General features: G+C 64.6%; 60 protein-coding genes. 26 read left to right on the top strand and 34 right to left on the bottom strand.

Going from position 1 to position 84838, the window contains the following annotated elements; genetic code table 11:
* Nucleotides 1-638: 638 nt before the first annotated feature.
* The 10 genes from VGN72_12255 to VGN72_12210 form a co-directional block, all read right to left on the bottom strand.
* Complete coding sequence (locus tag VGN72_12255; GenBank protein HEV7300132.1) at nucleotides 639-1175, bottom strand: hypothetical protein; 537 nt, start codon at nucleotides 1173-1175, stop codon at nucleotides 639-641.
* 208 nt (nucleotides 1176-1383) lie between these two features.
* On the bottom strand, nucleotides 1384-3027 hold the full coding sequence (locus VGN72_12250) for a GNAT family N-acetyltransferase (GenBank protein HEV7300131.1): 1644 nt from the start codon (nucleotides 3025-3027) through the stop codon (nucleotides 1384-1386).
* Nucleotides 3028-3113: 86 nt separating this feature from the next.
* Nucleotides 3114-3695, bottom strand: a complete 582-nt coding sequence (locus VGN72_12245) for a Uma2 family endonuclease (protein HEV7300130.1) — start codon at nucleotides 3693-3695, stop codon at nucleotides 3114-3116.
* A 50-nt stretch (nucleotides 3696-3745) separates the two neighbouring features.
* A complete protein-coding gene (locus tag VGN72_12240; protein HEV7300129.1) occupies nucleotides 3746-4543 on the bottom strand; it encodes an ABC transporter ATP-binding protein in 798 nt (265 codons plus the stop codon).
* 111 nt (nucleotides 4544-4654) lie between these two features.
* Nucleotides 4655-5671, bottom strand: a complete 1017-nt coding sequence (locus VGN72_12235; protein ID HEV7300128.1) for an FtsX-like permease family protein — start codon at nucleotides 5669-5671, stop codon at nucleotides 4655-4657.
* 69 nt (nucleotides 5672-5740) lie between these two features.
* Nucleotides 5741-6121, bottom strand: a complete 381-nt coding sequence (locus VGN72_12230) for a PqqD family protein (protein ID HEV7300127.1) — start codon at nucleotides 6119-6121, stop codon at nucleotides 5741-5743.
* Complete coding sequence (locus VGN72_12225; protein ID HEV7300126.1) at nucleotides 6118-7047, bottom strand: hypothetical protein; 930 nt, start codon at nucleotides 7045-7047, stop codon at nucleotides 6118-6120. Before VGN72_12225 ends, VGN72_12230 begins: the two co-directional genes overlap by 4 nt.
* A 66-nt stretch (nucleotides 7048-7113) precedes the next feature.
* A complete protein-coding gene (locus tag VGN72_12220; GenBank protein HEV7300125.1) occupies nucleotides 7114-9201 on the bottom strand; it encodes a DUF6785 family protein in 2088 nt (695 codons plus the stop codon).
* A 106-nt stretch (nucleotides 9202-9307) separates the two neighbouring features.
* Nucleotides 9308-11314: a hypothetical protein gene (locus VGN72_12215; GenBank protein HEV7300124.1), complete on the bottom strand. Its 2007-nt coding sequence runs from the start codon at nucleotides 11312-11314 to the stop codon at nucleotides 9308-9310.
* 122 nt (nucleotides 11315-11436) lie between these two features.
* Nucleotides 11437-16479, bottom strand: a complete 5043-nt coding sequence (locus VGN72_12210; protein ID HEV7300123.1) for an FtsX-like permease family protein — start codon at nucleotides 16477-16479, stop codon at nucleotides 11437-11439.
* A 572-nt stretch (nucleotides 16480-17051) separates the two neighbouring features.
* Here VGN72_12210 and VGN72_12205 point away from each other — a divergent pair.
* The 4 genes from VGN72_12205 (at nucleotide 17052) to lpxA (ending at nucleotide 20441) form a co-directional block, all read left to right on the top strand.
* Complete coding sequence (locus tag VGN72_12205) at nucleotides 17052-17378, top strand: PilZ domain-containing protein (GenBank protein ID HEV7300122.1); 327 nt, start codon at nucleotides 17052-17054, stop codon at nucleotides 17376-17378.
* 365 nt (nucleotides 17379-17743) lie between these two features.
* On the top strand, nucleotides 17744-18010 hold the full coding sequence (locus VGN72_12200) for a hypothetical protein (GenBank protein ID HEV7300121.1): 267 nt from the start codon (nucleotides 17744-17746) through the stop codon (nucleotides 18008-18010).
* A gap of 213 nt (nucleotides 18011-18223) precedes the next feature.
* A complete protein-coding gene (gene fabZ / locus VGN72_12195) occupies nucleotides 18224-19540 on the top strand; it encodes a 3-hydroxyacyl-ACP dehydratase FabZ (GenBank protein HEV7300120.1) in 1317 nt (438 codons plus the stop codon).
* A 97-nt stretch (nucleotides 19541-19637) separates the two neighbouring features.
* On the top strand, nucleotides 19638-20441 hold the full coding sequence (gene lpxA / locus VGN72_12190; GenBank protein HEV7300119.1) for an acyl-ACP--UDP-N-acetylglucosamine O-acyltransferase: 804 nt from the start codon (nucleotides 19638-19640) through the stop codon (nucleotides 20439-20441).
* A 69-nt stretch (nucleotides 20442-20510) separates the two neighbouring features.
* Here lpxA and VGN72_12185 read toward each other — a convergent pair whose 3' ends face one another.
* The 3 genes from VGN72_12185 to VGN72_12175 all read right to left on the bottom strand — a co-directional run bounded on the left by VGN72_12185 (nucleotide 20511) and on the right by VGN72_12175 (nucleotide 23537).
* Nucleotides 20511-20876, bottom strand: a complete 366-nt coding sequence (locus tag VGN72_12185; GenBank protein HEV7300118.1) for a glyoxalase superfamily protein — start codon at nucleotides 20874-20876, stop codon at nucleotides 20511-20513.
* A 202-nt stretch (nucleotides 20877-21078) separates the two neighbouring features.
* On the bottom strand, nucleotides 21079-22581 hold the full coding sequence (locus VGN72_12180) for a DEAD/DEAH box helicase (protein HEV7300117.1): 1503 nt from the start codon (nucleotides 22579-22581) through the stop codon (nucleotides 21079-21081).
* Between the two features lie 260 nt (nucleotides 22582-22841).
* A complete protein-coding gene (locus tag VGN72_12175; GenBank protein ID HEV7300116.1) occupies nucleotides 22842-23537 on the bottom strand; it encodes a hypothetical protein in 696 nt (231 codons plus the stop codon).
* Between the two features lie 603 nt (nucleotides 23538-24140).
* Here VGN72_12175 and VGN72_12170 point away from each other — a divergent pair.
* Nucleotides 24141-24734 carry a polysaccharide biosynthesis/export family protein gene (locus tag VGN72_12170; protein ID HEV7300115.1) on the top strand — a complete coding sequence of 198 codons (594 nt, stop codon included), beginning with the start codon at nucleotides 24141-24143 and terminating at the stop codon, nucleotides 24732-24734.
* A gap of 252 nt (nucleotides 24735-24986) precedes the next feature.
* Here VGN72_12170 and VGN72_12165 read toward each other — a convergent pair whose 3' ends face one another.
* From VGN72_12165 to VGN72_12145, 5 genes are all read right to left on the bottom strand, one after another.
* A complete protein-coding gene (locus VGN72_12165; GenBank protein HEV7300114.1) occupies nucleotides 24987-25508 on the bottom strand; it encodes a hypothetical protein in 522 nt (173 codons plus the stop codon).
* 177 nt (nucleotides 25509-25685) lie between these two features.
* Nucleotides 25686-26009 (bottom strand): hypothetical protein, encoded by a 324-nt coding sequence (locus VGN72_12160; GenBank protein HEV7300113.1) that lies wholly within the window; start codon nucleotides 26007-26009, stop codon nucleotides 25686-25688.
* Nucleotides 26010-26340: 331 nt separating this feature from the next.
* A complete protein-coding gene (locus tag VGN72_12155) occupies nucleotides 26341-29001 on the bottom strand; it encodes a pre-peptidase C-terminal domain-containing protein (protein ID HEV7300112.1) in 2661 nt (886 codons plus the stop codon).
* A gap of 215 nt (nucleotides 29002-29216) precedes the next feature.
* Complete coding sequence (locus VGN72_12150; protein HEV7300111.1) at nucleotides 29217-31868, bottom strand: pre-peptidase C-terminal domain-containing protein; 2652 nt, start codon at nucleotides 31866-31868, stop codon at nucleotides 29217-29219.
* 137 nt (nucleotides 31869-32005) lie between these two features.
* Nucleotides 32006-35368 (bottom strand): DVUA0089 family protein, encoded by a 3363-nt coding sequence (locus VGN72_12145; protein ID HEV7300110.1) that lies wholly within the window; start codon nucleotides 35366-35368, stop codon nucleotides 32006-32008.
* A gap of 396 nt (nucleotides 35369-35764) precedes the next feature.
* Here VGN72_12145 and VGN72_12140 point away from each other — a divergent pair, with 396 nt between their 5' ends.
* On the top strand, nucleotides 35765-36169 hold the full coding sequence (locus tag VGN72_12140; protein HEV7300109.1) for a hypothetical protein: 405 nt from the start codon (nucleotides 35765-35767) through the stop codon (nucleotides 36167-36169).
* 124 nt (nucleotides 36170-36293) lie between these two features.
* Here the strand turns inward: VGN72_12140 and VGN72_12135 are convergent, their stop codons facing one another.
* Nucleotides 36294-38351 carry an ABC transporter transmembrane domain-containing protein gene (locus tag VGN72_12135; protein HEV7300108.1) on the bottom strand — a complete coding sequence of 686 codons (2058 nt, stop codon included), beginning with the start codon at nucleotides 38349-38351 and terminating at the stop codon, nucleotides 36294-36296.
* A 397-nt stretch (nucleotides 38352-38748) separates the two neighbouring features.
* Between VGN72_12135 and VGN72_12130 the strand changes: the two genes are divergently transcribed.
* The 3 genes from VGN72_12130 (at nucleotide 38749) to VGN72_12120 (ending at nucleotide 40511) form a co-directional block, all read left to right on the top strand.
* Complete coding sequence (locus VGN72_12130; GenBank protein HEV7300107.1) at nucleotides 38749-39897, top strand: DegT/DnrJ/EryC1/StrS family aminotransferase; 1149 nt, start codon at nucleotides 38749-38751, stop codon at nucleotides 39895-39897.
* Nucleotides 39898-39922: 25 nt separating this feature from the next.
* Nucleotides 39923-40276 (top strand): DUF705 domain-containing protein, encoded by a 354-nt coding sequence (locus VGN72_12125; protein ID HEV7300106.1) that lies wholly within the window; start codon nucleotides 39923-39925, stop codon nucleotides 40274-40276.
* A gap of 64 nt (nucleotides 40277-40340) precedes the next feature.
* The gene (locus tag VGN72_12120; GenBank protein HEV7300105.1) at nucleotides 40341-40511 is read left to right on the top strand and encodes a type II toxin-antitoxin system HicB family antitoxin; all 171 of its coding nucleotides are present in this window, start codon (nucleotides 40341-40343) and stop codon (nucleotides 40509-40511) included.
* A 176-nt stretch (nucleotides 40512-40687) separates the two neighbouring features.
* Here the strand turns inward: VGN72_12120 and VGN72_12115 are convergent, their stop codons facing one another.
* Complete coding sequence (locus tag VGN72_12115) at nucleotides 40688-42103, bottom strand: MFS transporter (protein ID HEV7300104.1); 1416 nt, start codon at nucleotides 42101-42103, stop codon at nucleotides 40688-40690.
* A 410-nt stretch (nucleotides 42104-42513) separates the two neighbouring features.
* On the opposite strand from VGN72_12115, the gene VGN72_12110 reads away from it, so the two are divergent.
* The 3 genes from VGN72_12110 (at nucleotide 42514) to VGN72_12100 (ending at nucleotide 46726) form a co-directional block, all read left to right on the top strand.
* Entirely contained in the window at nucleotides 42514-43698 is a 1185-nt protein-coding gene (locus VGN72_12110) for a hypothetical protein (GenBank protein ID HEV7300103.1), read from the top strand.
* Between the two features lie 85 nt (nucleotides 43699-43783).
* Nucleotides 43784-44857 carry a hypothetical protein gene (locus VGN72_12105; GenBank protein ID HEV7300102.1) on the top strand — a complete coding sequence of 358 codons (1074 nt, stop codon included), beginning with the start codon at nucleotides 43784-43786 and terminating at the stop codon, nucleotides 44855-44857.
* 366 nt (nucleotides 44858-45223) lie between these two features.
* On the top strand, nucleotides 45224-46726 hold the full coding sequence (locus VGN72_12100) for an alpha-L-arabinofuranosidase C-terminal domain-containing protein (protein HEV7300101.1): 1503 nt from the start codon (nucleotides 45224-45226) through the stop codon (nucleotides 46724-46726).
* Nucleotides 46727-47083: 357 nt separating this feature from the next.
* Here the strand turns inward: VGN72_12100 and VGN72_12095 are convergent, their stop codons facing one another.
* The gene (locus VGN72_12095; GenBank protein ID HEV7300100.1) at nucleotides 47084-50740 is read right to left on the bottom strand and encodes a PAS domain S-box protein; all 3657 of its coding nucleotides are present in this window, start codon (nucleotides 50738-50740) and stop codon (nucleotides 47084-47086) included.
* Nucleotides 50741-50845: 105 nt separating this feature from the next.
* Nucleotides 50846-52414 carry a glycosyltransferase family 39 protein gene (locus VGN72_12090; GenBank protein HEV7300099.1) on the bottom strand — a complete coding sequence of 523 codons (1569 nt, stop codon included), beginning with the start codon at nucleotides 52412-52414 and terminating at the stop codon, nucleotides 50846-50848.
* A 139-nt stretch (nucleotides 52415-52553) separates the two neighbouring features.
* Between VGN72_12090 and hemB the strand changes: the two genes are divergently transcribed.
* From hemB to VGN72_12050, 8 genes are all read left to right on the top strand, one after another.
* Entirely contained in the window at nucleotides 52554-53579 is a 1026-nt protein-coding gene (gene hemB / locus VGN72_12085; protein HEV7300098.1) for a porphobilinogen synthase, read from the top strand.
* Nucleotides 53580-53713: 134 nt separating this feature from the next.
* The gene (locus VGN72_12080) at nucleotides 53714-54589 is read left to right on the top strand and encodes an STAS domain-containing protein (protein ID HEV7300097.1); all 876 of its coding nucleotides are present in this window, start codon (nucleotides 53714-53716) and stop codon (nucleotides 54587-54589) included.
* A gap of 18 nt (nucleotides 54590-54607) precedes the next feature.
* Entirely contained in the window at nucleotides 54608-55042 is a 435-nt protein-coding gene (locus VGN72_12075) for an STAS domain-containing protein (GenBank protein HEV7300096.1), read from the top strand.
* The gene (locus VGN72_12070) at nucleotides 55023-55427 is read left to right on the top strand and encodes an anti-sigma regulatory factor (protein HEV7300095.1); all 405 of its coding nucleotides are present in this window, start codon (nucleotides 55023-55025) and stop codon (nucleotides 55425-55427) included. The genes VGN72_12075 and VGN72_12070 overlap by 20 nt, the downstream gene beginning before the upstream one ends.
* Nucleotides 55428-55429: 2 nt before the next feature.
* Complete coding sequence (locus VGN72_12065; GenBank protein HEV7300094.1) at nucleotides 55430-56461, top strand: SpoIIE family protein phosphatase; 1032 nt, start codon at nucleotides 55430-55432, stop codon at nucleotides 56459-56461.
* Nucleotides 56458-57867: an ATP-binding protein gene (locus VGN72_12060; protein HEV7300093.1), complete on the top strand. Its 1410-nt coding sequence runs from the start codon at nucleotides 56458-56460 to the stop codon at nucleotides 57865-57867. Before VGN72_12065 ends, VGN72_12060 begins: the two co-directional genes overlap by 4 nt.
* The gene (locus VGN72_12055; protein HEV7300092.1) at nucleotides 57860-60742 is read left to right on the top strand and encodes a PAS domain S-box protein; all 2883 of its coding nucleotides are present in this window, start codon (nucleotides 57860-57862) and stop codon (nucleotides 60740-60742) included. Before VGN72_12060 ends, VGN72_12055 begins: the two co-directional genes overlap by 8 nt.
* Before the next feature lie 21 nt (nucleotides 60743-60763).
* Nucleotides 60764-61669 (top strand): nucleoside hydrolase, encoded by a 906-nt coding sequence (locus VGN72_12050; protein HEV7300091.1) that lies wholly within the window; start codon nucleotides 60764-60766, stop codon nucleotides 61667-61669.
* A 46-nt stretch (nucleotides 61670-61715) separates the two neighbouring features.
* Here the strand turns inward: VGN72_12050 and VGN72_12045 are convergent, their stop codons facing one another.
* The 8 genes from VGN72_12045 to VGN72_12010 form a co-directional block, all read right to left on the bottom strand.
* Nucleotides 61716-62471: a hypothetical protein gene (locus VGN72_12045; GenBank protein ID HEV7300090.1), complete on the bottom strand. Its 756-nt coding sequence runs from the start codon at nucleotides 62469-62471 to the stop codon at nucleotides 61716-61718.
* Between the two features lie 132 nt (nucleotides 62472-62603).
* Nucleotides 62604-63686, bottom strand: a complete 1083-nt coding sequence (locus VGN72_12040) for a phosphotransferase (protein HEV7300089.1) — start codon at nucleotides 63684-63686, stop codon at nucleotides 62604-62606.
* A gap of 300 nt (nucleotides 63687-63986) precedes the next feature.
* Nucleotides 63987-65882, bottom strand: a complete 1896-nt coding sequence (locus VGN72_12035) for a S8 family serine peptidase (protein ID HEV7300088.1) — start codon at nucleotides 65880-65882, stop codon at nucleotides 63987-63989.
* A 191-nt stretch (nucleotides 65883-66073) separates the two neighbouring features.
* Entirely contained in the window at nucleotides 66074-66586 is a 513-nt protein-coding gene (locus VGN72_12030) for a hypothetical protein (protein ID HEV7300087.1), read from the bottom strand.
* A gap of 198 nt (nucleotides 66587-66784) precedes the next feature.
* On the bottom strand, nucleotides 66785-67684 hold the full coding sequence (locus VGN72_12025; GenBank protein HEV7300086.1) for a type II secretion system protein: 900 nt from the start codon (nucleotides 67682-67684) through the stop codon (nucleotides 66785-66787).
* Between the two features lie 415 nt (nucleotides 67685-68099).
* A complete protein-coding gene (locus tag VGN72_12020) occupies nucleotides 68100-68567 on the bottom strand; it encodes a hypothetical protein (GenBank protein ID HEV7300085.1) in 468 nt (155 codons plus the stop codon).
* Nucleotides 68568-68796: 229 nt separating this feature from the next.
* Nucleotides 68797-71052, bottom strand: a complete 2256-nt coding sequence (gene katG, locus VGN72_12015) for a catalase/peroxidase HPI (protein HEV7300084.1) — start codon at nucleotides 71050-71052, stop codon at nucleotides 68797-68799.
* A 449-nt stretch (nucleotides 71053-71501) separates the two neighbouring features.
* Nucleotides 71502-72185, bottom strand: coding sequence for a hypothetical protein (locus VGN72_12010; protein HEV7300083.1), 684 nt, complete (start codon nucleotides 72183-72185; stop codon nucleotides 71502-71504).
* Nucleotides 72186-72846: 661 nt separating this feature from the next.
* On the opposite strand from VGN72_12010, the gene VGN72_12005 reads away from it, so the two are divergent.
* From VGN72_12005 to VGN72_11995, 3 genes are all read left to right on the top strand, one after another.
* On the top strand, nucleotides 72847-73239 hold the full coding sequence (locus tag VGN72_12005) for a hypothetical protein (GenBank protein HEV7300082.1): 393 nt from the start codon (nucleotides 72847-72849) through the stop codon (nucleotides 73237-73239).
* A 407-nt stretch (nucleotides 73240-73646) separates the two neighbouring features.
* The gene (locus VGN72_12000) at nucleotides 73647-73970 is read left to right on the top strand and encodes a hypothetical protein (GenBank protein ID HEV7300081.1); all 324 of its coding nucleotides are present in this window, start codon (nucleotides 73647-73649) and stop codon (nucleotides 73968-73970) included.
* 331 nt (nucleotides 73971-74301) lie between these two features.
* A complete protein-coding gene (locus VGN72_11995; GenBank protein ID HEV7300080.1) occupies nucleotides 74302-74628 on the top strand; it encodes a thioredoxin family protein in 327 nt (108 codons plus the stop codon).
* A 10-nt stretch (nucleotides 74629-74638) separates the two neighbouring features.
* Here VGN72_11995 and VGN72_11990 read toward each other — a convergent pair whose 3' ends face one another.
* From VGN72_11990 to VGN72_11980, 3 genes are all read right to left on the bottom strand, one after another.
* A complete protein-coding gene (locus VGN72_11990; protein HEV7300079.1) occupies nucleotides 74639-77719 on the bottom strand; it encodes a glycoside hydrolase family 2 TIM barrel-domain containing protein in 3081 nt (1026 codons plus the stop codon).
* Between the two features lie 241 nt (nucleotides 77720-77960).
* Nucleotides 77961-78611, bottom strand: coding sequence for a dienelactone hydrolase family protein (locus VGN72_11985; protein ID HEV7300078.1), 651 nt, complete (start codon nucleotides 78609-78611; stop codon nucleotides 77961-77963).
* Between the two features lie 106 nt (nucleotides 78612-78717).
* Nucleotides 78718-79677: a ring-cleaving dioxygenase gene (locus VGN72_11980; protein HEV7300077.1), complete on the bottom strand. Its 960-nt coding sequence runs from the start codon at nucleotides 79675-79677 to the stop codon at nucleotides 78718-78720.
* A 457-nt stretch (nucleotides 79678-80134) separates the two neighbouring features.
* On the opposite strand from VGN72_11980, the gene VGN72_11975 reads away from it, so the two are divergent.
* The 3 genes from VGN72_11975 (at nucleotide 80135) to VGN72_11965 (ending at nucleotide 83348) form a co-directional block, all read left to right on the top strand.
* Nucleotides 80135-81286: a PQQ-dependent sugar dehydrogenase gene (locus VGN72_11975; GenBank protein ID HEV7300076.1), complete on the top strand. Its 1152-nt coding sequence runs from the start codon at nucleotides 80135-80137 to the stop codon at nucleotides 81284-81286.
* 311 nt (nucleotides 81287-81597) lie between these two features.
* The gene (locus tag VGN72_11970; GenBank protein HEV7300075.1) at nucleotides 81598-81825 is read left to right on the top strand and encodes a hypothetical protein; all 228 of its coding nucleotides are present in this window, start codon (nucleotides 81598-81600) and stop codon (nucleotides 81823-81825) included.
* Between the two features lie 863 nt (nucleotides 81826-82688).
* Nucleotides 82689-83348 (top strand): hypothetical protein, encoded by a 660-nt coding sequence (locus VGN72_11965; protein HEV7300074.1) that lies wholly within the window; start codon nucleotides 82689-82691, stop codon nucleotides 83346-83348.
* Nucleotides 83349-83903: 555 nt separating this feature from the next.
* Here VGN72_11965 and VGN72_11960 read toward each other — a convergent pair.
* The gene (locus tag VGN72_11960; GenBank protein HEV7300073.1) at nucleotides 83904-84422 is read right to left on the bottom strand and encodes a transposase; all 519 of its coding nucleotides are present in this window, start codon (nucleotides 84420-84422) and stop codon (nucleotides 83904-83906) included.
* Nucleotides 84423-84838: the final 416 nt, after the last annotated feature.

The raw sequence follows: 84838 nt of genomic DNA, 5'->3' as shown, positions 1-84838 counted from the left end.
GCCGCCCGCACGATAGCATCCCGCCCACCGCAGCCCGCCACCGCCCGTAACCCCCCGCTTGACCACCAGTTGCCGCCTGCGCCTAATAGGCGACTGCCGCACGATGATCGGCGCGCGCCGGTCAGGTCAATCACTAGTTATATGCCTCGGCCCATGCCCACCGAACCAGTCTCGGCCATCCTATTTCTCGATGAGAACCTTCACTGCGTTCTCGCTGGCGGTGGTCACGCCTCGTACCAGCACATCTACCGAGAAGCGAGGTCCGTATACTGGGATCCCGCTAAGTCAAGCTTCACCTGCTCTCGATCGAGCACCGGGTTGTCGTTCTTGGAGTTGTTCCGCAACATCGTCCGTACTGCAAAGGAGTGCGGCATCACCTTGTCGTTCCCTTCGCCCCCCGCGTTCGATGGCTTGCCCGACGAAGCCGTTCAGCCGATACGTGCGGAGATCGGCATATAACCCGCCACTATGAAGGCCTCCTCGTCAAGCGGTGAATCCGGTCGCGGCGTCTCGTTCGCGGGCGGGTGAGGGTCAGACCACTATTCGGGCCGGATAAAGGGGTCGGGCCGGATAAAGGGGTCGGGAGTCTTAGATTCAGATAAACAATGACTCCCGACCCCTTATTTCCGCCCGACCCCTTATTTCCGCCGTTCGTCAAGCCGCCACACGTTAGTAGTATCGCAGAATCCTGGGCTGAACACGGACGGGTCGTCCGCCGCCAATGCGTCGATTGCAGTGGTCAACATCTCCCAGCGACTCGAATCAGCGCGAGTTTGATTCAATCGCTTCTGAAGTTCAGGGATTAGGTCGCGGCGGCGCATGAAGACGATGCCGAATAGCCCGTTGCTAAATACCCCATCGTTCCGATCGTCGAGAACGTGTACGTACGCGTCAATGGCCCCCGGTGCGGAGAGACCCATACTGGTTAGTATATTCGTGACTCGTACGCGCCCGAGTACAGTGAGAACCTTATCATTGATCAAGCGTCGAACTAGCAGTTCTGCCTCGTCGCGTGACGCCAATATATCTGCCGCGGTATCTCCAACGAGCTTCGATTTGCAATCTAGTACATCGGCAAGATCGCCTGAAGAGAGTTTGCTAAGATCCTCGAGGATCGCATCGCCATTCCAGTGGCCCAATCGTTTCACAAGCCCATCAATCTCATCCCTATCCATGTCCACTCCTTTACTCGCGCACGGCATTCCGAATGGGTCGAGCGTACTTCACTTCGCCTGCTTGTGAACCCAGTGCCTTTTCCATGGCGGTGACCTTTTTTCTCAGGCGGGGATAAAGGGGTCGGGGGATAAAGGGGGCGGGAGTCTTTGAAGTCCCGTAGTCCACTGGGGTCCGCTGGTAACTTCTGCGGACCGGTTCACTGGGCGATCATCGCCGTAACGCCGTGCGGACCGCGTCCCACCGAATGGGCATGGCGTTGTTGTGCAGCAGCGGTTCGAAGCCGAGGCGCAGGTAGATGGCGATGGCGGGCAGGCGGAAGTCGTCGGTGAGGAGGAAGAGGCGGCGGTAGCCGCGCGTGCGGAGCAGCGCGACGACGGCGGCGCAGGCGGCGCGGCCGAGGCCGCGGCCGGCGTGGGCGGGGTCGGCGGCGACCCAGCCTAGTTCGCCGCCGTTGGGGTGCAGGGCTGATGGGGAGTGGTTGGCTAAGGCGGTGGCGACCAGGGCGCGCGTCTCGAGGTGTTCGATGACCAGGTGGCCGCTGTCGAGCGCGTTGCGCGAGGTGGACAGCACGCGGTCGGGCGGCCAGTCGCCGAAGCCGGCCTTGTTCATGAGCGCGGCGTAGGCGGGCACGTCGCGGGCGGCGTCGAACGGGCGCAGCGCGTAGCCGGGCGGCACGTCGGCCGGGGGCGTGGCGGCGCGGTCGGGGAAGATCATGTTGAGCTGGCCGTCGCGGTGCACATAGTCGGCCGTCCACTGGCGCGAATCGGGCACGTCGACCCAGGCGCCGCCCTGCGCGGCCGACTGCTGCGAGGCGAGGCCGGGGAGGGTCATGTCCATGGCGGCGTCGATGCCGATGGGCGCGGGGCGCGTGCCACGGCAGGCGGCGAGGAAGTCCATCACCTCGAAGTAATCGCCGCCCCCGTGGCCCGCGGCCTTCGCCTGCTCGCTGGCGTGCTTCCAGTAGTCGGGCAGGAACTCGTCGGCCAGGTCGGCCAGCGGCGTCCACGCGTTGGCATCGGTCGATCGGGCGCGCAGCCAGACGCGGTCGGGCTCGCCGGGGGCGCGGGCGGACTCGTAGCAGCCGTCGGCGCCCTGAAGCTGGTAGTTCGTCATCGCGTGCGGGCGATCGGAGAGCAAATCGAGGCGCAGCTTGATCAGGCCGCCCTTGTCGGTGCGGCAGAGCGTGAGGTTGTTGGTTCCCTCGAACGGCTTGCCGGTCGAATCAATGTGCCGCTGGCCCGAGCCAGCGCAGGCGACCTGCGTCACGCGGTGGCCGGGCATCCACTGCAACACGGGCCCGAGCGAGTGCGTGCAGTAGGTGTTGCCCGGCAGGCCCAGCTGCCAGTGGCGGCGCCAAGGAGTAAAGGTCTCGTACTTACGGATCTCGTGGACGTACTCGGCCTCGGCGAAGTAGGTGTCGCCGAAGAGGCCGCGGGCGACCATCTCGCGCACGATGGCGTTGGTGCGAATGTACGTGTAGTTCTCGGCCATCATGTACGCGGCGCGACTGCGCCGGGCGGCGACCGTGAGGGCGCGGCATTCGTCGATGCTGACGCCGGCGGGCACCTCCGACAGCACGTGCAAACCGGCCGACAGCGCGCGGATCGACTGCGGCACGTGCAGCGGCATCGGCGTGGCGATGACGACGGCGTGCAAATCGGCGCGGTCGATCATCTCGTCGAAATCGACGTACGCCTCGCGGGCCCCAAGCGTCGCCTGCGCTTTGGGCAGCGCATCGGCCCGTGCGTCGCACACCGCATGCAGCACGGCCTCGCCCGACGCGTCCAACGCGGCCTTGAACGATGCGCCCCGCCCCGCTGCCCCGACGATGCCAATGCGCAGCTGTTCCATATCGTCATCCAGTAAAGCGAGCAGCGGCCGCGACCGGGCGCTGCCTAATGCGCGTCCGCGCCGCCGGCGCCTCGGTCAACAGTGATTTAGTCGAACGTGACGCGGTCATAGACGTCGGCAAGCTTGATCGACACGTCCGGCCCGGGAATGACGATTGATGCGTCCAGTCCCGTGGCGACGGTCGGCGTCCAGGCGTCGCCGTCGCGGGCGAAGACCTCGATCTTCGCTTCCGTCTGCCAGACGATCACGTGGGCCGTCAGCGAGTCGATCTGGCGATACTGTTCGGCCTTAAGGCCACGGTCGTATCGCTCGGTGGAGGGCGAGAGTACCTCGAAGACGACGGTCGGATTAACCGCCGTGGTCTGTCCGGTGTCTTCGGGGTCGAAGTCCAGCGGCTGGCAGTAGATGCTGACGTCAGGATAGGTGCGCAAGCCGGTCTTGAGGATCGCGACGCGCAGGTTGGATTCGTAGGCTTCGCACGTCTTGCCACGCAGCTGCATGCCCACTGCAACGCTCAGGTTGAAGGTGATCTTGCTGTGCCGGGCCGTGCCCCCGGACATGTCGAAGATCTCCCCGTCATAGAAGTCGCTCTTGTACGCGGCGTCGCGCTCGAGCTTGTAATACTCTTCTGGCGTGAAGCGGCGTTGTTTGAGCTGGGGTAGCGCCATGACCGTTCAACTTAGTCCCACAGAGCGGGCAGAGCAACAGAATCCTACCGCTAATGCGCGTCCTCGCCGCCGGCACCTTCGATGGTGCCAACCTCGATCTTCAGGTCTTCGCGGTTCTGGATCTTGTCGACGCGGCCGTCGCGGATCCAGATGATGCGGTCGGAGACGGCCAGCATCTTGTGGTCGTGCGTGGCACTGATGATCGTGACGCCCTTTTCCTTATTCAGGTCGCGCAGCAGCTTAATGATGAGCGTGCCGGTGTTCAAATCGAGGTTACCGGTCGGTTCGTCGGCGAGGATGATCGCGGGGTCGTTGGCGAACGCGCGGGCGATGGCGACGCGCTGCTGCTGGCCGCCGGACATCTCGCCGGGCTTGTTGAACAAACGGTGGCCCAGTTCGACGCGCTTGAGGATCTCCGCGGCGCGGTCCTGCGCTTCAGAGGTGTTCATGCCTGCGAAGACCATGGGCAGCATGACGTTCTCCAGCGCGGTCTGCACGGTCAGCAGGTTGAAGGTCTGGAAGATGTAGCCGATCTTGTGGCAGCGCATCCAGGCGAGCTCGTAGCTGTCGAGCTGCGCGATGTCGACCTCGTCGATGTAGACCTTGCCGCTGGAGGGCTTGTCGAGGCCGCCGATCATGTTGAAGAACGTGGACTTGCCGCTGCCGGAGGGGCCCATGATGGAGATGTACTCGCCGCGCTCGATGCTGACGGTGACGCCCTTGAGCGCGTGGACCTCTTCGGTGCCCATCTTGTAGACGCGTTTGACGTCGATCGACCGCACGGTGTGCTCCGACAACGCGTTGGCCGCGGCTGGCGCGGGGACGGGATTGGTGTCTGCGGTGCTCATGGGTACTCCAGTGTTTCTTGTCTTATCTCAAGTTGGTGAAACATGAAGACATGAAACATGAAGAAGGCAACATCGCGGCTTCATGTCTTCATACTTCATGTCTTCAATCCTCTACACGTCGGACCGCATCGCCTCGATCGGCTGCATGCGGGCGGCCTGCCAGGCGGGGTACAGCGCCCCCGCCACCGTCAGGCCTATGCCAACGGCGGTGCAGACGGCGATGCCGATCATCAGTTCGTTCCACTGCATGTTCTTCCACGCGAAGCCGCCGTAGGTGCTCCAGACCGAAACGAGGCTGAGCAGCAGCCCACCGATCACGCCGATGATCGTGCCGACGAGGCCTTGGAACAAACTTTCAATCAGGAACAGTTTGATGATGAAGCTGTCGAGGGCGCCCAGGCACTTCATCGTGCCGATCTCGCGGAAGCGTTCGGTCACGCTCATCAACATGGCGTTCAGGATGCCGGCGAACGCGACCATCAGTGCCAGGCCGATCAGCCAGCGCGTCTGAATCTTACTGTTGGCGATCTCGGCCGGCGTGGTGGGCACGCCGGCACCTTTCAGCATGGCTTCGAGTTGCTGGGGGCCGGTGATTTCGGCGCGAACGGCCTGCAGATCGCGGCCGGTCGCTATCCATTGCTTCATCGTGTCGACCAACTTCGGGTCGTGGTCGAACGCCACCTTCAGTTCCTGCGCCCCGGCGGGCAGCGGGGAACCGACCTCCTTGGCGATGTCGGGGAGTTCGCCGCCAAACACCTCAACCGAGTTGAAGTTGCTGGTAACGGCCTCACCGGGCACGGTTGCGGTGGCGGCGGCGGGGTCGCGGGCGACCGCGGCGATAAGGGCGGCGGTGAGCGGTTCACGGCTGGCATCGATCTGCGCTCGCCGCGCCCGCAACGATTCGAACTCGGCCGACGTGGGGGCGGCTTCGATCCAGCCGCGCATGCCCTTGATCATCGCTTCACCGGCGAGGATCGACATCAGGAACGCCAGCGCCAGCACGATGCCGCTGGTCACCAGCAGGCTGCGCGACAGGCGCAGGCGGATGCTCTTGTAGGCGATTTCGATCGCCTTGGAGAACGGCAGCGACCGTTGTCGCTGCACTTGGCCGGAAGCTTTCGCCGTCATCGTCATCGTTACACCACACGTTCAGCCCGCTGGGCCACGCGCCGTGATGCGCGGGGCCCGCTCGGGCGTTTACTGTTTTTCCGTCGTCAGGCCGATCAGGTTCTTCTTCATCAGCGTCTGCAGGAACGCGAAGGTGGAGACCTCCGCCTCGCGCGGGCTGACGCCATACTGCTTCGCCACGGTTTCCACGAGCCGCTTGACCGGCGTCTTACCGTCGCAGCCGTTCCAGACGAGCAGGCCGATCTCGTCGAGTTCGAACGTCTTGGTCGCGCCGCTGGGCAGCTTGAAGAACATGCCCGACCACTTGGACTGCTGCAGCGGCACCTTCAGTTTAGCGCCGCCCTTCCCGTCGGGTTGCACGTCGGCCTCCACCAGGCGCAGCGGTTTGACCGACAGCGCCTCTTCGCGCGTCGGCGTCTTCTGCTTGGGCTTGCTGCGGAACGGCATCATGGGCCGCCGTCCTTGCCAACGGCGGCGGCGTTGAGTTGGCCGATGCCGTTAATCGCCTGTTGCGCGAGATCGTCATCGGGAGCGCGCACGATCGTCAGCCGGTCGCTGGCCGTGTCATGCATACAGTAGGAGACGAACCCGCGCGGGATCCAACGCGCCAGCACCAGCCGCCGGCGGCGCGTGTAGCGCTGCATCACACCTGCCATGCCCGCGACAGTGACCGTCTCCGGTTCGTCGACGGGCCGATAGCGCTTGGGCTCGCGGTTGGCGGTAACCCACGCCGACAACGGCCGCCGGGCGAGCGCCACGCGGGCGGCGGCCATCTGGCGCACCAGCAGTTCACCTGCGGGCGTGGCGAACGACAGGGCTAGGTCGCCCACGTTCAGCCGTTGGGCGTTGAGTTTCATCGGCCGCGGCAGCGTCACGTTCAACCAGAACGCAGCCCACAGCGTGGCGCCGCCTGCTTCGCCGGTGTCGCGAACGTGGGGCACGAGCGTGTCGCGCAACACGTTGTCGCGCCGAACGGCCTGGTAAACGATTTGCACCAACCGCCCGGTGGCGGCGCTGTAGGCGATCCAGACGTCGCGCCCCGGCGGGTCGGGCTCGATGTACAGCCGGGCCGCCGACCAATGCTCGTTGTTGGATGCAGTCGCCTCGGCGGCGGCGAGCACGCCGACCTCGTTTATCATCGCCGCGGCGACCAGTTTGTGCGGATCGCCGTTCTTGCGCGCCTGCTGCCAGCGAATGCCGATGCGCTCGCGGTCCAGGTCGGCCATCGCCACAAAGCCGCGGTCGAAGTCACCCTCGATCTTAATCGGTGACCAGTCGGTCGGTACGCGCACGTGCCACCCCTGCCACGCCAGCAGCCCGTCACGCTGATGGTCAAGGCGATTATTGTCGAGGATGGGCGAGGACACGGTCGTCACTTTAACTCGTTTGCAAACCTCGTTACATAGCGGCAATCGCCTGCGTCCGCCCTCGGCGAATGGCCGTTAGTTCGGCAACAGGCTGATCGCGAAGTATTCCATGCCCAGCGCGTTCATCACCAGGCTGACGACCAGCCAGAACGACGCCGCCGCCGCTTCACCGACGATCAGCCCGATGAAGACGGGCCGGGCGGTCTTGAACATCTCCGAGCCACCGAACTTCACGATCATCACCTTCGCCAGCCAGCCGAGCAGAATGCTGAACCAGATGCGCTTCAGCGGATACCCGAACGCCATCAGGAAGCCGATCGGGTGCAGCGGCCAGGCGACGAAGCGTAGCCGCAGCATGCTGAGCGCCCCCACGAGCACCACGCCCAGCCCCGCGTAGACGAGGTGGTTGTGCGAGTCCTTCGGACCGTTGTTCGGCGCGATGAAGGCGGCGGTCGGGTCGAGCACTTGCGACACCGGGGTTATATCTACCGCGTAGTGGTTCAACAGGTTCGTCGAGCCGCGGCCCAGTGGTGTGGCGTAGGAGTATTCGACCCAGAGCGTGCTGGCCCCGGCGACGACGAAGCCCACCACCAGCGCCAGCACCATGCACGCAAACAGCCCGTATCCCTGCCCACGGTTCGGGCGGTCGTACTCGGCGACGTCGGCGATGCGCAGCGCGTTGGTCGAGAACGGTGACAGCCCCTCGCGCATGTCGTGCGCGAACATGCTGCCGGCCATGTTGTTCCAGAACATCGTCGTGCCGCTCGGCCGCACCGCCAGCGCGCTTGGCATGTCCTGCAACATGAACACCCACGGGCGGTTCAACGGGATGATCAACTGCACGAAGATCAGCCCTGTCTCGGCCACGATGCGCGCCAGCACGAGATAGAACGTGCCGATCAAGAGGATCAACACGATCGCGCCCATCGGCGACATCCCGACCAACGTCAGCCACATGAACACGCCCGCGAGGCAGCCCACCAGCCCCCACCCTGCGATCGAGTAAGGCAGGTAACGTCCCTTGGGGTCGGTCGGTCGCCCGCGACCGAACATTCGCCGGATGACCGCGGCCCAGTGGCCACGCCCGATCCAGACGATCATCAACGCAAACGGGATCAACCCACCTAAGAACACGTCCTGCTGCGCGGCCGCCCCGAACTCGGCGCCCGATTGCGCGTAAACGATCATCACCAACTGCAGCAGAACGGCGTAGAAGAACCACAAGCTGAAGCCGACGCTCGACTGGATGAAGAACGCGAAGCCGACGATGCAGAAGTAGAGCGTCTGCGCCTTTAAGCCCCAGTCGGTAAACCGTAGTACGCCTTCGCTGAATATCTTGCCCAGGTCGAAGTTGAGCGGGATCTCCGGCCAGTGCTGCGGGTCGTACCTGCGCAGCGCGTTGACGCCGTGGATCACGAACACCATCAGTGCAGCGATCCAGAAGCCGCGATTGAGGAACAGCGCGTTGAGGCTGCGCCCCGGCTTGGGGCTCTCGATGAGCGACAGGTACACCCCCGCCAGCGGGAACGCCAGCCGTTCGTTCTCCGCCCACTGGTGGCGCACGATGACCGACCCGCACAGCACCGCGCCCAATACGAACGCCGTCAGCGCGCCCCACGTAATGGCCGGCGTGATCCAGGCCCGCAGGATCGGGCCCCACCTGTCGGCATCGTCGGCGGGGATGCGCGAGCGGTAGTACTTCACCACATCGTCGTTCGCCCGCTCGCGCACCGTGTCACCGGCGAACGTGGGGAACGCCCAATCGGGCAGGTTCAGCTGATCGACCAGGTCCCCATATTGCACGGCCCGAGCGTTGGCGTGGTGGTGAACGTTGGCCAGGTGCGCCGGCAGGTAGCGCATCAACCCGCTGCTGGGCAACGCGCAGCTGACGAGCATCATCGCCATCACCGTCGCCAGTTCGCCCGCGCTGAACGCCATCCGCGGTCGCCATCGCCACAGTGGTGCGTTGACCAGCAGGACGATGACCAGGAAGAACAGCAGCAGCCCCACCGGCATGAAGTTGCCGACGAGGTACGTGTTGCCGACCGCATAGTCGTTGTACGGCGTCAGCCCGCAGATGAACAACACCCCGAGCAGGCCGAGCAGCACGCTGCGCAGGTTCACGGCGCGACGCGCGGGAATGGTAAGGTTGGGATCGGACATGGAGTTCGTCGATTTTCGGGCTGCGACTGCCACCTTGCGATTGGGGGAGCGGAAGCGATCGCCTCCGGTCGTTCGATCACAAGCGGAACCGCAAACCGGCAATTCCCTAATACGTTGCCTGAAACACGCTCTTGCTCATAAAGACCAGCCCCAGGCTGAGCATCGAGATGAGCCCCACGCCGCACGCGTAGCCCGCGAAGAAGACCACGCGGTACTGCGGCCACATGTCACCGAACCGTTTGGCGAGCACGAACCGTCCCAGCACCGCGCCGATGAACTGTGGCAGGATGACGTCGGGCGTGCTCTGGTCCATCCCGCGAATCACGCCGTACACCAGCAGGATCGGCAGCCCGAGGAACGACATGATCGCGTACGACCCCAACGCCGCCACCAGGCCCACACCGAGGTAAACGGTGTTGAACGCCTCGTAGAACGGTCCGTTTTCCCCGCCGGGCAGCGTGCTGCTCATCACGATTGCCTGCCGGTATGCCGTCACCTCCCAGAACTGCTGGGCGTAGGGGAACGCGCTGCTGGGCACCGGCGCGATGCGCCAGATGAACTGGCTGAAGACCAGCGTCGCGACGATCACGATGGGCATGACGAAGGCCTCGGCCTTGATCATGCTGGTGATCTTCGTGCCGGTCAGTTCGGTTTGGCGGAAGTAGACGGTCTGGGCACCGTAGTTGTACGCCGGGAACGGCGCAAACCAGATTGCGGCGCCCTGATAGCCGGTCATGATGAAGGTCGCCTCGCGCACGAACGGCACCTGCACGCTCATGCCGATGATGCCCTCCATGCGGGCAGACACGTAGCTGATGATCGGCGTGTAGATGAACCCGTAGAACGCCAGCACGCCGATCAGCGTGTACGAGATCGCGCTGTTGGCCGGGTTGTCGCGGTGCGCCATCGCCAGCAGGATCCAGGCGAGCGCGATCGTGATGCACATCGAGCCGACGTAGATCCCCAGGCCGATCCAGATCGAGATGTCGCCGCGCCCCGCCGGTGGGTGGAACAGGTTGCGCCACTGGATGGTCGTGGTTGAGTTATCGTCGATCGTCTTCTTCTTGCTGCGCAGCCCGCTGAAGACGTGCCAGAACCCGATGATCGCGATGGCGGCGGTCAGGCCCAGGCCGAACGAGAGGTAGAAGTCGAGGTAATTGGCGTTGATCGTGTTCAGCGCCGGCGTGCCGGGCGCCCACGTCTTCAGGATGCCCATGTTCTGCAGCGTGGGGTTCAGCACGATCGTAAAGATCAACCCGATCAGGCTCCCCACCATCGCCCAGTACGGCAGCACCATGCCCGCCAGCACCAAACCGAGGTTGAAGCTGATCATCATCGGCGTGGCGGGCAGGAACGACTCAGTGTTGAGCGACAAATCCTTGAACGGAATCGGAAAGATCGCGATGCCCTCGGGCAGAAACGCGCCACTGACGGCCGGCAGTGAAATGTAGATCGCGCCGAACAGCATGCCGAGCATCGCGCCGAAGCTGAACACCCGCCATCGCCAGGTCTCTTTGCCGCCCGACGCGTCGGCCAGTGCCGTAATGCCCTGCGCGCCGACCGGTGCCATGGGGAACGGCAACTTCTCGACGTCGCTGGTGAGCCGGTACATCACGTAGCCCAAGCCAAAGTGGTCGACGCGCTGCAGCACTTGGCCGAGCGCCATCAGCCCAATGGGGACCAGCCATGCGGGGTGAAAGAACGTCCGCTGGCCCAGCACGTCCGGACTGCCGGGCGCGACCCACGAGGGTATTTTGTCTGTTATGCCGAACGATCGAAATGCGTCGCTTTGGATCAGGAACTGGTTCCAGAGCAACCCGCCCGATCCCTGCACGATGGCCGCCCCCGCCATGTAGTACAGCACGTAGATCTCGGGCCGGCTCAGGACCGTGAACGACCGGCGGGCAACCTCGATGAAGAGGATGATCGTCACCCACTGCGCCGCCGACCCCACGTCCTGTCCGACGACCAGCTGCATGTACATGCTCGCCGGCGTCATGATCAGCCCGACGAACAGCGCGCCGAACATGGCCTTATAGCCAAAGCCTTCTTCCCAACGATCGGGCGTGGGCATCAGCTCGCGGAACTGTTTTAGTTCGAGATCTTCTTTCATCGGTTATCAGTTCTCTGTCCGTTGTCCGTCATTCCTTCAGTCGCAGTCGCAGACCGCCCACCCATGGTCACGAATCGACTCGAATGATTCGTCTTATTCGTGCCCATTCGTGGGCCGCTGATTTATCCCAAACGTACCGCCTCGCCCCCCGCCGTCGTGACGACGCGTTCGGGGGTTTGGGCGAAGAGGACCTTGCTCTCTTCGACGAAGTCGAGCATGCGTTGCGGGGACAGGGATCGCCAGGCGAGGAACTGCTTGCGCAGTTCGGTGAGGAACGTGCGGTTCATGCGGTACCAGCTGCCGTCGTCGCCGCTGAGGCGTTGGAGGAGGACCTGGACCTCGTAGATCTCGGGGTACTCGCCGGGGTGGATCAGCAGCATGAGGTGCTGGCGGACGCCCAGATCGAACGGCGTCAACCAGATCACGGTCTTCAGCCCGCGGCTGCTGCGGCCGTGCTCGTCCTCGAAGGTGAAAGCTTCCACCTTACCGGCGCTGAACTTGCCGATGCTGCCCTCCTGGTGGGCCGCGAAGAAGTCGGCCAGGTAGGCCAGCGCGCCGTCGGCGGCGGTCTTGTTGATCGTGAACGGCAGGACAGCGCGGATCTCGTCGTCCTTGGGCAGTGGCACGCGCCAGCTGCGCTCGATGCTCGGGGCGGCGATCTTGCTCGCCAGCCGGGCCGGCACCAACGCCGACAGCAGCACGATCAGCAGGATCAGGCCCATCGTCATCATCGCGCTGCTGCCGCTGTAGTTCAGCGTCACCCCACCCAGCCAGCCCAAGTGCATCAATAATGTGCCGACGCCCTGACCGATCACGTACCCGAACACGGTGCCAATCAACCCATAGGTCATCGCCTCGGCGACGAACAGCGCGCCCACGTGCAGCGGCGCCAGGCCGAGCGACGTGTAGACGTGGATCTCGCGCCGCCGTTCGGCGATCGAGCCCATCATGGTGTTGAAGACGATGAGGCCCGCGATCGCCAGCGGCACCGCCACCTGCCCCGCCCCGCTCACGCTGGCAAGGTTGCCGGCGGCCACCAGCTTCACGCCGTCCTCGTAGCCAGCGAACGTCGTGATCGCGAAGCGACGCGTGAGATCGTCGGCGACCGGCACCACCGCCTTGAAGTCCGGCACGCGGATCGCGACGCTGCGCAGCGACGCCATCGGCAGCGCAGCCGACACGTCGGCATGCACGATCACGAACCGCGTCGCCGACAGGTGCTCGTACGCGCCCCCCGTCACCTCGCTGGCCGACACGTCGGCGCTGAAGTCCAGGTCTTCCAGGCCGGCGTCCGAAAGCTTCCGACCGCCGGCGTCCAGCGCGCCGCTGCTGTACTTCAACGGCGCCAGTGACTCACCGCTCAGCGTGGCCACCTTGCTGTCAAACGCCTCGGCGTTAAAGATCGCCGCGACGCGCAGGTCCAGCCCGCCGATCTTCACGATGTCGCCTTCATCCACTTCCAACTGCTTGGCGATCGCGTGGCTGAGGAAGCAGATGTCCTTCTCTTTCTCCAGTCGGGCAAACGCCTCGGTGCCGAGCACGGAATCGATCTGCGATACGCGTGATTCGTCAGCCGTCAGCCCGAGCAGCGCCTGGGCCGCAAAAATGCGCGGTGGCTTGCCGTCGGCGCCGGCGGCGACGACGTGGATCTGCTCGTTCGGGTCGCTGGCGTTCACGTTCCACCAACGCTGAGCCATTGGCGTTTGATTGCCGAGCACGGCGCGGAGGTTGTCGAGCACGATGTTGGGCATCGGGCGGAACCCGCGTTGCCGCAGCATTAGGCCCGGGTGCGACGAGTCGACGCCCGTCGGCAGCGCGGTGGTGCCCACGAAGCGCGACGAGCTGGTGAAGCAGAGCACCGCGAACGTGATCAGCACGATCGTGATGCTCGTCAGCGCGGTGCGGAACTTGCGCTTGCGCATGTTCGCGATGCCCAGCAGCACCGCGCTCATCAGCACGCTGGCGCGGGCGATGCTCGCGCCCTCACCGGTGCCGCGACCGGAGCGGATGCGCTTCAGTTCCGTGTCGAACTTGCCGTAGACCACCCACATCACCAGCAGTGACATCAGGATGATCGCGAACGCCAGGATGATCACGAGCGGGCTGGAGCTGATCTTGAACGCGGGGTGAAAGCTCCAGAGCGCCGCCGTCATGATGCCGAAGAAGATCGCGGTGCCACCTAGCTGCTTGTAGATGTTCGGCGAGCCGATCACCAGGCGCTCCATGCAGAACGAGAACGGCACGCAGAGCAGCAGCAGGAAGATGGCGGCGCGCACGACGTCACTGGCCATGTCCTGCGCGGCCTGGTAGACGCGGGCCTCGTCGGCCCAGGCGCCGTTGGCGTTGGCGATGAGCGCCGCGCCGTCGTCGGCCGCGTAGGCGGCCTGAGCAGCTTCGATCTGCTTGGCGGCGCCGGTGTGCAGGTCGTCCACCAACTCGCTGCTCACGCCCGCTTCTCGATAGTCGGCCAATCGCTTGGCGTCCAGCGTTGCAAAGTCCTTCACGGTCGCCATCGATAGGGCGCCCAGGTCGTTCAGCTGCTGAACCGTGTATCCCACCGCCCCTTCGCCGACGCCTTGCGTCTGGGCCGACAGGTCGATGTTCAGCAGCATCAGCCGGTTACCCACGCGCCCGTAGCGGAAGAGCAACAGCGCGCGGAGCGAGGGCTCGGTGAAGCCCGCGAGCATCTGGTCGCGAATGAGGAAGCTGAACCGTTGCGGCTCGGCGTTGCGGCGCGCGTCCAATGGCAGCAGTTCACCCAGGCTCTGCAGGAAGCGCGGGTCGTACAGGCCGAACAGCGAGAACTCGGCGCACTGGAAGACGATGCTGCGCATCTGCTGGTTCGTCTGCCTGATGTCGGCGAACCACTTGATCTCGCTGCCGCTCTTGCCGAGGTCGCTGGACGCGGTGATCGCGCCGGTGCCCGGCGTGATCGTGTAGACGTGCACCGCCAGCCCGTTGTAGTCACCGTTGCGCGGCAGGCCTTCAAAGCGGTAGCGGCCCTCGGCGTCGGTGGGGATCAATTCCATACGGCGGAGGCCGATCGACGGTGTGTAAAACTTCAGCGCGGGAATCTTCCCGTTGCCGTTGTTCGCATAGTAGTACGTCGCGTGGAACCCCTCGCGCGGCAGGTCGGGTACCGGTCGGCCCGATGCGAGGCTGACCACCTGGCCCGCGATCTCGTTCGTGTCCCACTTCAGTTCGATCTGACCGGCAAACCGAGCATCGTTCAGCGCGGGGCGGATCATCGTGCTGACGGCCTGCAGCTGCGGCACGATCGTGCTGTTCAGCCGCTCGGCCGTCAGCATCTCCATCGTGTCGGCCGGCGTGTCGCGGCGCGGGCGCATGTCGTCGAGCGTGATCAGTGAAAAGCCCGGTACGCCCCACGCCTGCGCGACCTCGGTGCCGATCGGCAGCGGGCCGGCGAGCCAGCTTGACGGCGAACGTGAGTTGTTCAAGGGTTCCAGATCGATCACGCCGGCGGTGCGCGTGACCCAGTCACCCCCCTCACCGCTCTCGGCCGCCCGTTGCTGGCGCTGAAACCAGTCGCCGAACTCCTGGATCTGGCTGATGTTCGACGACCGCAGCGCGTTGCCGAAGAACATCGGCCCCACGCGCACGCCGCCGTCGGACAGGTCCAGCGCGATCAGCGCCTCGATCAGGCGCGAGTTGTTGGCCTTGCCGCTCGGGTTCGGATCACGATTCAACCGACCGGCGAGCCACTCGTAGAGGTCGATGCGCCGCTGGAGCTGCGCGCGCCGCTCGGCGTAATTCTGCTTCAGCCCCAGCTTGCCGGTCGCGCCGGCAAGGCGCTCCATCGCGCGCTGCAGGTAATAGGTGGCCAAGTCTTTGTTCGCAGGCTTGGTCAGCTCTTCCGGACGCTGGTCGAATGCGGCGCGGATCGCGCCCAGCAGCACCTGGTTGTCCTCGAGCCCGCGAACATGGGTGCGCAGCTCCTCGGACATCTCGCTGGGGCGCATCAACCGGTAACGGAACAGCGCCTCCTGCTGGAGCGCGGCGTCCGTCTCGATGAGCTTCTTGATGCGGTCGATCAGCAATCGGTCGGCGGTGGTGTCGATCGACGTCAGCGACGCCTGCAACTCCTCCACCCGCGCGATCTGCTGCTCGACCTCGCGCTCGGACGTTTCCAGTTCGGTCAACTTCACGCGCCACTTGGCCGGGGGATCCGCCAAGGCCATAAACATGTTGCGCGTGCCAAGCTGCGCGATGCTGTCGGCGCCGGTGAACGCCATCATCACGGGGCGGCGGACCGGTTGCTGAGCCAACTCGCGCGCTATCGCAAGCCCGGCGGCAGTCTGCACGGCTTGGCCGGCGCCGTTGGCCAGATCGGGGACGAGGCCACTGGCTTCCAGTGGCACCGCGAAGGTGATGGCCGCTGGCGGGGTCGACCGTTCCCAGCCTTCGGGCGCGGGGGCGGACGGTTTGATGAACGCGTACAGGTTGACCGCGTTCACCTGCTTCCAACTAACGGCCGCCTTCAATGTCGCGACGTCGGTGTCGGTGAACGCGCCAGCGCGGATCGAGTCGGCCAAGGGGCCGGCCGGCACGTAAAATCGCGGCATGTTGACCGGCACCGGCACGTCGTGCGAGCGCAGGTCGACGTGAGTGGTTTGCTCATCGCCCAGGATCAAGATGGCCGACGCGCCGAAGTACGCCACCTGTTGCCACCGAACGCCCGCCTTGGCGTCGATTGCGGCAATTTGACCCTTCACCGAGGCCGGCTTGATCTGGTCCGGCGCGGCTTCCTTTAGATAAACGATTCGCCCGCTGATGCCTTCGGCCGGTGTCGCGTTCACCCGCACCGTTGCGGGCCAAAAGGGATAAATCTGCTCGACGCGGGGCCCGCCCCCCTCGGTCGCGATCTCCATTGTCGCCGACGTGGTGAATGGCACCATCACCGGAAAGGTCTGCCGCCGAACTTCAACCGCGTCCCCCAGTTTCGCCAGTTCGGCCTCAACGTACTCGACCGTGTTCTCGTACCCCTCGCTACCGATCACTCGGCTGGGGGACGACGCAATGGCCCGCAGGTCCGCGTCGAATTGACCGACGCTTACCTCGGCTTTGCTGGTCTGACCTAAAAACAGGACGATGCAGCACACCCGCAGCAGCATTCGCGCGCGCACAAACGTAAAATTGCGATTCATGATACGGCGGCAAGGGAACAACAGGGGTTCACGGGACGGCAATGGCGTGAGATTGATCGGACTCAGGGGACCGCCCTCCGTTAGCCTTGCCTTAAGGCAAGTACCACTTATACAGCGAGTTATACGATGCGTTGTAAACCGACAGATGCGCGGATCAAAGTGAGGTTGTTCAGCGTCAATGAACAACTTAGATGGTATCGATGAACGGTCAATTGGCAACCGTCGCGCGCCGATGATTTGGCGGACCCAACGCTTCAGATTTATAACCGAAAGTATCGACAGCGGGGTGAAAATTGACAATCCGGCGCCCTCGCGAGTAAAAAGAGTCTTCCGGCACGCGGTATGCTTTGTATCGCTTACCCCGCCGAATGGGGCGTTCCGTATCAGTTGTAGTTGGACTTGCGTTGCGATTCGGGTTCCCCAACCCGGAAGTGGTCGCGTTGCAGGCCCAGTTCCTGGAAATGACAGTGACGGAGTTACTGACTCGCCAGATTGGCTGATTGTCTGAGGATGCAGGCAGGCCACGCCGTTGAGGACATCTCATCATCTCCCGTTAGAGGCAGTGTGAAGTTATGAGCACCATTCCCGCCCGCTCGGTGGCCCTTGTGCCCCACAATGAACGTCGCCGTGATCTGCGTAAACCCATGCAGCATAAAGCGGTACTGACTATCCTAGATGGCCCCAGCGCCAACACGGTCCACGACATCATGACGCGCGACCTCGCGTTCGCCGGCGTGACGTTCCTGCTGCGCGAAGAGCTGGCTGTTGGCCAAAATTGTCGGATGGACGTTAAGCCCGACGGCGGCGCGGCTGCATCGCATTTGTGCGAGGTCGTGCGCTCCCGCCCTCTCAGCAACGGCAAGTACGAGATGGCTGTCCAGTTCCGTAAAGCGTTATAGTTCAACAGCATAGCCTGCGGCGATTTTCCGCCTCGTCATCCTGAGGTACTCCGAAGGATCTCCCCCGTTCTTGCCAGTCGCCAGTTGCGGAGATCTTTCGGAGAATCCGTCGTGACATGGGCGGCCTCCGGCCCGTGGTCCTTCCTAACTCCGAAATGAGCTAGGCCGAAGGCCAAACTCACGTCGGAGTTAGCATCATTCTCCCCTGCCTAGACTGCCAACGTCCGATAATCCTGATCCCAGAATTCCACGGTTCAGACCGAACCTTTGGACGATAGTTTCCATAAGGATGACAGACGTGAGACGGCCTGTCTTCGATGGTGAAGCCAGGTAAGCAAACACGGGATTCTGCGGGAGTAACAGGTATGTCTGCCGACGGTTATCAGACATTAGAGGCGGCTGGCGTGGGCACCGGGCTGGCGCGCTTGCACGAGTTGGTCGTCCAACGCCGATCGCGCATCGAGATCACTCGCAACGGGTGCGACGAACGCTGCGTCATCATTACCAAGCAGGAACTGGACAGCCTGGAAGAAGCCCTGTCGATCCTGTCCGAAACCGATGGCTTCAAGTCTATGTGCTCCCAAGTGACCGAGGTCGCGACGCAACATGGACCGACCAGCGCCGCGCAGTAACTGCTCGCCATCTGCACTTGGCATCAACCATCGCGTGCCCATTCTTACGTGCGAACAGGCGATCGAAAGCTGACACCAAGCGATGGTGACGTGAATCAATTGAAGCGATCGGGTCCTGTTTCCGCCGCCGGGCAGGTCCGATAACGCCCTCCTGCTCATCCTCCCCTCAACATCGGTCGAAGTTTCTGGTAGCATGCGCCACGACGACAAGCCGTGACCGATCGCCAACGAACCATCTCGAGAGAAGTCTCCCTTACCGGCCCCGGCCTGTTCTCCGGGGAGCCGGCGACGCTGACCTTTGCGCCAGCCGAGCCGGATAGCGGCATCACGTTCATCCGTGAGCAGGAGGGGAAGACGGCCCGAATCCCCGCGCTCGTCTCCAACGTCCTGAAACGCCCCCGCAGAACCTGCCTGAAGAACGGCACGCTCTGGGTGGAAACCGTGGAGCACGTAATGGCCGCCCTGGCGGGCATGGGCGTCTCCAACGCCAACGTGCGCGTGAGCGGTGGCTTGGCCGGTGAGTTACCGAGTGGAGACGGCAGCAGCAAGCCGTTCGTCGATCTGCTGACGGACGCCGGTTTTGACGACCAGGCCGAGGCGCTCGACCCGCTGGTCATTAGGAAGCCCCTTCAGGTCAACAGCGACCACGCGACGATCGCCGCCCTTCCGGGCCCGACGGATCGGCTGGAGATCATCTACGACTTCGAGGCCGGCGCCCCCGTCGGCCGGCAGACCGTCAGCTTCACGCTGGGCGCCGACGACTTCGTCAATCAGATCGCCCCGGCCCGCACGTTCATCTTCGAACGCGAAGTGGAAGAGGCCAAGGCCCGTGGCATCGGTAGCCACTTAACGACGCGCGATTTGCTCGTCATCTCCGAAAACGGCCCGCTCGACAACGCCTTCCGCTTCGCCGACGAGTGCGCCCGCCATAAGGTGCTAGACCTCATCGGTGACCTTCGCCTGGTCGGTCGGCCGGTCTTCGGGCGCATCGTCGCGTCGCACAGTGGCCATGCGCTCAACCACCTGCTGGCCAAGCGGTTGCTGGAACAGCAGGAGGTCACCGACCGCCAGGCGCTGTTCAAGCGCGACGCGGTGATGGACATAAGGAAGATCCAGCGACTGCTCCCCCACCGCTACCCCATGTTGCTGGTCGACCGCGTCCTGGAAATGGACGGCGACGAGCGCGCGGTCGGCGTGAAGAACGTCACGTTCAACGACATCTTCTTCCAGGGCCACTACCCCGGCACGCCCATCATGCCCGGCGTGCTGATCGTGGAAGCCCTGGCACAACTGGGTGGCCTGCTGCTCAGCCGAAAGCTCGAGCACACGGGCAAGCTTGCGGTTCTGCTAAGCATGGATAAGGTGAAGATGCGGCACCCGGTGGTGCCCGGGGACCAATTAATTCTGGAAGCCGTGACCGTTCGCGTGAAAAGCCGAACCGGTCACGTGCGATGCAAAGCGTTCGTTGGAGACAAGATGGCCTGCGAAGCCGACATCAAGTTCATGTTGGTGGACGCGGAACCGGTGTGAGGAATTTGCGATTTGCGATTGCCGATTTGCGATTGAGGATAAGGACCATGCTCTCCATCAATCGAAAATCGAAAATCGCAAATCGGCAATCGCAATAATGTCCAAGATATCGCCCCATGCTCTGGTCGACCCTGCCGCGCGTCTTGATGACGATGTGGAGGTGGGTCCGTTCTGCATCATCGGGCCGAACGTCACGCTGGGCGCAGGCACACGGCTGCACAACAACGTCACCATCACCGGCATCACCACGATCGGCCGCAACAACGAGATCTTCCCCAACGCCGTCCTCGGCGCCCCGCCACAGGACCGCAAGGCCACCGGCGGACAGACCCGCGTGGAGATCGGCGACAACAACATCTTCCGCGAGGCCGTCACCGTTCACGCCGGCACCGAACTGGGCGGTGGCATCACGCGCATCGGCGACAACAACATGCTGCTGGTCAACGCGCACGTCGGACACGACGCGCTCGTCGGCAACAACTGCACGCTCATCAACAACGCTATGCTCGGTGGGCACGTCGTGCTAGGCAACAACGTCACCTTGGGTGGTTGCGCCGGCATCTTCCAGCGCGTTACGCTTGGCGAGTTCTGCTTCATCACCGCCTACAGCCGCATTACCCACGACGCCCCGCCGTTCATGAAGATTGACGGCCCCAACGTCGTGCGCGGCGTGAACGTCGTCGGCCTGCGCCGCGGTGGCTTCGCCAACGCCGACATCGACGCCATCGACGACGCCGCCCGCCGTTTGTTCTATTACCGCACCAAGCCTTTCGCCCAGGCGCTGGCCGAGTTCGACACGTTGAACGGGATCAACCCGCACGTGAAGAAGCTCGTCGACTTCATGCGCAAGCGCGACGAAGGCAAAGGCGGCCGCTACCTCGAAAGCCGCCGCGGGCATTGATCAGTACGCATTCAAATCTGGTACCGTCCCCACGGGCGGATCGCGCAGCGCCCACCCGCTTTGCGTTACCTAAGCCGAGTCCGACAACGTCTGATTGAACGCCAGCGTGTTCCCAAATGGATCGCGCAGCCGCATCGCGAGCGCGTTCCACGGCGCCCGCTCTGGCTTGGCACCCATGTCCGGCCGCTTGGCCTGCCACTCCCGCCAGAGCCGGTCGAGGTCGTCCACTTCGATTAACGCCATCCCACCTGGCGAGGCGTCTCCCTTGTGTTCAGACAGGTGCAACACCAGCGCGCCCCGCGACACTTGCATATAGACCGGGAAGTCGTCACCGAACCGGAACTCCCAATCCACCGCGAACCCCAGCCAATCGACGTAGAACGCCTTGGCGGATGAAGCATCATCGATTCGCAGGACGGGGAGCGCGCGTTGCATGGTTTGGGTTCCTTCGCCGCGAGACGGCTTTCGAGCGCCAGGATTTAACCCCCTCTCCCGTGTACTCGCGGGGGAGGGCTGGGGAGGGGCGCTTGCTGGGATCGCGATGCAGGGCGCAGTGGCCCCCACCCTAACCCTCCCCCGGAGTACCGGGAGAGGGGACCGGAGTCGCATCGCTCAGATCATGTGAACCCCTCTCGCTCTACCGCCGGCGCTTGTGGCGGCGGTTGATCGGGATCTTCGACCCGATCGTCCGCGGTGGGCCCTTCAGCACGATGGGTTCAGAGGCCCCCGCCTCGCCAGTCGCGGGCGTTGACGCAGAAGAACTGGCCGTCGCGCCGTACGGTCGCTGGAAGCGATTCACCGTCGCCTGCCCACCCCCGCTGGCCCCGGGGAACTCGCCGGGCTTGAAGTCGGTCCAGTCTGCGGGCGCGGGGCGGGGTTCGAAGCCCTCCAGCGTCGCCTGCGGGATCTGCATGTTGATGAGGTTCTCGACCTTCGTCAGCTCGTCCCCCTGCTCCTTCGTCACGAACGTGAACGCCTTGCCGCCCTTGCCCATACGCGCGGTTCGGCCGACGCGGTGGACGTACACCTCCGGGTCTTCCGAAATATCGTAGTTCACGATGTGGCTGATGTCCGCCACGTCAATCCCACGGCTGGCGAGGTCGGTCGCGATCAGCACGTCGAACTTGCCCCCCTTAAAGCCCTTCATCACGTGGTCGCGCTTGTTCTGCGCCAGATTGCCGTGGATCTCGCGGCACTCGATCCCGTCGGCGTGCAGCTTCTTGGCCAGCTTCTCGGCCCCGCGCTTCGTGCGGCAGAAGATGATCGCCAGATCCGGGTTCTCCTTCTCCAGCAGCAGCCGCATCAGCCGATACTTGTCCCACGGCTGCACGCTGAAGTAGTACTGCTCAACCTTCTCCACCGTCGGCTTCTCATCCGCCCCCGGCGCGATCAGCTTCTTCACCGGCTCCACCATGTACCGCCGGGCCAGCTTCTCAATCTCCTCCGAGATCGTCGCGCTCACGAAGATCGTCTGATGCCGCCCATCGTCCGCGGGCTGTTGCACGTCGTCACCGGCGTCGGACGATTGCCCGACGGCCGCCTCGTCCTGCGGCGCGCCCTCCCGCGCATCCTGCGGCACGCGCTTCTTCATCCCCTTCACGCGCGACAGGATGTTCCGAATGTCATCGCGGAACCCGATGTCGAGCATGCGGTCGACCTCGTCCAGGATGACGTACTTGATGTTCTCCAGCGTCAATATCCGCCGATCCAGCAGATCGATCACCCGCCCCGGCGTGCCGACCACAATCTCCGGCCCATGCTTCAAGTACTTCATCTGCGCCGCGATCTTCTGCCCGCCATACACCGCCACCGTGCGGATGGGCGTGTACTGCCCCAGCCGCTTGATCTCCTCTTCCACCTGCACCGCCAGCTCGCGCGTGGGCACGAGGATCAGCGCCTGCGTCGCCAGCCCCTTCTCCGCCCGCTGCAACACCGGCAGCCCAAACGCCGCCGTCTTACCGGTGCCGGTGCGGGCCTGCCCGAGAATGTCCCCGCCCTGCAGCGCCTCGGGGATCAGCAGCGCTTGAATCTCCGACGGCGTCGTAAACTTCGCCTCCGCCAACCCGCGCAACAGCGACGGGCGAAGCCCAAGGACGGCGAACGCTTCAGGCACGGGCGGGTGTTCAGACTTGTCGGTCATAATGCTCTGTGAATCGCGGGGACGGGTCCGTTCGCCTTGGCGTCGTTCGCCAAACGCGCCAAATCTTATCCGCCGCCCACCGGTCGAACAAGCGAGGGGAAGGGGAAGGCCGAAGTCTGAAGGCCGAAGGATGAAGGCCGAAGGATGAAGGATGAAGGATGAAGGATGAAGTGCGGACGGCGCCCCGCCCTCCGCGCAAAGGAAAGGGGCGCGCCACACAGGCCGCGCCCCGCTCTTCACTTCATCCGTCAGACGTCGGCCTAAGCCGCGATCTTCGGGCTCGTCCCCGTCTTGCCTGCCGTCACCGACAGCCTCGACGCCATCGCGCCGCTGCCGCCGCCGCCGAAGTTCACGTTGAACTGCGCCCAGGGCCCGACCGCCGTCGGCCGCACGCCCTGCACCTGGTACGTCACCTGCGCCGCGCCCTCCGGCATCGTCGTGTCGACGAACTGCCTGCTGCCCGCGCCGCCGATGTACTGGAACTCACTGCCCGCGCCGATGCGCCGGAAGATCTGGTACATCGTGCCGCCCGTGCCGTGGTTGTCGCATTTCCACGTCATCTTCAGCGACCCGTCGCTCTGCAGCATCACCTTGAAGTCGTGCGGCTCCCCCGGCGCCGTCGCCGGCCGCGGCACGCGCGGCACCGTCAGCCCGAGCTGCGCCCGCTGCGCATCGGTCGTCTGCGGGTGCTTTTGAATGACGCCCGCGAGCTGACGGATCAGCGCGACCATTTGCTCCTTCATGGTCGACTTGAGCTGAACGCTCGGCTTCGTCCGCGTCGCCGGGTTGGTCGCCAGGCCGTAGGCGCTGACGAACGCGTCGACCGCCGCCTGCAGGGCCGTCTGCTGTGCGCTAACCAAACCGAGGTTAGTAGCACCAATCACGCCCACGTTGGCGAGAAAGTCAACCGACCACGTCGCGAGCTCCGGCTCGCGCCCTGGGAGAAAGTCCGCCATGAGAATGCTCCTTCTGTTGAATGGCGTTCGGTCGGTCCCGGCCGCACGCACCGTGCCGCCGCCGCCGTTGCAAACCATTTCGGCCCGATCCCGAGCCGACTTTTGCGGATTCACCCGAATAATCCGACTCACCCCCCCACGTCCGATAGACCCCCACGCCCCGCGGCTGCCGCGCGTCCGCCCCGCCCGCATCCGTCCAACCCCGCCCCGCTCTTTCCAAGAAACGCCGTCAACTTTCCTTTCCTAAAAGACTTCTTTCCTCTCCAAGAAGACTTCTTTCCCCTCCGAGAAGAATTCTTTCCCCTCCGAGAAGACTTCTTTCCCCTCCTAGAAGACTTCTTTCCTCTCCTAGAAGACTTCTTTCCTCTCCGAGAAGAATTCTTTCCTCTCCGAGACGCCAACTTTCCTCTCCAAGAAGTCAGGTAAGGTGGGCGTGCCGGCTCTCCGTCTGCGGTAGGGGCGAGGAAAGGGGACGGCGAGGAAAAGTCTTGTAGGGTCCGCCGGTACTAGTGCGGACCGTTTCGGCTTACGATGAGCGAAGACGGTCCGCGGGCGTACCAGCGGACCCTACGAAACTAGTTAGTCGGCACTGAGGAGTCATCGATGCGACACGTAACAGCGGCGATCGTGCTCTTGGTTTCTGCAGCCGTTTCTTTGGCGAAAGATGCACCCTTGGCACAGGGTGATCTGGTCGCGATCAACGTGCATGAACTGCTCGCGCCAGACGGGGAGCTTAGTGAAACGCGTCAGGTCGCACCGGACGGTACGATCCGCGTGCCAATGCTCGGCCCACTGAAGTTCGGCGGTCTGACTCCTGACGAGGCGCGCGACATGCTGAAAAAGACGATGGTCGATGGCAAGATTACCGCGAGGCCTCAAGTCCGCGTCGCGCTGCTCGCGCCGGCGGCCAAAGCCCCCGAGAAGCCAGGAGCCCTCAAGGCAGGTGACCAACTGGTGGTGCGCATTTTTGAGTTGGTAAAGCCTGGGGAAGATTATGTCGGCACGTTAACGGTCAGCCCAGCTGGCGAGATCGATGTTCCGTCGATCGGTGGCGTGAAGGTCGCCGGGCAGCGCGCCGACGAGATCGAGAAAACTCTCATCGCACGCTTGGCAGGGGTATTGGCCACTCCCGAGAAGTTGGTTCGCGTCGATCGTGCTGCGAACGCTAAGGTGCCGGCACCCGACGGTGCCGACTAGCGACGATAAAGGGGTCGGGAGTCTTGTAGGGTCCGCTGGTACTCCTGCGGACCATCTTCGTTCATCGGAAACCGAAACGGTCCGCAGGAGTACCAGCGGACCCTACGAAACTTCAAACGGACCCACTGCCCGGAATCCCGTGCCCGCCGCGTCCCGCCCCGCCCCGCCGGGTGCCACGGTACGGTACTCCGTGCCGTGTCTTTCTCCACGGCCTCAAGCACGGCTTGGAGTACCAAACCGTGGCACCCGGCGTCACCGCCCCCAGTCGATCAACAGGTACATCCCGTCTCGCGTCCGCAACGGATAGGTGCTCCCGTCGGCCTGATCCCACGAGATCCGCTTCTGACGCATCCGCTCAAACTGCAGCATGAGCAGGGCGCGAAGCTCATCCTCCGACGTCGCAACACCCACGGAGGGCCACGTCCGCAGGGCGGACGCGGTTGCCTGGACGACCGACACCGGTTCGCCGTCCCCGAGCAGCTTGTGCAGCTGCCTCAAGCCGTCGTCGATCTCGCGCCAGTAGTCCTTAAGCGTCTGCAACTCTGTGGCGTCCGGGTTGCGGCCACGAGCGTACCGGCGAAGCACGGGGACGCTGTCAGGCATGGCATCCAACGGCACGAACCGGTTGGCGACCACCACGGCGTGCGAAACGCTGTCCGGCCTGCCGACGCTTTCCCGCCAACGCCGCTGCTCCTGCGGGTCGAAGCAGAACTTCGCGTAGCGATCGGCGTCGACGTTCAACTGACGGAGGGTTTTCTCGTGCTTCGCGGGCATCAGGGACGAGGGAAAGGGGACATCCAGAATATCCGTGGGCGCTGTTGGCCCGTCAACGATCCCGCGAGGATATTCTGGCGGGTGGCAAGGTTCGTACTCAAACCTTGGTCGTCGACCCGGCTGGAACGCTCGTCAAGGTTTGGTTGCAAACCTTGCCACCGGCCGTACGAGACTAGGTTATGACCGCGTGAGCGCTTCAATTGCTTCAGGCCGGAGCTGCCATCTCGACTCGGCTTTGATGAAGTCACCTTCGTCCAGATCCGTACAGGCGAAATCCTCGCTTCCGTAGTCCGGCGGCGCCAGCAGTCCGCGCACGAGTCGAATGTCTACGTGGTCACATTGCGGACAGGCGTTGACGAAGGCTGAGTAGCCAATTCCTTGAAGCAGCGGCAAAACCGCGACGTCAATGGATTTGTCGAGCAGGTAGGCCAAGTCGTCTTCAACGTAGACGATCCTGCCTCCGCGCTTCATGAGCAGATGCCCGCGATCCCACAGTGGCACACCCTGCTTCCAAGTATGGCGGCAGCGTCGGCACTCAAGTTTCATCCGGGGTAGAGTGAGAGTAAATTCTGTCACCGCATTGACCTCCGTCCGTGATCTTAGACGACAAAGGTAGATAAGGGGTCGAAGGTGGATAAGGGGTCGGAAGGTGGATAAGGGGTCGGGAGTCAAATTCTGGTGGATAAGGGAGAGAGGGGGCATCGCTCCATATCGATGAACGAGCGATGTGCGGTTATCCGCCTCTGACCCATCCCACAACGCAAGGCGGACGCCGCACCCACGCGGCGTCCGCCCTACAGCGAAACGAATTGTCAGCCGATCGCCGGGCGCGCTACAGCACGCGCAGGTCGAGCGTGTACGCGCCGGTGCTATCGCCGTCGCGATAGGCCAGTCCGGTCAGTGGCCGGTAGAACGTGTTCTGCTTGCCGCTGATGCCGACGTAGTAGGTGCCGGCCGTCGTGAACGTATAGGCCAGGTAGGGACTGCGGTGCATTTGCTCGCCGGGCGCTACACCGTTGTCGCTCGCGGCCAGTTGTTCACCGTCGGCGTCGAACAGGCGCATGTAGCTGTCGAGCGGGCTGCCGTTGGTGTCGACGTCGAACCCGACCCGTTGGCCGGCCGTCACGGTGAACTTGAACATGTCGACGTCCGTCCCCGGCGAGATGCTCTCGTTCGTCTTGGTGGCGTTCAGCGCCGCGGGGGTGGCCGTGCCGATTAGTCGATTGACGTCGGCAGGGTTGTCCTCGCCCACCAGCCGGACGTTCAGGTTGTAGTCCCCAACGCTCGACCCGAGCGGCCCACCAAGACCGGTGTCCGGGTCATAACCCGTGTTGCCCTTGCCGCTGATGGCCACGTAGTACGTGCCGCTCGTGGCGAAGGTGTGCCGGATGAACGGCGCGATGAACGGCTGTTCACCAGGGGCGGTGCCGTTGTCGTTGGATGCCAGGGCCACGTCGCCCGTGGCGGCAAACAACCTCATGTGCCCGTCGAGCTTGCTGCCGTTGTTGTCGACGTCGAACTCGTAGGTCTGCCCGGCCTGCACCTCGAGCTTGTAGAAGTCCTCGTCGTCCAGGTCCTCGACGCGCCCGAAGGCGGTCAGATTGCCCAACAGCGCCTGCGAGGTATCGCGCGACTTGTTATAGTCGACGGGGTTCAGTCGCAGCGTGTACCCGCCCCAGCTGGAGCCGACGTCGCCATCGCCGGTGACAGCGTTGTACGTCCGATTGAACTTGCCAGAAACGGCCAAGTACACATAGTCAAGCGTTGGCATGAACTCCAAGTACGAGTCGTTCGTCGCCCCCTCGCCGACGGCCGACCCGTTATCGTTTGAGGCAAGCTCGAACGCGCGCCCCTCACTTCCGAACTCGAACAGCCGCATGTACGAGTCCAACCCGCTGTCGCCGGTCCGGTCCAGGTCGATTCGGATCGCGTCACCGCGGAAGGTGTACAGAGGGATCTCATAGATGTTGACGTCGGTGCTGTTGAACAGCCGATCGGACGTCACCCCGAGGAAGCTCTCCGGGTGCAGGATTCGGGAGTCACGATAACGGACCTCTTCGATCTGGTCGTCCAGATCGACGAAGGTTCCATTGAATCGCACGACGAGGCCGCGAGCGTCATCTGTGGTTGCGGTCTCGCCGGCCAGCACGATCGCCCCGTTGCGCGCGATCGTCAGGCCCACGCGCTCGTTGCCGGGGTAGACGTCGGTCGCGTAGCTGGCGACGTGATCGGCCCCGCCGGCGCCGGGGTTGAACGTGGCGTCGGCTGAGAAGTCGGAGAAGTTGTAGCGCGCCGCGTACACGCTGCCGTAGTTGCCCGAGCCGGCCGTTATGATCTTGTCGTCCACGATCTGCAGTTCGTTGGCGAACGTTAACTGCGGGGCGGACCCGGTATCGTAGATGCCGTCGGTCGCGATGTTCTTCACCGTCGCGTACTGGCTGAAGCGCACGAGCACCTGGTCGACGACCGGGTCGAACGACCCCTCGACGTAGCTGCTGCGCCCGACGGCGATGATGTCCGAACCCGGCGGCACGCTCAGGTCGTAAATCGCGTCGTTCGACAGCCCGGTGACGACGGTTTCGCCCGACTCGGTGTTCGTCGATTGCCCGACGTTGTGCGTGGCCACGCCCTCGCGGAGGAACTTCGGATTGATCCGCCCGTCCGGATAGAAGCGGAAGACCGCCAGGTCGGTGGACGGCGCGTACTCCGGCGTGTCGACGAGGACGGACCCACCGACGAAGATCGCGCCGTTGTACGCGATCGCGTTGCCCTCGGCGCGCTGGGTCGCCCCGCGGTACGCGACGTACCCCGTGCCGCCGCCGAACTGATTGTCGAGCGCGCCCGACCCCTTGAACCGGGCAAGCATCACGCTGGACGTGTTGCTGCCGTCGGTCGATTCGGACGTGCCGACGACGAGCGCGCTGTTGCCCAGCACGTGGAGGTCGCGGAGGAAGTCGTTTCGGACGCCCCCCTCCTTCGCGTTGTTGAGCACCACGCGCCCGTCGTTGCTGAAGGTGGTGTCGAGCGCGCCGTCGCCGGTCAGGCGCGCGACGGCGAAGTCGACGCCGACGCCGGTCTCGGGACCGGAGGCCGTGTACCCACCGACGAAGATCTGCCCGCGGAAGCCGGGCTTCACGACCGACGCCGTGTCGTCGTCGCGGAAGTCGATCTGCGTGTACCCCTTACCACCGCCGAACGTCGGGTCGAGCGCGCCGGTATAGGTCAGGCGGGCGACGAACATGTCACGCTCGCCCGAGGGGGCCCTATAGTCACCCACGACGATCGATCGCCCGTCATCGAGCGTGAAGACGTCCGCGGTGCGGCTGTCGGGCAGCGGCACGGTCACCGAGCCATCGCCACCGCCGAGCGTCGGATCCAACGTGCCCGCCGCAAAGAGCTGTCGCCTTTCCAGCGATTCCACCGCTACTGATGCGGCTCGTCCCAACGTACGGCGAAGGCGTTGTGTCGCACGAACATCTGATTCAACTCGCATCGTGACTCCCTTGGAAAGCTGTGCTTCCCATATACCCTTCGTCCCGGCTCGCGGTTGGGCTGGCCGGTCGCGCCAACTCGGCCTCGCGGCCTCCAGCTCACCCGCACAGTCCGACCCGGCCGCGTTAACCGCCGGGATCGGTGCTCTTCTGGTTGCATGTTGTCACAGATCGCGCGATTAGCACGTGTTGTCGGTCGCACGAGTGACAAGGACATTTAAGCGAACACGCGTACGACGTAGCCGTCCTGATCACCGTTGGCGGTGCGGTTGACGGTGCCGTTGCCGGGCAGGAAGTCGACGGTGCCCTGGTAGCTGCCGGCGACGTACAGGTCGTCGTCGAACATCGTGATGCCCTGCACGGTGTCGTCGCCGCTGCCACCGATGCGGAACGCGTCGTTGAACTGGAGGCCGCCGGTGAGCTTGGTGACGATGGCGTCGGTGCCCCCGGCGCTGGTGACGTTGCGCACGCCGCTGCCCGGATTGGCGTCGACCGTGCCGCTGAACGTATCCGCGACGTAGACGTTGCCGGCGCTGTCGATCTGCATCTCGTTGCCAACCGTGGACACGGCTTGGCCGGCGACGACGGACCGGCCGTCGGCGGACTCGGTCAGCGCCCAGACGAAGTCACCGGCGGGCAGGTGTTGGACGCCGGCGGTGGGGTCGAAGTCGACATTGCCTGCGTCTGTCGTGTGGTTCCCGCTAACGAACAAGCGATTGTTGGCGGTATCGTACGCGAGGCCGGAGATGGACCCGATCCTGTTGCTCGAGTTCCCCTCGCGGCCGACCGGTTGTTCCCAAACGACATCGCCGGTCGTGCCGTCGATCTTCGACACCGCTAGGGCCGGGTCCTCATAATTGGTCAACGATCCGTCCGTACCGACATAGATGTCACCGGACGGGGCGACGACGAGGGCTTCGATCCCGTTGGAACCGTAGTAGCTGCGGTTCAGCCGGCCTTCGGTACCGTCCTCGTTGAGCGACTCGATTAAGCCGTAGTTGCCATCGGGGGAATTGAAGTACCCACCGATGAACAGCGTGCCGTCCGGCGCGACCGCCAGCGCGTTGACGGCGAGTGGGTACCCATCGCTGATGCCGCGTCGCGATAAGCCGATGCCGTCGGATCCGTCGGGCTTGATGTGGCTGACTCCGAACCGGTTGATCTCAAAGGTGGTCCCGAAATTGTCGATGTCGTTCCAGCCGACGTACGCGTGCCCGTTGGGCGTGACCGCCAGGTCGTCCATCGGGCGGCCGTTGTCCGACTTGTCCACCGTGCGGACGTAGATCAGCTTGTTGTCCGGCGCATACTTCGCCAGCGCGCGCAGCGGCTCGGTGGTCGTCGAGAGCGTCGTGATGCCCAGGCCCGGGTCGAAGTCGACGGTGCCGCGGAAGTCCGACAGCACGTAGCGGTTGCCGGCGGCGTCGAACGCGACGTCGACAGTGGTGACGGTCGCGTCGGCACCGCCGTAGCTGCTCTGGCCGCCGAAGGCCAGGTCGTTGAGCTCCAGCGTGTACGCGCCGGTGCTGCCGGCGGCGTCGCCGGCGCCGGTCAGCGGGTTGTAGTTCTGGTTGCCCTTGCCGCTGATGCCGACGTAGTACGTGCCGGCCCGCGCGAACGTGTGGGCGAGGTACGGGCTGCGGTGCGGCCGCTCGAACTCGGCGGCGCCGTCGTCGTTGGCGGCCAGCTGGTTGCCGCTAGAGTCGAAGAGGCGCAGGTAGCCGTCCAGCGGGCTGCCGTTCGTGTCGACGTCGAAGCCGATGCGCTGGCCGGCCGTGACGGTGAAGCGGAACATGTCGACGTCGCGCGGCTCGACGATGCTCTGGTTGAACTTGATCGTGTTCAGCGGCGCGCCGATCGCGGTGGCGATGCGGTCGTTGGTATCGGTCGGCACGGCCGGCGTTGCCAGCGTGCGCACGTCGAGCGTGTAGGCGCCGCTGCTGCCGACCGCGTCGCCGTCGCCGGTGAGCGGATCGTAGCCCTGGTTGCCCTTGCCGCTGATGCCGACGTAGTACGTGCCGGCCCGCGCGAACGTGTGGGCGAGGTAGGGGCTGCGGTGCATCTGCTCGCCGGGCGCGACGCCGTCATCGTTGGCGTCGAGCTGGTTGCCACCGCTGTCGAACAGGCGCATGTACGCGTCGAGCGGGCTACCGTTGGTGTCGAGGTCGAAGCCGACCGTCTGGCCGGCGGCGACGGTGACGCGGAACAGATCGACGTCGGTGCCGTCGATCGCGATGTCCTGGTTGATCTTCGTCGTGTTCAGCGGCGCGCCGGTCGCGCTGGCGAGCGTGTCGTTCGTGTCGACCGGCGGCAGCGGGATGGCGGTCAGGAAGAACGCGCCCCAGCTCGAGCCGGTGGTGCCGGTGCCGTCGACCGGGTTGTAGGTCGTGTTCCGGTTGCCGCTGATGCCGACGTAGTACGTGCCGGCGGCGGGGAACTTGTAGGTGATGAACGAATCGTTGGCCGTCTGACCAAACGGCGGCGTCGCCAGCTCGTCGTCGTTGGCGGCCAACTGGCGGCCGCTGGCGTCGAACAGGCGCATGTACGAGTTGAGCCCGCTCGTCGAACCGTTATCGAGATCAATCTTGATCGTCTGTCCCGGCGTGGCGACCAACTTGAAGATCGCGATGTCCGTGCTGTCGAACGTCCGTCCTTCCACCACGGTGTTCAACGGCAGCGCGTTGGCACCGGCGATCGTGTTGTCGGCCGACCGCTCGCCCGGCACCGCGGCGATCGCGGCGTTGAACAGCCGGCGGTCCTCCAGCTGCTCGATGGCCGCACGGTGACAAGCCGTCGCGACGGCCCTTGTCGATGCGGACGGCCGGCGATTGGTCTTGGACAACGCCTGTGACTTTCGCTTGATGAAATGCATGAAATCTTCCCTTTTTTTGGCTTTCCACGACAGGCCTACAGGTGACACCCTCACCCTTGCACGCCTGTCGGCCGGATCACCGGCGCCCGCCTCTCGGCAGGCACCGGTGTGATTCATCCGCACCTTCACGAGTACCTTTACAGCACGCGGATGTCGAGCGTGTAGGCGCCGGTGCTGCGGCCGAGCACGTCGCCCAAGCCGCTCAGCGGGTCGTAGCCGGTGTTGCCGGTGCTGCTGACGGCGACGTAGTACGTGCCGGCCGTCGCGAACGTGTAGGCGATGTACGGGCTGAGGTGGATCTGCTCGCCGGGCGCGACGCCGTTCTCGTTGGCGGCCAGCTGCCGGCCGCTGGCGTCGAACAGGCGCATGTAGCTGTCGAGGCCGCTGCCGTTGTTGTCGACGTCGAAGCCGATGCGCTGGCCGGCGGCGACGGTGATGCGGAACAGGTCGACATCGGTGCCGTCGGCGATGTCCTGATTGGTCTTCGTCGTGTTCAGCGGCGCGCCCGTCGCGGTCGACAGCCGGTCGTTCGTGTCGGTCGGCGTCGGGCCCGGCAGGACGCGCACGTCCAGCGTGTAGGCGCCGGTGCTGCTGCCGTTCGTGTCGCCGCCGCCGGTGATCGGGTTGTAGGCCCGGTTGTCCTTGCCGCTGACGGCGACGTAGTACGTGCCGGCGGCGGGGAACGTGTAGGCGATATACGGGCTGCGGTGGATCTGCTCGCCGGGCGCGATGCCGTCGTCGTTGGCGGCCAGCTGCCGCCCGCTGCTGTCGAACAGGCGCATGTAGCTGTCGAGCGGGCTGCCGTTGGTGTCGACGTCGAAGCCAACGCGCTGGCCCTGCTGTACGGTGACGCGGTAGAGGTCGACGTCGGTGCCGTCGGCGATGTCCTGGTTGGTCTTCGTCGCGTTCAGCGATGCGCGGTCGGCCGTCGAAATCCGGTCATTGGATTCCACCGGCGGAAGTGGAGGCGTCATGGTGGACAGCCGGTACGTGCCGGTGCTTCCGGAAACGGTGCCGAGGCCCGTCAGTGGGTCGTAACCGGTGTTCGGGTAGCCGCTGACGCTGACGTAATACGTGCCGGCCGTGGCGAACGCGTACTCGAGGTACGGCATCAGGGTGGGGCCTTCGCCCGGGGCGGCGCCGTTGTCGTTGTGGGCCAGCTCGCGCCAGTCGCTCGAGAAGACGCGCAGGTAACCGTTCAGCGGACTGAAACCAGAATCCATGTCGAAGCCGACGCGCTGGCCGGCCGATACGGTGATCGCGTAGTAGTCGATCTCGGTGCCGGCATCGATCGAGCGGAAGACGCTGTCGTTCAGGCCCAGCGGGGTCGTGGCACGGACGGGGACCGTGACCTCGAGCGAGTAGGCGCCCACGCTGCCCGGCGTGCGGCCGGTCCCGGTGGTTGGGTTGTAGCTGCTATTGCCACTACCGGAGACCGCCACGTAGTACGTGCCGGCCGTCGTGAAAGTGTGATCGATGTACGGCATCAGCGCCACCTGTTCGCCCGGCGCGGCGCGATTGTCGTTAGATGCCAGCTGAGCACCGCCGGCGTCGAACAGGCGCAGGTAGCCGTTCAAGCTGCTGCCGTTGCTGTCGACGTCGAACATCACGCGCTGGCCAGCGACGACGGTGACCGCGTAGACGTCGACGTCCGTAGGGTCGGAGACGGTCGCGTAACGTGTGGTGTTGATGGGCAGCGGGACGGCGCCCGCGATGCGCCCGTTGGCCTCGGGCGCGAGCGGGGTTGCGGTGAGCTCAAATCGCCCGAAACTCGCTTGGACAGCGCCCGCGCCGGTGACCGCGCTGTACGCGTCGTTGCCCGCCCCCGAGACGCCCACGTAGTAGGTGCCGGCCGTCGCGAACGTGTAGTCGAGGTAGGCGTCAGCGCCGATTGGTTCGCCGAGCGCCGGCGCGTCATCGTTCTTGGCCAGCTCGCGCCCCTGGGCGTCGAACAGGCGCAGGTACGAGTTCAGCGAGCTGCCGTCGGGCAGGTCGACGTCGAACCCGATGCGCTTGCCAGCCGTGACCGTCACCTTGCGCATCGCGACGTCGGTGTTGTCGAACACCTCGCCGAAGTTGGTCGTGCCGATGGCCAGCGGAAGTGCTTGGGCGATCGTGTCGTCCCCGCCGTAGCTGAAGGCGTACACGCCGCGAACGGCGTCCGTCACCGTCACGCGGCCGGTGGGGCCGACGTCGACGATGCGGGGGCGCTCCTGCGAGAAGACGTTGCGATCGTAGATGAACCCGTTGGTGGGCTGACCCGGGGCCGGGGGACTGTTGAAGCTTGTGTCGGGGGTGAGATCCGCGTTGAAGCGGAGCAGCGCGCTCTCGTCGGCGCCGGACGCGGGCGTGTCCTGGCCCAACGCGACGTAGAACTTACCACCATACTGCGTGATCGAGTTGGGGTAGCTGTCGTACGGGGGGCCGGCATGGGGCTCGTTGTTGTAAGACGAGTAGAATTGGAAGGTCGACGCGGTCCCATTGGCGGTGAATCGCTGAAGCCCGATGTCCGAGTAGTATGCGCCGTAACTGCCAATTATGACCACGTTCCCGCTCGGTTCGACGACCATGTCCCTGGCGCCGCCGTTCTCGCCCAAGACGTACCCATCGCCACCGCCGAAGGAGGTATCGATCAGTCCGGCCGACGTGTATCGGAAGAGGGCATAGTTAACCCTGTTATCGCCGCTGACGTCGCCGCCCACGTAAATACGACCGTCCGGCGTCAGGCCGAGCGTAGTCCCGTCGGTGAAGAGGTCGACGCTTCGCGAGATCGTGCCCGTCCCGTTCCCACCAAAGCCCAGGTCGAGCGACCCATCGACGTTCAGCCGGGTGACCGACATCTCGGTGTAGATGGCTTCGCCGAGAACGAGGGTCTTGCCGTCGGGCTGGACCAGCACGTCGTGGATATCGTTCCCGGCAAACCCGGTCACGAGCCCGTCCCCGCTGAACGAACTATCGATCGACCCGTCGCCGTTGAACCGGGCCAAAAACAGGTCGAACACGGGCCCGCCCTGAAGGTCACCCAGGCGCGTGCCGAGGACGAACTTGCCGCCTGGCGCGGGTGCGATAGTGTCGAACGCGCGGACGCCGACGCCGTCCATGTCGTACGGTACGGTGATCTCCCCCACGCCGTCTCCGCCACCGAAGGTGGTATCGAGGCTCCCGTCGGGCCGCAGCTTGGTCAACACGATCTGGAACGCGTCCTCCGACGCGTACTGCACGCCGCCGATGACGATCGACCCGTCCGCCAACGTGACCGATCCCGCCCCCTTGGGCTCGGCGTCCGTCGCCGCCACGCCATCGCCACCCCCGAAGGTGGGGTCGAGCCCGATCGTGGCGAACAGCCGTCGCTCCTCGAGGCGCTCGATGGGTGCGCTTGAGTACGACCGGCGAGGCTCCAGGCGTTCCATCGGCCGCCCGCCCCTGAGCGCGGCCGATATCGCCGAGTTAAGCTTCTTCGCGACGAGATCTCCACCCGACATCACTTTACCAATACGCATGGTTGCTCCCTTGAGTCGACGACCCACGCACCACCCACCCGTAGCATCACGGAACCCCGTAATTTGTGACATGGGTAAAGCGGACGGCCCCCTCCCCGAGCGGGCTCAGGTGCAAACGCATTAGGCGTTACACACCACAAGCACACTCTACCCCACCAAAATTAAAGTTGCAAATTCCAATTTTATTTCTTGACAAGACGAAAAACATTGAGGCAGTCCACATTTCGTTGGTGGGTTCTTTGTGCCTGTGTTTCGCGACGCACTCGCTGCGAAAACGTGACAATTCGGCTTACCGATGTGGATGAACCCGCTTTGCAATGAGTCCGGTGGGTTGGTCCACGTTTTGCTCAAACTATGATTCCAAACGAAGTCAGTTCGGAAATAAGGAGCAACATCATGGCGAGTTCCACCCCGCGATACATCGTGAAGAAGGTCGGCGATCAGTACGTCACCATGCGGCAGGAAGAGGTCGATCCCGCCACCACTACGCTTTTTGCTGCGGGTGGTTTGTACACGGCACTGTGGGGCGTGAAGCAGCGGGGCTTTTTCGGGCTGGGCGCGATCGCGCTGGGCGCGTGTCTCGTCTACCGCGGGTTCACGGGCCGTAGCCTCATTGATCGCGTGGCGTGCGGTAGCTGGGAACGGGCCGCCAAGGAGCGCGACGTCAACGCGTCGCCATCGTTCCAGCACGACGACCACAGTCAGTCGAACCAGTCACCCGAAGATGAGGTCGACGAGATGTCGATGGAATCGTTCCCCGCAAGCGACCCACCGGCGCGGCATTCGTCCACGGCAACCTAGGTACTTCTCCGTCATCCTGAGGTACTCCGAAAGATCTCTTTCCTCCCCCGACGTCGGAGAAATAGATCCTTCGAGGTACCTCAGGATGACGAGTTGAGCGTTGCGCTAGTTTGCGATGAAAGGCTTACGCGCCGGTGCCACCGAACAGTTGGCGTTCGTACAGCTGCGCGTAGGTTTTGCACGTCTCCAGCAGTTCGTCATGCTTGCCCTGGCCGACGATGCGACCCTTGTCCATCACCACAATCGTGTCGGCCGACATGATGGTGCTGAAGCGGTGGGCAATGACGAACGTGGTACGCTCGTGCATCAGGCTTTCGATCGCCTGCTGGATCAAGTGTTCGCTCTCAGCATCCACCTGACTGGTGGCCTCGTCGAGAATCAGGATCGGCGACTGCCGTAGGATGGCGCGGGCGATGTTCAGGCGCTGCTTCTGACCGCCGGAGAGCCCACCCCCCAACCCGTCGAGGAAGTGGTCGTACCCGCCGTTCTTTTCCAGGATGAACTCGTGGGCAAACGCCCGCTTGGCGGCGTTTTCGACATCAGCACGCAATTGGCGCGTCGTGGCGAGCGCCCGGGGCGTCGTTGACCGCAGCAGGTGCGCCAGTGGGTGGCCGTAGGCGACGTTCTCGGCGACGGTGCCGGGGAAAATCACGCTGTCCTGCGTCACCAGGCTGATCTGGTCACGGAGGCTGTTGCGGGTGACGTTGCGCACGTCGACGCCATCGATCGAAACCCGCCCCAGCGTGGGGTCGTAAAAACGCGGCAGCAGCGCCAGCAGGGTCGTCTTGCCACTGCCGTTGCGCCCCACGACCGCAACGCTCTTGCCCTTGGGCACCGCCAGGCTGACGTCGACCAACGCCGGCGTCGTGGCGCCGGGGTAGGTGAAGCTGATGTTCTCGAACCGCACTTCCTGCGTGATCGGCTTGAGCCGCACGCGCGGCAGGGCCTTTTCCTCCTCCGTGCGCGACTTCTCCGACGGCAAGTCAATCGTCTCAAAAATGCGCGTCGCGGCGGCGTTCGATCGCTGCAAAAGGTTATTCACCTTGCTCGTCCGCCTCAGGCTCTCACCAATGCCACCTAGGCAGACCATCACGAGGAAGAAGGTCGTCTTCTCGAGCGTGTGCGCCTCCAGCACGAGGTACGATGCGAACAGCACCACCCCGCCGATGACGAACAGCGACAGCGTCTCGATGATCGGCGAGCTCAGCGCGTCGTAGCGGCTCATGCGGAGCTGCTCGACGCTCAGCTGACCCATAATGCCCGCGTAGCGCCGGCGCTCGAACCGCTCGGCGTTGGCGCCCTTCACGACTCTTATGCCGATCAGCGTCCCTTCGATCTGTCCCAGCATGCTCGACGACTTGGCCATGGCCTCGCGGCTGGCGCGGCGCATCTTCTTGCCGAACTTCTTGATGATCAGGAACATGATCGGCCCGAACAGCACGATGAAGAGCGTCAGCTTCCAACTGAGAAACAGTGCCAGTCCCAGCGCGAACGCGACCTTGATCGGTTCCTGAATGCTTTGGCCCAACACGAGGCGGAAACCTTCCTGCAGGCCCTGCGCATCGGTGACCAGTCGGCTGGTGACGTCGCTGGTCCCCTTTTGTCCGAAGAACGACATCGGCACGTGCAGCACGTGGTCGTACAGGTGCCGCCGGATGTCGCGCACCGCAAGAATGGCGGCCCGGTCGGCGAGGTATTCTTGGAAGAAGCGGATGACGTTCCCGATCGTGGTGATGACCGCGATGATGCCGAACGCCACCGCGATCGCGTACAGCGGCCGTTCGGGGAACTTGGCCGCGATGTTGCCGCTCAGGTTCAGGTAGGCCGGCGCGGGTTCCAGGTTGACCAGTTTGTCGGCGACGGTCGCCTGCTGAACGGATGGGTCCGCTAAGTACTTCAGTTTGTTGCGGCGCTCTTGGCCGGTATCGGTCTCGGCCGACACGATGTCCGTCGGCTTCAGCCCTGCTCGGTCGGCGGGGCTGCCGTCCTCAACGCGCAGCACCCGCACGTCGGCGGTGTCGTCGGACAGTTGGACGCCCAGCCGCTTCTCGGCGATCTGCCCGTTCGCCCATTCCGCCACAGTCTGGTTGTTCAGCAGCACGCGCATGATCGGCAGCATCGCCGTGATGCCACCGGTGAACGCCACGCCGACGAAGAGCGCGCAGATGATCGAAATGATCACCGTCCTGCGGTACGGCCACAGAAACCGGCACGCACGCCCGAAATTGCGCAGGGACTTGTCTTTTTTGCGACGAGACTCGTGACTCATGAGGCAATGACCTTTCAGTCGATAACATGAGGGTTATCGGACGAGGAGGACCGGAAAGTATAATGGCCGGCCGCCAAATCCCAAAGCCACCGACACCGACGAACGGGCGATTCGGTAGTGATGAAGATGCCCGCGGTTGTCATCCCGATGGAGGCTTGCCGACCTGAGGGATCTCCCAATGGCCGAGCACCGTCCGTCCATCGAGATCCCTCAGGTCGCCTTAGGCTCCCATCGGGATGACACGAGTGACCCTCTCCCCATGCGCCGGGAGAGGAGCAGGATTAGACGCACGAACTTTCTGGAATTGCCCATGCCCTCCCCCATCCCCCTCTCCCAGCCCGACATCACGCAAATCGAGATCGACGCCGTCGTGGACGTGCTGCACGGCACGACGCTGTCCATTGGCCCGAAGCTGGTCGAGTTCGAGCGCGCCTGCGCCAAGGTCGCTGGCCGGCAGCATGGCATCGGCGTCAACAGTGGCACCAGTGGACTGCACCTTGCCATGCTGGCAGCCAACATCGGGCCTGGTGATGAAGTGCTGACCACGCCCTTCTCGTTCGTGGCGTCGGCCAACTGCATCCTGTTCGTCGGGGCCAAGCCGGTCTTCGTTGACATTGACCCGCTGACGATGAACGTCGACGTCGACAAGCTTGAGGCCGCCATTACGCCCAAGACCAAGGCGATCGTCGCCGTCGAATGCTTCGGTCACCCCGGTGGAATGCTCGAGGTTGAACAGATTGCCCGCCGGCATGAGCTGACGCTGATCGAGGACTGCTGCGAAGGCTTCGGTGGGCACAGCGGTGAACGGCCGATCGGCTCGTTCGGCCGGGCGGGCGTCTACGCGTTCTACCCCAACAAGCAGATCACCACGGGTGAAGGCGGGATGATCGTCACCGACGACGACACCTTCGCCGCCACTTGCCGGGCGCTGCGCAACCAGGGCCGCGAGGGCATGGCGTGGCTGGCGCACCAGCGGCTCGGCTACAACTACCGGTTAAGCGAGATCAACGCCGCCTTGGGCGTGGCGCAGGTGAGCCGGTTGGATGAAATTCTCGAAAAACGCCGTCAAGTCGCCCATGTCTACATGGAACGGCTAATGACCAACAAGTACCTGATCCTGCCGACCCTGGATGACGAAACGCACATGAGCTGGTTCGTCTTCGTCGTACGCCTCAACGACCTCTTCGAGCCCGGCGATCGCGACGCCGTGATGCAGGAACTGCGGGCCGAGGGCATTGGCTGCAACAACTACTTCCCCCCCATTCACCTTCAGCCCTACATGGCCGAAGCCACCGGTCACAAGGACGGCGACTTCCCCGTCTGCGAGTACGTCGCCGCCCGGACGCTAGCGCTGCCGTTCTACGGCGCATTGAGCACCCGCGACGTGAACCGCGTTTGCGACGAGTTGGAACAGGCGATCGATAAGGTGCTAACGGGCCGGAAAGATAGGCGGTTCTAGACCGATGGCATCTGAAGTTTGCATTATGACGAACGATCGACCACACCCCCCGCTCGTTGTTTTTGTAGATGTCGACGACACTCTAATTCGCTCCGTTGGAACAAAGCGAATTCCGATCAGCGCGACGATCGATCACGTTCGGTCATTGCATGCCGACGGTGCGGTGCTGTATTGCTGGAGTTCGGGTGGTGGCGAGTACGCCAGGACGATCGCACAGGAGTTGATGATCGACCACTACTTCGTAGCGTTCCTGCCAAAGCCGCAGGTGCTCGTGGATGACCAAGAGGTCGGCGACTGGCGAAGATTGCTCACCATCCATCCGATGCAGTGCGAAACGGAATCGGTGGCCAGCTATCGACTCGCGCTCGAAGCCCGTTGACAGTCTAGTCGCCCATCCCGTCCCTTCGTACCACTCGGGCGAATCCCGCGGTTATAGTCTCTCTATGTTCAAGATCGACCTCGAGCGCGAGGTGGACGGCCGGTGGATCGCCGAGGTCGCGGAACTTCCCGGTGTGCTGGCGTACGGGCAGACCCGCGAAGAAGCCGTGCGCCGCGTACAATCGCTTTCGCTTCGCGTCGTGGCGGAACGCGTTAGGCACGGCGAGGACCTCTGACCGCCAAGGTCGCGCCGCGCCTTTCACGTAGCATGGGCGTCTCGCCCATGCCCGTTGATGCAGTCAAACTCGATTTGCTTCGGACGACCCGGCCGGCGCGGCTCCCTACTAACCGTGCTTCTTGTTCCAATCCACAGGCATGGGCGAGACGCCCATGCTACGTGCGGAATCGACGTTCAATCATCTTTCCGCTTTCCCTTCCCGCCCGACCGCACCAACCGCACCGGCTGCAATACCAGATTGTACAGATTGCTGTAAACGTTGATCGTCATGAACCGCAGCGCCTCGCGGCCGCGTTTGGCGGTGGGCTCGTGCAGGTGCGGGAGGAAGACCACGACCGCCATGACGCGCAGCGCGAAGCTCAGCAGGAACAGCACGTCGTAGTAGTTCAGCGCCCGGATGAACGCGAACGGTTGAAACGTCGTGTCCTTCATCAGCTCGGCGATCGCCCCGCTGGCCAGCCCGCCCATACAGCCGGCGATGTTGACGATGACGGCGTTCACGGCGACGTAGCTCGTGCCGCGGTTGTTGGCGGTGTCGTCGTCGCCACCGCCGGCCATCTGCATGACGAAGTTGAAGTTGGCGATCTCCACGCCCGTCCAGAACGCCGCCCCCAACGCGCTCAGCACGTAGCCGAGCCAGACGTTGCCGCTGTGCATAAAGCACCAGCCGACAGCCACCGGCGCGAAGCCCAGCGTCGACAGCTTCAGCACCGGCTTCTTGCCCATGCGGTCGACCGCCCTCCCCCAAAGTGGCAGCACGAGCAACTGCGCCGCCAGTGGCGCGACCAGCAGCATGAGCTGCGTGCCCTTGCCGCTAACCTTGGCCTCCTCGATCACATAGAGCGTGACGAACGTGCCCATGAAGCTGACCGCGAACGTCAGCGTCGCCACGAAACCCGCAAACCACAGAAAGTTCCGGTCGCGCAGCGGCCGCGACAGCGCCTGGAACAGGTGTGCCCCTCGCTTGGGCGCCTTGGGCACCGCCGGCACCCAGTGGAACAGCACGATGTCCAACAAGCCGAAAATCGCTGCGACGATGAAGATCTTGGCGCAGACCGACATCACCGTCGCGTCGTTGGCGTTCCCGCCACTGGCGTAGCGGTCCAGCACCCACCCCACCAGCAGCGCCGCGGGCAACGCAGAGAAGATGCCCAACTGCCGGCGTCTCGAGAAGTAGCGCCCGCGCACCCGGTCGGGCACGATGTCGGCCATCCAGCTCATCCACGCGGGCCCGCCCACCGCCTGCCCGCAGTGCATCAGCAGCACCAGCACCAGAAACAGCCCGATCGCCAACCCCTGAGCCTTGCCGCCGTACTGGCTCAACAGCCAGATCGGCACGAGCGCGATCGGGAACCATAGCAACCGCTGGCCATACAGGCCGACCTGGAAGATGAGTTTGCGCGCGCCGGTACGCTCGATGAGCACGCTGGCTGGCAGCGATAGCAGTGACGCTAGGAACGGCAGCGCCGACAGCACGCCGAACTCGAACCGGGACAGGTGCAGCGCCTGGGCAAACATCGTCAGCGGCGCGCCGGAGGTGGTCGTGACCCATACCGACCCGAACAGCCACGCGACCGTCACCAAAGCCATGCTTCGGCGAAGGCCGGCGCCCCGGTGCTGGTCTCGAATATCTGGAGCGGGGTGTGCGGGGGTGGCGTCGTCTTTGATGGGCTTCACTTGGGACCTTGTGCGGGGCGGCATTGTAAAGAGTGCCCCTGCAACCGCAACGGAAGCGTTTTGCCCGACAGATTGACGTCCCGTAATCCTTTTCCCATGCCCCGCCGCGCCAAATAGGTGCAATCCGTCCCGCTACGGTGAGCCTGATCACACCTGTTTCGATCGCTCAGCCCGCTTTTTGCAAGGTATTGGTCCATTTCTCAGCCGTTAGCTGAGCGACCAGTGCCCGCGCGGTCCGACCTTTGCGTTATCGGTCTCTCACGTTGGTGGCGGTACTGCCGTCGCCTGAGTCAATGAACAACTGTCTTGGAAGGAGCATTGCCATGCGCAAGTTCACCGCCCTCGCGTCCACCGCCATTATCGCCGCCGGCACGGGTTGGATCTCGTTCGGTCAACCAAGCTACCTGCATGCGCAGGAGAACGCCGAGGTAAACATCGAGGTTGATAAGAACGCAACCAACAAGGAAGGCACGCGCGCCAAAGAAGTGCCAGCGGGCGCGCTGCAGCAGTCCGGCCAGAATCAGAATCAGAATCAGAATCAAATGGGCCAGGGCCAGGGCCAGCAGCAGATGCAGGACCAGCAGAAGCAGATGAACGATCAACAGAAGCAGGCCATGCAGGGTCAGGCTTCGGCTCCGCAGCAATTGCTGGCCAAGGCGACCCACGCGTCGGTCAGCCCGGATATGGGGATCACGAAGGTGCTGTCGTCGGCCGACCAAGAGCGCATTACCGGCGCCAACGCGGACTCGTCGCAGCTCGACCAGACCGCCAGCCAGCTGCGCACGGCATGGCAGGAGAAGTACGGCAGTGAACTGTCGGTCGACAGCATCGCCGCGGCGCTGAACCAGCAAGGTGGCGGGCAGTTGAACGCCCAAGCTGGTGGTCAGACCGGGAACATGACCGCCTCGGGCAACATGAGCCAGCCCGCGGGCGGCGCTACCAGCGGTGGCCAGGCGAGCGACCAGAACCCGATCGAAGCGCAGAACGTGACGATCGGCTCCGAGAACCGCGCCGCGCCGCGCGTCTCGGCGACCCCTCCCGGTGCCGGTGACCCGGCCGATCGGGTGGCCGTCGCCCCCGGCTCAGGCGCCGAGGGCGTGCCCGAGTCCAGCCCTGCCGCCGACGGTGTGCAGCGCAACTCCGACTCGCCGCGCTTGGAAGAGGTCGCCACCGGCGACGCCAACGCCCAGACCGCCAGTGGCCAGATGCAGCCGGCCGGTGGTGGCAACATGAGCGGTAACACCGCGACCTACACCGTGCCCGCCAGCAACGGCATGCCCGCCACCACGCTGAACCTCGTGAAGGAGGGTGGCGAGTGGAAGGTCGACATCGCCGATTCCATCGACGCCAAGACCCTTCACAACAACCTGAACACGCAGCTGTCTCAGGTCGCCAACATGAAGGACCAGTGGCCCGAGCAGGAAGCTCAGGCCCAGCGCATCCTCGCCCATCACGTTGCGATGGCCCTGAGCCAGGGCTCGGCCAACAGCGGCAACATGAACCAGTAAGGTTCAATTCTTCCGGTCAGGCCGCGTTGAAAGCGCGGCCTGACCTTTCGAACGCCTGAAGAAACACTATCCAAAGGAGCACGCTATGAAGAACCCGATGATCACCACCGCCGTCGCCTTGGCCGTCAGCAGCATGGCCTTCGCGCCAACGTTCGCCGCCGACGCCAACGACACCGCGGCCCAGCGCACCTCTGACAATGCGCGCACGACCGCCAACGAGGCCGGCAACTCTGCCGAGAATGCCGCCGAACGGGCCGGCAACAACATGGAGAACGCCGCCGAACGCGCGGGCAACAACATCGAGAACGCCGCCGAACGTACCGGCGATCGAATTCAAAACACCGCCGACCGTGCTGGTGAAGGCATGAACAACGGCGTGAACAATCCGGACCCGGCGTTGAACACGGAAACAACCGTCAACACCACGCCCAATCCGAACGCCAACACCAACGCCAACCTCGGCACCGGCAACACCGCGATGGCCCCGGACGCCGAGGACATCAAGGGCGTGATCGCCGATGCCACCGAGGCGTTCGTGAAGCAGGGAACCTTCGACGACCTGGTCGAGCGCCTCGTCGACGCCGACCGCAACCGCATCGGTCGCGACGGTTACGCCGAGCAGGATCACGCCGACCTGCAGCAGGCCTCTGAAGCGTTCCTGGCCACGTGGAAAGAGAAGTACAACACCGACTTCGATATCGAGGACCAGAAGATGGTCTTCAACGACCAGCAGTTCCGCGTGCTGCAGAGCGAGATCGGCGAGAACGCCCAGACCGCCGGTGGCGCGATCGACGTCGATGCCAACGCCAACAACGATCGGGCGACGGTGAACGTCGACAACAACACGGGCGTCGACGCCCCGGGCAACAAGGCCGCCGACACCAACCGTAACGACCCCGGCCGCAACATCGCGACCGTGACGGTCAACAACAAGATGGGCAACCTGCAGGTGCCGATGATCCACGAGATGCCTGACGCTTGGAAGATCGACGTGCCCGACAGCGTCGATGGTCCCAAGCTGAAGCAGAACATCATCGCACACCTGAACGCCGCGGTGGCGATGAAGGACCAGTGGCCGGCCGACGCCAACCAGGCCTATGCCAACCTCTCGACCCACATGCTCCAGGCCCTGATGGACAAGCCGGCCGAGACGAAGTAACGGATCTTGCGATTCTGGCATCTAAATTAGAGCGAAGGCCGGTCTCCGAAAGGCGACCGGCCTTTCTCTTGGTTAGGCCGCGCGGGTTCCTCGCGCGAGTGCGTCAGCGGTTAATTATCCCGAGGGGAGCCGAAAGGCTAGTGGGGCCCTCGCGTTGATGAGGGACGTGTCAACCCGATGGGAGGCTTGCCGACCTGAGGGATCTCCCAAGGCCGAGAACCGTCCGTCGATCGAGATCCCTCAGGTCGCCTTAGGCTCCCCTCGGGATGACAATCGTTGTGAGTCGCAGTTACACCTCGGGCATTCCTCACCAGCCCCTTGCGAACGTCCCCGTTCACGCAATGATGACGCCGGAGCCACCTAATCATGCCTGATCAGCGCGTCACCGTTCTTCTGGATGAACCCATCGCCACCATCCGCCCGGAACTGCACGGCCAGTTCGCCGAGCACCTTGGCGCGTGCGTGAACGACGGTCTTTGGGTCGGCGAACAATCGACCATCGCCAACGTCGGTGGCTTCCGGGCCGACGTGCTGGAAGCGCTACAACGGCTGCGCATCCCGCTGTTGCGCTGGCCCGGTGGCTGCTTCGCCGACGACTATCACTGGGAAGACGGTGTCGGCCCACGCGCCAGCCGGCCGACGCGCGTGAACGCGTGGTGGGGTCACAACCTGGAAGACAACGCCTTCGGCACCCAGGAGTTCCTCCGCCTGTGCGGCCTGTTGCGCGCCAAACCGTATCTGGCGGGCAACGTGGGCAGTGGCACGCCACGCGAGATGAAGCAGTGGGTGGAATATTGCAACTTCACCGGCCCCAGCACGCTGGCGCGCCGCCGGGCGGCCGATGGGTCACCGCAGTCGTTGAACGTCGAGTATTGGGGCGTGGGCAACGAGAACTGGGGCTGCGGCGGGTCGATGTCACCGGAGGATTACGCGACGGCTTACAAGCGGTTCGCGACCTACTTGGGCACGTTCATGCGCGTGCCGACGCGCATGCCGCTGTTTTTGATCGCTTGCGGCCCCAACGGCAACAACGTCGATTGGACGCGCCGCTTCTTCGCCAGGGCCGGCGTCCCCGCGGGCGACTGGCAACTGCACGGCTTCGCTGCCCACTACTACTGCGGCACCGCCGGCACCGCCACCGACTACACAACCGACCAGTGGTATGAACTGCTGCATCGCGCCACCGCCGTCGAAGGGCTTATCCTCGACCAGCGGGCGGCGCTCGACGAGGTCGATCCCGAACGAAAGATCGGCCTGATCATCGATGAATGGGGCACGTGGCACCCGCCCACGCCTGGACGCAATCCAAACCACCTCTGGCAGCAGAACACGCTGCGCGACGCGCTGGTGGCCGCCATCACGCTCGACGCGTTCAACCGTCACGCTGACAAGGTGGTGATGGCCAACATCGCGCAGGTCGTGAATGTGCTGCAGGCCATGATCCTCACCGACGGCGACCGCATGGTGCTCACGCCGACCTATCACGCGTTCGACCTCTACCAGCCCCACCAGGGCGCCACCGCCGTGCGGACCGAGATCGAATCATCCGCGACCGTCCGCTTCGTGCAGGGAAGCGTCCGCCAGCAGATGCCAGCCCTTTCCGGCTCTGCAAGCCGTAGCGGGAACACGGTCACGGTGAGCCTGGTGAACGTGCACGAATCGCTGCCGCTGGAGATCGCAATCGATCTGGGCGGTGCCCCCGTTCGGTCGGCGACGCAATCGACGATCGCCCACGACGACCTCACCGCCCACAACACGTTCGACGACCCCGACACCGTTCGGCCGACGACGCAGGGGGTCGACACAACGGAACTCCGCTACACGCTGCCCCCTGCGTCGGTGAACGTGTTTCGGTTCACGACGGCCTAAAGCAGGGCGCACGTTGCCGTTGCGTTCGGGTGCCACGGTTTGGTACTCCAAGCCGTACTTGGGGCGACGCAGCCGACACGGCTTGGAGTACCAAACCGTGGCACCCAGAGGACAAGTCGCTACAGAAATGGGTCCGTTGCTCTAGAGCGTGTTATGCACTTTCCAGCTCAGAAACTGGCTTGGGTGCCACGGTTTGGTACGCCAAGCCGTGCCGGTACACGCAGACACGGCTTGGAGTACCAAACCGTGGCACCCAGCGTCGTCACGCCTGCGTTACGGGCCCCCAAAGTGCATAACACGCTCTAGCGCCGCGGTTGGCTGGAACGGCTGACAGCGATGGTGGCTGGCGGCCGCGAGTTACCGCACACGGCTGGCCAGGCTGGCGACCGTGGCGATCAGCTCGGCGGGCTCGACTGGCTTGGAGACGTGCATGTCGTAGCCGGACAAAATCGAACGCACCCGGTCCTCGGCGCGCGCGTAGGCGGTGAGCGCGACCGCGCAGACCTTGCCGTTGCGATCGGCCGGCAGCGCGCGGATGCGCCGGATCAGCGCGTAGCCGTCCTCGCCGGGCATTCCGATGTCGCTGACCAGCACGTCGAACTTCCCCTCGCTCAGCCGCTGCATGGCGTGCGCGACCGAGTCGGCGGCCGTCACGATGGCGTCGCAGTCGCTCAGCAGTCGCTGGACCATGCTGCGAGCGTCGGGCTCGTCGTCGACCACCAGCACGCGCACGCCCTTCAGCTGCGCGCACGCATCGGCGGCGACGGCGATCTCGGCGTCGGGGCGGCGCAGTGGCGCGTCGGGGTCGTCGCCGGGTCGCAGCACGTTTAGCGGTAGCGCGACGATGAACGTCGCGCCCGTGCCGGCGCCACGGCTGGTCACCCGCACGCTGCCGCCGTGCAGTTCGGTCAGTTGCTTCACGATCGACAGGCCCAGCCCCAGCCCACCGTGGCGGCGCGTCGTGCTGGCGTCGGCCTGGCGGAAGCGGTCGAACACGTGCGGCAGGAACTGGGGGTTGATGCCCTCGCCGGTGTCGGTCACGCTCACCTCGATGTGCGAGTTGACGCGATGGACGCTCACCTGCACGCGCCCGCCGCTGGGCGTGAACTTGACGGCGTTGCTCAGCAGGTTCCAGAAGACCTGCTGCAGGCGGTTCGGGTCGGCGCTGACCGGGTGCGTGAGCGGGTCGAGCACCGACTGGACCTGCACGCGCTTCGCCGCCGCCGCCGGCCGGACCGTGTCGATCGCCGCCGATACCACCGCGGTCAGGTCGACCGGCTGCACGTCGAGCCGCACCTTGCCGCTGATGATGCGGCTCATGTCCAGCAGGTCCTCGATGATCTGCGTCTGCGCCCGCGCGTTGCGCTCGATCGTCTGCAGGCCCTCCTCCAGTTCGCCCTCGTCGCGGTTGCTCATGCGCAGGATCTGCGACCAGCCCAGGATCGCGTTCAACGGGGTGCGCAGCTCGTGCGACAGCGTCGCGAGGAACTCGTCCTTCATCCGGCTGGCGCGCTCGGCCTCGGTGCGGGCGGACCGTTCGGATTCCAGCAACTGCTCGTTCTGCTCCTGCAGCAGCTTGAAGTCGTGAATGTCGGTGTTCGTGCCGAACCAGCGCACGATGTCGCCATGCGCGTCGCGCACCGGTAGCGCGCGGGCCAGGTGCCAGCGATACGCGCCGTCGGCGCTGCGCCGGAAGCGGCACTCGACCTCGTACGGCTGCCCGGTGCGCAGCGCCTCGGTCCAACGGACGAACACGAGCTTGAGGTCCTCCGGCGGCGCCAGCGGCGTCCAGCTCTCATCGCCGGTTAGGCCCTCGGGCATCCCGGTGTACTCGTGCCAGCGCTTGTTGTAGTAATCGACGGTGCCATCGGGCCTGGCCGCCCAGACGATCTGGGGCATGGCATCGGCCAGCTGGCGGAAGCGCGCCTCGCTCTGGCGCAGCGCATCGCGGGCCAGCACGAAGTCCGTCACGTCCACGCCGTGCACGAAGATGCCCGAGATGCGGCCATCGTTGTCGCGCGTCGCCTGGTAGACGACGTTGATGTACCGATCCTCGAGCGCATCGCCCTCGGTGCGCTGCAACTGGAGTGGCAACTCGCTGCCAGCGAACGTTTCGCCGGTCTGGTAGACGCGGTCCATCAGTTCGAAGAAGCCCTGTCCTGCCACCTCCGGCAGCGCATCGCGCACGGGTTTGCCGATGACATCGCGGTGCCCCACGATCTCGTAGTATCGCTCGTTGGCCAGTTCGAAGACGTGCTCGGGCCCGCGCAGCGTGCAGATGAACGCCGGCGCCTGCTCGATGATGTTGGCGAGCTTCGCCCGCTCGCTCTGCAGCCCGGTGATCAACCGGCGACGTTCGGTGATGTCCATCACGACACCGTCGAGCCGCGTGGGCGGCTTGCCCGCCTCATCGGCACTGACCTGACCCGTCGAGTGCAACCATCGGATCTGACCGTTCGGCCCGACCACGCGGTACTCGATGTCGTACCGCTCCTGCCCCGAGATCGCCCGTTCGACCGACCGCTGCACGCGCTGGCGGTCGTCGGGGTGGATGCGATCGAACAACCGCTCGCGCACGATCGTCTCGTCCGGCGACATCCAGAAGAATTCCCGCAGGCGCCGGTTCCACTCGATGCGCCCGACGGGCAGCGTCCAGTGGAAGGTCCCCAGTTCGGCCGCATCCACGGCCAAGGCAAAGCGTTCCTCGCTGGCGCGCAGCGCGTCCTCGTCGCGCTTGCGCTCGTTGATGTCCTGGAAGTAGACCGAGATGCCCTCGGGCGACGGGTAGGCGCGAATGTCGTACCACCCCTCGAGCGGCGCCGGGTAGAACTCGACGAACTGCGTGGTCACGCGCTCGTTCATCGTGCGGTTGTACTGGCGTTCAAACTCGGTGCCGAGCGCGCTGGGGAACTCGTCCCAGATCACCCGGCCGATCAGTTCCTCACGACGGCGGTGCAGCAACCGCTCGGCGCCGGCGTTCACGTACGTGAAGCGCCACTGCCGGTCGACGGCGTAGAACGCGTCGGTGATGCTTTCGAGGATGCGGTTGGCGCGCTCCTCGGCACGCTTGCGCTCGGTGATGTCGCGGCAGACCTTCGTGTAGCCCACCAGGCGCCCGTCGTCGCCCAGCAGTGGCGTCAGGATGCCGCTGGCGAAGAAGCGGGTGCCATCGTTGCGCATGTGCCAGCGCTCGTCGGCGGCGCGGCCATCGGTGCGGGCCCGCTCGCGCTCCTTGTGCGGCTCGTCGCGCGCCAGGTCCTCGGGCGTCCAGATCTCGTCGCTGGTGCGGCCGATGATCTCGTCCTGACCGTAGCCGAAGACCTTGTCGGCCCCCACGTTCCAACTGGTGACGATGCCGTCGCGGTCCATCGTGAACATCGCGTAATCCCGCACGCTCTCGACGATCTGCGCCAGCCGCGCCTCGCTCGCCTGGTGGCGAGACCGCACGCGCTGGCCCGCCAGCGCCACGGCGGTGAAGTCGCCGAGGCTGGTCAGGATGCGGGCGTCCTCGTTGGTGAAGTGGATCTGGTCGTCGTGGGTCGCCACCCAGATGGTGCCCTCGACGTCGCCGGACCGGAACGGCACGACGAGGTTCTCGATGATCTCCGGTGGCTCGGCGCGACGCATGTCCGTGAAGAGGCGGGACGGACGGTCGAACAGCTGCGCCACCCCGCGCGCCAGCGTGGCGCCGCAGGGACTGATGTCGTACGGGGTGGTCCCACCGCGGTAGCTGGCGTACGCCCCCGCCATCGCGACCCAGCGGAACGATCGCTGCCCGTGCGCGTCCTCCTCGAGCAGACTGACGCCGGCCGATCCGGCGCGGCAGAGGCGCAGCGCCGCATCCACCAGCGCGTCGAGCGCGGCCTGTGCGTCCATCGTCAGCGCGCGCCCCACCGCGTGCAGCGCAGCGACCTCGTCGGTGTAGTTGGGAGGTGGCGCGGGGCGGCGGGTCAATTGCCCGGTGATCAGGATCTGGTCGAGCGTGACCGTGGGATGCTGCGCGTCGTTGTCCATGCCTTGCCCGTGAACCGGCTCATCAATGGCGTCATCCCGATCTCCCGTTGAGACCCTCCTGGAACGCGGTCGCTATCATTACACACATACACCGGATTGCGGAACCTACGCTTTGGCCGAATCAAGGAAGAATAGGCTTAATTTGGCAATTTTTGACGGTATTCCAGCCTCGACGTGTTGAGGCCGCACATGGAACGCATCGTCGGCGTCGCGGTTCTTCCGTTCCGATCGCGCGAAGGCCAGGAGCAGTAAGATCAGCACCGCGAACGCGACGGATTGAGCCGTGAACCAGTCGGCGAAGCGGTCGGGCGTCTTGATGAACACCGGTCGCGCTGCGATCGCGATCGCCAAAAGGCTGCCCAGCAAGCCGGCCAGTAGCGCCGGTTCCAGCGTCACCGCGAAACGGCCAGACGCGCCAGACGCCTGTGGATCCGTGACGAGCAAGTACGCGATCACCAGCGCCAAGCCGAGGCCCATCAATGTTTGTACCGACGCTATGTGCCTCAACCAGCGTGGCTTGGGGAGCTGCCGCGATAATGCGATCGCACGCGTCGCACCGAATGCGGCGCCCAACGCCAGTGCGGGCATCGCGGGCAGCAGGTAGGCGTTCTTCTTCATGTGGACGAAAGAGAAAATCAGAACGGTCAGCACCAGCCAGACGATGGGGAACAGCCGCCGACCGGTCGGGCGTCGCACGGTGGTCCAAACGCTGAACAACCAGGGCAACACCCACGGCAGGGTCAGCAGTAGTACCGCCGGCAGGTAGTACCACCACGGCCGGGCGTTGCGCGCGTTGTCGGCGAACTCCCCGACCGACTCGTACCGCCACAACTCGATCGCTTCCGGAATGGTCGACCACACGTACGCCGGCCAGGGCAGCGTCACCATGAGGAAGCCAACCACCCCGATCACATGCCACCGCGGGCGCCCGCCAACTGGCCAGCGTCGGAAGCACATCGCGAAGGCGGCCAACGCAACGGCAACGTGCAGTACGACCACCGGCCCCTTGGCCAAGGCGCCCATCGCGAGGAACGCGTAGAACAGCAGCACGCTGGTGCGCGTCGTAGATTCCCGCAACTGATCCGTGCCAGGTGATCTTACCCCCGCCCACACCGCCCCTAATACGGCCACGGCCAAGTACGGGTCGGCCATGGCTTTGCGATACTCGCTGACGACGAAGTACGACGAGATCCATATCAGTGCCGCCGCCCCCGCCACGCGCCGACCACCGACGCGTCGGGCCATGCAGTACAGCAGCAAAGTCGCAAATGCACCGAGCAATCCCGGCACCGCGCGCGCCGCAAACGCGTTCTCCCCCAGCACCCGGAACGCGACCGCTGTCGCCCAGTAGGGTAACGGGGGCTTCTGTAGGCGAATCTCGTTGTGGAAGACCGGGATCAACCAAGGGTTGACGGATCGAGTGGCGCCGTCCGCGCGTGGCACCAGCGCCTTGTCGTCCGCCGTCTCCTGTAGTTCTACGACGGGGGTGACAGTCGGTCGCGCCGCCCACGGCCAGCCCGACCGCACCATGCTTAACGCCGTCACGACTACGCGTTCCTCGTGGCTGCCCGTCACCCGAGTTTGCCCCAGGAACCCGAGGAAGACCGTGAGCGTCAGAACGACGAACAACAGCCGTCGCATCGGACTCGGGATGCTGCGGCGAGACCACGACATGGACTAGTTCAACTCCTTGGTCCGACGCCGCACGGCTGGACGGTCCAGCGTGCCCGCACGATAACATAGCGATCACTAGCGCGTTCCGCTGCGCGACCGGCGCACTGGACGCTATCATTAAGCAAACGCAAAGGTCTGCATGATCCCCAATCGTCCCGCTGTCGATCCCAACCGTCCCCGCCGCCTGCGCCTTAGTGGTGGGCTGCGCCGCATGGTGCGCGAGACCGCGCTGTCACCGGCCGACTTCATCTACCCATTGTTCGTGCGCCACGGGCGCGACGTGAAGGCGCCGATCGGCTCGATGCCGGGTCAGTTTCAGATCAGCGTCGATCGGCTGGCGGCCGAGGCGCGCGAGGTGGCGTCGCTGGGCGTTCCCGCCGTCGTGCTGTTCGGCATTCCGGAACGTAAGGACGCGGTCGGAAGCGATAACTTCAACGACGACGGCATCGTGCCGCGCGCCATTCGGGCGATCAAAGACGCGGCGCCGGACCTGATCGTCGTCTCCGACATGTGCTTCTGCGAGTACACCGACCACGGCCATTGCGGGCTCATCAACCTGCCCGACCAGCCGCACTTCAATGCGAAGCTGCCCAACGGTTACCTGCTGAACGATGCCTCGCTGGAGTTGTTGGCGCGGGCATCGGCGACGCACGTGCGGGCGGGGGCGGACATCATCGCGCCGTCGGGCATGCTCGACAACATGGTCGCGGCCATTCGAACGGCGTTGGACAGCGCGGGGTACGACCACGTGCCGATCATGAGCTACGCTGCCAAGTACGCCAGTGGCTTCTACGGCCCCTTCCGCGACGCCGCCGAGAGTCCACCGGCGTTCGGGGATCGCAACGGTTACCAGATGGACCCGGCCAACTTCCGCGAAGCGATGCGCGAGGTCGCGATCGACGTCGAGCAAGGGGCCGACATCCTGATGGTGAAGCCGGCAATGCCCTACCTCGACGTCATCGCCGCCGTCCGCGCCGCCCATCCATTGCCGGTGGCCGCGTACCAGGTCAGCGGCGAGTACGCGATGCTCCACGCCGCCGCCGCCAATGGCTGGCTCGACCTGCGCCGCTGCGCGACCGAATCGCTGACAAGCATTAAGCGTGCCGGGGCAGACCTGATCCTGACCTACTTCGCCAAGGACGCCGCCCGTTGGCTCCAGCCCTGATCGCCGCCCCAATTTCTGACAAGCATTACGCACGTCGACAGCCTCAGCGGATCGTCTTAGGATGCCGGGCACAACCATGACTCGTCGCGTGCGTTCGCCCGTCGCGATGGCACCTGCACTGGAAGGAGACCGCTGTGGCCGGTACTGGAAAAATGAAGCTTGCCGACATCATCAGGCAGCACGAAGCGTCGCTGCTGAAGGATTGGCTGGCCGTGCAGTCAAGCTCCGGCGCGCAGCGGGACGACCTGATGCGCGAATCGGAACTGCGCGAGCAGTCGCGCGAGTTCCTGTCGCTGTTCGGCCAGGCGGTCGGGAGCGGCTCGGAGGACGTCGAGTCGTCGGAATGGGAACCGCTCCGCGACATGCTGCGCAGCCTGTCCGAATCGCGTGCCCAGCAGGGCTTCACCCCCACCGAGATCGCGACGTTCGTCTTCTCGTTCAAGCAGCCGCTATTCAGCCGCCTCAGCGCCGAGCTGTCGTCCAACGCGAAGGCGCTCGTCGATGAAATCTGGCTGGCGACAACGCTCCTGGACCGGCTGGGCCTGTTCACGTCCGAGGCGTTCCTGAAGGTGCGCGAGGAGATCATCGCCCGCCAGCAGCAGGACATGCTCGAGCTGTCGACGCCGGTCGTAAAGCTCTGGGAAGGCGTGCTGGCACTGCCCATGATCGGCACCCTCGACAGTGGCCGCACCCAGGTGGTGATGGAGAGCCTGCTGAACCGGATCGTCGAGACCGGCGCGCAGATCGCGATCCTGGACATCACCGGTGTGCCCACGGTCGACACGCTGGTCGCGCAACACCTCATTAAGACCGTGACCGCGGCGCGCCTGATGGGCGCCGACTGCATCATCAGCGGCATTCGCCCGCAGATCGCCCAGACGATCGTCCACCTCGGTGTCGACCTGAAGGACGTCATCACCAAGGCCTCGCTCGCCGACGCGTTCGCGCTGGCGTTGACGCGCACGGGAATGCGGATCACCCGGGTCCAGTCCCACAGTGCCAAATCCTAGAACCGGAGGGCCCTCAACGTGGACCGTATCCCGATTCTGCAGGTCGGTGACCTGCTGCTGGTGACCATTCAGGTGGACATGCACGACCGCCTGGCGATGACGCTGCAGGACGACTTAACCTCGCGCATCGCCGACACCGGCGCCAAGGGCGTCCTGATCGACATTTCGTCGTTGGACGTGGTCGACTCGTTCATCGGCCGCATGCTGGCCAACATCGCGCAGATGTCCCGCGTGCTGGACGCGCAGACCGTCGTCACCGGCATGCGGCCGGCGGTCGCGATCACGCTGGTGGAACTGGGGATGTCGCTGGAGGGTGTTCGGACGGCGTTGAACGTCGAGCGCGGCATGGAACTGCTGCGCGCCTCGGTGCGCGAGGCGAGCGTGATCGCGTTCGACGAGGACGGTTCGACCACCGCCGACGGAGGCGTCGCCGATGCCGGCACCCAAGAGTGAGGTGTTGCAGGTCCGCACGTCGACGGACGTCGTACAGGTCCGCCAGTCCGTGCGCGCGCTGGCGACGGAAATGGGCTTCAGCCTGATCGACCAGACCAAGGTCGTGACGGCCGCCAGCGAGTTGGCGCGCAACACGCTCGAACATGGAGGTGGTGGCACGGCCAAGCTCGAACCGCTGGCGCAAGGAATCCGTAAGGGGGTGCGGTTGACGTTCGAGGATCAGGGGCCGGGCATTTCCGACGTTAAGCTGGCGTTGACCGACGGGTACACTACCGGTAATGGAATGGGCCTGGGCCTGAGCGGTTCCAAGCGGCTGGTGAACGAGTTCGACATCGATACCCAAGTGGGTCGGGGCACCCGCGTCACGATCACGAAATGGAAGTAAGCTTGACCGTCAGACCCCGCGACCCGATCACGCTCCACGTCACCGAATCGAGCCAGGTTGGCGAGGTTCGCCGTGCCGCCGCCACGCTCGCCGATTACCTCGATTTCGACCAGACGCGTAGTGGTGAGGTGGCGATCGTACTGACGGAATTGGCGACGAACCTCGTGCGCCACGCCGAGTCTGGCGAGGTCATCCTGCAATCGTTCGGCCAAGGCGAACGCCCGGGCCTAGAGGCGATCGCGATCGACCGCGGGCCCGGCATCGCCAACGTGGCCGACGCGCTGCGCGACGGCTACTCGACCGGTGGCACGCCCGGCACCGGCATGGGCGCCGTGACACGTCTGGCCACATCGTTCGACGTCTACACCGCCAAGGATTCGGGCACCGCGATCGTCGTGCGGTTCGGCAACTGCGCGCCGTCGGAGTCGGCGGGCATTCCCAAGTGCGCGATCGGTGGCGTCTGCCTGCCCAAGCGCGGCGAGGACGCGTGCGGCGACACGTGGTGGGCCCAGACGCTGCCCGACGGTCGCACCAACATCGCCGTCGCCGATGGGCTCGGTCACGGCTTGCAGGCCGCCGAGGCATCCCGCCAGGCGATTCGCCTGTTCCGCGAGAACCCCGAGGCCGAAGGCGTCGAGATGCTCGAGATCATGCACATCGGCCTCCGCAGCACGCGCGGCGCCGCCGTCGCGATCGCCGAGCTGCGCCCGGCCACGCGCGAGGTGCGCTTCACCGGTGTCGGCAACGTCGCGGGCATCATCGTCAGCCCAGGCGACGCGACGCGCAGCATGATCTCGCACAACGGCACCGTGGGGGCCGAGGCCCGCCGGATCCAGACCTTCAACTACCCCTGGCCGGCCGGTTCGCTGCTGGTGATGCACTCGGACGGTCTGGCAACGCAGTGGCAGATCGGCAAGTACCCCGGCCTGTTCAACCGGCACCCGAGCCTGATCGCGGGCGTTTTGTACCGCGACTTCCGGCGCGAGCGCGACGACGTCACTGTGCTGGTCGCCAGCGAAGGGGGCCGGCCTTGAGCGGCGCGCCGATCGTGAGCGTACAGGTTCGCTCGGAGCAGGACGTGGTCCTGAGCCGCCAGCGTGCGCGCCGCATCGCCGAATCGCTCGGCTTCACGATGCAAGAACAGACCGCCTTCGCGACGGCCGTCTCGGAGCTGGCGCGCAACGCGTTTCAGTACGGCGGTGGCGGGCGGGTGGATTTCACGATGCGCATCGACGAGCAACCGCAGGTGCTGGTGGTGCGCGTGTCAGACAATGGCCCGGGCATCGCCAACCTGCGCAAGATCCTCGACGGGCGTTACCGGTCGGAAACGGGCATGGGGCTGGGCATCGTGGGCTCGCGGCGGCTCAGCGACGAGTTCGACATCACCTCGGTCCCCGGCCGCGGCACGATCGTCACGCTCGGCAAGCAACTGCCCCGCCGAACCAGTCCCCTGACGATGCAAGCGCTGGGCATGGTGGCCGAACAACTGGCCCACCGCGGGCCGCAGAGCCCGTTCCAAGAGGTGCAGGAACAGAACAGGGCGCTTCTGCTGGCGATGGACGATCTGCGTGCGCGCCAAGGCGAGGTCGAGCGGTTGAACGCGGAACTCGCCGAGACGAACCGCGGCGTGGTGGCGCTGTACGCCGAGTTGGACGAAAAGGCCGAATCGCTTCGCCGGGCGTCGGAGTACAAGAGCCGCTTCCTGTCGGACATGACGCACGAGCTGCGCACGCCGTTGAACGCGATCGTCAGCCTGTCGCGCATCCTGCTCGACCGCTTGGACGGCGAGCTGACGGCGGAGCAGGAGCGTCAGGTGAGCCTGATCCACCGGTCGGCGACGTCGCTTGGCGAGATGGTGAACGACCTGCTCGACCTGGCCAAGATTGAGGCGGGCAAGACCGATGTCCACGTCGCCAGCTTCTCGGTCGCCGAGCTGCTCACCGCGCTGCGCGGCATCTTTCGCCCGCTGGCGACCGATGGCCGGGTGACGCTGACCGTCGAGGAACCGCCGACCGACCTGGCGACCATGCACAGCGACGAGCGGAAGGTCTCGCAGATCCTGCGCAACCTCGTCAGCAACGCGCTGAAGTTCACCGAACAAGGCGAGGTGCGCGTGCGTGTCGAGCGCACGGCCGACGGCATGGTGGCGTTCAACGTCGCGGACACCGGCATCGGCATTGCGCCCGAGCACATCGCGCAGATATTCGACGACTTCACGCAGATCGACAGCGGCGTGCAGCGCCGCCTGCGGGGGACGGGGCTCGGCCTGCCGCTGACGCGCAAGCTCGCGCGGCTGCTGGGTGGTGATGTGGCGGTCACCAGCGCGCCGGGCGAGGGGTCGACGTTCGTCGTCACGCTCGTCTTGAACCTTGAGGCCCCCACCACCGACGCGACGGCCGAACCCTTGCAGGTGATCACCACGGGGGGCAGCGATGTCTGAGCAGCGCCCGGTGATCCTGCACGTCGACGACGACGAGGCCAACCGCTATGCGGTCACGCGCTCGCTGCTGAAGGCGGGCTACGACGTGATCGAGGCCGGCAGCGGCGCCGAGGCGCTGCGCAAGGCCAACGAGAACCCCGAGCTGATCATCCTGGACGTGCGGCTGCCCGACATCAACGGGTTCGAGGTCTGCCGCCGCCTGAAGGCCGACCCCGGCACCGCCGACATCCCGGTGCTGCACCTGTCGGCCAGCTTCATCTCCAGCCAGGACAAGGCCCAGGGCCTCGACGGTGGCGCCGACGCCTACCTCGTGCGGCCGGTCGAACCGGTGGAACTCGTCGCGACCGTGCGCTCGCTGCTACGCGCGAGGCGCTCGGAGGCGGCGCTGCGAGAAAGCGAGGAACGCTACCGGCTGCTGGTCGAGAACATCAAGGACTACGCGATCTTCATGACCGACGTCGACGGCGTCATCACCAGCTGGAACACCGGTGCCGAACACCTGCTGGGCTACACCGAGGACGAGGCGCTGAGCATGCCCTTCGAGCGCCTGTTCACCCCGGAGGACCGCGCCGTCGGTGTGCCGGCGAATGAGCTTCGCACCGCGCGCGACCGCGGCCGTGCGATCGACCGCCGCTGGCACGTGCGTAAGAACGGCGAGCGGTTCTTCGTCGACGGCGTGCTCACCAGCGTGCGCGACGATGCCGGCCGACCGATCGGCTTCTCGAAGCTGATGCAGGACGTGACGGCACAGTTCCGGTCCGAGATGGCGATGCGCCTCAGCGAGGAACGCTTCCGCACCGCCTTCGCCGGCTCGGCGGTCGGCATGGCCATCACCGACGCGGCCGGCGGCTTCGTCCAGGTGAACGACGCGTTCTGCCGCATCACCGGCTACTCGCACGAGCAGCTGGCGCAGCTGGACTTCGCGCAGATCACCCACCCCGACGACCGCGAGCGGTATGAGCAACTGCTGGGCGAGCTGTTGCGCAAGGAGCGCGGCAGCTTCGTGCTTGAGAAACGCTACGTGCGCCCCGACGGCTCGACCGTATGGGTGCAGAACAGCAAGAGCGCGACGCACGACGAGCAGGGTGCGATCGTCAACATCATCGTGCTGAGCGAGGACATCACCGAGCGCAAGCGATCCGACGAGCTGTTGAAGTCGCAGAACCGCACGCTCGAGCTGATCGCCGCCGACGCCCCGCTGTCCGAAGCGCTGGCGGCGCTGACGCGGGTGATCGAGGAACAGGCCGACGGGCGCGTGGTGGCGTCAATCCTGCTGCTGGACGAGGACGGCAAGCGATTCCGCGTCGGCGCGGCGCCCAACCTCCCGGCGAGCTACAACGAGGCCGTGCAACGGATCGACATCGCCGCCGGCATCGGCACCTGCATGGACGCTGCGGCGCGGAACCGCACGGTGATGACCAGCGACATCGCGACCGACCCGGCGTGGGCCGGCATCAAGCACCTGCCGCTGGCGCTGGGGCTGAGGGCGTGTTGGTCGATGCCGATCCGCAGCTCGCGCGGCATGGTGATCGGCACGTTTGCCATCTACCTGCGCGAGGCGCGCGAGCCCGCTCAGCGCGAGCGCGAGCTCGTCGAATCTTTATCGCGCGCCGCGTCGCTGGCGATCGAGCGCCGAAACGCCGAGGCCGAGCGCGAGGGCTTACTCGAGCGAGAGCGGAGCGCCCGCGCCGAGGCCGAGCGTGCCAGCCGAATGAAGGATGAGTTCCTCGCGACGCTCAGCCACGAGCTGCGCACGCCGTTGAACGCGATCATGGGCTGGTCGACGATCCTTCGCATGCCCAACGTGAGCGACGACGACCTGCAGCAGGGCATCGAGACGATCGAGCGCAACGCCCGCTCGCAAGCGCAGATCATCGAGGACCTGCTGGACATGAGCCGCATCATCAGCGGCAAGGTGCGGCTGGACGTACAGCGCGTCGACCTGCCGGCGATCCTGCAGGCCGGGGTCGAGACCGTCACCCCCACCGCCGACGCCAAGGGCGTGCGGCTACAGACGGTGATCGACCCGATCGTCGGCCCGGTCTCCGGCGATCCGAACCGACTGCAGCAGGTGATGTGGAACCTGCTGACCAACGCCATCAAGTTCACGCCGCGCGGCGGCCGCGTCCAGGTGCTGCTGGAACGCGTCAACTCCCACCTGGAGATCAGCGTGGTCGACACCGGCGAGGGCATCTCGCCGGAGTTCCTGCCGCACGTGTTCGACCGCTTCCGTCAGGCCGATGCTTCCACCACGCGGCAGCATGGTGGGCTGGGGCTGGGCCTGGCCATCGCCAAGCAACTGGTCGACCTGCACGGCGGGTCGATCCGCGCCAAGAGCATGGGCCGTGGGCACGGCGCGACCTTCACGATCGCGCTGCCGGTGCTGCCGATCAACTGGAGCGACACCGTCGTGCAGCACGACGACCGCCGAGAGCCGCAGGCGACCAGCGTGCAGAGTTCGAACGGCGATGCGTGCATGAAGATCAGCGGCGTGAAGGTGCTGGTGGTCGACGACGAGCCCGACGGTCGAAACCTGATCAAGCGCCTGCTCGAAGACTGCGAGGCCACCGTCACCACCGCTGGTTCCGCCACCGAAGCGCTCGACCTGTTCAAGAGCGTTGCGCCAGACGTGCTGGTGAGCGACGTCGGCATGCCCGGCGAGGATGGCTACTCGCTGATCCGGCGCATCCGTAAGCTGGGCCCCGAGCACCGCAGCAACGTGCCCGCGATCGCGCTGACCGCTTACGCCCGTTCCGAGGACCGCACGCGATCGGTGCTCGCCGGATTTCAGATGCACATTTCCAAGCCGGTGGAACCCAGCGAACTGATCGCGATGATCGCCAGCCTCGCCGGCCGCGCGCCACAGGCGAGTTGATTTCGGCTAATCTTCCCGCTTATGCAGAAAATCTTCATCGACACGGACCCCGGTCAGGACATCGACGACTTGCTCGCGATCTGGTTTGCGCTCCTGCGGCCGGAATTGCAGGTCGTGGGCATCAGCACCGTCACGTACCCGTCCGACAAACGCGCGCGGCTCATAAAGCGACTGTTGCGCTATCTTGATCGAGCCGACGTACCGGTGGCCGCCGGTCAACAGTTTCCACTTAGGCCGGTGAGCGAGGACGAGAGCCGCACGCTGCACGACTTATCGCGCGCGATGAACCACTACGCGTTCGCCGAGCCGGAAGACACGCAGGACGACCCCAGCGACGCCGACGGTGTCGACCTGATCATTCGCGCGGTCGAACAGCACCCGAACGAGGTCGTGCTCTGCTGTATCGCCCCGCTCACGAACATCGCCACCGCCCTCAGCCGCCGGCCCGACATTAAGGGGAAGATCAAGCGCATCGCGCTCATGGGCGGTGAGACGGCACTGAACCGCCGTGAGCACAACATCGCGTTCGACTACGTCGCCAGCCGCATCGTCTTCGAGAGCGGCATCCCGATCTCCATGGGCACGTGGGACGTGACCCGCCGGTTCACGCTAACCATGGAAGAGTGCGAACAGCTCGGCGTCAGGGGCTCGCCGTTAACCAAAGCCATGGCCGACGCCGTGCGCCGCTGGCACCCGGCCCAGAACTGGAAGCCGGGACCGGTGATGTACGACTTGTTCCCGATCGTTTGGTCGTTCGACCAGTCGCTGTACAAGGTCGTCCCCATGCGCGTGCAGGTCGAGACCGCCGGCGAGTTCACCCGCGGCATGACGGTTGCCACCGGCGGCCCGCCCAACGCCGACGTGACGGTGGACGCGGACGCCGCGGCGTTGAAGGCGATGTATCTGGAGACGCTTCGGGGGACGTAAGCGCCGCATCCGGTCCCCTCTCCGCTTCGCGCCTTCGTCCATCCCCTCAGGTGTGGTCCGGCTCGATCAGCGGCGCAAAAACCTGCTGCCAATACGCCTCAGCCCGGCGGCTTCGCTCGTTCATGAACGACGACAGGTCGGCCCCGAAATCCAACGCCGCCGGCCGAGCATCGAGCGGAAACTCCAGTACCACCACACCACCGCCGCGCAGCACGCGCATGCGGATGGTCGTGCCCGCGGGCGTCCGGCGGACGTACTCGCTGAGGATCGAGAAGCTGGTGATCGGCAGCATCTCGTCGGTGCCCATCGATAGGATCACGTCCCCATCCTGCAGCCAGCGGTAGGCACAAAACCCCGGCGTGCGCGACTGAAAATCCGCCCCCACGCGCACGTCCACCGGCCCATCGGGGTCCACCACGAACGCCGCGCCCCGGCCATAGCGCGTGGGCGCGACGCCGAGGAACCCTTGGTTGCCGTTGCTCTCGACCGTCTCGCTCGCCAGGTAAACGTGCCGCACCACATCGTGCAGCGCCACCGCCTGCGCCGGCGCCACCGGCAGATGGGTTGTGACCACATCGCGCAGCGTGACTAAGTCCAGACGCGACATCCCCATCAACCGCACGCGCGCCGCATTGCGCGCCGCGGGATCGGTCGCGGCCAGTTCCTTGTAATCATCGGCAATCTCAGCGGTGGGACGAGTGGCCGGCGCCGCTTGGCCAAAGGTGGGAGCAATCAGCGCCACCAGCAACGGCAGCACAAACGCAATCGCCGACGACGAGGACAATACGAACGACGGCCTCATGGCAGCTCCGGTCAGGACGACACCGGGACGAAATCAAATGCGGAATGAGGAGCGCGGAGTTCGGAGTGAAGAGAGGACTTTGATTAGCTCTTCTTTACTCCGCACTCCGCATCCCGCGTTCAACACTCAACCCTACCCCTCAGCCATCTCCACGAGCCGGTTGGCCTCGCGTTGCAGCCAGTACACCTTGCGTTGCACCATCTGCAAAAACGCGGTCCCTTCCATGCGGCCGAAGTTGCCCGTGGCGGCGATCGGGAAGACCGCCTCTGCGATCAACGCCTCGATCATGAGCCACGGCACCGCGCGAATCTCGGCTTGGCTGAGCAGCAACACCTCATCGTAGCCACGCAGATAACGTTTGTAGCGGGCCTCGTCCGCATATTCCGGCCACTTCGAGACGTCCTCATCCCCGCCAATGATCGAAAACTGCAATGCCCCGTTCGCCACATCGATGATGCGCGGCAGCAGCCGCGCCGAATCGTAATCGATCACGGCCACCACGCGGTTATCCCGAAACAGCATGTTTCCCGGATGCCAGTCCGCATGCACGATCTGCTTGGGCCAGCTTTCGATGCCAAGCTCTTCCACCATCTTCGCCGCGTGCGAATAGCTGTCCTGCAGGTACTTCACCAGCGGGCCAAGCTCGGCCGTTCCCCCGAGAATGCTCGGGATCGCCCGAAGCCCTTGGTCCACCGCCGACGCCATGTGATAGCTGCCGCTGGGCGGCGTCCACTCACTCTTAAAATCTTCCAGCAGCTTGTGATACAACCCCAGGATCTTTCCGCTATCGAACGTGCTCTCCAGCGTCTGCGGATACCCCTGCCCCGGGATGTACTCGAACATCTCGTACACCGCGTTGCGCCACTGCAGCATCGAGTTGTTGTCGTTCTTCGTCCCCAGCAAATGCGGCAGCGGGAACTGCTTGCTTGCTAAGTAAAGCTGCAGCGCGTGACAGAACGCCACCTTGAACGGGTCATCCTTCCCCCGCGCCCGCCGTTTCAGCAAGAACTTCCCGTGCTCGGCCACGATCAGCAGCTTCGGCGCCTTGCGCGACCCGCGTGGAAACTCAACGATCGATTCGATGATCCCGAGATCGAAGTGCGACATCACGCACGCCAGTTCCTCGCCCCCAAACGTGTCGCGCGTGCCGGCCTTGGGCCCAGCCCCGGTCCCCGAGGGGCCGCTCTGCGACGCGGATGCCGTTGGCTGGGTCATATCGTGTTCGTCCGCCTGCGCGCGTAAGAAGGGAGTTCGACAGTGGTTGGAACACTATATCGGCTCACCTGAACAGGTCAATTCGCGCATCCGAGAGCGATCGGGCCGCCCGGGAACGAACTTCAACGCGAGACGAACATGGTCAGGTCGCCTGACACTCATTTAGCCCCGGGCTTGCCCGGGGAACGATCAGATATGAAAGTAGCAACAGGGGTGGTAGGCCGATATCCGTTCGTTCACTCTCGGTCCCCATCGACCTCACCACAAACCACCTACACCCTATGCCCTATGCCCTATGCCCTACCCCTGCCGGCGCCGGCGGAGCAGGGTCGCAACGCCAAGGCCGACCAGCACGAGCGACGACGGCTCCGGCACGGCCGTCACACCGCTGAACAGCAGTGAGAAGTCCTGCGTGCCGAAGATGCCCGAGCCCGGGGCGAAGAACAGGTTGCCCGTGTGCCCAACGTGCAGCGAGAAGATCGACCCCGTCAACAGCGACGCGTCGAACCAGACCTGCTCGAGGTTGTCGAGGCTGTTGCGCCCGGTCTGCACCGCCGCGGCCGACGGACTGGCGCCGTTGAGCGTCCACGGGTAGTAGGTGTTGCCGTCCGCGTCGGTCACCCAAAGGTCCAGATCGTTCACCAACACACGGCTCGCGTCATCGAGGCCCGACTGCGTGAACTGGGCTTCCAGGTCGGTCCAAGCGAGCGTGGCGCGGAACTCCGAACCGGTCAGCTGGAGGCCGGTAATCGAGAAGACCTCGCTCTGCGACAGCGTCGACTCGACGAGATGGTCGTCGCGGGTCAACTCCGGTTTGCTCATCGCCTCGGTCAGGAAGGAGGCCGCACGGGCGGTGTTGACCAGCCCGTACCCGCTGGCATAGTCGGGCCCGACCTGCGCGCCGCCACCGACCACGTCTGTGGCGGTGTGGACGAGCAGCGCCTTCTGCGTCGAACTGAGCGGGTCGAGCGCGCCCGCCGGTCGCAGGTTGCGCTGATGCTGCAACAACAGCGCTGCCGCCCCGGTGACGCCCGGGGCCGCCATCGACGTGCCCGACGAAATCGCATAGGCGACGTCGGATTCGTTGGAGGTCGAGATCACACCATCGCCGTTGGCGACCACGTGTGGGGCAAGACGGCCATCATCGGTCGGGCCGAAGCTGGAGAACGCGTTCAGCGCAACTGCGGTACCGTCTTGCGGGTCGATCGTGTAGTCGATGATCGACCCAACCACCAGCGTGTTCTTGGCGACCTGCCCACCGCTGGACAGCGAGTCGTAACCGGTGCCCCCGTTGCCATCGCGGCCCGGCGCTGCGTACTGACTGGTCGACACGTGGTAATAACCAGCCCCGCCCAATGTGCCACTTGCCTGAGCCAGGTAACCGGCCGAAGGGGCCGACGGGAAGTAGGCCACGTAGCTGGTGATGCCGCTGGGCGCCTCGTCGTTGCGATCGTTGCCCGCAGCCCACACGCTCAGCAGGCGCGGGTTCTCGTATAGGATGTAGTCGATGCCCTGACTCTTCGCTCCATACGTGCCGAAGCTGGCGTCCTCGACACCGCTGGCAGTACGGTTCCCGTACCAGATGTACTGGGTGCCAATCGAGCCACCGAAGTCCCGCGTGCTGTCCCACCCCTGCACGAACCCGTAGGAGTGATTCGACAGCCTTAGCCCAACGTTTTGGGCATCGGCGAGCATCTCGTTAAGGTCGTTGTTGAAATCGCGGCTGCGAATGGCGACCGCGTTGGCCATCCCGCGCGTATCGACGCCACCAGCGATGTAATACCCGTGCGCCCCGATCGTGCCGGCGACGTGGGTCGCGTGTCCATCGATGGCGGCAGGATCATAGTTCGTCACGCGCGTCGAGCCCGCGTTCGATTGGATCGTGCGGAAATCTTCATGGCTGGCGCGCACCGAGCCACCATCCCACATGCCGACCGTCACGCCGGCGCCGTTCAGGTTAAGCCCAAGCCCCCCACCCGTCCAAACCTGGTCGGCGTTGATCGAATCGGCCGCCTGCTCGTTGAAGGTCGCAAGGATATTCGGCCCGCTGCCCACCGCCGCGTCATTTACGGCATCCAGCCGGACGCGCTCCTGCGCCACCGCCGAGCCCGCAAGCCCCGCGACCACAACCATGCCAACAGCCATCGCCAGCGCAGCCTGACCGCGCAACGTCCCCGTGCGTCCTACAGTAATCATTTGCCAGTTCCTCTCCGCTCCGACTTGTCGGCGCGAACGCGATCCTGAAACCTCGTCGTGCCGATTCCCCTAGTTTCTGAGGCTGTAAATTCTAATACGCGCGACGCCCGCAAGCAATAGAAAACCGTTCGAGCAAAGTGATGTACTACCCCATGCGAGGTTCCGGGAATGTCGCGATTCGCCTGCCCCGCTCATCCCGCCCGATCGGAATGCTTGCCCTGGGCGGCGAGGATCTGGCGGATGGCGCCGAGGTGGTACATCGTGTGGGCGAGGCTCGACAGCACGCCGGGCGCGGCGACGTCGCTCCAGTCGGACCACCTTCTTACGTTCGCCTGCCACAGGGTGGCGGTGGCGCGGAGACGGGTCAGGAGGTCGCGCCAGGCGGCATCCGTGAGCTCGGTGCGGCGCCAGCTGGCGGTCCAGTCGGCGGACTGCCATGGGTTGGCCTCGCCGGCCGCGGCGCGGTTGAGCAGGTCCAGCCCGTAGCGCACGTGATCGACGTGGGCGGCGACCGTCGTCTGGCCGATCGGCCGGGCCGACGCGGTGGCGGCGTCGAGCGACTCCAGCTGCCGCAGCAGCCCCCGGTCGCCCGGGTTGAGCATGTAAGCGTGCTGCCTTGGCGGGCCGTCGAACATTTCGGTCGACAGAAGCGACAACGCACGCCGCAACGCGTCGTCGGCGGATGGCACGGCAGCGTCGGGCATCGGGCCTCCTTCCGACGCGCAGTCTATCACCATGCGATGGAAGTGGGGAAGCGATGAAGGAAGGAATCGCAGTGAGACGGTTACTACTTCACTACCAAAGTCGACCGACTCGCCCGGCCCTGTTGCCGAACAAAGAACGCGTGAAACTTTCACAAATTAGTCTCACGCGTTCTCAGCTGATGGTCTCCGCCGGATGTCCTACGGGTTCATGCTGATGTCTCGTACTGTTACCTGGCCCAATTTGCGTGCCTCTACGTGCCCGTCGGCGAAGAGCAAGTTTGCGGTCGTGTTGGTCATATGCCGGAAGCGCATCGCGATGCGGAAACTCCAGAAATTGTTCACATCTCTATTGTTGGTCTTCAATGCGCTGTCGCTGTAGAGACCATCTTGGGCAATGCCGATGCGACGACCATAAGTATTGACCGGAAAGTAGGTGTCGATGGGCTTGGGGTACAGATAGCCGTGATCGTACGTAATCCGCCAACCATCAAGCGCGTTCGACAACACCTCGGCCGAACCTGTGGCCCATTCCGGATGAAGCAATTGGGCGCCATCCCACGCGATTGCGACGCTGGAACTTTCCTTGACCGTTAAGCTGTGCGGCTTGATGAAATCGCGGGACGTCAACGGATTCCGTGCGGCGGTCTGTCCGAAGAAGCGCGGGCTGCCCGTGTAGTGGTTACCATAAGCGGGAGTTCCGTAAATATTCGGACTGAAATCCGTTGTGTCGACATCGGAGAACACCTTTGCCGCCACTTGCACGTTCTGATCCGCAGCAGGGTTCGGTTTCACGCCGAGCGAAGCGATGGACAACGTGTCGACCCAGGAGTAATCCCTGCCCGAAGCCACCCAGTTGCCAACCCCGCTAGCAGGCGGAACGTGTTGTACGCGACCCCAAGGGGCGCGACCTTTACTCAATGTGCCGTAGATCATGATCGCCTGCCCGATCTGCCGCAGATTGGACTGACAGTAGACGAGATTCGCCTGTTGCCTCGCCTTGTTCAGGCTCGGCAATAAAACCGAAATCAACAACGCGATGATCCCGATGACCACGAGGAGTTCGACGAGCGTGAAACCGCTCTTGCGACGATGCGACATGTAGACCTCCCTAATCCCGCGGCCGTTGGGGCCGGGGCACAAATTGGATTGCTGCCGCCACGCTCAGAATTGAGGAAGATCGCGGCGACGCGAACTCATGAACAGAAATGCGGATGACGCGTCCTACGGACCACGTTCGCCACCGAGTTGGCGTCCTACCGAGCCGACTCGGTCGATCACCAATCTTGGTCGTTCAAACATAGCACCGAAAAAACGAGCTGGCCTGCGTGATCGCGAAAAAGTCATGCCGTTTCACGACGATCCGCCGCTCGACATCGGTGCATTGTCGGGCAGTTCACAGGGTGGAATTCATCCGGCTAACTCAACATCGCGGCAGCGGGGATCGCAGTGGGATCAAACCCACCCTATGTGCTGAAGTGTCGCGATGCTGCGGAGGGATCGAGCGGCGGCAACATCACCGCGCCGGCAGCACGCCCTCATGCGGATACAGCAGCATGATCGCGATCGCACCGCAGTAAAGGCAGAGCCCGGCGACCATGATGATCAGCGCCACGCGGTAGCTGCCGGTCTTGTAGTCGCGGTAGGCCAGGGACGATTCGAGCCAGGCGCGCGTATCGTCGCCAGCGTGCATGGTCAGCCAACGCAGGTGCAGCACCGAGTGGGCGACGACGGCCGTCGACAGCAGCACCAGCGCGATCCCGCCGATCACCAGCGCCTGCGCCAGCACGTTGGTGCCCGCGATCAGCCGGCCGGAAAACCCGGTCGTGCTGATCACGATGCCGCAGAGCGTCAGCAGCACCTGCGCGCGGTTATGCAGCACCGCGAAGTGCCGCTCGACCATCGCCATAATGCCCGGCCAGTCGTCGCCATACCGCTCGACGATGCGATCAATCTCCGCGGCGCGCGACAGGACGGATGACATGCCGGCGATTGTCGAATGGCCGAGGGGAATTGTCGAGCGGGGCGGGAGATCGAGGGGACGACTGCTGGCCGTTTCACTGTCGCTCGAGCGAAGGAAGCGGCAACGGGAACGACGCGCGGCCGGTTGCATAAACGACAACGCCGGGCATCGCATAAACTGCGGGGCCCGGCGTCGTTGTTTGTCAGTCCGTCGCTTACGCGTCCGGCTCGTTCGGCCGGATTGCAGTGCGTTATTGCTTCACGTCAAACCGGTCCAGGTTCATCACCTTGGTCCAGGCGGACACGAAGTCGGCGGTGAACTTTTTGCCGCTGTCGGCGCTGGCGTAAACCTCGGCCAAGGCCCGCAGGCGGCTGTCGGCGCCGAAGGCGAGGTCGACGCGGGTGGCGGTCCACTTGATGGCGCCGGTCTCGCGGTCGCGGCCCTCGAACAGGGCGCTGTCGGCGGTCGTGGGCTTCCAGTCGGTGCCCATGTCCAGCAGGTTGACGAAGAAGTCGTTCGTCAGCCGGCCGGGGGTCTTCGTGAAGACGCCGTGCTGGCTTTGGCCTTCGTTGGCGTTCAGCACGCGCAGGCCACCGACCAAGGCCGTTAGTTCAGGCGCGGTCAGCGTCAGCAGTTGAGCGCGATCGATCAGCAGATGCTCGGCCGGCAAGGTCGCCTTCTTGCTGAGGTAGTTGCGGAAGCCGTCGGCGGCGGGTTCGAGATCGTCGAACGACTTCACTTCCGTCTGATCCTGCGTGGCATCCGTGCGGCCGGGCGTGAAGGGGACCGTCACGTCCGGCCCCGCATCCTTCGCCGCCTGTTCCACGGCGGCGTTTCCGCCGAGCACGATCAGGTCGGCCAGCGAGACGCGCTTGCCGCCCGTCGCGCTACCGTTGAACCACTTCTGCACGCCTTCGAGCGTCTTCAGCACCTTCGCCAGTTGCGCCGGTTGATTGACGGCCCAGTCCTTCTGCGGCGACAGGCGGATGCGTGCGCCGTTCGCGCCGCCGCGCATGTCCGATCCGCGGAACGTGCTGGCGCTGGCCCATGCGGTCGAGACGAGCTGCGGGATCGTCAGCCCGCTGGCCAATATCTGCTTCTTCAGCGCCGCCGCGTCGATGTCGTCGATGGGCTGGTGATCAACCGCCGGCAGCGGGTCCTGCCAGATCAGATCTTCCTGCGGCACCTCCGGCCCGAGATAGCGCGCCTTCGGCCCCATGTCGCGGTGCGTCAGCTTGAACCACGCGCGGGCGAAGGCATCGGCGAACTGGTCGGGGTTCTCGAGGAACCGCCGCGAGATCTTCTCGTATGCCGGGTCGACGCGCAGCGCCAGATCCGTCGTCAGCATCGTCGGCTTGTGCTTCTTGGCCGGGTCGAAGGCGTCGGGGATGATCTCCTCCGTCGTCTTGGCCACCCACTGGTGCGCGCCGGCCGGGCTCTTGGTCAGTTCCCACTCGAAGCCGAACAGATTCTCGAAGTAGTTGTTCGACCACTGCGTGGGGTTCTTCGTCCACGTCACCTCCAGACCGCTGGTGATCGTGTGGGCGCCGCGGCCGCTGCCGTGGCTGTTGCGCCAGCCGAAGGCCTGCGATTCCAGCCCTGCCGCTTCCACCTCGTTATCGAGATGCGTCGTCGGCGCCGCGCCGTGCGTCTTGCCGAACGTGTGCCCGCCGGCGATCAGCGCGACCGTCTCCTCGTCGTTCATCGCCATCCTGCCGAACGTCTCGCGAATGTCATGGGCGCTCTTCGCCGGGTCGGGCGTGCCGTCGGGGCCTTCAGGGTTCACGTAGATCAGCCCCATGTGGGCCGCGCCCAGCGGCTTCTCCAGCACCCTGCTGTGCATCGGCGCCTGCGGGCTATCGTCCGACTGCACCACGCCGCCCGGCTTGTCCACGCCGGGCGAGCCATTGGCGTAGCGCACGTCCGCGCCCAGCCACTTGGTCTCCGAGCCCCAGTAGACATCCTGATCCGGCTCCCACGTATCCGCCCGCCCGCCGGCGAAGCCGAAGGTCTTGAAGCCCATCGACTCCAGCGCCACGTTGCCGGTCAGGATCATCAGATCCGCCCAGCTGATCTTCCTGCCGTACTTCTGCTTGATCGGCCACAGCAACCGCCGCGCCTTGTCGAGGTTCACGTTGTCCGGCCAGCTGTTCAGCGGCGCAAAGCGCTGCTGCCCGCGCCCGCCACCCCCACGCCCATCGGTCGTGCGGTACGTGCCGGCGCTGTGCCACGCCATGCGGATGAACAGCCCACCGTAATGCCCGAAGTCCGCCGGCCACCAGTCCTGCGACTCCGTCATCAACTTCGTCAAATCCGCCTTCACGGCCGACAGATCCAGGCTGTTAAACTCCTTCGCATAATCGAAGCCCGCATCCATCGGGTCCGACTTGTTCGAATGCTGATGCAGAATCTCCACCCGCAACGCCTTCGGCCACCACTCGCGATTGGTGGTGCCTGCGGGATTCGGGGCGGCATGATTGAACGGACACTTGGCTTCACTGGACATCGGTTTACGCTCGCAACGGGTGTTAAGGCGGCAGACGACGTCGATTACGCCTGTCCTGCGCCCGGATTGTTCCACTGAAAATACCGCGACAGCCCACCCGCCCACCTACGGGACCAGCAGCCCATCGCGCCCCTCAAATTTACGGCGTCTATCCCCCGAAGTCGAGCCACCCCGCATGCCCTGAGGGTTTCCCTTGATATGCGGGGCGGAATGCGGAATGCGGCATGCGGAAGTGAAACGGATCCGGTTGTCCGCCGACCCTTCTCGCGCCAAGATCACCAAGGCCGCCAAGCACGCCAAGGGGGGAAGGAAGGAGGGCCACCCGTCTTTGCTTTTCTTACCTTGGCGCTCTTGGCGCCCTTGGCGTTCTTGGCGCGCCAACGAAAACGCGGCGCGCCACACAGGCCGCGCCGCGTCTCTCATTTTCACTTCATCCTTCAGACTTCAGGTTAAGCCGCCATCTTCGGCGTCGCCTGCGTTTCGATCACCTGCGTGCTCGCCACGCCGTTGACGGCCGCGCCGAACTTCACGGTGAACGCCGCCCACGGGCCGACCGCCGTCGAGCGCACCGCCTGGATCTGGTACGTCACCTTCTGCACGCCGGCCGGCAGCGTGCTGTCGACGAACGTCTTGCTGCCCGCGCCGCCGATGTAGATCGGTTCCACCGATTCGCCGATCAGCCGGAAGATCTGGTAGATCGTGCCGCTCGTGCCCGCGGGGTTGGGGCACTTCCACTTCAGCTCGAGCCCGCCGATGTCGTTCAGCGTCGCCGTGAAGTCGGTCGACTTGCCGGGCGCGCCCTTGGCCGCCGGCGTCGCCGGCACCGGCAGGTCGGCCAGCGTGTAGACGCCGTCGCCGGCCGTGCGGGCCTTGGTGCGCACCTGTTCGATGACGACCATGCCCAGCGCGTTCAGCCGCGCGACCGCCTGGTCGCACGCCTGCACCGCCGACTTGGCCGCGGTCTGCGCCACGCGCTGCGCCTCGAGCGTCCCGACCGCCGTCGTCAGCGCCGTCTGCACCGCCGTCACGTCCGCCGCCGACGCCCCCATCGCCACCGCGTTCGCCGCCCAGGTCGCGATGTGCGCCTGGTAGAACCCGATCCGCGCTTCCTTCTTCTTTGGCACGAGCTTCATCACGTCGCTCCGATCTTGTAAGCGGTGACGGATGGCCCGCGGCCGATTGGCGCGTCCGATGGTCACGCGACCACCCGCGCCGCCGTTGGTTCGTCACACGCCTTTAGTATCGAGCCGCCACAAGGTCGACTTAATGCGATTCCCCCAGAAAATCCGCGCCAGCCCATCCAACCCCACCCCGGTCCCTCCCCCGTCCGAGAACATCTGGTAGTGGGTCAGTTTCCACACCTTCCCACGTGGCACGGGTTTTCAACCCGTGTCTTCGCTCCAGAACACGGGTTGGAAACCCGTGCCACTTCAAACGGACCCACTACCGAACATCCCCCCTCACGCCCGCCAACCCCGCCCCACCCCCGAGTCCGACGGAATCTTCCCCGGGGACAATGGAATTGTCCTCAGGGACAACGCCATTGTCCCCGGGTCCAACGCCATCGTCCCCGGGTCCAACGCAATTGTCCCCGGGTCCAACGCCATTGTCCCCGGGGACAACGCGATTGTCCTCGGGTACAACGCGATTGTCCCCGGGTCCAACGCCATCGTCCTCAAGGACAATGCGATCCGCCCGGGTGCCGGGTGCCACGGGTCGCACTCGCCCCGTGCCTTCGGATAGACTGCCCCGCACGGGCGGCGCAGCGCCCGTGGCACCCGGCAAGCAGGTACAATGCGGAACGAGGAACGGGCAAACCTGAGAACTAAGGCGCTGTATCGTCTCCTTCTACCCGTGGTGCTTCTGAACGTCGTCGATTATACGTTTCAGCGCTTCGGGACGAACCGATACCCGGTCGCCAGCCTCGCTACCGGGTTGGTCCTGGGTCTCTCCACGGTCGCACCTCTCCTGTTGAGACCCGCCCCAAGCACCTCCGCCACAGCGCGAAAGAGAGTACTTCCCCGCGCCGTCGCCCTGTTCATCGCGGTCGTTGGTGTAGCCTACGCCGGTGTGATGCTAAATGCAGTCGTGAACTTCGGCGGCTACTTCGCCGCCGGCTTCTACTGTGCGATGATGGCTGGCTGCCTCACCTCGTTCGCCCGAGACGAGATGAGTCCAGTCTCGTAGGGCGGGATGAAGTCCTGCGCGGCCAGGCGATGTCGGGGGCACCGCGGGTGAGGAAAAGGGGACATCCAGAATATCCACGCCCGACCGTTGACGGCCCCACACCGCCCACGGATATTCTGGATGTCCCCTTTTCTGGTCCGGGGCCAACGCAATTGTCCCCGGGTCCAACGCCATCGTCCCCGGGTCCAACGCCATCGTCCCCGGGTCCAACGCCATCGTCCTCAGGGACAACGCCATTGTCCTCAAGGACAATGCGATCCGCCCGGGTGCCGGGTGCCACGGGTCGCACTCGCCCCGGGTGAGGAAAAGGGGACATCCAGAATATCCACGCCCGACCGTTGACGGCCCAACACCGCCCACGGATATTCTGGATGTCCCCTTTTCTGGTCCTTGAACGTCGGTCCGTTATGCCCCTCCGCCTATACCAACTCTTGATTGTCCTGGCCGCGGTGACGCTGTCCGGGTGCCTCGCCGTGCCAGCGGGACCAAGCGAGAACGTCTATGTCAACAGGACGGAGGCGGTAGTGCGCGCCGAACTCGGCGAACCGAGTGACGAGTTCGCAAGTCACTATGGAAATCCGCCGCTCGACTTCAGACGACAGTTCACGGGCGAGATTAAGACGCTCGTCTTCAAGAAACCCGGCGGCGAGCATTACATCTCGTTCGAGAAGCGGCCGGACGGCTGGATAGCCATTAACTCGTCTTGGCTTCCTGCGGGTGCAGTCTTCTAGGAGCCACGTAGGGCGGGGCCCGCCCCACCATGATTGCGGGCGACGGTGGGGCAGTCAGCTAGGGTGGACGACCCGCCAACCGTCTGCGGTGGATGGGACGGATCAAGCAACGCGGTAGGCGGGTGAGGAAAAGGGGACATCCAGGGTGAGGAAAAGGGGACATCCAGAATATCCACGCCCGACCGTTGACGGCCCAACACCGCCCACGGATATTCTGGATGTCCCCTTTTCTGGACCCTGGAGTACCGGGTCGTGGCACCCAAGTGGTAAGCGTGCAGGGATGTCATTAATCATGCAAGCACGGGCGAGGGGCGGATAGCTTTGGCATGTCATGCGGTTACTGACGATCAAAGAGGTTCCGGCATTCGTTGCGGCAAAGCCGGCAGCTGTGCTGCACTTTGATGCAGAGTGGGATATCGCGTATCGCCCGCAGGTCCGGAAGTCGATGGTCGACGCGGAAGCGGCCCTGGGCGACCAAGCGAACTTCGCGGAGGTCGACTGTGACGCCAACGTTGAGCTGGCGAGGTCGATTCCGGTGCGCAGCGTCCCGCTCGTCGCCTACTACCGCCACGGCAAGCTCGTGGCGGCAATCATCGGCGCCGATCAGAACGTGCGCGAGCGGCTCGAGCGCCTGCTGCGCGGCGAGAAGATCGACTGATCACCCCGCCCTACCGCACGCCCGCCAGTGTCACGCTGAACTGGAACTCGCCAGGCCGCAGTTCGTATTGCGGCAGCACGCCGGGGCCGCAGCTGGCGGTGCCGATGCCGTTGAGGCGGTGATCGAGGTTCAGGCGGACGTAGTTCTGGCGCGTCAGTTCGTGGGGGTGGCGGGCCTGGTCGAGGTCGTCGATCGTGTAACGGCTGGCGGTGAAGTTGATGGTCGGGGCGCCGGCGACGCGCAGGCCGACGCCGGCGGGGTTGGTGAGGGAGAGCCAGCGGCAGTCGGAGCGGTTGCCGTGTTCCTGTGGGAAGACGTAGGGCGTGTACATCGCATCCACCGTCGTGCGGTAGTGGCCGAACCGGCCGGCGAGGCGGGTGTCGGGGTAGGTTTCGTCGGGGCCGAGGCCGAGGTACTGCACGCGGTCGAGCGATGCGGGCAGGTGCAGTTCCAGGCCGATGCGCGGGAGCGTTTTGGGCATGTCGCCCTGGGGGACGCCGTGGACGTCGAGCTGCACGTCGCCGTTGCCGGAGATCGTGTAGGTGTAGTCGCACTGGAAGCCGCGGCCGTTGTGCACGGGCGGCGCGATGCGCACGTCGAAGCGCATGTGGACGGCGGAGTCGCCTTGCTTGGTTACCGAGACGTTATCGACGCGATGCTGCAGCCAGTGCAGGCCGGCCTTGCGCCACTGGACGGCGGTCGAGCCGTCGGGCGACCAGCCGCCGCGGTCGTTGTCGGTGGTGGCGCGCCAGAACTGGAGCCGCGGGCCGGTCTCGATGAGCGGCAGGCCGGAGACGCGCCATTCGGAGAGCGTGGCGCGGACCTTGTCGAAGCGAATTTCGAAGTCGTTGCCGGTGACGGTTAGCGCCAGCGGGGTCTCGGTCACCTTCACCTTCGGCATCCGCCCCGCCGGCACCGGCGGCACGGCGGGCGCTTTCCACGGCAGCTCAAACTGCGCGAACGCCACCTCGTGGCCGCGGTTGGCCCAGGGCGCGTCGTCGGCGAGCGTGTAGGCGATGTTGAGCATGTAGACCGCCCCCGGCTGCAGCGCGGCGGGCGGTTGGATCGGCAGCGTGATCGTGGCGCTCTGGCGGGCGGCGACGGCGGGCATGGGCACCGAACCACTGCTGACGCGCTGGCCGTCGGCGGTGATCTGATACGACAGGTGCAGGCCGTCGAGCGAGGCGAAGTCGAAGCGGTTCGTGAGGCGAACGGTGCCGGTCGACAGGTCGATCGTCTCGGTCTTCACGGGTTCGATCGCCTTCTTCAGTTCGTTCAAAGCCGGTGAAGGCGTGCGATCGGGGAAAAGCAGACCGTCGGCGACGAAGTTGCCATCGTGCGGCTGTTCACCGAAGTCGCCGCCGTAGGCGAAGTATTCGCGCCCGTCGGGCGTGGTGGTGCGGATGCCGTGGTCCAGCCATTCCCAGACCCACGCGCCCTGCGTGCGCGGGTGCTGTTCGAGCGTCTCCCAATATTCCTTCAGCCCGCCCGGCCCGTTGCCCATGGCGTGCACGTACTCGCAGAGCACGAACGGCACCTGCGTGTATCGCTCGGGCGCGATAATCGTGCCGTAATGATCCTGCGCCACCTCGCCCTTCTGGATGGCGGCGACCTGATCGACCGAGGCGTACATCTTGCTGAAGACGTCGCTGACCTCCAGCGTGCCGTCCCCCTCGTAGTGAAAGAAGCGGCTGTCGTCGATCGCCTTGGCGGCAGCCTTCATGGCGTAGTGATTGTCGCCCAGGCTCGACTCGTTGCCGAGCGACCAGCAGAACACGCTCGGGCGGTTCTTGTCGCGGTGAACCATGCGCACCATGCGGTCGACGCAGGCGTCCTTCCAGGCCGGGTCCTTGGTCGGGTTGTTGTCGGCGGTCTTGAAGTCGAAGCCGTGGGTTTCGAGGTCGCACTCGTCGATGAGGTAGAGGCCGTACTGGTCGCACAGGTCGTACCAGCGCGGGTCGTCCGGGTAGTGGCTGGTGCGCACGGAGTTGATGTTGTGCCGCTTCATCGTCAGCACGTCCTGAACCATTACGTCGAACGGGATCGAGCGGCCAAGGTCGGGGTGATGCTCGTGGCGGTTCACGCCGCGGAAGATGACGTGCTTGCCGTTGATCAGGATCTGCGCGTCCTTGATTTCGACGGAGCGGAAGCCCACCTGCTGCGGCACGACCTCCAGCACGTTGCCCTTGGCGTCGCGCAGCGTGATCAGCAGCGTGTAGAGGTGCGGCGTCTCGGCCGTCCACTTCAGCGGGTTGGCCACCGGCACGCTGAGCTGCGTCGATTCATTCTTCACCGGCTGCGAGACGGGCTTTTCCAACACCGGCTGTTGCTGTGCATCGAGCAGCTTCAGCTCGACGGTGTTGCCGCTGGCGGGGTTGGCAGTGGCGACGGTGACGTTCAGCGTGGCGTCGTAATACCTGGCATCCAGATCGGTGCGGACGTGCACGTCGGCGATGTGCGTCTTCGGGTGCGACAGCAGGTAGACGTCGCGGAAGATGCCGCTGAGCCACCACATGTCCTGGTCTTCCATGTAGGTGGCGTCGGACCATTGCATGACGCGCACCGCCAGCGTGTTGGCGCCCGCCTTCACGAACGGCGTGACGTCGAACTCGCTCGGCAGCCGGCTGCCCTTGCTGAAGCCGACCGACTTGCCGTTCACGTAGACGTAGAACGCCGAATCGACACCTTCAAACCGCAGCACGTGCCGGCGGTCGCGCGCATCGTCCCCCAGCGTGAACGAACGGCGGTACGAGCCGGTGGGGTTTTCCGTCGGCACGCGCGGCGGGTCGACCGGAATCGGGTACTGCACGTTCGTGTAGTGCGGCCGGCCGTAGCCGTGCAGCTGCCAGCAGCTTGGCACCGGCAGGTCGTACCAGGCGGAATCGTCGTAGGACTCTGATTCAAACCCCTGCGGCGCCTCGACGGGCGTGGGCGCGTAGTCGAACTTCCACACGCCGTTGAGCAGCAGGAAACTCGCAGTCGCGCCGCGGTCGCCGGTGAGGGCGGATGCCTCGTCGGCGTAGGGGAAGAAGTACGAGCGCGGCGCGAGTCGGTTGCGGCCGACAATGGTGGGGTTTTCCCAGTCGTTCATATTGTTTCCTACGAGACCAAAGCCATCCGGACCTCCGGAGGGTCCCGTAGCGTCGATATTGCCGGGCGAGTTGCAATAGTCACGCGTCGATTTTCGATCTGACATATAGCCCCGGGCTTGCCCGGGTGAACTACGAGGATGGGGAAGAATATGGAACCACGAAGGCACGAAGAGATTTCCGACAACGGAGAATCTTCTCGTGCCTTCGTGATTTCGTGGTTCAATTGAAAGACCTGAGACTTCAACTGACCAAACGCGTCAGTAACTCCCGGCATGCCTCCAGTTCATCCTGACTGACCGTGTGCGGCCGTCCGGGATAACGGCGCGTCTCAACGTTGGCGCCCATGCGTCGGAAGACGGCCTCCGTCTCCAGCACCCGTTCGAACGGGATGTGCATGTCCGGATCGCCGCACCCAAGGAACACCGGCGTGCCCGCGAGCGATCCCGGGTAGTCGCGCGGGGTACCTTGCGGGCCGATGAGGCCACCGGTCAGACCCATGACGGCGCCGTACCGGCGTGGATGGCGGGCGACGAACTCGGTGGTGAGGCAGGCGCCTTGCGAGAAGCCCAGGAGCGCGATGCGCTCGCTCGGCACGCCGCGCGCAATCAGGTCGTCCACCACGGTCGCAATGCGGTTCAAGGCCGAGTCGAGGAACGGCTGGTTGGCTGGCAGTGGCGCGAGGAACGACTGCGGGTACCACGTGTTCCCATTCGCCTCCGGCGCGACCGCGGCGATCTGGGGCAGGTCCAGAACATCGTACAACGAGAGGATGCTGTCAGCCGATGCGCCGCGTCCATGGACCATCACGAGCACGGCCTTCGCCATTTCCGGCGCCGGCCCGCGGGTGAAGATTGGGGCATTTGCGTGTGGATCATTTGCAAGGGTTTTCATGGATTTTTACCTCATAAATAGCCCGGATTTGCCCAAGGGAGCCAACCCCGTTGCCTTGCCATCCGGCAACGGGGTCAGTTCCCCCGGGCAAGCCCGGGCTATGTAACTACAGAGGCTTCAGACCAGCCTCGATCTGTGCCCGACGCGGTTCGAGGAACGGGGGCAGCGCCAACTTCTCGCCCATCGTATCTTTGAGCTCATCCGCATCGAACCCCGGCCCGTCGGTCGCGAGTTCGAACAGAATGCCGTTCGGCTCGCGGAAGTAGAGGCTGCGGAAGTAGAACCGATCCACCGGCCCGCTCGACCGCACGCCCAGCTCACGCAGGCGATCGTTCCACGCGTCGTACTCGTCGAACGTCGGCACGCGGAACGCAACGTGATGCACGCCACCGGCGCCAAGGCGCGCCACCGGCAGCTCGGGCTCGACCGCCACGTGCAGCTCGGCCGCCGGGCCACCGTCGCCCATCTCGTAGACGTGAACGGTGACCGCCCCGCCACTGCCATCGCTGGCGCTGAACGGGTACTCGCGGGTGTGACGCATGTTCATGACCTTCGTCAGCACCGCGTCGGTCCGCGTCAGGTCCGGCACGCTGATCGTGATCGGACCCAGCCCAACGATCTGGTGTTCCGCGGGCACCGGGCTCTTGACCCACGGGTGCGACACGGCCGACTTCTCGTCAACGGTCAGGCTGAGCCGCTGGCCTTCCGGATCTTCAAAATCCAGCGTCGGCCGACCGACCCGCTGGACGATCTGGCCATGCTTCACGTTCAGCTCCGTGAAGCGCTCCAGCCAATACTGCAGGCTGGCCACACTGGCGACCCGCATCCCGGTGCGCACGATGCTGTGCGTACCCCGATGATCGGTTGCCGCCGGCCAATCGAAGAAGGTAATGTCGGTGCCGGGCGACCCGTCACCGTCGGCGTAAAACAGGTGGTAAGCCGAGGTATCGTCTTGGTTTACCGTCTTCTTCACAAGCCGCAGGCCCAGCGTTTCCGTGTAGAACGCCTTGTTGCCCACCGCGTTGCGCGTGACGGCGGTGAGATGATGGATTCCAGCCAGCTGCATGATGAACCTCTCTTTCGTTGATCCGATTCTACCAAATGCTCGTCTTAACAACCAATGTTACAACATGTAGTAGTACGTCAAAAGACGAGACTGGTTCGGATTTGTGGAACCGCGCTCCCTTAGAAGTTTTGGACCGAACGAGGATCATTCTGATCGCGAACCCGCGTTAGGTTCCGGCCCTGCGACCGCCGCTAAACTGCTGCAGCAGTGTTGAGTTGCTAAACGCCCATTCGCTAAACTGGCAAGTCGCCTGAGCAAGGACTACGGGTCCTCGATACGCACGTTCACCGGGGGAATTCATCCGGACACCCCTATGACCTATGGCCAGCAGTGGCGACGGGACGAATCCTAACGTCAGGTTCCCTTAACGCTCCATCCGCCTATCATTCGATCAACGCCCAAGCGGTGGTTTGGTATTCCGGACGGTTCGAAGGCTTTTTTCTCGTGAGGAACGTGCATGCCCCGATTATCGCTTTGCGTCTCGCTGGTGTTGGCTCTCGGAATGGCGGCGGTTGCCCCTGCGCAGGAGAGTGGGAAGGAACGGTTGCCCGACCTGAAGACCAGCGACTACACGCTGGCGGCGGACGTGTTCGTCGACAACGTGAAGTCTCCGTGGTCGATCGCGTTTATCGATGGCAAGCAGGCGCTGGTGACGGAGAAATCCGGGCCGGTGCGAATGGTGATCGACGGGAAGCTGCAGCCCGAGCCGGTGCGCGGCACGCCTACCGTCAACCCCGGCGGACAGGGCGGGATGATGGACGTGGCGATCGACCCCGACTACGCCGACAACGGGTGGATCTACCTTAGCTACAGCCACTCGCCGGGCGAGGAGACCAAGGGCCCCGCCATGACGCGCATCGTGCGCGGCAAGATCGCCGACAACGCCTGGACCGAGCAGCAGGTGCTGTGGGAAGCCAAGCCCGAGCACTACCGCAGCGGCGGCGTGCACTTCGGCTGCCGCATCGTCTTCGACAAGGCCGGCCATCTGTACTTCGCCATGGGCGACCGCGGGGCGCAGAAGATGGCGCAGGACATCACCCTGCCCAACGGCAAGGTGCACCGCATCAACCGCGACGGCTCGATCCCATCCGACAATCCGTTCGTCGGGAAATCGGATGCCTACGAATCGATCTTCAGCTACGGCAACCGCAACCCGCAGGGCATGGCGATCGACCCGATGACCGACAAGCTCTGGGCGACCGAACACGGCCCCTTGGGTGGCGATGAACTGAACCTGATCGAATCCGGCAACAACTACGGCTGGCCCGTCATCACCTACGGCAAGAACTACAGCGGCACGCCGATCACCGACATCACCGAGAAGCAAGGCATGGAACAGCCCGTCGTCAACTGGACCCCCAGCCCCGCCATGTGCGGCCTCGACTTCGTCACCGGCGACTTGCTGCCCAAGTGGAACAACAACCTGCTGGCCGGCGCCCTGAAGTTTCAAGAGGTGAAACGCCTGGTGCTGGAGGGGGACAAGGTGGTGACCGAAGAGGTGATCGTGAAGGACATGGGCCGCGTGCGCGACGTGGTGGTGGGACCGGACGGCGCCATCTACGTCGTGCTGAACGGGCCAGACCGCGTGGTACGGTTGAGCCCGAAGTAGCCGGGGGCGGTCAATGAATAGCAGCAGCGCGTGGACCTTGGAATCGTCCAGCAAGTGCAGGTGCAGCGGCTGGCGCTGCGGTTCCAGAACATAGTCGGAAGGTGTTCGGATCGGACGACGGGGGACCGATCGCCGCCGCCCATCTGGCGGACGGGTTCATCAGCGGTCCTGTTGGGCAGCAGCACGCCGCGCTCGGCGAAGTCACTTTAAGTCATTTTCTTCCGAAACAAGTTGGGTTGGGCGGCGTTTCAGTATTGTGTCGACGCGGTCGACCGGACGAGGTTTCGTTTCACTTGTGAAGGAGCGGTCTTATGGCCAAGTACGCATTGCTCACCGGTTTGGTGCTGTCCGCATTCGCGGTTTCCGCTGCCCCCAGCTTTGCTGGCGAAAAGGGCGAGAAGACCGAGGAACAGAAGAAGAAGTACATTGAGAAGTACGACAAAGACGGAGATGGCGTGCTGAACGACGAGGAAAAGGCCGCCGCCAAGGCCGACAAGGAAAAGCGCAAGGCCGAGAAGGAAGCTGAGAAGGCTGAATAGTCAGCACTGCACGTGATCGACAAGGCAGGCCCTTGGGCCTGCTGATCTGCGACGCATTGCGCGTCGCGACAGATCACGTTGATCAATCACGCAACCGCCGCCGGCCAACGCAGTCAACTGCGCTGGCCGGCGGCGTTTTTTTCGCGCGCCGCGATGACGGGATACGGGGACATTCAGGCGCCGTCTCGACGTTCTGTGTTGGATGCGGGATTCGGTTCGTTCGTCTGACTGACAGAGGCGAAATCGCGGGCGTGAAGCTCCGCGCGATTGTAGTTCGAAATCCAAAGGTTGTGTGACAGAGCCGTGATGTCCTGTTTTCCGTTCCCCTAGATCGACCTATCCTAAATGGGCATTTGGAAGTTCTTTTCGAATCGTAATTCAGAACGGCTTCCGTGAGGCCGGTGTCGCACACAGCTTGCGTAAGCACGTTGTCCGCATTACCCACTTGGAAACGCGTTTCGTGACCCTTTCAATTCGAAACGTGGACTTCATCCCCACCGTTCCCCCGCCGCGGGAGCGGTTTTCCGCCAGTCGCACGCGTCGGCAAACAATCGGACCCGCGGCCCCTTCCTGTCCCGTCGCCGTTGTCGCGTCCCCCTCTACCCGCTACGCCGCGAGGATCACGGGTTCCAACGAGGGCAGTCCGGCGTGCCCCGGCCTTTGGGCGAGGCTGCTGATGTTCGGCAGCGGGTGACCGAGGTAGATCTGCACGGGCTCGCTGCAGGGCCCGGGCTCGCTCCTGCGGTTCCGCCACATCGCTTTGATGAAGATCGACGTGCCCGCCGGGTGCTCGCCGGGGATCGTCAGGTGGAACCGCCGCGCGACCGTGCTCTTCGCGAACAGCCACTGGGCGCTTGCCAGTGATGGCGAGCGGCGACGCAGTAAAAGAGCGTCGCCCCCTGCGCCGCGTCGGGCCGGCCCTGCGCGACGCGTTCTCCGCGTTCTGCAGGCAGATCGACAGCACGTCCCCATCGACCGCCGTCACGACCAACACCGGCGCACTGCCCGGCGGCCGCACGTGCCTTCGCCGCGGCTGGGGCACGTTCAGGCCCAGCGCGATGCGCGTCTCCGAATCCACCGCGGGAAGCCCGCCCAGCTGCTTGGCCAACATCCTTGCTAGGCGTTCCATCGCCCGCCGAATGACGTTCTTCGCGCTCACCGTCCCGCGCGTGCGCGTCCTGATATCGCTCGCCCGCGCGTACGCCGCTTCGACCGCGCGCTGCAACTGCTCGAACTGCTCGATGAACTCGACATCCACCCCCAGCGTCCCCGCCCGCGCCGCCAGCCCATCGGCGAACCGCCTGCCCCACCCCACCATGTCCGCTTCCCGATCCGGAAAGAAATCGTACCGCACCGCCCACCTCCCGCTCCCCATTTTCCTGCCCGCGTCGGCCTGCGCCCAACCCGAGCACCGCCAAACTCACACCGCTATGCCGAAATCGTCGACCATCTCCCCCCGCATCATCACGACAATCCCCTCGCGCCCGATAAAAGCCGCCTTCTTCTTAGCCATAATGCGTTAGGCGAGATTTTCAGACCTTTGCGCGAGACGAAAACACTGCATTTTCAATCGCGAATCGTGTCGATCCCCTTCTCCCCGACACTCTTCGGACAACAAGGAGTGTCGATGCGCCCCTCCCCGACACTCCTCGAACAACAAAGAGTGTCGATACGCCCCTCGACGACACGACAGAAGCGAAGAACAGCGGACGTCGTTGCTTCACGAGTGAATTGTCATGATGAATGAGTTGGAGGGATCTTCTCCGTACGACGAATCAAAGGTGCGGATGAAGCACCCCTTGGAAATCCGTGTCTTCACCATGTAAGTGAAGCGGTGGTTGCGTACAACGCACGGCATCGGCCCAAGATCGTAGGGGTGGGATTCATCCCACCATCCCCACCCCCTCCGGACAAACTGACAAAATCAATCCCGTAGGGTGGGGTTCATCCCCACCGTTCCACGCGACCAGGCAATTGGTAGGGATGAGCCCCACTCGACACTCCGGTAGGGTGGGATTCATCACACCGTTTGCGTCCTCATCATTCGCCGCGATCGGTGGGATAAATCCCACCCTACGTTAATCCATCTCCGCCCCGCGGATGTCGGCCACGGGCGGTTGCGCGGGGACGCCGCCGCACGCGCAATGCCAATCGGCAGCGTACCGCTGTTCGCGCACGAACCGGTGGAACGTCGACCATTCCCACGCGTGCGGGCAGGTCGAATAGCCATGCTTCACCGGGTTGTAGTGAAAGTAATTGACACAGTGGGCCAAGTCGTCAGCGTCGCGGACGGTGTGTTCCCAGAACCGCTTCTGCCAGATGCCACGATACCCTTGCCGATCGCGCGAGGCCGACTGCGCCCGTTCGCCCCCGCCGCTGGCAACCCATCGCCGCGAGAAGCGCGCCTTGATCGCCGCAACCCGGACGGAAAAGTCCGAGTCGCCCGGCGGCAGCGTGAACACGACGTGCAGATGATCCGGCAACAGCACGGCCGCCACGAGATCAAACGCCCGATCCCCCCGCGCCAGCGCGATCGACTCGCGCAAACACCGCCGCGCCACGGCATCGTCGAACACCCCGCCGCGTTCGTGCGTCACGAGCGTGAGAAAGAACGTCCCCCCGGCCGCCACGCCCGCCGGTAGTTCGGCATGCCCGCATCCTACCGCAGAAAATGGCGGGGCCGAAAAAGACAGCCCAGGAATGAACACTACCGACGCTAAGCCAGCCCCCGTCGCAGCCGTAGCCGTAGCCGTAGGGTGGGATTCATCCCACCGATCCGCCGCGACCATGGAACGGTGGGGATGAACCCCACCCTACGGACTACGGGCTAAATTGTCACCGTCACGATAACTGAGGAGGATAAGGGGACATCTCTGGCTCCGTAGAAAACCCATCCCGTTCGGCGCATGTTCGGTAGCGCGATCGCCGGCCGTTCGGTACATCCTGCGGAATGAAGCCGCCGCGTTCACGCACCAGTAAGTCGCCACTGGCCGTGTTGCTCGAAGCCTATTCC

Source organism: Tepidisphaeraceae bacterium (assembly GCA_035998445.1).
GTDB lineage: Bacteria > Planctomycetota > Phycisphaerae > Tepidisphaerales > Tepidisphaeraceae > DASYHQ01.
Note: the sequence above shows the minus strand (reverse complement) of the source record. Positions and strands in the feature narration are given on the sequence as shown.

Coding starts and splice junctions, on each gene's coding strand:
- VGN72_12255 (HEV7300132.1), bottom strand. CDS start 1,175: ATGGATAGGGATGAGATTGATGGGCTTGTGAAACGATTGGGCCACTGG.
- VGN72_12250 (HEV7300131.1), bottom strand. CDS start 3,027: ATGGAACAGCTGCGCATTGGCATCGTCGGGGCAGCGGGGCGGGGCGCA.
- VGN72_12245 (HEV7300130.1), bottom strand. CDS start 3,695: ATGGCGCTACCCCAGCTCAAACAACGCCGCTTCACGCCAGAAGAGTAT.
- VGN72_12240 (HEV7300129.1), bottom strand. CDS start 4,543: ATGAGCACCGCAGACACCAATCCCGTCCCCGCGCCAGCCGCGGCCAAC.
- VGN72_12235 (HEV7300128.1), bottom strand. CDS start 5,671: ATGACGGCGAAAGCTTCCGGCCAAGTGCAGCGACAACGGTCGCTGCCG.
- VGN72_12230 (HEV7300127.1), bottom strand. CDS start 6,121: ATGATGCCGTTCCGCAGCAAGCCCAAGCAGAAGACGCCGACGCGCGAA.
- VGN72_12220 (HEV7300125.1), bottom strand. CDS start 9,201: ATGTCCGATCCCAACCTTACCATTCCCGCGCGTCGCGCCGTGAACCTG.
- VGN72_12215 (HEV7300124.1), bottom strand. CDS start 11,314: ATGAAAGAAGATCTCGAACTAAAACAGTTCCGCGAGCTGATGCCCACG.
- VGN72_12210 (HEV7300123.1), bottom strand. CDS start 16,479: ATGAATCGCAATTTTACGTTTGTGCGCGCGCGAATGCTGCTGCGGGTG.
- VGN72_12205 (HEV7300122.1), top strand. CDS start 17,052: ATGAGCACCATTCCCGCCCGCTCGGTGGCCCTTGTGCCCCACAATGAA.
- VGN72_12200 (HEV7300121.1), top strand. CDS start 17,744: ATGTCTGCCGACGGTTATCAGACATTAGAGGCGGCTGGCGTGGGCACC.
- lpxA (HEV7300119.1), top strand. CDS start 19,638: ATGTCCAAGATATCGCCCCATGCTCTGGTCGACCCTGCCGCGCGTCTT.
- VGN72_12185 (HEV7300118.1), bottom strand. CDS start 20,876: ATGCAACGCGCGCTCCCCGTCCTGCGAATCGATGATGCTTCATCCGCC.
- VGN72_12180 (HEV7300117.1), bottom strand. CDS start 22,581: ATGACCGACAAGTCTGAACACCCGCCCGTGCCTGAAGCGTTCGCCGTC.
- VGN72_12175 (HEV7300116.1), bottom strand. CDS start 23,537: ATGGCGGACTTTCTCCCAGGGCGCGAGCCGGAGCTCGCGACGTGGTCG.
- VGN72_12170 (HEV7300115.1), top strand. CDS start 24,141: ATGCGACACGTAACAGCGGCGATCGTGCTCTTGGTTTCTGCAGCCGTT.
- VGN72_12165 (HEV7300114.1), bottom strand. CDS start 25,508: ATGCCCGCGAAGCACGAGAAAACCCTCCGTCAGTTGAACGTCGACGCC.
- VGN72_12155 (HEV7300112.1), bottom strand. CDS start 29,001: ATGCGAGTTGAATCAGATGTTCGTGCGACACAACGCCTTCGCCGTACG.
- VGN72_12150 (HEV7300111.1), bottom strand. CDS start 31,868: ATGCATTTCATCAAGCGAAAGTCACAGGCGTTGTCCAAGACCAATCGC.
- VGN72_12145 (HEV7300110.1), bottom strand. CDS start 35,368: ATGCGTATTGGTAAAGTGATGTCGGGTGGAGATCTCGTCGCGAAGAAG.
- VGN72_12140 (HEV7300109.1), top strand. CDS start 35,765: ATGGCGAGTTCCACCCCGCGATACATCGTGAAGAAGGTCGGCGATCAG.
- VGN72_12130 (HEV7300107.1), top strand. CDS start 38,749: ATGCCCTCCCCCATCCCCCTCTCCCAGCCCGACATCACGCAAATCGAG.
- VGN72_12125 (HEV7300106.1), top strand. CDS start 39,923: ATGACGAACGATCGACCACACCCCCCGCTCGTTGTTTTTGTAGATGTC.
- VGN72_12120 (HEV7300105.1), top strand. CDS start 40,341: ATGTTCAAGATCGACCTCGAGCGCGAGGTGGACGGCCGGTGGATCGCC.
- VGN72_12115 (HEV7300104.1), bottom strand. CDS start 42,103: ATGGCTTTGGTGACGGTCGCGTGGCTGTTCGGGTCGGTATGGGTCACG.
- VGN72_12110 (HEV7300103.1), top strand. CDS start 42,514: ATGCGCAAGTTCACCGCCCTCGCGTCCACCGCCATTATCGCCGCCGGC.
- VGN72_12105 (HEV7300102.1), top strand. CDS start 43,784: ATGAAGAACCCGATGATCACCACCGCCGTCGCCTTGGCCGTCAGCAGC.
- VGN72_12100 (HEV7300101.1), top strand. CDS start 45,224: ATGCCTGATCAGCGCGTCACCGTTCTTCTGGATGAACCCATCGCCACC.
- VGN72_12095 (HEV7300100.1), bottom strand. CDS start 50,740: ATGGACAACGACGCGCAGCATCCCACGGTCACGCTCGACCAGATCCTG.
- VGN72_12090 (HEV7300099.1), bottom strand. CDS start 52,414: ATGTCGTGGTCTCGCCGCAGCATCCCGAGTCCGATGCGACGGCTGTTG.
- hemB (HEV7300098.1), top strand. CDS start 52,554: ATGATCCCCAATCGTCCCGCTGTCGATCCCAACCGTCCCCGCCGCCTG.
- VGN72_12070 (HEV7300095.1), top strand. CDS start 55,023: ATGCCGGCACCCAAGAGTGAGGTGTTGCAGGTCCGCACGTCGACGGAC.
- VGN72_12055 (HEV7300092.1), top strand. CDS start 57,860: ATGTCTGAGCAGCGCCCGGTGATCCTGCACGTCGACGACGACGAGGCC.
- VGN72_12050 (HEV7300091.1), top strand. CDS start 60,764: ATGCAGAAAATCTTCATCGACACGGACCCCGGTCAGGACATCGACGAC.
- VGN72_12045 (HEV7300090.1), bottom strand. CDS start 62,471: ATGAGGCCGTCGTTCGTATTGTCCTCGTCGTCGGCGATTGCGTTTGTG.
- VGN72_12040 (HEV7300089.1), bottom strand. CDS start 63,686: ATGACCCAGCCAACGGCATCCGCGTCGCAGAGCGGCCCCTCGGGGACC.
- VGN72_12035 (HEV7300088.1), bottom strand. CDS start 65,882: ATGATTACTGTAGGACGCACGGGGACGTTGCGCGGTCAGGCTGCGCTG.
- VGN72_12030 (HEV7300087.1), bottom strand. CDS start 66,586: ATGCCCGACGCTGCCGTGCCATCCGCCGACGACGCGTTGCGGCGTGCG.
- VGN72_12025 (HEV7300086.1), bottom strand. CDS start 67,684: ATGTCGCATCGTCGCAAGAGCGGTTTCACGCTCGTCGAACTCCTCGTG.
- VGN72_12020 (HEV7300085.1), bottom strand. CDS start 68,567: ATGTCATCCGTCCTGTCGCGCGCCGCGGAGATTGATCGCATCGTCGAG.
- katG (HEV7300084.1), bottom strand. CDS start 71,052: ATGTCCAGTGAAGCCAAGTGTCCGTTCAATCATGCCGCCCCGAATCCC.
- VGN72_12010 (HEV7300083.1), bottom strand. CDS start 72,185: ATGAAGCTCGTGCCAAAGAAGAAGGAAGCGCGGATCGGGTTCTACCAG.
- VGN72_12005 (HEV7300082.1), top strand. CDS start 72,847: ATGCGGAACGAGGAACGGGCAAACCTGAGAACTAAGGCGCTGTATCGT.
- VGN72_12000 (HEV7300081.1), top strand. CDS start 73,647: ATGCCCCTCCGCCTATACCAACTCTTGATTGTCCTGGCCGCGGTGACG.
- VGN72_11995 (HEV7300080.1), top strand. CDS start 74,302: ATGCGGTTACTGACGATCAAAGAGGTTCCGGCATTCGTTGCGGCAAAG.
- VGN72_11990 (HEV7300079.1), bottom strand. CDS start 77,719: ATGAACGACTGGGAAAACCCCACCATTGTCGGCCGCAACCGACTCGCG.
- VGN72_11985 (HEV7300078.1), bottom strand. CDS start 78,611: ATGAAAACCCTTGCAAATGATCCACACGCAAATGCCCCAATCTTCACC.
- VGN72_11980 (HEV7300077.1), bottom strand. CDS start 79,677: ATGCAGCTGGCTGGAATCCATCATCTCACCGCCGTCACGCGCAACGCG.
- VGN72_11975 (HEV7300076.1), top strand. CDS start 80,135: ATGCCCCGATTATCGCTTTGCGTCTCGCTGGTGTTGGCTCTCGGAATG.
- VGN72_11970 (HEV7300075.1), top strand. CDS start 81,598: ATGGCCAAGTACGCATTGCTCACCGGTTTGGTGCTGTCCGCATTCGCG.
- VGN72_11965 (HEV7300074.1), top strand. CDS start 82,689: ATGGCGAGCGGCGACGCAGTAAAAGAGCGTCGCCCCCTGCGCCGCGTC.